The organism is Pseudoglutamicibacter cumminsii, assembly GCF_003143995.1.
GTDB classification, from domain to species: domain Bacteria; phylum Actinomycetota; class Actinomycetes; order Actinomycetales; family Micrococcaceae; genus Pseudoglutamicibacter; species Pseudoglutamicibacter cumminsii_B.
This window is the reverse complement of record NZ_QFWG01000002.1, coordinates 114,570-229,169: the sequence shown is the minus strand read 5'-3', so window position 1 is coordinate 229,169 and position 114,600 is coordinate 114,570. Positions and strand designations below refer to the sequence as shown.

Sequence of the window (114,600 nt, the reverse complement as noted above, 5' to 3'; positions counted from 1 at the left end):
GGCGGTGTGCCACGCCCGCGCCAAATATGACGCGGACACCGGCATGGTTTCGGTGCCAGCGAGAACCGGGATCGCGGCCTCAGCGAGCTCTTCAGCGCGAACGCTCACGCCAGCGCCACCCACGGGATATTCGGCTGGAAGCTCACCAGGCTTGGTCACGTGCGGGCCATCGATGCGCGCACCGTTGCGTGCATAGCTCGCCCAATACAGCTCACGACGGCGGGCGTCCAGCGCCGCTGTCAGGACGGGTTCGGCATCTGTAGCGGCAAGATCGCTGTCATTCTCGCTGGCAAGGCCGCTTTCGGCCAGTAGCTGCGCGGCGAGACCGTCGAGCGAGCAGATGCCGTAGGCGTCAACACCCCACGCGAACGCGAGAGTCTGCCCGGCGGCGATCCCGACCCGCAGGCCGGTGAATGGACCGGGGCCTTCGCCCACTAGGACCGCGTCGGGACGATCCCATCCGGCCTCGGCAAGAAGGCGTTCGCATACAGGGATGAGGTCTTCGGCGTGTCGGGTCGTGGAATCGGTCTCGTGTTCCGCGACCACCTCGACGCCGGCGCTGTCCGCATCCCCGCTACCTACGGTCACGCACGCGACCGAAACCACCGAGGAAGTGTCCAACGCAAGAATCTTCTGAACACCGTCGCGCATCTCAGCCCTCCTGCTTAGCATCAACGAACCCGGCGAGCGCGGCACGCAGTCCGGCAACGGCCGCATCGTTCCAGCGCGGGCCAACCCAGCACAGCGTCACGATGCGAGGTGCCGCGGCATCTTCTTCATCTTCGATTTCCCATGGTGCAGGGGCGTCCCCATTGGGTTCCGCTGTTGCCTGCTCTGCTGCGCCGCCCCCGATCGGGCGTTCAAGCGTGATCTCTAGCCGCGATTCCGAGAGTCCCTCGGCGCGGTCGCGTCCCCATTCGACCACGGTCACGGATTCGTCCACGGTGTCGATGAGGTCGAGGTCCTCGAGCTCGTCTGCTGAACCCAGCCGGTAGGCGTCCACATGCACCAGCGCTGGCCCATCGGTCAACGATGGGTGGATGCGGGACAGCACGAATGTTGGCGATGTGATGCCCTCACGAACGCCGAGGCCCTCGCCGAGCCCCTGCGTGAAGGTCGTCTTGCCGGCGCCGAGCTCGCCCGTCAGGATCAGAACGTCGCCAGCCTGCAACTCGCCGGCGAGCACCCGGGCGAAGCGCTGCATTGCCGACGGGGTGTCAATCGTCAACGACAGTGAGCTGTCGGCGTGCCCGCTAGCAGCTGCGCTACCGCCGCCAGCAGCCCCGCCCCGAACCATCCGCCGCGGGACGCGGTCGGAGATCCGTGTGACCGTCTCGTAGTTGATGGTGCGGGAGGCCTCGGACCATTCCTCAACAGCCGGCTCGCCCCGCTCAGGGTCACCAAAGACCACGGCATCTTTACCCAGGTAATCAGCCGGCTCGGCGTCGGGCCCCAGATCGATCACAAACTGGTCCATCGCGATCCGGCCCACCAGCGGATACCGGACGCCATCGATGCTCACGTGGGTGCCTTCAGCAATCCGCGGGATGCCGTCGGCGTACCCCACGGGAACCAGCCCCAACGTCGTCGGCTGTTCGGCATGCCAGCACAAGCCATACGACACGCCTTGGCCCGCATCGACCCGCTTGGCCCCAGCCACGTGCGCAACCAGGCGCATGACCGGCCGCAAACCCAGATCAGCCGAGGTCTTGCCCTCGAACGGCGACAGCCCATACAGACCCAAACCGACCCGGACCATGTCATACATCGCGTCCGTGCGCGCAAACACCGTAGGGGTGTTCGCGATATGCCGCACCTCAGGCTCGAGCCCGGCCTCCGCCACCACGGCGAGCGCATCCTCGAATGCGCGCGTCTGGGCATCGTTCGCGGGATGCTCCGGCTCATCGCCCATCGCGTAGTGCGAGAAAACCCCCACGACGCGGACGTCGCCTGCACGCTCTGCCGCGGCCGCACGCTCAACAAGCTGCGGCCACTGCGCCGCCGTGCATCCATTGCGGCCCAAGCCCGTGTCGATCTTGAGGTGAATCCGCGCCGCACGCCCCACCGCGCGTGCCGCCTCGATCACCGGCTCCAACTCCCAACCGGACACACCAATATCGATGCCATTGGCAACCGCCGCCTCAAAATCAGTGTCCGATGTGTGCAACCAGCACAGCGCAGGAGCGTCGATCCCCGCGGCACGCAGCTCCAAAGCCTCACTCACGTGTGCGGTACCAACCCACGTGGCACCCGCATCCAACGCGGCCCGAGCACACGCGACAGCGCCGTGCCCATAAGCCTGCGCCTTCACAATCGCCATGATGTGCACCTCGCCCACCAACTCACGGATGCGCGCAACATTGGCCGCCAACGCACCCAAGTCGATCTCAGCGCACCGTTCAGGTGCAGCCGCAACCGCATCGTGCGCATGCAACCATTGCGCCGCCGATGCTTCAGCGCCGGTAGGGGAAGAAAAACTGTGGGAAGACACCCTTCTAGCCTAGACCTTCGCCGGCACTTCACCTCGCTTTGCGACCCAGCGCCTAAGATCAGACCCAGCGCCTAAGATCATAGGTAGCCAACCGTGAAGGAGACCATTCGTGCAAAACGAAGCACAACCGCGGAAGATTTCGGTGATCGGCGCCGGATATTTGGGGGCCACACACGCCGCGTGCATGGCGGAGCTCGGCTTCGAGGTTGTTGGTGTTGATGTTGAACCTGAACGTGTTGAACGTCTCAACGCCGGGATCCTCCCGTTCCACGAACCGGGCCTCGACGAGATGCTGGAACGCCACGTGCGCGATGGCCGCTTGCGTTTCACCACGGATTATCAAGAGGTGGCCGATGCGGATGTTCACTTCATCGGTGTGGGCACCCCGCAGCGCGAAAACGATCACGGCGCTGACATGCGGTATGTCGATGCGGCGATCGATTCGCTCGGTGCCGTGGTTTCGAAGGACACGCTGATCGCGGGTAAGTCCACGGTTCCGGTGGGTACCGCGGCGCGGCTCGCTAAGCGGTTGAAGAAGCTCGTGGCTAAGCGCGGCGTGGATATCAATGCGGAGCTGTGCTGGAACCCTGAGTTTCTGCGTGAAGGGTTCGCGGTCGAAGACACGCTGACGCCGGACCGGCTCGTGTTCGGTGTGCAGTCGAAGCGGGCCGAGGACATCCTGCGGGCCGTGTACGCGAAGCCACTGGCCGACGGGACTCCACTGGTCGTCACCGACTTCGAAACGGCCGAGCTTGTGAAGGTTGCCGCGAACGCGTTCTTGGCGACCAAGATCTCCTTCATCAACGCGTTCTCTGAAGTCACGGAGACCGCTGGCGGCGACATCAAAACGCTCGCGGACGCGATCGGCATGGATCCGCGCATCGGGCGGAAGTTCCTCAACGCCGGCATCGGTTTCGGTGGCGGTTGCTTGCCTAAGGATATTCGCGCGCTACAGGCCCGGGTATCTGAGCTGGGCTTGCCGCACACGATGCGGTTCCTCGACCACATGGACGAGATCAACCTGCGCCGCCGCGAACGCGCGATCTACCTCGCGGAGCGTGCCGTGGGCGGGGACCTGCATGGTGCCCGCGTCGCGGTTCTGGGCGCGGCGTTCAAGCCAAACTCCGACGATGTTCGTGACTCCCCCGCACTGGATGTTGCGGCACGCTTGTACTCCTCTGGCGCGGATGTGTCCGTCTACGATCCGCAGGGCATGAAGAACGCGGCGAAGCGGTTCCCTCGCTTGCGGTACGCGCAGTCAGCGGCGGATGCGGCTCACGGTGCGAACGTCGTATTGCTGTTGACCGAATGGGATGAGTTCAAGAACCTTGACCCGGTTGAATTCGGTGAGGTTGTTGCGGATCGTTACATGATCGATGGCCGCAACGTGCTTGATCCGCAAGCATGGACTTCCGCGGGGTGGACGCTGGACCGCATGGGCCACAAGGGTCCGGAGCGTAACTGACAGCGCGGAGCTCACCCGCAAGGCAACGATAGACACACAAGGAGCGTCATGACCGGTTTCGATGTCAACGCTGGGTTCGACGTCAACACTGTTCGTAGCGACTTCCCAATCCTCAGCCGAACCGCTGCGGATGGCTCGCCCTTGATCTATCTGGATTCGGGTGCAACCTCGCAGCGCCCGCAGCAGGTCATGGACGCCGAAACCGCTTTCGTTTTGGGTTCCAATGCGGCTGTTAAGCGTGGTGCGCATCAGCTCGCTGAAGCCGCGACGGATGCGTACGAAGATGCGCGAGAGACAATCGCGGAGTTCATCGGCGCGGCCTCGGCCAGCGAAGTCGTGTTCACCAAGAACGCGACGGAAGCGCTGAACCTGGTGGCCTATGCCCTGGGCAACGGCGATGACACGACCCCCGAGCGGCTCCGAGTTGGGCCGGGCGACGAGATCCTCATCACCGAGATGGAGCACCACGCGAACCTGATTCCGTGGCAAGAACTCGCCCGCCGCACCGGCGCGACCTTGCGCTGGATCCCGCTCACGGATGATTTCCAGCTCGACCTCACCGAGCTGGACACGCTGCTCAACGAGCGAACCAAAGTCGTAGCATTCACGCACCAGTCCAACGTGACCGGAACCATCAACCCCGTGGCCACCTTGGTCGAAGCCGCGAAGAAGGTCGGCGCGCTCACGGTGCTCGACGCGTGCCAGTCAGTACCGCACATGCCAGTCGATGTGCAGAAGCTCGATGTCGATTTCCTCGCGTTCTCCGGCCACAAGATGCTCGCACCAACCGGCATCGGCGTTCTGTGGGGCCGCTACGAACTACTCAAGGATCTGCCTCCGTTCTTGCTCGGGGGCTCGATGATCGAGATCGTCACGATGGAACGCACAACCTACGCCGAGCCTCCAGCCCGCTTCGAAGCTGGAACCCCACCGACATCGCAGGCCGTAGCGCTCGCCGCCGCGTGCGATTACCTCACCGAGCTCGGCATGGACAACGTCGCCGCGCATCAAGCGCGGCTCGTTAAGCGCGCGATCGCAGGCCTCAACCACATCGACGGCGTCCGCATCATCGGGCCAGGGCTGCATGCTTCAGGGCTCAACGATGCGGGACAGCATGATGGCGGCGCCGAACGCACCGGCGCTGAACGTACCGGCGCTGTTGCCTTCACCATCGACGGCCTGCATCCACACGACGTGGGCCAGGTCCTCGATTCTCAAGGCGTGCTCGTGCGCGTGGGGCATCACTGCGCGTGGCCGCTGCACCGGCGCTACGGGATCCACGGGAGCACGCGCGCAAGCTTCAGCGTCTACAACACTGAAGCGGAAGTGGACGCGCTCATCGAGGCCGTCCAGAAAACCATCGACTACTTCAACAGTTTCCGGTGACCATGAACCTCAACACGCTGTATTCAGAGCTCATTTTCGAACACGATAAGCACCCCAAACACGCGGGCCTGCGCGAACCGTTCGATGCCGACGTCCACCACGTGAACCCCGTGTGTGGCGACGAGGTGCAGTTGCGTTTGAAGCTCTCGGAAGACGGCAGCACGGTCGAGGACATCTCCTACGACGCCGTGGGTTGCGCCATGAGCCGAGCATCCGTTTCGATGATGTCTGACTTGTTCATCGGCGAGCCGATCAGCGAGGTTGAAGCGATGATCGCCCACTTCGATGAGGTGCTCCACTCCCGCGGGAAGATCGAGGCTGACGAGGAGATCGTCGGCGATGCGGTCGCCCTGGCGGGTGCCGCGAAGTTCCCCAACCGGGTCAAGTGCGTTCTAATGAGCTGGAAAGCGTTCCAAGCCGCCTACGCCGAAGCGCTACTGTTCCGCGAAAAGTAGAGCCGCGCGGGCGGCGCACGGCCGGGCGGAGCAGGCTAGACGGCGATGTGTAGGCTATACGGCGCTGTATTTCACTCCGTGCAGAACCGCGGCCGCCGCGGTCAGTTGCGCAATGCGTTCCGGGGTGAGGCGTTCCGGGCTGAGCTCTCCCCCGCTGGAAGTGGCACGGGCAGCGTGGGTCGCGAGCATCGCACCCACCACGCCAGCGAGTTTGTCCCCCGAACCGGCGCGGGCCAGCGTCGGCGCCGCCGATGCCGCTACGAAGGTTGCGCCGTCTGGCCCCGCGATCACCGTCGCTGAGCCTTTGAGCAGAACCACCGCGCCGGTCTCCGAAGCAAGATCGCGTGCGGCGGTCAGCGGATCCTCGTTTGGGGCCGCAGTCTTCACTCCCAAACGCTTCGCGAGCGCAGCGAACTCTCCCGCATGCGGAGTCAGCACGTGAAGCCCCGCAGGCTCCCACACTGCGAGCGCTGAGGCGTCCACGACAACGGGGCCGCGGCTGTCACGCATCACGGCGAGCGCCGGCTCAATATCCTCCGGGTCATCGCCGAGCCCCGGGCCCACGACCCACGCGCTCACCTTGCGCGCCGCGGCAGGCCATTCGGTCTTGGTCAGCTCGCCCCGCTCGATCGCCACGACCTCCGGAAGAGCCTGCACCACGGCCGATCCACCAGCCCCGCGGCCCGCGGACACGAGCATCCCGATGCCGCCGCGCCCCGCGTCGTGCGCACCGATGTCCGCGGCGGCTTTCGCGCACAGAACCGCGGCACCCGGATACTCCGGCGAGCCCGCAAGCACGCCCAGAACCCCGCGCGAATACTTGTGATCGCTCGCATGCGGCGCCAGCAGCTCACGGTCAGCTTCGGCCGGGGTCACGAGCCGCGGCATCATCCGTATATCCCGCGGCGGCTGCAATCCGATCTCCACCAGATAGATATCGCCTGTTTTCTCTCGCGCCGCACCCACCGCGAGCCCACGCTTCAACGCACCGAACGTGACCGTCATGTCAGCGGCTGGAACGAGCTCATCAGCCGCACCAGTTGCGGTGTTGAGCCCCGACGGGCAGTCCGCCGCAACAACGAGCGCATCGAGGGGCTCGCCATCAACGGCCCACCGCTGCGCGGCTGCATCCCAGCCTGGAATCGGCATCCCACCCTTGGCTCCAATCCCCAGAACCGCATCAACGATCACATCCGCTGTGGCGAGCTGATCCAGCGCCTGATCGTGCAGCACGATCTCAACCCCGGCTTCCCGAGCTGCAGCCGCTGCGCGCTCATGCCAACGGTCCGCAACCATGACAGCCACGCATCGTGCCCCGCGGCCAGCCAGCCCCGCTAGCGCATACAGCCCATCGCCACCGTTGTTACCCGGACCAATCAGGCCCACGATTCGCGCGCCACGCAGCAGTCCACCACGAGGCAGTGCGCGAGCGCCGGAAGACGCAGACGGCTCAACCTGAACAGCCAACGATGCGGGGGCCGGCACGGTCGGCTCCCCTAGCGCTGGACGTCGCGTCACGGTCCGTGCGATGTGCACCGTGAGCCCGTGCGCCGCTTGTCGCATGAGCCGATCCGGATCGCCAGCCGCCTCACACGCGGCGAGCATGGGGGCCTCCGCCTCACGAATTTCATCCGGGCTGAACAAAAGATGCATCGCGATACCTGGTTTCTAGCCTTGGTGACTTCTAGCCTTCAGCGATCACATAGGCGATCGCAACATCGCCATCGTGGGTCAACGAAACGTGCCAGCGCCGGACACCGAGCTGGTCCGCAACCGCCTTGACGCTTCCACGGATGGCTAGCTCCGGGGCACCGGATTCAAGCGTGCACACCTCGCAGTCATGCCACACCATCCCGCCCGGGGAACCCAACGCCTTCGCGACCGCTTCCTTCGCGGCGAAACGCGCCGCAAGGGAACGCGTACGCACCTGACGCTCCTCAGGGCAAAACAAGCGCTCAACCAAAGCCGGGGTCCGCGCGATCAACTTTTCGAAACGCGGAACGTCCACAACATCAACACCGATGCCCACAATCATGCTTCGATGCTATCGCTGTTCAGACGCGGCTCCCGAACCCCCGCGAAAGCGAACAAACATATAGCCTCCGTTTACCTCAAGCTAACCTGGCCTGGTTTAATGCGGAGAATGAACCAGTTCACAGTCCGTAAAGCTGTCTTCCCTGTGGCGGGCCTCGGAACCCGCTTCCTCCCCGCCACGAAAGCGATGCCTAAAGAAATGCTGCCGGTCGTCGACCGCCCAGCCATCCAATACGTCGTCGAAGAAGCAGTCAACGCGGGACTCGATGACCTCCTCATGATCACCGGCGCACCCAAGCGCTCCCTCGAGGACCACTTCGACGCTTCCCCATACCTCGAAGAGCAGCTTGAAAAAGCCGGCAAAAAGAAACTCCTCAAAGCAGTCCAGCACGCAACCGAGCTCGGCGACGTCCACTACATCCGCCAGGGCGAACCCAAAGGCCTCGGCCACGCTGTCGGCCGCGCGGCCGGCCACGTGGGCAACGAACCGTTCGCGGTGTTACTCGGCGACGACCTCATCGAAGAATCCTCGACCCTACTGAGCGACATGATCGACGTCCAAGCGCGCGTCGGCGGTTCCGTCATCGCCCTCATGGAAGTCGATCCCGACGACATCTCCTCCTACGGCTGCGCGGCCGTCCAAGAAGTCGACGGCGAGGACTTCGTCCGCGTGACCGACCTTGTCGAAAAACCCAAGGTCGAGGACGCGCCTTCCAACCTCGCAGTCATCGGGCGCTACGTGCTCCACCCAGCGGTGTTCGACGTCCTCGAACGCACCGCCCCAGGCCGCGGCGGGGAAATCCAGCTGACCGACGCCCTGCTTGAGCTCGCCGCGATGCCGGCAGAAGACGGCGGCGGCGTCACCGCGGTCATCTTCCGCGGCCGCCGCTACGACACCGGCGACAAACTCTCCTACCTCAAAGCCGTGATCGAACTCGCGTGCCAGCGCGAAGACCTCGGGCCAGATCTACGCGAATGGCTCAACGAATTCACCGCGTCCTAAAAGCGTCCGCGGGGCTTCCTAAAAGCGACTAACCCCGCACCACAACTGCCCCGCACCAGAGCCGGCCGCGCAGCCTACGTGGCCGGCTCTCGCGTATCCAACAGATTCGGCGGCCTGCGGCGCTGATACGTCACCAAGAACAGACCCACCACCATCACAGCGCCAGCAATCAACACCTCAGTGCCAAGCGGCTCATGCAAGACCAGCGCACCCATCGCAACGCCAATCACCGGAACCGCGGTGGACAACGGCGCGATCCGATCCGCACCATACTGGCTGATCAGGAACGTCCAAATACCGGTCGCAACCGCCGAGGACATCAAGCCCAAATACAGCACAGCCAACACGACAGTCACCGCGTCCGGGCCCCACAAAGAAGACACACCCGCCCACGTCGCCTGCGGACCATCCACAATCAAAGCCAGCACCAGCATCGGAATCGGGACAGCAACCGCCATCCACAACGCCAACGCGAACGGCTCACGGCACCGAACCCGCCCCGCAAGAATGTTGCCAAACGCCCATGCCAAACCGCTCAAGACACAAATCACGACGCCAGCCACGGGAGCCGAACCGCCTCTGCCAGCACCAATCACCACCAGCGCTGCCACACACAACAGCAGCCCCACCGCGACCCGCATCGTAGGCCGAACCCTGAACAATACCGCGCTCAAAATCACCGTCAACGGCGCCGAAGACTGAATCACCAACGACGCGAGCCCCGACGAAAGCCCCACCCGCATCGACAAGAACAGCAAGCCGAACTCAAGCGAACCCATCAACGTCCCATAGCCGATGATGACCCACCATGAAACCTTCGGTTTAGGAACCACGGCGAGCGCGATGATCGCCAACGGCAAGAACCGCAACGCCACCAACAGATACGGGCTCATATGCTCCATCGCGGCATTGGCCACAACGAACTGGGTACCCCAAATGACGATGCCCAACGCAGCCGCAACGGCATGAAGACGAGACACTGTTGCCTTCTCCTACAAACCGTTCACGCACCCACCGCGCACATTGTTTTAGCGGCAGTGGGTGCGTGAAACGCAACGTTTATTCGACGGTCACCGACTTCGCGAGGTTACGAGGCTGATCAACATCCAGCCCCTTAGCCGCGGCCAACTCCATAGCGAAAATCTGGAGCGGAACCACAGTCAGGAGCGGAGCGAGCAAAGCCTTGGTCTCCGGCACACGGAAAACCCACTCAGCGTAGTTGCCGACCGCTTCGTCGCCTTCTTCAGCGATCACAAGCGTCTGCGCGCCGCGAGCACGGACCTCCTGAATGTTGGAAACCACCTTCGAGTGCATCGAATGGCGACCCGACGGCGATGGCACAACAACGAAAACCGGCTGGCCCTCTTCGATCAGAGCGATCGGGCCATGCTTGAGCTCGCCAGCGGCGAAGCCTTCAGCGTGGATGTAGGCAAGCTCCTTGAGCTTGAGCGCGCCCTCCATCGCAACCGGATAACCCACGTGGCGGCCCAGGAACAGGACCGCTTCGGTCTCGGCCATGTTGCGCGCCAGATCGCGGATCTCGTCCTTCCGTTCAAGGATGCGTTCGATCTTCGCAGGGATCTCCGCCATATCGGCCAGCAAGTCAGCGACCTCGCCCGAGAACATGTTGCCCCGCAGCTGCGCCAAATACAGGCCCAAAAGGTACGTTGCGGCGATCTGCGCGAGGAACGCCTTCGTCGACGCCACCGCGATCTCCGGGCCAGCATGCGTATACAGAACCGCATCCGATTCACGCGGAATCGACGAACCGTTCGTGTTACAGATCGCGAGCGTCCGCGCACCCTGTTCCTTCGCGTACCGCAGCGCCATGAGCGTATCCATCGTCTCGCCGGACTGCGAGATCGTCACAATCAACGTAGTCGGGGTGACGATCGGATCGCGGTAACGGAACTCGTGTGAAAGCTCGACCTCTACCGGGATGCGGCACCAGTGCTCAATCGCGTACTTGGCAACCTGCCCCGCATACGCCGACGTACCGCACGCAAGCACGATGATCTTGTCGACGTTCTTCAGCTCAGCCTCATCGATACGTAGCTCATCGAGCTTCAAATGCCCGCGGGCATCCGTACGGCCCAGCAACGTGTTTGCGACCGCTTCCGGCTGATCGAAAATCTCTTTGGCCATGAAGGATTCGAAGCCATCCTTCGACGCCGCCGCGGCATCCCAGTCGACCGTGAACTCGGTACCTTCAGCAGGGTTGCCGGAAAAGTCCGTGATCTCGTGGCTCGTCGGCGTGATCGTGACGACCTGGTCCTGGTCCAGTTCAACCGCGCGCTTCGTGAAATCAATAAAGCCCGAAACATCAGAGCCGAGGAAGTTCTCCCCCTCGCCCAGACCCACCACGAGCGGCGAGTTCCTGCGCGCCGCAACCACAACACCCGGATGCTCCGCGTGAATCGCGAGCAGCGTAAACGCACCCTCGAGGCGCGAGGCCGTCATCTGCATCGCCTTCGTGAGGTCACCACCAGCCTGATTCCGGTACACATCGCCCAGAAGCACCGCGGCAACCTCGGTGTCGGTCTCCGACTTAAAGCTGTACCCCGCATCGAGCAGGTTCTTCTTCAGCGAATCGAAGTTCTCGATGATCCCGTTATGGATCACCGCGAGACGCCCCTCATCTGCCACGTGTGGGTGTGCGTTAACATCGCTCGGGCCACCGTGGGTGGCCCAGCGGGTGTGGCCAATGCCAGTGCCCGATGCGGGCAGCGGATCCGCTTCAAGCTCAGTCAAGAGGTTGCCCAGCTTGCCAGCCTTCTTCCGGTATTCGACAACATCGCCGGCGTCTACAGCGACACCTGCGGAGTCATAGCCCCGGTATTCCAAACGTTTGAGCCCCTCGAGTACCACCTCGAGTGCATCATGTTTGCCGTTGTGTTCCGGCCCAGGGCCTGCATATCCGATAATTCCGCACATGACAAAAAACTTATCACCTCTCCCCTAACGGGCTGTGCCACGCGGCGGGATGAGCCACGCGGCCACACGGCGGGATGAGCCACGCGGCCGTTCAACACGCATGCCCCAAAGATGACACAATGAAGTGGATGACCACCCCTGAGGACCTCATTGACGAAGCGCTAGACGACGATTCGCTCGAAAGCACCAACGCCGCCAATGCCGCACACAGCGAAAGCACCGGCGGCCGCTCCCCGTTCGTTGGGCTTGACCGCGCCACGTGGGCACGCCTAGCCCACACCATGGAGCAGCCTTTCAGCGCGGAAGACGTCGAACGCCTCAACGCGCTCGGCGATCGCCTCGACCAAGACGAAATCCGCGAAGTCTACCTACCGCTGTCTCGCTTGCTGTCGCTCTACGTCGAAGGTGCAGCCGCAACACACTCGGCAACCAACAGGTTCCTCGGCGAACACTTCCGCCGCACCCCATTCGTCATCGGGGTTGCGGGGTCCGTCGCCGTCGGGAAATCAACCACTTCACGTGTTCTACGCGAGCTCTTGAGCCTCTGGCCGGGTACCCCTAAAGTTCAGCTCGTCACAACCGACGGGTTCCTCTACCCCAACGAAGAGCTCATCCGCCGCGGCATCATGGACCGCAAAGGATTCCCAGAATCCTACGACCAGCGCGCACTCATGCGCTTCATCACCGAAGTGAAATCCGGAACGCCCAACGTCAAGGTCCCCACCTACTCGCACCACTTCTACAACATCGTGCCGGGCGAATACACGATCGTGGACCAGCCCGATGTGCTGATCGTCGAAGGGCTCAACGTCCTCGCCCCGCCACGGCTACGCGGCGATGGCACCGTTGGGCTCGCTTTGAGCGACTTCTTCGACTTCTCGATCTACGTTGACGCCCGCACGCGAGACATCCGCGACTGGTACATCAAACGCTTCATGCGGCTACGCACCAAAGCGTTCAGCCTCCCAGACAACTACTTCCACCGCTACGCGCAGCTTACGGACGACGAAGCGATCGCTACCGCAACCAGCATCTGGACCCGGATCAACGAGCCCAACCTCACCCAAAATGTGCGGCCAACCCGCGGTCGAGCCCAGCTTGTGCTCACCAAAAACTCCGACCACTCGGTTCACCACATGCTCTTGCGGAAAATCTGACGCACATCACACTACGGAAACCACTCTTCGGGGTCCCAAACACAGCAAAAACACATATACTCAAAGCATGATCAAAGGCTTTAAAGACTTCATCTCCCAGGGCAACGTCATGGACCTTGCCGTGGCCGTCATCATCGGCGCCGCATTCGGCAAGGTCGTCGACGCACTCGTACAGGCTGTGCTCATGCCAGCTATCGCGATGCTCGTGGGCACCCCGAACTTCGACGACTGGCTCGTCTTCGGTTCCATCAAGCTCGGCGTACTGCTCACCGCCATCGTGAACTTCCTGCTCATCGCAGCAGCTGTCTACTTCTGCATCGTCATGCCAATGAACAAGATGATCGAGCGCCGCAACCGCAAGCTCGGCATCGACCCGGAAGCAGAAGCAGTCGACCCACAGGTACAGCTGCTCACCGAAATCCGCGATGCCCTCAACGGCACCGCACAGGGCTCCAGTGGCGACCACGTAGCCCGCTAATCACCAACTTCTAGCGCGCTAAGCGCAACGGCTGGGGCCCGGAACCATTCGGTTCCGGGCCCCAGCCGTTTAATATCTCCGCCGTTTACGTCTCTCTGCGCCGATCAGCGCACAGACCTAACCGAGCAGGCCTACCCCAGCGGCAGCGCCGTCTGCACCCTCTGCGCCAAGCGGCGCGCCTCATCGGTGGCCTGCTCCTCGGTAGCGGCCTCAACCATCACGCGCACCACCGGCTCAGTGCCCGATGGGCGCAACAGTACGCGGCCCGTGTCACCCAAGCGTTCCTCCGCCTCAGCCACAGCCTCCTGGATCTGTTCAGAAGATCCAACACCCGCCTTATCGACGCCGCGCACGTTGATCAGGACCTGCGGCAAAACCGTGACAGCATCGCCGAGCTCCTTGAGCGACTTACCAGTGGCGGCAACCCGCGCGGCAAGATGCAGGCCCGTGAGCACGCCATCGCCCGTCGTCGCGAATTCCTGCATAATCACGTGACCGGACTGCTCACCGCCCAGCGAATAACCGTTCTTACGCATCTCTTCGAGGACGTAGCGGTCACCCACCGCGGTCTCAACAACGTTGATGCCGTGCTCCTTCATCGCGAGCTTGAGCCCCAAGTTGCTCATGACCGTGACCACCAACGTGTCATCCTTGAGCTTGCCGGCCTCGTGCATAGCGATGGCTAGGATCGCCATCTCCTTGTCGCCATCGATCACGTTGCCCTCGTGGTCAACGGTCAAGCAGCGGTCAGCGTCGCCATCGTGAGCGACACCCATATCGGCGCCGTGCTCAACAACAGCCTTCTGTAGCATCTCGAGGTGCGTCGAACCGCAGCCTTCGTTGATGTTCAAACCATCCGGGGACGCACCGATCACCACGACCTCAGCGCCTGCCGCGCGGAACGCATCCGGAGAACAACCAGAAGCCGCACCGTGCGCCGCGTCGATCACGATCTTGAGGCCGTCCAGGCGGTTCGGCAGCGTCTGCAGCAGATGCATCACGTACCGGTCTTCCGCGTCAGCGAAGCGGTACACGCGGCCCACATCGCCGCCTTGCGGACGCAACGGTTCAAGCTGCATGCGAGACTCGATCGCGTCCTCAAGCGCGTCATCGAGCTTCTGTCCGCCGCGCGCCAGGAACTTGATCCCGTTGTCTGGCGCAGGGTTGTGGGACGCCGAAATCATGACGCCGAAATCCGCTTCCAAATCCGCGACCAGATACGCCGCTGCCGGGGTTGGGAGCGTGCCCGCATCGTAAACCTCAACGCCGGAAGCTGAGAGCCCCGCCTCGATGGCCGCGGAGATGAAGGAGCCCGAAATGCGCGGATCCTTAGCGACGACCGCAACCGGTTTCCGGCTGCCTTCGATGTCGTTGAAGCCCAAGACCACGGACGCCGACTGAGCGAGGCTCATCGCCAGCTCCGGGGTTAGGAGTTGATTTGCTCTGCCGCGCACGCCATCGGTGCCGAATAGTCGAGTCATATCCCTATCCTACGAGCCCTGATGCGCTTAGCCGCTTCCTAACACGCAACCGCGCCGCGGGCGATGCTGTGGAAAGCATCACCCACGGCGCGGTGAACAATCAGGTTGCGGCTCGCTCACGCGAGCTGAGCTTTAGTCGTCCGAGTTTGAGGCGTCCGTGGCGAAACCGTCGATGAGCGGGAATTCGCCCACTGGGCCCTCGTCGGCCTCGAACACGCGGTCAGCCGAGCCCACGATCAGCGGATCTGGCGCGTAGACAACCTCAGGGTCCTTACCTGGGTAATCGACCGTGTTGAGGACGTGGCGGATCGCTTCGAGGCGTGCGCGCTTCTTGTCGTTGGACTTCACCACGGTCCATGGGGCATCCCCGGTGTGGGTGTAGAAGAACATCGCCTGCTTGGCCTCGGTGTAGGCGTCCCACTTGTCGAGGGACGCGAGGTCGGTTGGCGAGAGCTTCCACTGACGCACTGGGTCGGTTCCGCGGGATGCGAAGCGGTGCAACTGTTCTGCACGGGATACCGAGAACCACAGCTTGACCAGGCGGATACCCGAGTTCACGAGCATGCGCTCGAGCTCTGGGGTTTCGCGCATGAATTCGACGTACTGGCGTGGGGTGCAGTAGCCCATGACGCGCTCAACGCCGGCACGGTTGTACCACGAGCGGTCGAACAGCACGATCTCGCCGCCCGATGGCAGATGCTGGATGTAGCGCTGGAAGTACCACTGGGTCTGTTCGACCTCGGTTGGCTTTGCGAGTGCAACAACGCGTGCGCCACGCGGGTTGAGGTGCTCGGTGAAACGCTTGATCGCGCCACCTTTACCTGCGGCGTCGCGGCCTTCGAAGATGATGACGAGGCGCTCGTCGTTGTCCTGCATCCAGCGCTGCATTTTAAGCAGTTCGATCTGGAGCTTGCGCTTCTCTTTTTCATATTCGCGGCGGCCGAGCTTCTTCTTGTATGGGTAGCCCTGACGCCATGCGTCGTCATCGAGCTCGAGCTGCGAGATGCGGTCCGACTGCGATTCCTCGATCGGGTCGAAGCGGGTCTCGGTCTTGTCGAGCTGCTTGTAGTCCACATCGTCTGGGAACTGCTTCAGGAATTCGTCCTTTTCCTCACGGCGGTGCGTGGTACCGCTTACGGTGTACAGCGCTTCTTCGCCGTGGAGCTCGCGGTTGGATTCCGCGACCATCGGAGTCTGTTCCTTCGATGCCTCTGCTGGCTTCACGTCCCCTTTGGCCGTGCTCGCCGTGCTCTGAGCGGTTGAGTTGCTGCTGCCTTTGCGTGAGGTAGCCATGCGATTCCTTCTTCAGGGTGGATGGTGAGAATGGTGGACGCATCACTGCTTCCAACACCCCTTATTTTACGCTAAAAGTAGCCAGTTATTACTCTTCCGTAAGGTTTATCACAGCTAAAACACAGCACGATGCGGTGGCTGCTTCGCGGGGTCCGTTCGGTGGATTGCGCGGCAGCTTAAACGACGGGTGGCCCGCCCCCGAAAGGGACGAGCCACCCGTATGCACGCTCCATGTAGGAGCCGAGCGAAATTAACGCTTCGAGTACTGTGGAGCCTTGCGTGCCTTCTTGAGACCAGCCTTCTTCGACTCGATGACGCGAGCGTCACGGGTCAGGAAGCCAGCCTTCTTCAGCGCTGGACGGTTGTTCTCGCGGTCGATCTCGTTGAGCGCGCGAGCGATACCGAGGCGCAGAGCACCGGCCTGGCCGGATGGGCCACCGCCGTGGATGCGAGCGATCACATCGTAAGCGCCTTCGAGCTCCAGAACGGTGAACGGATCGTTCACTTCCTGCTGGTGCAGCTTGTTCGGGAAGTACTCGGCGAGTTCACGGCCGTTGAGGGTCCACTTGCCGGAGCCTGGAACAACGCGAACGCGAGCGATCGCGCGCTTACGGCGGCCAACAGCGGAGCCAGCAACGGTCAGGTTGCGTGGGGTTGCTTCGGTTGCTTCAGCGACCGGAGCGGATTCAGTCGTGTAAGTCGAGGGAACCTGGCCCTCGGTGAGCTCTTCGTTCTGAGCCACTTTAGTCTCCTTAGAAGATATCCGTTATCGGGTGGCCCAGTGTTACTGGGAGACCTGCGTGATTTCGAAGGTCTTAGGCTGCTGAGCGGCGTGTGGGTGCTCTGCACCGCGGTACACCTTCAGCTTGGTCAGCTGCTGCTTACCCAGGCGGGTGTGAGGCAGCATGCCCTTGACAGCCTTCTCCACTGCGAGCGTCGGGTTCTTCTCCAGAAGCTCAGCGTAGTTGGTGGAGCGCAGACCGCCCGGGAAACCGGTGTGACGGTATGCGCGCTTCTGTTCGAGCTTGGCGCCGGTGAGGGCAACCTTCTCAGCGTTGATGATGATGACGTAGTCGCCCTGGTCATTGTGTGGGGCGAAAGTCGGCTTGTGCTTACCGCGCAGCAGGGTTGCGGCCTGGCTTGCGAGGCGGCCCAAAACAACGTCCTCAGCGTCGATGATGTACCAATCGCGCTCGACGTTTTCGGCCTTAGGAGAGTACGTACGCACTGTTCTTTTTGCCTTCGGTTGAATACTGGTCAGACGGTCTCGATCTGGTTGTCGTGAGGTAACCAGGGTTCGCACCGCCGTGCGGATGATGCGCCGGCGCACACGCACTACGGGTGAGGGCCGTAGCCGGTTCGCTTACTCTCTTGCTCTGTTCACAGACCAGAGGTCCTGCAACTGGACCGTCACGTAAACAGGTGGTGTCAAGAGCGCACTGCGCAACAGCTATCTAGTCTAGCTTAAACTTCCGGCCGATGACCAACTCATGGTGACCAGCATCTCCTCGCCCACCGTTGCTGCGCTCGCTTACCGCTACTGTGCCTGCTCAGCCGGCGACCTATTCCTGATCCCTGCGGGCACGGGTCGCTTCAGCGCGAGCCGATGCCGCGTCGTCATCCGGGTAGTCAACGCCCATCAAGACCAATGCGTGCCCCGCGGCCATCTTGGTGTTCGCATCGCGCACCCGCTCCCCCAGCCGCCGCGCAGGCCAGTCCACGGGGCGCGCACCTTCGCCTACGCTGATGAGCGCGCCGACGATCGTGCGCACCATGTGGTGGCAAAACGCGTCCGCGCTCAGCCGCGCTTCAACGAAGCCCTCCGGCGAGCGCGTCACGCTGATCTCTTGGAGGTCACGGATCGTCGAGGAGTGTTCGCGCGGCTTACAGAACGACAAGAAATCGTTGAGCCCCAGAAGCCCTTGCGCCGCCTCGTCCATCGCGGCGGGGTCCAGTTCGCGTGGGTGGAACAGGACGTCGTGGCGGCGCAGCGGATTCCAGCGATGCGGTCCGTCAGCGATGAGGTAACGGTAGTGGCGGCGCAGCGCCGAGAAGCGCGCGTCGAAGCCCGGAGGAACCGCGCGGGCAGAGTCGATGATGACAGCTTGCTCCGTAGTCCGGGACAGCACCGCGTTGAGGCGACGCACCAGGGTCTCCTCGACAGGGGCCGCGTTGTCCCGCACCGTGAGTTTCGCGATCGCTTCGGGCGCCAGATCGCAGTGGATCATCTGCCCGATCGCATGCACACCCGCATCCGTGCGGCCAGCGACCACCGTCCGCACATCCGTTCGCGTGATCGTGAACAGCGCCTCTTCGACAGCCTGCTGCACACTCGGCTGATTCGGTTGCCGGGCCCACCCGCTGAAAGGCGTGCCGTCATACGAAAGCCGAATCGCGAACCGTTGCATATCCATCAGCCCCATCCTAGCCGCGCACACGCCACCCAGACATGCCAGAGCATAAGTGAGCCCCGCATCGAACCTACGATGCGGGCCTCACTTATGCGTTCATGCGCCGGCTACTTCTCGGGCCTACTTCTCGGGCGGGGCAGGTGGTGCCGGCGGTGCGTCGTCGTCACCTGGTTGCGGCTCTGGCGGAGGCGGAGCAAAATCTCGACTGTTTTCAGCTGGTGGCATTGGAGGACCCGGCGGGGCGTCGCCAGCCGGGGGTGCGGGCGGCGCAGAATAGTTGCCAGTCTGCCAGTGCATCGCATGGCTGTGGTTTTGATCCTGCACGTATGCCGGAGGATCCTGCACGCTTCGCTGCCCTGTCCCCTTCGCCTTCGCGCCCTTTTTCTTGCGCAAAACTACGACAAGCAGCACGAGCAGGATGACAACCACAATAATCGCGGCCGCGACCACAAACCCTACGGTTGTCGGGCCGCTATAGCTGTATTCGGCGGTAGATCCCCTCAGATCGTACCCCTCGTCTGGCACATCGCCACTCAGGCTGGACAGGGCCGGAGGTTCAACCTTAAGCCGTGGAGTCGCTTCGAAGTCGGTGTGCAGATCCGTGTATGGATTGAGTTTCACAGTGCCCTTAGTCGTCTGCCATAGAGCACCTTCACTCTCTTCTGTGATCGAGAACGAACCGAAGCTCTTCCTGACTTTGCTAACAAGTTCTTCCGCGTTAGACCCTTCCCACTTCAGGGTAAAGATCTGTTCTTCGCCCCGCTTCTCAGGGGTGATCGAGCCTTCGCTCGGAGCAAGTTTCTTTTCAATGTCTTCTACGTCTGCGTTCAGTTGCGCTAGCGCTACCCCAACCTCGACTTCAAACGAAACCGCATCGCCCGCGCCCGGCTTCAGCAAGGCCGTAAAGCTGGACAGCTTCTCAGACTTCTCCGCAACAGCTCGAAACTTTTTCTCTCCAGATACTTCGGCCAGTACAAGGAACCCCGCCCCTTGAGTGAAACCTAGCTCGTTTTCCTCCGACTCCTTTATTCCCGACCGCCGGTACGTGGCGTCGGGGTCGGAGATAAAAGGAATCAACGCTCGCTGTTCCCCATTGGAACAAGTCTCACTGCAGTCAACGCTCAGGTTGTACTCCTTAATCCGCGCCAATGGGTTCTCTGGATGCTCTGATTCGGTTACCGTGAATTTGACGTTTTTATCCCCAAGCAACGGAGCTAGAAACGATTCCAGTTCCTTCTCGTCTTTGACATCCTTCACTATGACTGTCGCACGGCTTGGAATCCCGCGTTTGTCCTCAGTCCGGACCTTCTCCGCGCCCTCAGGCATAACAGAGTCAATCCACTTACTGCGTGCATTCTCTTGATCACGGCCAACATTGTTCATGTCGTAGCTGACCGCAACCCGATACCCTTCGGGTTTGATTTCAATCAACGGCCGAATCGACGTAAATCCGTGATCGATGCGCTTCGACTCGAAGAACGGGGTCCGCGGATCCTTGAAAGAACTTTTGCCAATGTCTAGAGTTCCTCCGCGATCTTCCACGCGAAACTTTTCGAGTTCCTTCTTCGTCAGCAACGTATCTTTGATGAGTGCCTTGCTCATCCAGTCAAGCAATTGCCTGCTAGAGGCGTTCTCTTTAAGTAGAACATCCTCCCTCAGAGGCCCCTCGATCGCCCTGAACTCGACTTCAAGGCTATCTGCATTATGATCACCGGCCTTGAGCGCGTTGCTGAGAACTTCTTTGTACTCGTCAATGTCTTTGAAGGACATCTCGACCTTGATGGTCAGCTTGTCGCCCTTCTTCTTGACGCTCGTAACCTTGGTTCCCTTAGGTGCGGCCTTCTTAAGAGATTTCTCGACCTTTTTCGCATCGAGTTTCGCGGCATCGTCGTCCTCGACCTCTACCACCGCCGTCATCGTCCGGGTGCCTTTACCCGTCGAATCCATCTTTTGCGTAGTCGAGATATCGACCGAGCAAGCAGTCAATACGAACGAGACCAGGGCCAGCAAAAGAACCAGAAAAGTCGAGCGTGGGTAGAGACTGCGTTGGTGAAGGCCGCGTTGATGGAGGCCGCGTTGGTAGAGGTTCTGTCTAGCGACAGACCCTGTGGCGTTCGTGGAGGACAGCGCGTTCATACGGAGTATCTTTCGAAAAGGCCGACGGGTTTCTTCACCAAAGACATAGGTCTGGGCGTTAAAACGTAAGCCCCTGCACCGCAAAAACGGTGCAGGGACTTACGTGTGGTCTAAGCGATGCTCAGCTCACGATGGACGACTTACTTGTCTTCCTTCGCGTCAGCTTCTTCAGCCTTAGCTTCGGTGTCTTCAACCGGGGTTGCGGCTTCATCCATCTCAGCAACGTTGGCTGGAGCATCCTCCTGGGTCTCCACCTCTGGTGCAGCCTGCTCGGTAGCCTTCTCAGCTTCCTTCACAACAGCCTGCTTAGGGGAAACCGGCTCCATGACGAGCTCGATAACAGCCATCGGCGCGTTGTCACCGGAGCGGTTACCGATCTTGGTGATACGGGTGTAACCACCGTTGCGCTCGGCCATAGCTGGAGCGATGTTGGTCAGCAGCTCGTACACAGCGTTCTTGTTCGTTGCGGAACGTGGAGCGATCGCGGACTGTACGCGGCGGCGAGCGTTGAGGTCGCCAGCCTTAGCAGTCGTGATCAGCTTCTCCGCGAACGGACGCAGACGCTTTGCACGGGTCAGCGTGGTCTTCAAACGGCCGTGAGTGAAAAGCTCACCTGCCATGTTGGACAAGATGAGGCGCTGGTGCGCCGGGCTACCGCCGAGGCGTGGGCCCTTGGTTGGGGTTGGCATAGTCGTAAATCTCCTTGAGTGAGGTCCTGCCCGTTACCGCGGGTAGACCATGCGAGACGCTTCAGAGAGCGAACTCAGAACTCTTCAGTTTCGTAGTCGTCATCCGCCAGAGGAGCTTCGTATCCTGCTGGAGAATCCTTGAGTGCAAGACCCAGCTCGTCGAGCTTGGACTTGACCTCGTCAATCGACTTTGCGCCGAAGTTACGGATGTCCATGAGATCCGCCTCAGAGCGGGCTACCAACTCACCTACGGTGTGGACACCCTCGCGCTTCAGGCAGTTGTACGAACGCACCGTAAGCTCAAGATCTTCAATCGGCAGAGCCATGTCAGCTGCTGCCTGCTCATCCGTTGGGGATGGGCCGATCTCGACGCCTTCGGATTCCGTGTTGAGCTCGTGTGCCAAGCCGAACAGACCAACGAGGGTCACACCGGCGGAAGCAACAGCATCACGCGGGGACATCGACGGCTTCGTCTCAACATCGAGAACGAGCTTGTCGAAGTCAGTGCGCTGTTCAACACGGGTTGCGTCCACACGGAACGTCACTTTGAGAACAGGCGAGTAGATCGAGTCAACCGGGATACGGCCGATCTCGGAATCTTCACGCTTGTTCTGAGCGGCGGACACGTAGCCGCGGCCGCGCTCAATGGTGAGCTCCATATCGAAGTTTCCGTTTTCGTTGAGCGTTGCGATCTCAAGCTCTGGGTTGTGGATCTCAACACCAGCAGGTGCGGAGATGTCACCAGCGGTGACAACGCCAGGGCCCTGCTTGCGCAGGTATGCAACAACTGGTTCGTCATGCTCAGAGGAAACGGAGAGTTGCTTCACGTTGAGAACGATCTCAGTGACGTCCTCCTTGACACCCTCAACGGTCGTGAACTCGTGCAGAACACCCTCGATGCGCACGCTGGTTACAGCGGCACCCGGGATGGACGAAAGCAGAGTACGGCGAAGAGAGTTACCGATCGTGTAGCCAAAACCTGGCTCAAGCGGCTCAAGGGTGAAGCGTGAACGGGTCTCAGACAGCTGATCTTCGGTCAGGGTCGGGCGCTGTGCAATTAGCACGGATGTTGTCCTTTCAGCGAGCGTCCGCTATATGACGCTGCAGATGGCGACTGGGTGAATGAGGAACTGTTGTTCCCCACTCCGGGGGAAGAACATCGGATCTTCCGGGACAGGACTCCACAACACATTTTGTACTGCATTGCGTTGTCCAGCGCGCAACCCGCGTACTAGACGCGACGACGCTTCGGCGGGCGGCAGCCGTTGTGTGCAACCGGGGTGACGTCCTGAATGGAGCCAACCTCGAGGCCTGCAGCCTGAAGCGAACGGATTGCGGTTTCGCGGCCCGAACCCGGGCCCTTCACGAAAACATCTACCTTGCGCATGCCGTGGTGCTGTGCTTCCTTAGCGGCCTTCTCGGCAGCCATCTGCGCAGCATACGGGGTCGACTTGCGCGAGCCCTTGAAACCCATCTGGCCCGAAGAGGCCCAGGAGATCACAGCACCGGTTGGGTCGGTGATCGAAACGATGGTGTTGTTGAACGTGGACTTGATGTGCGCATGACCCTGCGCAACATTCTTCTTGACTACGCGACGCGGCTTACGTGCCGCGCTCGTGGCCTGACCCTTTGGGGGCATTTTTACTCCTACCTGAAAGTCTTCTCTAAGTTGGGCGAGCTAACCGCGTGGATTAGCGAGCCTTCTTCTTACCGGCAACGGTCTGCTTAGGACCCTTGCGCGAGCGAGCGTTGGTCTTGGTGCGCTGACCGTGGACCGGGAGGCCCTGACGGTGACGCACACCCTGGTAGGAGCCGATTTCGACCTTGCGGCGAATGTCGGCTGCAACCTCACGGCGAAGGTCACCTTCAACCGTGTAGGAGCCCTCGATGTGGTCGCGCAGCTTCACGAGCTGATCGTCGCTGAGATCCTTGATGCGCGTGTTTGGGTCGATGCCCGTTGCTTCGAGGGTCTCGGCGGCACGGGTCTTGCCCACGCCATAGATGTAGGTGAGTGCGATGATTGCGCGCTTATCGCGCGGAATATCAACACCGGCGAGACGAGCCATAGTGGTCTCTTCCTTACTGTGTTCAGGAGGTGTTCGGCAATACCATCCGCACCGTTTCGATGCGGCCCCGGCCTCCTGGTAGCCCGAGGGTAGACGGTAGCTGAGCTACCCGGTACTGCTTATTTTCAATGTGTGGCGTGGTGCCGTGCGTCTGCTGCTTTGCTTAGCCCTGGCGCTGCTTGTGGCGAGGGTTGGAGCAAATAACCATAACGACGCCGTGGCGACGAATGACGCGGCAGTCGTCGCAGATTGGCTTCACGCTCGGATGGACCTTCACGTCGGTTGTGTCCTTACGTTTCTGATTGATCAGTTTTTGATTTCAAACATCACGTCAGACGCGAACATCCCTTCAGACACAGACCAACGGCGGACCCGTCTGCAGGGTACGCCGTGACTGGATCTTCAGAGATCACTTGTAGCGGTAGACAATCCGTCCACGGTTGAGGTCATACGGGGTCAGTTCAACGACCACGCGGTCCTCGGGAAGAATTCGGATGTAGTGCTGGCGCATCTTTCCAGAGATCGTTGCCAGAACTACGTGATCATTTTGCAAACGAACACGGAACATCGCGTTTGGTAGAGCCTCCGTAACGGTGCCCTCCAGCTCGATGACTCCTTCTTTCTTACCCATATCCTCCGCTAACGTCCGAACCTATCAACATCACCAGTATGATGCTGACAGATAGCGATGATTGACTGGCCACTTTGAACGTTAAATGCGTAGCAAAGCAACCAGCTATCCATCTTAGCTCACTATCACAGAATCAAGCAACTGCGTGTGAGGCGGATCGCCCTCGCGTGGCAATGAGGCGACCCAACATCCAGGTTAGGCCTGTACCGGCGTCGGAGTTACACCGTAACGAGCAAGATCAGCCGCCCCGCCATCTTCGGCGGTAGAAACCCAAATGCCACCACGATGGAACAAAACCGTATGTTCCCACTGAGAAGCACGGCCACCATCGGTCGTGACAACAGTCCAGTCATCTGCCAGCGTCTTGGTATCCAGGCCGCCGGTCACTAGCATCGGCTCAATCGCCAACGCCATGCCAGGCTTGATGCGCGGGCCACGGTAATCCGCCGCATAGTTCAACACGTCCGGAGCCATGTGCATCTCTGAACCGATGCCGTGGCCGCAGTAATCCTCCAGGATTCCCAGGTCATGGCCGCCCTGATCGAGCACTGATGCCTCGATCGCCTGACCGATCTGACCCACAAAACGAGCCGATGCCGCAGCCGCAATACCAGCCCACATCGCCTCACGTGTGATGTCGGAAAGACGCTGATCCTCAGGCGAGACCTCACCAATCAAAACCGTCCGCGCAGAATCAGCGTGCCATCCATCAACGATGGCTCCGCCGTCAATCTTCAACACGTCTCCGTCCTGGAGGACCCTCTCCCCCGGGATGCCATGCACAACTTCGTCATTGACGGAAGTGCAGATCGTGGCCGGGAAACCGTGGTAGCCCAAGAAGTTACTCTGCGCTCTGTGCCGATCCAGCACGCCACGGAACACCTGGTCCAGTTCCAGAGTCGTAACGCCGGGCTTCACCGCTGCAACCGTCTCGTCCAAAGCCTCACGCAGAACTACGCCCGCATCGGCCATCCGCTTCAGCTCAGCAGGCTTCTTATATTCAACAGAGCGCATACCGGCGCCCCTCCTCCGCATACTCCACAAACAAAAACAAACGAACGGCGCCCGGCCCCGTAAACGAGGACCGGGCGCCGCCCATAACAAATCTCAACCGCGTCAGGTTAGGCCTTCAACGCATCCATGATGCGCGCGGTAACCTCGTCGAGCTCACCCAAGCCATCAACCTCACGGACCAGCCCGCGGTCACGGTAGGCAGCAACCACATCGGCCGTCTGCTCCTTGTAGACCGAAAGACGGTGGCGGATAACATCTTCGGTGTCGTCATCGCGGCCCTCAATCTCGGCACGCTTCAGAAGACGCTTGACCAGCTCATCTTCATCAGCCGTCAACAGAATGACAGCATCAAGATCCTGGCCCTTAGCCTTCAGAACACCGTCGAGGAACTCAACCTGCGCGACCGTGCGAGGGTAGCCGTCCAGCAGGAAGCCATCCTTGACGTCATCCTGAGCGAGGCGATCCTCAACCATCGAGTTCGTCACGGAGTCAGGCACATAGTCACCACGATCCATGTACTTCTTCGCCTCGATGCCCAACGGCGTCATTTCCTTGACGTTCGCACGGAAAATGTCACCCGTGGAAATCGCTACAACACCCAAACCCTCAGTGATACGAGCAGCCTGAGTACCCTTACCTGAGCCCGGAGGGCCAACAATCAACAAACGCTTTGTCATCGCAGAAGTCCTTCGTAGTGTCGTTGCTGCATCTGAGCGTTGATTTGCTTGACCGTCTCAAGACCAACACCAACCATAATCAGCAGCGAAGTACCACCGAATGGGAAGTTTTGGTTTGCCCCGACCGATACCAGCGCAATCACCGGAATGACCGCAATCAACGCCAAATAGACAGCGCCAGCGAACGTGATACGGGACGAGACATAGCCCAGATACTTAGCGGTCGGCTCTCCAGCGCGGATGCCCGGGATAAAGCCGCCGTACTTCTTCATGTCGTCTGCAACATCAACCGGGTTGAACGTGATGGAGACGTAGAAATATGTGAAACCAAATACCAGGAGCAGGTACAGAACCATGTGCAGCGGCGCGGACGTCGTCGCAAGGTTAGCGTTGATCCACTCAGCCCAGCCAGGCATGTTGCCCTGGGCATCCTGGTTGAACTGCACCAGCATCATCGGCAACGTCAGCAACGAGGACGCGAAGATAACAGGGATCACGCCGGCCATGTTGACCTTGATCGGAATGTACGTCGACGTACCCCCCACCGTGCGGCGCCCGATCATACGCTTCGCATACTGAACCGGGACGCGACGCTGCGACTGCTCAACAAAGACCACGCAACCAAGAACCACGAGGCCCAGAACAATCACGACGAAGAAGATGAACCAGCCCTTCTGCTGAAGGATGTTCATCATCGAGCCTGGGAAGCCAGCCACGATAGACACGAAGATCAGCAGCGACATACCGTTACCGACACCGCGCTCGGTTGCGAGCTCACCGAGCCACATAATGAAGACCGTGCCGGCAGTCAACGCGACGATAGCCAGCAGAATGGTCCACAAACTGCTTTCAGGGAAAACAGGAGCCGGGCAGCCCGGGAACAAGTTACCCGTATTCGCGAGCGTCACAAGCGTCGTAGCCTGCAACATACCCAAACCAACGGCAGGTAACGCGTGTACTGCGTGAGCTTAGCCTGACCCGCCTGGCCTTCCTTGTGGAGCGCCTCAAAGTGTGGGACAACCACACGCAACAGCTGCACAATGATGGACGCCGTAATGTACGGCATGATGCCCATCGCAAGAATCGATACCTGCAACAGCGCGCCACCCGAGAACAGGTTGACGAACTCATACAAGCCACCCGACGTATCAGTCAGGGCTAGACACTGGTTCACCGCCGAATAGTCCACGCCTGGCGCCGGAATGAATACGCCGATGCGGTAGACGATGATGATGCCGATCGTAAACAGCAATTTACGTCGCAGATCTGGGGTTTTGAAAACCCTTGATATTGCGCTCAGCACGCGTGGACTCCTTGCAAGTGGACAATAAACCTGTGTCTCGATGGCGCAAAGACCAAAGACACAGTTAAGCTCTTGGGATTCTACCGGTAAGTACGGGCTGGGGCTAATCTAACAGTTTGAAATCTTCGCCTAGCGGAATGTTTTGGCCTTGTGCGCGCCGTGGATACGCTCCATTGATGCGTATCCACGCATATTGTTACCGCAGAATCTTCTATAAAAATAAGAGGGGCTCTTTCCGGCGTATCGGAAAGAGCCCCTCCTTGCAGAGCCACATGTAACTGTTACACGGTCACATGCCGCTCAACGTATGTTCAGACGATGGTAGCGGAACCGCCAGCAGCCTGAATCTTCTCGGAAGCCGATGCGGAGAAGGCGTTGACCTTCACATCGAGCTTCACGTTCAGCTCGCCGGTGCCAAGCACCTTGACTGGCTGGTTCTTGCGTACAGCGCCCTTAGCAACGAGTGCCTCGACCGTAACCTCGCCGCCCTCTGGGAACAGTTCCTCGAGGCGGGTCAGGTTAACAACCTGGTACTCGGTGCGGAATGGGTTCTTGAAGCCGCGGAGCTTCGGCAGGCGCATGTGCAGCGGAAGCTGACCGCCCTGGAAGCCTGCAGGTACCTGGCGACGTGCCTTGGTGCCCTTGGTACCGCGACCTGCGGTCTTACCCTTGGATGCTTCACCACGGCCAACGCGAGTCTTCGACTTGCGGGAACCTGGTGCCGGGGCAAGATCGTGGATCTTGATCGGGTTCTCAGTGTTCTCAGACATGGTTACTTGGCCTCCTCGACCTCAACCAGGTGCTTCACCTTGTTCACCATGCCAACGGTTACTGCGTCTGCAGTGCGCTCGACCGTGTGGCCGATGCGCTTGAGACCCAGCGAACGTACCGTCTCACGCTGAGCCGGGGTACGGCCAGCAACGGAACGAACAAGGGTGATGTTCAGCTTTGCATCAGACGGAGTCAGGTTCTTCATAATTAGGCACCTGCCTTCGCGTTCTGCATCTTGCGGATCATCGCGCTTGGAGCAACCTCATCGAGAGCCAAGCCGCGGCGAGCAGCGACAGCTGCTGGCTCTTCAAGCGACTTCAGCGCAGCGATGGTGCCGTGCACGATGTTGATCTGGTTCGTCGAGCCCATGGACTTCGACAGCACGTCGTGAATGCCTGCGCACTCGAGTACTGCACGAACCGGACCGCCAGCGATAACACCAGTACCCTCAGCAGCCGGAACAAGGAGAACGACGCCTGCAGCGGCTTCGCCCTTGACGCGGTGCGGGATGGTCGTGCCAACGCGTGGAACGCGGAAGAAGTTCTTCTTAGCTTCCTCCACACCCTTCTGGATGGCTGCTGGAACTTCCTTGGCCTTACCGTAGCCGACGCCAACCATGCCGTTGCCGTCACCTACGACGACAAGCGCGGTGAAGCTGAAGCGACGACCACCCTTGACGACCTTGGAAACACGGTTAATGGTGACGACGCGCTCGAGGAACTTGTCCTTGTCATCGTCCTGGCCACGGCGGTTGTCACGGCCACGGCCGCGATCCTCGCCACGTCCACGGCCTTCACCGCGACCGCGGCCTTCGCCACGTCCGCGACGCTGACCCGCGTCGTTCTTCTCTTCGCCCTGGGCGTTGTTCTGCTCTTCCACAGGGGCTTCGTTCTTCATTTCTTCACTCACAGTGCCAGCCCACCTTCACGCGCGCCTTCGGCGACCGCGGCCACGCGGCCGTGATACTTGTTACCGCCGCGGTCAAAAACCACAGCTTCGATACCGGCAGCCTTTGCACGTTCAGCGAGAAGCTCGCCAACGCGCTTAGCCTTTGCGGTCTTGTCACCCTCGAAAGCACGAATATCGGCTTCCATGGTGCGGGCAGACGCGAGCGTCACGCCGCGGCCATCGTCCACGATCTGCGCGACGATGTGGCGCGCGGAGCGGGAAACGACGAGGCGCGGACGGACAGCGGTGCCCACGATGTGCTTGCGCACACGAGCGTGACGACGGCTGCGGGAGGCAGCCCGGGAGCTCTTCTTTGTAGCCAGAGCCATAGTCACTTACCTGCCTTTCCGACCTTGCGGCGGATGACTTCGCCCTCGTACTTGATGCCCTTACCCTTGTAAGGATCCTGCTTACGGAGCTTGTGGATTTTCGCGGCGGCTTCACCGACGCGCTGCTTGTCGATACCCGAAACGGTCACCTTGTTGGTGCCTTCAACCGTGTAGGTAACGCCTTCGGCGGCCTTCACGATGATTGGGTGCGAGAAGCCGAGCTGGAACTCGAGATCCTGGCCCTTGGCCATTACACGGTAACCAGTACCGGTGATTTCGAGCTTCTTGGAGTAGCCCTCGGTGACACCAACGATCATGTTGTAGATCAAGGTGCGGGTCAGGCCGTGCTGGCCGCGGGTTTCGCGCTCGTCATCCGGACGCTCGACCTTGACGGTGTTCTCTTCCTGAGAAACAGTCAGCATCGAAGGAACGGTGTGGGAGAGCTCGCCCTTAGGGCCCTTCACGAATACCTCTTGGCCGTCGATCTTGACCTCGACGCCCGAGGGAACGGTGATCGGAAGACGTCCGATACGTGACATAGTGTCTTCCCCTTCCCTTACCAGACGTAAGCGACGACTTCGCCGCCAACGCCCTTGGACTCTGCCTGCCGGTCAGTCAAAAGACCGGAAGACGTGGACAGGATCGCGATGCCAAGACCGCCCAATACCTTAGGCAGCTCAGTGGACTTCGCGTAGACGCGCAAGCCTGGCTTCGAGACGCGGCGGAGGCCAGCGATGGCGCGCTCACGGTTCGGGCCGAACTTGAGGTCAATCTTGAGGTTCTTGCCAACGCGGGCGTCCTCTTCGGCGTAGTCAGCGATGTAGCCTTCAGCCTTGAGGATTTCCGCGATGCGGACCTTCAGCTTGGAGGACGGCATGGTGACGTCCTCGTGGTGTGCAGAGTTCGCGTTGCGCAGACGCGTCAGCATGTCTGCGACCGGATCTGTCATGGTCATGTGGGCTTGTGCCCTTCCTCGTCGGGGTTTCCTCGCCGCCTGTTAGGGCTGGTTTCGGAGGACCTTCGACGTAGTTGGTTTAGTTTTCGTTCTTGAACGGGAAGCCCAGCGCCTTGAGGAGCGCGCGGCCTTCTTCGTCGGTCTTTGCGGACGTTACGAGGGTGATGTCCATACCGCGGGTGCGGTCGATCTTGTCTGGATCGATTTCATGGAACATAACCTGCTCGGTCAGGCCGAACGTGTAGTTCCCGTTACCGTCGAACTGCTTAGGGTTCAGACCACGGAAGTCACGGATACGTGGCAGTGCCAGCGTGACGAGGCGGTCGACGAACTCCCACATGCGGTCGTTGCGCAGGGTCGCGTAGGCGCCGATTGGCATGCCTTCGCGCAACTTGAACTGTGCAATCGACTTGCGAGCCTTGGATACAAGTGGCTTCTGGCCGGTGATCGCGGTCAGGTCGCGTACTGCGCCTTCGATGACCTTCGAGTCACGTGCGGCTTCGCCAACGCCCATGTTCACAACGACCTTCACGAGGCCTGGAACTTCCATGACGTTCTTGTATTCGAACTGCTTCTGCAGTTCGCCCTTGATCTCTTCGCGGTACTTGGTCTTCAGACGCGGCTGGATCTTCGTAGCGGTTTCAGTCATCACAGATCCTTCCCGGAAGCCTTGGCGTAACGAATACGGACGGTCTTCTCGCGGCCGTCCTTGGTTACGGTTTCGAGGCGGAAGCCAACACGGGTTGGCTTCTTGGTCTCTGGGTCAACGATCGCAACGTTGGAAACGTGGATCGGTGCCTCGACCTTCTCGATGCCGCCGGTCTTTGAACCGCGTTCAGTCTGGCCTTCACGGTTGTGCTTGGTGACGACGTTGACGCCTTCAACAATCACGCGCTGCTCAGACGGGATAACCTTCAGGACCTTGCCCTGGAGACCCTTGTCCTTGCCGGACAGGACCTGTACCAGGTCGTCTTTCTTGATCTTTGCACCCATGAGTCAGAGCACCTCCGGCGCCAGCGAAACGATCTTCATGAAACGCTTATCGCGCAGCTCGCGGGCTACTGGCCCGAAGATACGCGTACCGCGTGGCTCGTTGTCGTTCTTGAGGATAACGGCTGCGTTTTCGTCGAACTTGATGTACGAACCGTCAACGCGGCGACGTTCCTTCTTGGTACGGACGACGACGGCTTTGACGACGTCGCCCTTCTTTACGTTTCCGCCAGGGATTGCGTCCTTGACGGTGGCGACGATGACGTCACCAATTCCTGCATAGCGACGGTTGGTTCCGCCGAGAACGCGGATGGCCAGGATTTCCTTGGCGCCCGTGTTGTCGGCGACCTTCAGTCGCGATTCCTGCTGAATCACTAGTCTCTCCTGTGTCTCGCTGGTTCTTCGTACTCGAAGCCTTGCGGAACGGAATGAATGGACTTCTCAGGCCATCGCTTACCCCTGACCCATGCGTCGGAACGTTTGTTGCGTTCCAGTGGAGGGGTCAGGGCCGAGGCTTTCGGCCTGAGCCCGTGCTTGAGATATATAAGCTGCCGATGGTGTGGCTGGCTGATCTCTATGTCAGCTGGTGGAGGTGGATAGTCTCCGTTCACTTGCCCGTTACGAGTGTTTTAGACCTTAGGTCTTGGCACACTTGTTTTAGGGCGCGCGCAACCAGCTAACGCACGGACTTTCTAGTCTAACAAAAAAGAGGGCCGGAACTGTAATCGCGTTAGCACGATCACAGTTCCGGCCTAGATGGGTCAGCGGGATGCTGCCCCGATAGCTAGATCTGGCTTACTTCGCCTTCTCGACGATTTCAACCAGGCGCCAGTGCTTGTCCTTGGACAGCGGGCGGGTCTCAGCCACGATGACCAAGTCGCCAATGCCGGCGGTGTTGTTCTCATCGTGAGCCTTCACGCGCTTCGAGCGGCGCATGACCTTGCCGTAGAGGGCGTGCTTCACACGGTCCTCAACGTTGACCACGATGGTCTTATCCATCTTGTCGGACACCACGTAACCGCGCAGGGTTTTGCGGTAACCGCGGGCTTGTGCCTCTTCGGCCACAGCGTTCTCCTTTTCGCTCATCACTTAGCGTCCTCCGCCTTCTTGGTCTTCTTCTTGGTCTTCTTCTTGTCGTCAGTCTTGGTAGCGACAACATCCTCGCGGATGCCGAGCTCACGCTCACGAAGAATCGTGTAGATGCGAGCGATGTCGCGCTTGACGGCCTTCAGGCGACCGTGCTGCTCGAGCTGACCGGTTGCAGCCTGGAAACGCAGGTTGAAGAGTTCCTTCTTAGCGTTTGCAAGCTCCTCGTTCAGACGAGCGTTGTCCATGCCGTCGAGCTTGTCGACTGCGAGATCCTTAGAACCGATAGCCATTGGATCATTCACCACCCTCGCGGCGCACAATACGCGCCTTCAGCGGAAGCTTGTGGATTGCAAGACGAAGAGCTTCGCGAGCGACCTCTTCGGAAACGCCTGCCAGTTCGAACATAACGCGACCTGGCTTGACGTTTGCAACCCACCACTCTGGCGAACCCTTACCGGAACCCATGCGGGTTTCGGCAGGTTTCTTGGTCAGTGGACGGTCTGGGAAGATGTTGATCCAGACCTTACCGCCACGCTTGATGTGGCGGGTCATCGCAATACGTGCAGCTTCAATCTGGCGGTTGGTGACGTATGCAGGAGTGAGAGCCTGGATGCCCCACTCACCGAAGGTCACCTCGGTGCCACCAGATGCCATGCCCTTACGGCCTGGGTGGTGCTGCTTGCGGTACTTGACGCGACGTGGAATCAGCATCAGGCGTTGCCTCCTTCAGCTGCTGCTGGAGCTGCTGCACCACGATCGTTACGACGGCGACGCTCGCCACCGCGACCGCCACCACGGCGATCGCCGCGACGGCCACCACGGCCTGGTGCTGCTGCCTGCTGTGCAGCGAGTTCCTTATCAGTGACGTCTCCCTTGTAGACCCAGACCTTCACGCCGATGCGGCCGAAGGTGGTCTTTGCCTCGAAGAAGCCGTAGTCGATGTTCGCGCGGAGAGTGTGCAGTGGCACCTGGCCCTCGCGGTAGAACTCGCGGCGGCTCATTTCTGCGCCACCGAGGCGGCCGGAGCACTGGACACGGATGCCCTTAGCGCCAGCGCGCATTGCCGACTGGATTGCCTTCTTCATTGCACGGCGGAATGCCACACGGGAGGCAAGCTGCTCAGCGATACCCTGAGCTACGAGCTGCGCATCGATCTCTGGGTTCTTGACCTCGAGGATGTTCAGCTGAACCTGCTTGTTGGTGAGCTTCTCGAGCTCACCGCGAAGACGGTCTGCTTCTGCACCGCGGCGGCCGATGACGATACCTGGGCGTGCGGTGTGGATGTCCACACGTACACGGTCACGGGTACGTTCGATCTCGACCTTGGAGATGCCGGCACGATCCATGCCGTCAGTCACCAGCGAGCGGATTTTGACGTCTTCCTTGACGTAGTCAGCGTAGGACTGACCCGGCAGCTTCGAATCGGCGAACCAGCGCGACACGTGGTCGGTGGTGATACCGAGTCGGAAGCCGTTTGGATTAATCTTCTGACCCATTTACTTCTCCCCACCCTTCTCAGGCGTGGCAACGACCACGGTGACGTGGCTGGTGCGCTTGTTGATGCGGAATGCACGGCCTTGAGCGCGTGGCTGGAACCGCTTCATGGTTGGGCCTTCGTCTACATAAGCTTCGCTGATGTAGAGCTCGTCCTCGTTGAACGGCAGACCCTGCTGATCGGCCTTCTGGCGCGCGTTCGCGACAGCGGAGGCGACAACCTTGTACACAGGCTCCGAAGCGCCCTGCTGGGCGAACTTCAGGATCGCGAGTGCCTCGGTCGTCTGCTTGCCGCGGACAAGATTGACGACGCGCCGGGCCTTCATCGGCGTAACGCGCAGGTGGCGCGCAATTGCCTTGGCTTCCATTGCTTTCCTTTCCTAAGGAAGGAGCTGCAACCTCTGACCTATGGTCAGCGGCGCTTGCCCTTCTTGTCGTCCTTCACGTGGCCGCGGAAAGTACGCGTCATAGCGAACTCGCCGAGCTTGTGGCCGACCATCGACTCAGTGATGAACACTGGGATGTGCTTACGTCCGTCGTGCACAGCGATCGTGTGGCCGAGCATGTCCGGCACGATCATGGAACGGCGGGACCACGTCTTGATGACGTTGCGGGTACCTGCTTCGTTCTGGTTCAGGACCTTCACAAGAAGGTGCTGATCAACGAAGGGGCCCTTCTTAAGGCTGCGTGGCATCTAAGAGCTCCTATCGCTTGTTCTTGCCAGTGCGGCGACGGCGCACAATGAGCTTGTCGCTGGACTTGTTAGGACGGCGCGTGCGGCCTTCCTTCTTACCGGCTGGGTTGACTGGGTGACGGCCACCAGAGGTACGGCCTTCACCACCACCGTGTGGGTGATCGACTGGGTTCATAGCGACACCGCGGACGGTTGGGCGGATGCCCTTCCAGCGCATACGGCCGGCCTTACCCCAGTTGATGTTGATCTGCTCAGCGTTGCCGACCTCGCCGACGGTTGCGCGGCAGCGGACGTCAACGTTGCGGATTTCGCCGGATGGCAGACGCAGCTGTGCGTGCTTGCCTTCACGTGCGACGAGCTGAGCGGATGCACCAGCGGAACGAGCCATCTTTGCGCCGCCACCTGGGCGGAGCTCGATTGCGTGCACAACGGTACCGACTGGGATGTTGCGCAGCGGCAGGTTGTTGCCTGGCTTGATGTCAGCGTTCGGGCCGGACTCGACGCGGTCGCCCTGCTTGAGGCGCTCTGGCGCTACGATGTAGCGCTTGGTGCCGTCCACGTAGTGGAGCAGTGCGATGCGGGCGGTGCGGTTCGGGTCGTACTCGATGTGAGCGACCTTTGCCGGTACGCCGTCCTTGTCTGCGCGACGGAAGTCGATCAGACGGTACTGGCGCTTGTGGCCACCACCCTTGTGACGGGTCGTGATGCGGCCGGTGTTGTTACGGCCACCGGTCTTGTGCAGCGGGCGGAGAAGGGACTTCTCTGGCGTGCTGCGCGTAATTTCTGCGAAGTCGGCAACGGACGAGCCACGCAGGCCCGGCGTTGTCGGCTTGTATTTGCGAATTGCCATTTATTGTTCCTCGTTAAAGTGGTCTCCGGTTGCCTTAGGCGACCGGACCGCCGAAGATGTCGATGGTGTCATCGCCCTGGAGGGTGACGATTGCGCGCTTGGTGTTCTTGCGCTGTCCCCAACCGAAGCGGGTACGCGTGCGCTTACCCGGGCGATTGTTGGTGTTGACCGATGCAACCTTGACGCCGTAGATCTCCTCTACTGCAGCCTTGATTTCGGTCTTGTTCGAGCGTGGGTCCACCAGGAAGGTGTACTGACCCTCGTCGATCAGGTTGTAGCTCTTTTCCGAAACGACCGGAGCGACGATGACGTCGTGGGCCGTGCGACGGTTGATGTTAGTCACTTGGCGTCCTCCTTACCGATGAAGGCGTCGAAGGCAGCTTCGTGAAGATGACGTCATCAGCGCGGAGCACATCGTAGGTGTTGAGCTGGTCCACAAACAGTGCGTGTACGAACTCAAGGTTGCGCACGGACAGAGCTGCGACGTCGTTGGCGCGTTCGAGCACCACGAGCAGGTTCTTCCTGGTCGTGAGGGACTTGAGGTTCTCGCGAGCCTGCTTGGTCGACGGGGTGTCGCCCGTGACGATGTCCTCTACGACGTGGATGCGATCGTGGCGTGCACGATCGGAGAGGGCGCCGCGAAGTGCAGCTGCCTTCATCTTCTTAGGGGTGCGCTGGGAGTAGTCGCGTGGGACTGGACCGTGTGCGATACCACCGCCGCGCATCTGTGGCTCACGGATGGAGCCCTGACGTGCGCGACCGGTACCCTTCTGGCGGAACGGCTTGATGCCGGAGCCGGAGCGTTCTGCACGGGTCTTGGTCTTGTGCGTACCCTGGCGGCGTGCTGCCTCTTGCGCAACAACTACCTGGTGCAAGAGAGCAACGTTAGCCTCGGTATCGAAGATCTCTGCTGGGAGATCAACCTTTACGGTTTTGATAGCCATTGGTTAGGCTCCCTTCACTGCAGTGCGAACCAGGACAACCTGGCCACGAGGACCTGGGACGGCGCCCTTGATGAGCAGGAGGTTGTTCTCTGCGTCTACGCCGTGAACGGTGAGATTCAGGGTCGTCTGACGCTCAACACCCATGCGGCCCGGAAGCTTCTTGCCCTTGAAGACGCGACCTGGGGTCGACGCCTGGCCAACGGAGCCTGGCTTGCGGTGGTTCTTGTGCTGACCGTGGGATGCACCAGCGCCGGCGAAGCCGTGGCGCTTCATTGCACCAGCGAAGCCCTTACCCTTGGTGGTTCCGGTGATGTCTACCTTGGAACCGGCTTCAAACTGCTCGACGGTGAGTTCCTGGCCGAGCTCGTAGTCTGCTGCGTCAGCGGTACGTACTTCGGCTACGTGGCGGCGTGGGGTCACGCCTGCGGCCTTGAAGTGGCCGGCGAGTGGCTTGGTGACCTTGGTTGGGTCTACCTGGCCGTAGCCGATCTGGATCGCGGTGTAGCCGTCGCGCTCTTCGTTGCGCAGCTGGGTGACGACGTTAGCGTCAGCCTTGACGACGGTTACCGGGATCAGGTTGTTGTCTTTATCCCAGACCTGGGTCATGCCGAGCTTCGTGCCCAGCAGGCCCTTGATGTTGCGGCTTGCGGTCATAGTTATCTCAGCACCTCCCTATTAAAGCTTGATTTCGATGTTGACATCCGCTGGCAGGTCGAGGCGCATAAGCGAGTCGACGGCCTTTGGAGTTGGATCCACGATGTCGATGAGGCGCTTGTGGGTGCGCATCTCGAAGTGCTCGCGGGAGTCCTTGTACTTGTGTGGGGAGCGAATCACGGTGAACGTGTTCTTCTCCGTTGGCAGTGGCACTGGGCCGACGACGGTTGCGCCAGCGCGAGTGACCGTATCCACGATCTTGCGGGCGGAGGTGTCAATGACCTCGTGGTCGTATGACTTCAGCCGGATGCGGATCTTCTGTCCCGCCATGCTGTCTTCCTTACGTTGTTAGCACTGTTATTGATGTGTGCCTCACGGGTCACAGCTGCAGCGGATAGTTTCCAGGAAGGTCTGGTTCTCTATGTGCTTACTGTGACCGGCACGCCCGGTTTCGAGCCAAATCCTGAAACTTCAGGGTTCCTTGCCTCGGCCGAGCTCCGATCCACGCACTCGGGCGTGTCTTCAACGTTGCGGTGTTGTACGCCTGATTATTTTGCGGGGATCTTGTTGGCGCAGAGCTTTAGCCCTAAAAAGCCAACTTATCCAGTGTGCCACACTCTGAGCCGATTAACAAAACAGTGTGATCAGCACAACCCTCGAGCTGTAGCACTTCACCATGCAGCGCTGCCGATACAATCCACCTCATACGAAAAGGGACCCGACTCCCCTAACGGAGAATCGGGTCCCTTTTTCGTTATGGCTGGTTCACATCATGTCGATGTGGCCTGCACCAGATCAGTAAGAAGGGTCTTACTTGATGATCTTGGTAACGCGGCCCGAACCAACGGTGCGGCCACCCTCACGGATAGCGAAGCCGAGGCCCTCTTCCATAGCGATTGGCTGGATGAGCTCGACGGTCATCTCGGTGGTGTCACCTGGCATAACCATCTCGGTGCCCTCTGGGAGGGTAATAACACCGGTCACGTCAGTCGTACGGAAGTAGAACTGTGGGCGGTAGTTCGAGTAGAACGGGTTGTGACGGCCACCCTCGTCCTTGGAGAGGATGTAGACGTTTGCCTCGAACTCGGTGTGTGGGGTGATCGAGCCTGGCTCGACAACAACCTGACCGCGCTCAACGTCTTCACGCTTGAGACCGCGGAGCAGCAGACCACAGTTCTCGCCAGCCCATGCTTCGTCGAGCTGCTTGTGGAACATCTCGATACCGGTAACGGTGGTCTTCTGCAGTGGGCGCAGACCAACGATCTCAACCTCGGAGTTGAGCTTGAGGGTACCGCGCTCTGCACGGCCGGTAACAACGGTACCGCGACCGGTAATGGTGAAGACGTCCTCGATTGGCATCAGGAATGGCTGATCCTTCTCGCGGACTGGGTCTGGGATGTACTCGTCAACAGCGTTCATGAGCTCCATGATGGAGTCAGCCCACTTCTCGTCGCCCTGGAGAGCCTGGTAAGCGGAAACGCGGATAACTGGTGCGTCGTCGCCGTCGAAGCCCTGGGAGGACAGAAGTTCGCGAACTTCCATCTCGACGAGGTCGAGGAGCTCTTCGTCGTCAACCATGTCGCACTTGTTGAGTGCAACGAGCAGTGCAGGAACGCCAACCTGGCGGGCCAGCAGAACGTGCTCGCGGGTCTGAGCCATTGGGCCGTCAGTAGCAGCAACCACGAGGATTGCGCCGTCCATCTGAGCAGCACCGGTAATCATGTTCTTGACGTAGTCAGCGTGGCCTGGAGCGTCAATGTGTGCGTAGTGACGCTTCTCGGTCTCGTACTCCACGTGGGAGATGGAGATGGTAATACCGCGCTGGCGCTCTTCCGGAGCGGAGTCAATGGTGTCGAAGTCGCGCTGGACGTTGGTCTCCGATGGGAAACGGTCAGCCAGTACCTTCGAGATAGCAGCGGAGAGCGTCGTCTTACCGTGGTCAACGTGGCCGATGGTGCCAACGTTTACGTGCGGCTTGGAGCGGTCAAACTTTGCCTTTGCCACAGGTTCCTCCTAGAACTGTTTTCAGCAAACTTATTACTGCTCACTCTTTTGGTGAGCATGCTAACGATCAGTCTACTGATGGCGTGTTGGTTTATGAAAATTCAGCGGGATCCAGTGAGATCTCCCTCACCTTAGCGGTGATCCCTGTTCGTCCGCCGGTAAGCCTATAAAGCTATGCCGGCGGTGAGCAAGTGGGCGGCCCTACCGCGGCAGCGCCGCCCACTTGTTCTCCCCACAGGAATTACTCGCCGCGGGACTTCTGGATGATCTCGTCCGCGACGTTCTTCGGGACTTCAGCGTAGCTGTCGAAGACCATCGAGTACACTGCGCGGCCCTGCGTACGGGAACGCAGGTCGCCGATGTAGCCGAACATCTCCGAAAGCGGTACCTGTGCCTTGACGACGCGAACGCCCTGGGCGTCATCCATCGACTGGATGGAGCCACGGCGGGAGTTCAGGTCACCGATGACGTCACCCATGTACTCTTCTGGGGTGCGAACCTCAACGGCCATGACCGGTTCGAGGAGAACCGGGTTGGCGCGCTTCATGGCTTCCTTGTAAACCTGGGAGCCTGCGATCTTGAACGCCATTTCGGACGAGTCAACATCGTGGTATGCACCGTCGAGCAGGGTTGCCTTGACGCCGACCATTGGGTAGCCAGCCAGGACACCGAGTTCCATGGCTTCCTGAATACCCTGGTCAACGGATGGGATGTATTCGCGTGGAATACGGCCACCGGTAACGGCATTCTCAAACTCGTAGATGGTGTCGCCTTCAACCTCGAGAGGCTCGAAGGTAACCTGTACCTTTGCGAACTGACCGGAACCACCGGTCTGCTTCTTGTGGGTGAAGTCGACCTTCTCCACCGTGCGGCGGATGGTCTCGCGGTATGCAACCTGTGGCTTACCGACGTTAGCTTCAACCTTGAACTCGCGCTTCATGCGGTCGACGAAGACGTCGAGGTGCAGCTCGCCCATACCACCGATTTCGGTCTGGCCGGTTTCCTCGTTGAGGGAAACGGTGAAGGTTGGGTCTTCAGCAACGAGCTTCTGGATAGCGTTCGAGAGCTTCTCCTGGTCGCCCTTGGTCTTCGGCTCGATAGCAACGAAGATCACTGGCTCTGGGAAGGTCATCGATTCGAGGATGATCGGAGCGTCAGCTGCGCACAGGGTGTCACCAGTGGTGGTGTCCTTGAGGCCGATGACCGCGTAGATGTGGCCCGCTACGACCTCTTCGACTGGCTGTTCCTTGTTTGCGTGCATCTGGAACATCTTGCCGATGCGCTCGCGCTTGCCCTTGGTCGAGTTCAGGATCTGAGCACCGGATTCGAGGCGGCCCGAGTAAACGCGGATGAAGGTCAGGGTGCCGAAGAATGGGTGGGACGCGATCTTGAACGCGAGAGCCGAGAATGGTTCGTCGACGGATGGCTTACGGGTCAGCTCAATCGTCTCGTCCTTCGGATCGGTACCGTGCATCGGTGGAACATCCAGTGGCGATGGCAGGTAGTCGACGATGGCGTCAAGGATTGGCTGGATACCGCGGTTCTTGAACGCGGAGCCGCAGAAGACTGGGTAAGCTTCGTCGGAGACGGTGAGCTTACGGATACCGGCCTTGAGCTCAGCTTCCGAGATCTCCTCACCTTCGAGGTACTTCTCCATGAGGTCTTCGTCAGCTTCAGCGACGTCCTCAACGAGCTTCGCGCGGTATTCCTCAGCCTTCTCCTGGAGGTCGGCTGGGATTTCCTCGGTGGTGTACTTCTGGCCGAGGGAGACGTCGCCCTTCGAGTCAGCTTCCCACTTGAGGGCCTTCATCGTGACGAGGTCGACAACGCCAACGAAGTCGTTCTCAGCACCGATTGGCAGCTGCATCACGAGTGGCTTAGCGCCAAGGCGGGACACGATGGTCTCTACCGTGTGGTAGAAGTCTGCGCCCATCTTGTCCATCTTGTTGACGAAGCAGATACGTGGAACGCCGTACTTGTCAGCCTGACGCCACACGGTTTCGGACTGTGGCTCAACGCCTTCCTTAGCGTCGAAGACAGCGACAGCGCCGTCGAGAACGCGCAGGGAACGCTCAACTTCAACGGTGAAGTCAACGTGACCTGGGGTGTCGATGACGTTGATCTGGTTGTTGTTCCAGTAAGCGGAGACTGCAGCGGAGGTAATGGTAATACCGCGCTCCTTCTCCTGCTCCATCCAGTCGGTCGTCGATGCACCGTCGTGCGTCTCGCCGAGCTTGTGGTTCACACCCGTGTAGAACAGGATGCGTTCCGTAGTAGTGGTCTTGCCCGCATCGATGTGGGCCATAATGCCGATGTTGCGGACCTTCTGAAGGTCGGTGAGCACGTCGAGTGCCACGGTGTCTCCCTTACGGTTGAAGTGTCAGTACCCGGTGGCGAGGATCGCCACCGGGTAGAACGTGGATTACCAGCGGTAGTGAGCGAACGCCTTGTTGGCTTCCGCCATCTTGTGAGTATCCTCGCGACGCTTAACTGCAGCGCCGAGGCCGTTGGAGGCGTCCAGGATCTCGTTCATGAGGCGTTCGGTCATGCTCTTCTCGCGGCGAACCTTGGAGAAGCCGACCAGCCAGCGCAGTGCGAGTGCAACCGAGCGACCAGGCTTGACCTCAACTGGAACCTGGTAGGTTGCACCACCGACGCGGCGGGAGCGAACCTCAAGTGCAGGCTTGATGTTTTCGATGGCCTTCTTGAGGGTGGCTACCGGGTCGTTGCCGGTCTTAGCCTGGGTACCTTCAAGTGCACCGTAAACAATGCGCTCTGCAGTGGACTTCTTACCGTCTACGAGAACCTTGTTGATCAGCTGGGTGACCAATGCGGAGCCGTAAACCGGATCGTTGACAATAGGGCGCTTCGGAGCTGGACCCTTACGAGGCATTACTTCTTCTCCTTCTTAGCGCCGTAGCGGGAACGGGCCTGGCCGCGGTCCTTGACACCCTGGGTGTCGAGTGCGCCACGGACGATCTTGTAGCGAACACCTGGCAGGTCCTTAACACGACCACCGCGCACAAGCACGATGGAGTGTTCCTGCAGGTTGTGGCCCTCACCTGGGATGTAGGCGGTAACTTCGGTACCACCAGCGAGGCGAACACGTGCAACCTTGCGGAGTGCGGAGTTCGGCTTCTTTGGAGTGGTCGTGTACACGCGGGTGCACACGCCGCGTCGCATTGGGTTACCCTCAAGCGCCGGGGTCTTCGACTTGTTCTTCTGTGGAGCGCGACCCTTGCGCACCAGCTGCTGAATTGTAGGCAATCTATGTCCTTACGTTGCTGATCGGACTGTCCGCGAGCCCACCCTGGTGCCCCACAAAGTAAGACGGGCGGGCGATGCGTGCGGTTATCGTTTTCTCGCGATCTCTAAACCGCATGGTCCGAGGCGTGCGAAAGTGTGGAGTACGTCATTCAACCTGCGAATGACACGGACTGAGTCCACTTCTCCACACGAAAACTCTGATTAACAACTGTATCAGCATTTTCGCTATCACCACAATCCGCAGTGGCGCACCCCACAGAGATCTCCACAGAGATCTCCATATAGGGCCCCACATTGGAACGGTCTACATTGGCACGGCCCACAGTACATGGGCATGCCAACGCAGCTCGCACACCTCAACATTGCCAGCGCAAACCAAACACCAACGCAACATCACGTTGCCGAAACATAAACACCCTTAAACGCCGATGCGGCGGGCACCTCCCCTACGGAAGGCACCCGCCGCATCGTACGTATTACGCCAGCTATCTAGCTAGCGTCGCAACAACTACCGATCAGTTGAAATCGTGACCGAAGTTGCCGTAGTCCTCCATCGACATCGCGGAGAACTCGCCACCGAACGCATCCATACCCTGGTAATCAAAACCAGAGAACGCGGACGGGCCGGAGTAGAACGAAGCCTTAGCTTCCTCAGTTGGCTCAACATCAACCTGCGTGTAGCGATCCAAGCCCGTGCCGGCAGGGATCAGCTTACCGATGATGACGTTCTCCTTGAGGCCCAACAGCGGATCAGACTTCGCTTCCATAGCTGCCTGGGTCAGAACACGCGTGGTCTCCTGGAAGGACGCGGCCGACAGCCACGACTCGGTAGCCAGCGAGGCCTTCGTGATACCCATGAGTTCGTCACGGCCAGACGCCGGGCGAGCACCCTCAGCGACAGCCTTACGGTTAGCCGCCTGGAATACCGCACGATCAGTCAACTCACCTGGGAGCAGATCCGTGTCACCCTGATCAATCACGGTGATACGGCGCAGCATCTGGCGAACGATAACCTCAACGTGCTTATCGTGAATGCCCACACCCTGGGACTGGTACACAGCCTGAACCTCACGGACCAGGAACTTCTGAGCCTCACGCGGGCCAAGAACACGCAGAACCTGCTTCGGATCAATAGCACCCGCAGCCAGCTGCTGACCAACCTCAACGTGATCGCCTTCCTCAACCAACAGGCGGGAACGACGCAGAACCGGGTAAGCCTCTTCCTCAGAGCCATCATCCGGGGTCACGATAACGCGCAGAGCACGCTCCGTGTCCTCGATCGAAACACGACCGGCAACCTCAGTGATCGGCGCCAGACCCTTAGGAGTACGTGCTTCGAAGAGCTCCTGAATACGTGGCAGACCCTGGGTAATATCGCCAGACTCAGCAACACCACCCGAGTGGAAGGTACGCATCGTCAGCTGGGTACCAGGCTCACCAATCGACTGAGCCGCAACAATACCCACAGCCTCGCCGATATCAACCAGCTTGCCGGAAGCCAGCGAGCGGCCGTAGCAAAGTGCACACGTACCAACAGCGGAATCACACGTCAGAACCGAACGGACGTTGACCTCGTCAATGCCGGCATCGAACAGGCGCTGAATCAAGACATCGCCCACATCGTCGCCAGCCTCAGCCAACAGCTCACCGTTAGCGTCCACAACATCCTTAGCCAAGGTGCGGGTGTACGCCGAGTTCTCAACCGTCTCGTGCAGAGTACGGACACCGTTGACCTCGTGCGCGATAGCGACCTTGAGGCCACGACGCGTGCCACAGTCGTGCTCGCGAACGATGACGTCCTGAGAAACGTCAACCAGACGACGCGTCAAGTAACCCGAGTTAGCGGTCTTCAACGCGGTATCCGCAAGACCCTTACGAGCACCGTGCGTAGCGATGAAGTACTCGAGAACCGTCAAGCCCTCACGGTAGGACGACTTAATCGGACGAGGAATGATCTCACCCTGCGGGTTCGACACCAGACCACGGATACCGGCAATCTGACGCAACTGCAGCCAGTTACCACGAGCACCAGAGGTCACCATGCGGTTAATGGTGTTGTACTTCTCCATACCTTCCTGCATCTTGGACGCAACTTCGTCGGTCGCCTGAGTCCAGATGTCAATCAGTTCGGTACGGCGCTCATCATCAGCGATCAGACCCATCTCAAACTGAGTCTGAACCTTCTGAGCACGCTCCTCATACGGAGCCAAGATCGCGGCCTTATCCATGTGCGAGGTCACGTCGGAAATCGCAACGGTGACACCCGAACGGGTAGCCCACTGGAAGCCCATGTCCTTGAGGTTATCGAGCGTGCGAGCTGTCTCAACCTTCGGGTAACGCTCCGCGAGGTCATTCACGAGGTCACCCAAGGTGCCCTTCGTAGCAACCTCAGCGAACCACGGGTAGTCCTCAGGAAGCGAGTCGTTGAACAGAGCAACACCCAGGGTGGTCTCAAGAAGAGCCGGCTGGCCCTCAACCCAACCCTCAGGGGCAGGCTGCGAAGACGACGGAACAAAGTTGTCCACCGCAATCGTGCAGACCGCGTTCAGATCAAGCTCGCCCGCATCGAACGCCATGATCGCTTCAGCAACAGACGAGAAGCTACGGCCCTCACCAGCAACGCCCTCACGGTGAGTCGTCAAGTGGTTCAAACCGATGATCATGTCCTGCGCAGGCAACGCAACTGGGCGGCCGTCCGAAGGCTTCAGAATGTTGTTCGAGGACAACATCAAGATGCGCGCCTCAGCCTGAGCCTCAGGGCTCAGCGGCAAGTGCACAGCCATCTGGTCACCGTCAAAGTCAGCGTTGAACGCAGCACATGCGAGTGGGTGAAGCTGGAGAGCCTTACCCTCAATGAGCTGCGGCTCAAACGCCTGAATACCCAGGCGGTGCAGGGTTGGTGCACGGTTCAGCAGAACCGGGTGCTCAGCGATGATTTCTTCAAGAACGTCCCAGACCGCAGGGCGGAAACGCTCAACCATACGCTTAGCAGCCTTGACGTTCTGAGCGTGGTTGAGGTCAACCAGACGCTTCATCACGAACGGCTTGAACAGCTCAAGCGCCATCTGCTTAGGCAGACCACACTGGTGCAGCTTGAGCTGCGGACCAACAACAATGACCGAACGGCCAGAGTAGTCAACACGCTTACCGAGCAGGTTCTGACGGAAGCGACCCTGCTTACCCTTGAGCATGTCAGACAGCGACTTCAGCGGGCGGTTACCCGGGCCAGTCTGCGGACGACCACGGCGGCCGTTATCGAACAGCGAGTCAACAGACTCCTGCAACATGCGCTTCTCGTTGTTCACGATGATCTCTGGGGCACCCAGATCCATCAGACGCTTGAGGCGGTTGTTGCGGTTGATCACACGACGGTAGAGGTCGTTGAGGTCCGAGGTAGCGAAGCGGCCACCATCGAGCTGAACCATAGGACGCAGCTCAGGCGGGATCACCGGAACAGCATCCAGGACCATGCCTTCAGGCGAGTTATCGGTCGTCAAGAAAGCGTTGACAACCTTGAGGCGCTTGATCGCGCGAGTCTTACGCTGGCCCTTACCGGTAGCGATGATCTCACGCAGATCCTCGGCCTCGTCCTCGAGGTTGAAGTTCTGCAGGCGCTTCTGGATCGCCTCAGCACCCATCGAACCTTCGAAGAACAAGCCGTACTTAGCGCGCATCGTGCGGAACAGCGACTCGTTACCTTCAAGGTCACCGACCTTGATGGTCTTGAAGCGCTCCCACACTTCGGTGAGACGCTCGATCTCGGCATCCGCGTTCTTGCGGACGTTCGCCATTTCCTTATCGGCGGCGTCGCGAGCCTTCTTCTTCTCAGCAGCCTTCGCACCCTCAGCCTCAAGACGAGCGAGGTTCTCTTCAAGCTCCTGAGCGATCTCAGCGATATCAGCGTCACGCTGGTTAGCGATGTTCTTGATCTCGAGATCGTGAGCAGCCTGCAAGTTAGGCAGCTCTTCGTGACGGCGATCCTCATCAACCGAGGTGATCATGTACGCAGCGAAGTAGATGACCTTCTCAAGGTCCTTCGGCGCCAGATCCAAAAGGTAACCCAAACGCGAAGGAACGCCCTTGAAGTACCAGATGTGCGTCACTGGAGCAGCAAGCTCGATGTGGCCCATACGTTCACGGCGAACCTTAGAGCGGGTCACCTCAACGCCACAACGCTCACAAATAATGCCCTTGAAGCGGACGCGCTTGTACTTACCGCACGAGCACTCCCAGTCACGCGTAGGACCGAAAATCTGCTCGCCGAACAAGCCGTCCTTCTCTGGCTTCAGCGTGCGGTAGTTAATGGTCTCCGGCTTCTTGACCTCGCCGTAGCTCCATTCGCGGATCTGCTCAGCAGTAGCCAAGCCAATACGCATCAATCCGAAAGTCGATTCGGTGGACATAAGTCCTTACTCTCTTTCGTCAAAAATTTGAAGTCTTCATCAGGTGGTTCACCAGCCCAGCAACACAACCAGACTGGACAAAGGTCCGTAGCCGGTGGCGGGCACCCCAGCCCGCCACCGCATCGTGCGCTACTTAGACCTCATCAACCGAGCTCGGCTCAACATTCGACAAGTTGATACCCAGCTCCTCAGCGGCCCGGAAGACTTCCTCGTCCGCATCGCGCATTTCAATGGTCTCGCCTTCTGTCGAGAGAACCTCGACGTTGAGGCACAGCGACTGCATTTCCTTCAACAGGACCTTGAAGGACTCAGGAACGCCAGGGGCAGGGATGTTGTCGCCCTTGACGATCGCCTCGTAGACCTTCACACGGCCGTGGATATCATCCGACTTGACCGTGAGCAGCTCCTGCAGGGTGTAAGCCGCGCCGTAAGCCTCGAGCGCCCAAACTTCCATCTCACCGAAACGCTGGCCACCGAACTGGGCCTTACCGCCCAGCGGCTGCTGCGTAATCATCGAGTATGGACCAGTCGAGCGAGCGTGAATCTTGTCATCCACCAAGTGGTGCAACTTGAGGATGTACATGTAACCCACGGAGATTGGCTCTGGGAACGGCTGGCCGGAACGGCCGTCGAACAGCGTCGCCTTACCGGAGTTGCCGATCAGCTGCTCGCCGTCGCGGGATGGCAGGGTGTAGTCCAGCAGACCGCGGACTTCCTCTTCCTCCGCACCGTCGAAGACCGGGGTGGCAACCTTGACCGGGCCCTGCTCACGAGGCAGGTTCGGAAGGTTCTTGATCCACTCTGGTTCGCCTTCGATTTTCCAGCCCTGGGACGCAGCCCAGCCGAGGTGCAGCTCCATGACCTGGCCCAGGTTCATACGGCCCGGAACACCGAGTGGGTTCAGGATCACGTCGACCGGGGTGCCGTCAGCCATGAACGGCATGTCCTCGACAGGGAGGATCTTGGAGATAACACCCTTGTTACCGTGGCGGCCAGCGAGCTTGTCACCAACGGTGATCTTGCGCTTCTGAGCAACATAGACGCGGACCAGCTGGTTGACGCCTGGTGGCAGTTCGTCGTCTTCGTCGCGGTCGAAGATGCGGACGCCGATGACGGTACCGGACTCACCGTGCGGGATACGCAGCGACGTGTCGCGGACTTCGCGGGACTTCTCACCGAAGATCGCGCGGAGCAGGCGCTCTTCTGGGGTCAGTTCGGTTTCACCCTTCGGGGTCACGCGACCCACGAGGACGTCGCCGGCTTCGACCTCAGCACCGATGTGGATGATGCCGCGCTCGTCGAGCTGCGAAAGAACTTCCTCGGAAACGTTCGGGATGTCGCGGGTGATCTCTTCGGCACCGAGCTTGGTGTCGCGTGCGTCGACCTCGTATTCCTCGATGTGGATCGAGGTGAGGACGTCGTCGGAAACCATGCGCTCGGAGAGGATGATCGCGTCCTCGTAGTTGAGGCCTTCCCAAGACATGAACGCTACGAGCAGGTTCTTACCGAGCGCGAGCTCGCCAGCCTGCGTTGCAGGACCGTCAGCGATGAGAGCCTGTGCTTCGAGGCGGTCGCCTTCAGAAACAACGACCTTCTGGTTGTAGCCGTTGCCCTGGTTGGAACGAGCGAACTTCATGATCGGGTAGTTCGTCTGCGTGCCGTCGTCGTTCATGACGGAGACGAGGTCAGCCGAAACGCTGGTAACGACGCCCGGCTTGCGTGCCAGGACGGCGTCGCCGGAGTCAACAGCGAGGTACTTCTCCATACCGGTACCGACGATCGGCGAATCCGGCTCGAGGAGCGGAACAGCCTGACGCTGCATGTTCGCACCCATGAGTGCGCGGTTCGCGTCGTCGTGCTCGAGGAACGGAATCAGCGCGGTTGCTGCGGACACCATCTGGCGTGGCGAGACGTCCATGTAGTCGATCTCGTTTGGCGCAACCAGAACTGGTTCACCGCCACCGCCGCGTTCACGGCAGAGCACGAGGTCTTCTTCGAAGGTTCCGTCTTCTGCGAGAGGCGCGTTAGCCTGCGCGATCTGGTGCTCAAGCTCTTCGTCTGCGGTGAGGTAGTCAACGTGCTCGGTGACCACGCCGTCGACAACGCGACGGTATGGGGTCTCAATGAAACCGAAGGAGTTGATGCGACCGTAGGTTGCGAGCGAGCCGATCAGACCAATGTTCGGGCCTTCCGGGGTCTCAATTGGGCACATGCGGCCGTAGTGAGACGGGTGGACGTCACGAACTTCCATGCCTGCGCGGTCACGAGACAGACCGCCTGGGCCGAGGGCCGAGAGGCGGCGCTTGTGGGTCACGCCTGCGAGCGGGTTGTTCTGGTCCATGAACTGCGAAAGCTGGGAGGTTCCGAAGAACTCCTTGATCGCAGCAACAACCGGACGGATGTTGATGAGGGTCTGCGGGGTGATGGCCTCGACGTCCTGGGTGGTCATGCGCTCGCGCACAACGCGTTCCATGCGGGACAGACCGGTGCGGACCTGGTTCTCGATCAGTTCGCCGACCGCGCGGATGCGGCGGTTACCGAAGTGATCGATGTCGTCGACGTTGATCGAGATGTCGGTCTCTTCGCCCTTGCGGACACCCTTGATGGTGCGCTCACCAGCGTGGAGGGCGACGATGTAGCGGATCATAGCTACGATGTCGGCCTCGGTCAGCACGTAGGACTCTGGAGTGCCCATTGGCAGCTCCATGCCGAGCTTGTGGTTGAGCTTGTAGCGACCCACCTTAGCGAGGTCGTAACGCTTCGGGGTGAAGTACAGGTTTTCAAGCAGGTTGCGTGCCGCTTCGACGGTCGGCGGCTCGCCTGGGCGCAGCTTGCGGTAGATGTCCAGAAGCGCTTCTTCCTCGGTGTGGACGGTGTCCTTTTCGAGGGTCAGGCGGATCGATTCGTAGTCGCCGAATTCAGAAAGGATCTGGGATTCGGTCCAGCCGAGGGCCTTGAGCAGAACCGTGACGGACTGCTTACGCTTACGGTCGAGGCGGACTGAGACCTGGTCGCGCTTATCGACCTCGAGCTCGAACCATGCACCGCGCGATGGGATAACGCGTGCGGAGTAGATGTCCTTGTCGGAGGTCTTGTCCGGGGTGCGCTCGAAGTAGGCGCCTGGCGAACGAACCAGCTGGGAGACGACGACGCGCTCGGTTCCGTTGATGATGAACGTTGCGTTGTCGGTCATGAGCGGGAAGTCGCCCATGAAGACCGTCTGCTGCTTGATTTCACCGGTCTGGTTGTTCATGAACTCGGCACGAACGTAGAGCGGTGCCGAGTAGGTTGCGTCGCGGTCTTTTGCTTCCGCGATGGTGTACTTAGGGTCCGCGAATTCTGGCTCGGAGAAGCTCAGGGACATGGTGCCCTGGAAGTCTTCGATTGGCGAGATCTCTTCGAAGATCTCTGCGAGGCCAGGTACGCGTGGGACGCTGGTGTCCCCTGTTTCTTCTGCCTTCGCTACGCGCTGCTGCCAGCGTTCGTTACCGATGAGCCAGTCGAACGATTCGGTCTGCAGTGCAAGCAGATCCGGGACGTCGAGTGGTTCGTGAATCTTCGCGAAGGAGATGCGGCCCGCTGCGGCGGCGGTACGAGCCGAAGTAGCGGTTGAGTTCTGAGAGGTGCTCGAGGCGACCAAAGGTTTTCCTTCCACAGACCGTCATGTTTCCGGGTGCGGCTTTACCTGTGTCGTGCGCGAGCTAACAGCGGATGTTAGGGGTTCGCAGAGACGTTAAAACATCGACCCACCGCTATATGAAGGTCGATGTAACAGGACAATAAGAGCCGCAACTGTCTATCTTAGCGAATTTTGTCAAGCGTGTCGAATGGCTTTTTGTTGTCGCTTGCGTGGTATCCGCGCTCGCACGTGAGATGCTGGTCACAGTGTTCTGTATGTCATTGAAGTGTGATGGAGGTTTTTATGTCGAGTGCTCAACACCCTAGCGGTTGGCAGGGTATGACTGCTTTGAATGGGCGCGATGCGGTGATTATTGGTGCCGCGCGCACGCCTTTCGCTCGTCTTTTGGGTGGTTTGAAGGATTTTTCGGCGGCTGCTTTGGGCGTCCATGCGATCAAAGCGGCGCTTGTGCGAGCCGGTATTGACGCTCAGAACGTTGAAGCTGTGGTGATGGGCCAAGCGGTTCAGGCGGGCTGCGGCCAGAATCCCGCCCGCCAGGCTGCGCTTCGGGTTCCGGGCCTGCCAGCCTCTGCTCACGCGGAGACCGTCAACAAGGTGTGCCTTTCTGGCCTTTCTGCTGTGATTTACGCGGCCCGGCTAGTCCGCTTAGGTGAAGCCGATGTCGTGGTTGCAGGCGGCATGGAGTCGATGACGAACGCACCTCATCTGTTGCCAGGCTCCCGCGGCGGCTGGAAGTACGGAGATATCACTGCTGTGGATTCTCTGGCACACGATGGCCTCACGGATGCGGCTGATCAGATTTCGATGGGTTCGCTGACTGACGCAGGCAACGATGCGCTTGGTATTTCGCGGGAGGACCAGGATGCGTGCGCCGCGGCTTCGCATCAAAGGGCGGCCTCTGCGCGCGATAACCTGCAGCGCGAGATCGCAAGCGTTGAGTGGACAGACCATCGCGGGCGACAGCATGCTGTCATAGAGGACGAGGGCGTCCGCGAAGACACAACTGCAGATACACTCGCCGCACTCAAACCTGCTTTCTCCAAGGAAGGCACCATCACCGCAGGCAACTCCTCTCCCCTATCCGATGGCGCAGCTGCCGTGGTCGTCGTCTCGCGCGCGTGGGCCGAAGAACACGGGGCAAACATCCTTGCAACCATCGGCTCTGCCGGCCAAGTAGCAGGCCCGGACAACTCGCTTCACTCGCAACCAGCACGCGCGATCACGGAAGCACTTGAGCGTTCCGGAATGGAATCTAGCGAACTCGACGTGGTTGAGATCAACGAAGCCTTCGCATCAGTCTCGGTTCAGTCCCATAAGGAACTCGGCCTGGCCCCTGGTACCGCGAATGCATGGGGTGGCGCTATTGCACTAGGCCATCCGCTCGGCGCGAGCGGCGCCCGCCTGGTTGTGACAGCGTGCTACCAGCTCGAGGAACGCGGCGGAGGCACCGCGGCCGTTGCGCTGTGTGGTGGCGGCGGCCAGGGCGACGCTCTCTTGCTCCACCGCTAACCCACGCGTTAGCAGAAGCAACTCGGTTAAAAGAGTTTGGCCCGTGCCACCATTCGGTGACTCGGGCCAAACTCTATCCACTCTCAACGGCGTACGTTCACGCCGCTTCAAGCGAAAGGAAATTACTTGAGGGTGACGGTTGCGCCAGCGCCCTCGAGAGCTTCCTTAGCCTTCTCAGCGTCTTCCTTGGAGACACCCTCGAGAACAGCCTTAGGAGCGCCGTCAACGAGCTCCTTAGCTTCCTTCAGGCCGAGGGAGGTCAGGCCGCGAACTTCCTTAATAACGCCGATCTTCTTGTCGCCAGCGGCTTCGAGGATGACGTCGAATTCGGTCTGCTCTTCAGCGCCGCCTGCGGCACCGCCAGCAGCAGGAGCTGCAGCAACAGCAGCAGCGGTGACCTCGAAGGTCTCCTCGAACTGCTTAACGAACTCGGAGAGTTCGAAGATGGTCATTTCCTTGAACGCGTCAAGGAGCTCTTCGGTGGTGAGCTTCGCCATAGTGGCGTCCTTTCGTCGATGCGGAAACTGTGCTCCGCGTAAAGCTTGTGTATTTGAAACTGTGGGGCTCAGATGTCCCGCGCCACGGCATCAACCGCGGCCGGTGACTACTCTGCAGCTGGGGCTTCGGCGGTTTCGCCGGCCTCTTCGCGCTTGAGACGCAGCGCATCGATGATGCGTGCAGCAGCGGACGCAGGTGCCTTGAGGACACCAGCAACGCGAGCCAGCTGGTGCTCGACGGACTCGAGAGCAGCAAGATCCTTGATCTGCTCAGCGTCCATCTTCTGGCCCTCGTAGTAGCCGCCCTTGATGATGAGCTTCTCGTGGTCCTTGGCGAAATCGGTCAGGCTCTTAGCAGCAGCAACTGCGTCACCGCGGATAAACGCGATAGCAGTTGGGCCGTTCAGCATGCCCTCGAATGCGTCAACACCAGCGTTCTTAGCAGCGATTTCAGTCAAGGTGTTCTTGACAACTGCGTACTTGGTGTCTGGGCCCATGGAGCGGCGAAGCTCCTTGAGCTGTTCCACGGTGAGCCCACGGTATTCGGTCAGGACTGCAGCCGGGGACTCTTCAAAGTCCTTGGTGATCTCCTTTACGGCGATCTCCTTGACGTTCTTAGCCATGACACTCCTTCCGGGGTTCTAAGATGGTTTATCCCGGTTGGTTGCCCCGTTAAGCAAATTAGCCCTGGCACATAGGCACAGGGCTACACAGAGAACATCGACGGCGTGAACGCCTCGGTTCGTGAAGAATCTGTCCCTACGTGGGCTGCCCTGCAAGTGCGGGAACCTTCGATGAGCGCGAACGCCCATAACCAACGGTCTTTGGTACAGCGATCAGTCTAACGCATACGGTTCAGATTCACCAATCGAGAGACCGAGTGCGGTTTCACACTCCACTCGCGCACCGCATCGTGAGCGTCATTAAAGCGTTGTCCCCGGCCATCAACATGACCGGGGACAACGCTATTGAGCTGTTAGTGGCAGCGATTAGCCGCGAACGGTAACGGATGCTGGGTCCAGTGGAACACCAGGGCCGAACGTCGTAGCGAGGGTTGCCTTCTTGATGTAACGGCCCTTGGAAGCGGATGGCTTCAGGCGGTTGATTTCCTCAACAGCGGCCTTGAAGTTCTCTTCCAGAGCGTTCTGGTCGAAGGAAGCCTTACCAACGATGAAGTGGAGGTTGGAGTGCTTGTCAACGCGGAAGTCGATCTTACCGCCCTTGATGTCGCCAACAGCCTTCGCAACGTCCATGGTCACGGTGCCGGTCTTAGGGTTCGGCATGAGGTTACGTGGGCCGAGGATCTTACCGAGGCGGCCAACCTTACCCATCATGTCTGGGGTAGCTACGGCTGCGTCGAAGTCGGTCCAGCCACCCTGGATCTTCTCCATGAGGTCGTCCGAGCCAACGAAGTCTGCGCCAGCTTCACGAGCTGCGTCAGCATTCGGGCCAGCTGCGAAGACCACAACGCGAGCGGTCTTACCGGTGCCGTGTGGGAGGTTCACGGTACCGCGAACCATCTGGTCAGCCTTACGTGGGTCAACCGAGAGGCGGAAAACAGCCTCAACAGTTGCGTTGCCCTTCGAAGCGCTCGTGGTCTCCTTGATCAGAGCCAGAGCCTCGTTCGGCTGGTACAGCTTGCCGTCCTCAATCTTGGCGGCTGCTTCCAAATATGCTTTGCTGCGCTTTGCCATCTGCGTCTTTTCTCCTTGTGCAGTTGTGGTACTCGGGCCGCGCTCGACCCTTCCCACTCCCCTAGGCGGGGCATGATGCTTTTGTCTGTTTCGGGCTCAACCCACAGCTTTTGCGGTGTAGTTCAGCCCTGCGCCGCACTTTCGCGTGTGTGCGGCGAGAAGCACAATTACTTCTCGACCTCGATACCCATCGAGCGAGCGGTGCCTGCGATGATCTTGGACGCAGCTTCAACGTCGTTAGCGTTGAGGTCCTTCATCTTGTATTCAGCGATTTCCTTGACCTGATCCTTGGTGAGCTTACCCACCTTGTCGGTGTGTGGAACGCCGGAGCCCTTAGCTACGCCAGCAGCCTTCTTGATCAGCTGGGAAGCTGGTGGAGTCTTGGTGATGAAGGTGAACGAGCCATCTTCGAAAACCGTGATCTCTACCGGGATGACGTTACCGCGCTGGGATTCGGTCTCAGCGTTGTAAGCCTTGCAGAACTCCATGATGTTGACGCGGTGCTGTGCAAGCGCCGGACCGATTGGTGGTGCCGGGTTTGCCTGACCTGCCTGAATCTGGAGTTTGATCAGGCCAGTGACCTTTTTCTTCGGAGCCATGTATGGTCCTTCTCTCTCAAACTTCACCCTCGCACAGGAGCGTACGAGGGCCGGTGGCCGCCGTGGCGCGGCGGCCGAATCGTCAGCTCCAGCCAAGCGAGCCGGGGCGACGAAAACTTATGCGGTAAGGATCTAGTTGACCTTGGTTACCTGGTTGAACTGCAGCGTGACTGGGGTTTCACGCTCGAAGATCGAAACCAAAACCACGAGCTGGCGAGTTTCGAGCTTGACCTCGGAAATGGTTGCCGGAAGCGATTCGAACGGACCGTCGTTGACGATGACGGCCTCGCCGACCTCGAAGTCTGCCTTGACCTCGGTGACAGGAACCTTTGCTTCCTTGCCGGTCTCTTCCGCCTCTGCCTCAACCTCGATCGTGTGCTCGAGCATCGAGTAGACCTCGTCGAGGCTCAACGGCATAGGGTCGTAGGCATTGCCAACAAAGCCGGTGACGCCAGGGGTGTGGCGAACCGTACCCCACGATTCGTCCGTGAGTTCCATACGGACCAGGACGTAACCAGGGATGCGCACGCGGCGCACCTTCTTGGAAACCGTGTTCTTGACGACCACAGCTTCTTCCATCGGAACCTGGATTTCGTAGATGAAGTCCTCCATATTCAGCGTCTGAATACGGGTTTCCAGGTTGAGCTTTACGCGGTTCTCGTAGCCAGCGTACGAGTGAATCACGTACCACTGACCAGGCTGGCGACGCAGCTTGGAACGGAACTTGCGGCGCAGTTCTTCAAGCTCATCGCTTTCTGCTGCCGCGTTGTTGTCCGCATCCTGGGCAGCGTCGACGGCGGCGTCAACGTTCGAGTCAACCTCGGTACGCGGTTCCGACTCGTTAGCTTCCAGTTCCTGCTCGGACACTCGTTCCTACTTTCTGCTTAGGGCGCTGTGGCTAGCCACGCACGCTTCCGCGCGTGGTTATTCGAGCGTGGCTATCGGGTAAACGACCAGACGGCGACCTTGCCGAACACGAAGTCCAGCAGACCCACCATGACCATGACGATAACCACGAACATGAGGACAACAAACCAGTAGTTCACCAGTTCCTTGCGGGTTGGCGAAACAACCTTCCGCAGTTCCTGGATCACCTGTGCAAAGAACAGAGAAATCGCACCAAAGAAGCCGCGCTTCTTGCGCTGCGCCGTGGTTTCCGTCACTGGTTCACCTTCCGATCTGCACTACTCAGGTCCTGACTACTACTCAGGCCTCGCCTAGCGCTCAGATCCTTTACTGAAACAACATGGCCCCGCGGCCCCGGTCGAGGGGTGCGGGGTCCACGCTGCTACCGCTGGGCTTTCACCCAAACGCAGGGCAGACAGGACTCGAACCTGCAACCTACGGTTTTGGAGACCGTTGCGCTACCAATTGCGCCACTGCCCTTTATGGCTTGATTCATGTGCCAAGAAAACTCGACTTATGAACATTGACCAAATGTTCACCCTACTTTATCGCGTAGCGACCCGCTTCAGGGACTGAAATGAACCCGAATCGAGGCGCACGATGCCGCAGGCGGTGAACACCGAGTGTCTAGTCTACACGGAAGGCACACAAGAAGTCGAACCCATCCGTTCGCTGCCGCTAATCAGGCTCACGCGGACAGTTTTATTTGGGATCGGCATATCGGCATCACACTCAACGGATAGCTATCTATGGGCCTGCCATGCATGCTCCATGAACACATCAAGGAGCAACTGAGGATCTCATAAGAAAAGTGAAACAGGGGTTTCACAATCACTTTGATAATGCCTACCGTGAAATCACCGTGAGCGATGTCACATCGCTCCCCGAACACGGAAAGACGATAATGATGACTCCATCTACTCAGCACCCGCATCGGGCTCATGGCAGAAGCGCACATCGCGCTCGCTTGGTCGGCGCTATCGGCGCCGGCGTGGCTTCCCTCGCTCTGGCTATCCCGCCGGCGATGGCACAAGCTGCGCCTGCCGTAGCCAAGAACGACGTCTCTGCCCAGGCGCAGAGCTTCGTAAAAAAGAATGCTGATAAGCAGTCTCATAAGGAAGCGCTTGAGGCTAAGAAGCAGCTTCAAGCTAAGCGAGACATGATCGAGAAGCTCAACGCCGATGGCTATGACCGCTTCATCGTGACCTACAAGAAGTCAGAACGTGCCGCAAGCAAGGCGACGACGCGGGCCCAGGCTTGGCAGAAGGCCGGTAAGTCATACGGGCTGAACGCTAAGGAGCTGCGCAAGACGGCTACCGGTTCGCACGTGATCGACCTCGGCAAGAACTTGAAGGGTAAGCAGGCCGATGACTTCATGAAGAAGCTTGCTGCCGATCCTTCAGTTGAGTCGGTCGAGCCAGATATTCGCCTGTACGCAACAGACCTGAACCCGCAGGACGAGTACTGGCAGAACCTGTGGGGCCTCAACGGCTCCTATGGTGTGAACGCGCAGGACGCATGGAAGCACACGCAGGGTAAGGGCTCCGTTGTTGCGGTTGTGGACACCGGCATCGCGAAGCACCCTGACCTGGATGCCAACGTCCTTCCGGGCTATGACTTCATTTCTGACCCGAAGTCTTCCAACGATGGCGACGGCCGCGATAACGATGCGACCGACAGCGGCGACTGGAACGAGGCCGGAGAATGCGGTCCGGGATCTGGCGCATCCGGCTCCTCGTGGCACGGAACCCACGTCGCGGGAACGGTCGCCGCGGTAGCGGACTCCCAGGGCGTCGTAGGTGTTGCACCGGAAGCCAAGATTGTTCCTGTCCGCGTCCTCGGTAAGTGCGGTGGCCGCTTGTCTGACATCGCAGACGGTGTCGCTTGGGCTGCCGGCGCCGAGGTCCAGGGTGTACCTCGCAACGAGAACCCTGCTGACGTCATCAACATGTCCCTGGGCGGCCGAGGCTTGTGCCAGTCCACTTACCAGGAAGCCATTAACCTTGCTACCAGCCGCGGAACCACTGTCGTGGTCGCCGCCGGTAACGAAGCCTCAAACGCGGGTGCTTCCCAGCCAGCAAACTGCCAGGGTGTTGTAACCGTGGGCGCAACCGATAAGAACGGTAAGCTTCGCACTACACGAACTTCGGTGATGTTGTGGACATCTCCGCACCAGGTGGCGACACCCGCACGAAGGGTGGAGGTATCCTCTCGACCGTGGACAGCGGCGACAAGAGCCCAGTTGGCCCAAGCTACGCGGAGTACCAGGGCACCTCGATGGCAACCCCACACGTTGCAGGCATCGTTGCTCTCATGAAGTCGGTGAACCCTGAGATGACTCCAGCTCAGGTTGAGCAGGCACTCAAGGACACCTCGAAGCCTGTCAACGGCGGTTGTGCGCAGCCATGTGGTGAGGGCCTCGTCGACGCGGGCCGCGCTGTCAAGGCTGCAGCAGGTGACGACACGCCGGTTCCTGAGCCAACCCCAGAGCCAGAGCCAACGCCTGAGCCAGAGCCAACGCCTGAGCCAGAGCCAACGCCTGGCCCTGAGAAGCAGCTCATTGTGAACGGCGGCTTCGAAGGCGGTCTCATCCCATGGACCACGAACGTTCGCGACCTCGTCATGAAGGACGGCTCGCACGCCCACTCGGGTAACAGCTCGGCTGCCTTCAATGGCTGGGGCTACCGTTCCACTTACAACCTGGATCAGACGGTGACTGTCCCTGCAAACCCCACCGCGACTCTGAGCTACTGGCTCAAGGTCCGCTCGGACGAACCATTCCCGTATGCACGCGACACGTTCAAGGTTCTTGTCTCCGATGGCACGAACTGGACCGTCGTCAAGACTCACTCCAACGTCGAAAAGGACCGCGGCTACCAGCAGCAGCAGGTTGACCTCTCCAAGTTCGCAGGCAAGAAGATCACCGTACGCTTCCTCGGTGAGGAAGACAGCTACTACTCCACGATCTTCAACCTCGACGACGTAGCGCTGAACGTCAAATAGCTTCCCCGCCCCGATTCAGGGACGTTAAGGCAACCTAGAACATTGTGGCCGGTCTGGATTTTCCAGACCGGCCACAATGCTTTTCTGTCCACACGTGTTGTTCCACGCGACCCCCCAATCCTATGCAGTTCTCATGAGGTTCCTGAGGACCGGACAAGAAATGTGAAAAGGTACTTTCGCAAACGCTTTGATAATGCCTACCGTTATCTCACCGTGAGCGATCTCACATCGCTCCCTGAGCACGGAAAGACGATCATAGTGACTCCATCTACTCCGCACCCCCATCGGGCTCAAGCCCGTATCGCACCACGCGCTCGCTTGATCGGCGCCCTCGGCGCTGGCGTTGCTTCGCTCGCTCTGGCTATCCCACCTGCGATGGCGCAAGCAAATCCTGCAGTTGCTAAGAATGAAGCCTCTGCCCAGGCGCAGAGCTTTCTGACGAAGAAAACTGACAAACAGTCCCATAAAGAAGCACTTGAAGCTCAGAAGCAGCTTCAGGCTAAGCAAGAAATGGTCGAAAAGCTCAACGCCGACGGCTACGACCGTTTCATCGTGACCTACAAGAAGTCGGAACGCGGCGCCAACAAAGCCACGACGCGCGCGAAGGCCTGGCAGAAGGCCGGTAAGGCTTACGGCCTGAAGGCTAAAGAGTTGCGTAAGACCGCAATCGGTTCACACGTGTTCGACCTCGGCAAGAAGCGCCTCAAGGGCAAACAGGCCGACGACTTCATGAAGAAGTTGGCCGCTGACCCTGCTGTTGAGTCCGTAGAGCCGGACCTCCGCATGTACCCGACGGGCCTTAACCCGCGCGATCAGTACTGGCAGAACCTGTGGGGTCTCAACGGCAACTGGGGCATAAAGGCACAGGATGCTTGGCAGTACACGCAAGGTAGGGGCGCGGTCGTCGCTGTTCTGGACACCGGTATCACGCGACACCCAGATCTGGATGCCAACGTGCTTCCTGGCTACGACTTCATCTCAGACGCTTGGTCGTCCAGCGACGGCAACGGACGCGATAACGATCCGCTCGACAGCGGCGACTTTAGCGGACCGGGTGAATGCGGCCCTGGTTCCCCTGGCTCCGGTTCTTCGTGGCACGGTACCCATGTCGCGGGCACGATCGCTGCAGTCGCAGATTCCCGGGGTGTGGTTGGTGTAGCACCTCAAGCGAAGATCGTCCCTGTCCGCGTGCTTGGTAAGTGCGGTGGCCGCTTGTCCGACATCGCAGATGGTCTCGCATGGGCTGCCGGCGCAGATATCCCGGGCGTGCCCCGCAACCAGAACCCAGCTGACGTCATCAACATGTCCCTGGGTGGTGGCGGATACTGCCAGCCTGTCTACCAGCGCGCTATCAACTTCGCTACCAGCCGTGGTGCGACCGTTGTTGTCGCGGCCGGTAACGAAAGCTCGAACGCCGCGGGCGTTCAGCCGGCTAACTGCCAGAACGTTGTGACTGTTGGCGCGACCAACGCCAACGGTACGCCGTCGTACTACTCGAACTTCGGTGATGTCGTGGACATCTCCGCGCCAGGTGGCGACACCCGCACGCGTGGTGGCGGTATCCTCTCTACCGTGAACACGGGCCGAACCTACCCAGTTGGCCCAAGCTACGCGGAGTACCAGGGCACCTCGATGGCAACCCCACACGTTGCAGGCATCGTTGCCCTCATGAAGTCGGTCAACCCGAACATGAGTGCGGCACAGGTTGAGAAGACACTCAAGGACACTTCTCGGGCGGTCAACGGCGGTTACTGTGTGCGCGGATGCGGCGTAGGCCTGGTCGATGCAGGACGTGCCGTACGCGCTGCCGCCGGCAACCAGGCTCCAGCGCCTCAGCCGAGCCCGACGCCAAAGCCAACACCAACGCCGACACCAACGCCGAAGCCAACTCCGGAACCGACACCTGATCCGAGCCCTGCTCCTGAGAAGCAGCTCATTGTGAACGGCGGCTTCGAGAATGGCCTTACTTCGTGGCGAACCAACGCTCGCGACACCTTGATGCGCGACCGTAACCACGCCCGTTCGGGTAACGCCTCGGCTTCGTTCAACGGTTGGGCCTACCCGTCGACCTACAACCTGGACCAGACGGTGACCATCCCTAGGGGTTCGAACGCGGTCTTGAGCTACTGGCTCAAGGTTCGCTCGGATGAACCGTTCCCATATGTACGCGACCAGTTCGCCGTGCTCGTGTGGGACGGCAGCCGCTGGACGACTCTCAAGACCCACTCGAACCTCGAGAAGGGCCGCGGCTACCAGCAGCACAAGGTTGATCTGTCCAAGTTCGCAGGCAAGACCGTGACGGTACGCTTCCTCGGAAACGAAGGTAACTACTACTCGACGATCTTCAACCTCGACGACGTACAGCTCAACACCAAATAATCTCACCACCTGATACAGGGACGGTGAGGCAATAAAAACAGTGTGGCCGGTCTGGAGAGTCCAGACCGGCCACACTGTTGTTAGCTAGGCGATGATGCGGCAGGGCACGCCATCGTCTCTATTGGAGGCGTACCTGTGAGTCCGGTTCAGCAGACGTGACGTCCGGAAGTTTCGCTAGCTCCTCGCTCACTTCGTCCAGCTGTGTCTCTTTAAACCCAGGATCCAAGCTGTAGACGAACGAGCCGTCAAACATCGTGACCCCAGGCTCAGCCTTTGTTCCGTAGTCTTCGAGGACCTCGGCGACCTGACGGTCTACTTCCTCGCGGTCCGCACCCTTCTTAACATGCACGATGAGTCCGGTTACCTTACCGCGACCTACTGGCGGTGGGCCTGGAGTCCGTAGTGACGGGTTCACGCTTGGCCCGCGCGGCGAAGGTCGTTCGCTCGAAGACGGAGCAGGTTGCTGGCTTTCAGACGAAGATGACGGCATGTCAGAAGGCTCCATTGTCGTGCTGGCGGAGGGTTGCGAAGAGCCGGAAGGTGATGGATTCGAAGGCCCTGGGTCGTTCGAACACGCAGCTACCGCTGTGAGCGCGAAAACGAGAGCGCAAGCGGGAAGAAACCGCTTGCCGCGTTGTCGAACCTCACGATTCTTATGGCCGTAAAACTGAGACGTCTTTTCTGAGTCCATGACTCATTTTCCCATCCGCATCGATAGGATGGAAGTGTCCCCACATATCCCTATCTGCGGGTTCGAAAGCGCTACCCCGCAACATCGAAGGACTATTCATGCCTGCTCGTCTCTCTGCCCGGCTTTCCGCCATCGCACCATCGGCGACCCTCGCCGTAACCAACCGTGCCAAGGACATGAAGGCACAAGGCAAGGACGTCATCGGATTCGGTGCCGGCGAGCCTGACTTCCCGACCCCGGGTTACATCGTCGATGCGGCGGTCGAAGCCGCACGCGACCCCAAGAACCACCGCTACACGGCAACCAACGGGCTCATCGAACTGCGCGAAGCAATCGCGGCAAAGACCCTCCGGGACTCCGGAATCGAGGTCGACCCGGCCAACATCGTGGTCACCAACGGCGGCAAGCAGGCTGTGTTCAACACGTTCCAGGCCCTGCTGAACCCAGGCGACGAGGTCATCATCCCGGCGCCTTACTGGACCACGTACCCGGAAGCCGTCAAGCTCGCTGGCGGCGTTCCCGTCGAAGTCTTCGCTGGGCCTGAAGCCGAGTACAAAGTAACGGTCGAACAGCTCGAGGCCGCACGCACCGACTCGACCAAGGCAATCATCTTCGTGTCCCCATCCAACCCGACCGGCGCCGTCTACACTCCGGAAGAGACCAAGGCGATCGGCGAATGGGCGCGCGAGAACGACATCTGGGTCATCACCGACGAAATCTACGAACACCTCGTCTACGACGACGCCGAATTCACCTCCATCGCGGCAGTCACCGAGGGCCTTGAGAAGGTCGTGATCCTCGACGGCCTCGCTAAGACATATTCGATGACCGGCTGGCGTGTGGGCTGGCTCATCGGCCCTACCGACTTCGTCAAGGTTGTCTCGACGTTCCAGTCCCACTCGACCGGTAACGTCGCCAATGTTTCGCAGCGCGCGGCTATTGCCGCGGTCGCTGGCCCGCTCGACGAAGTCCACACGATGCGTGAAAGCTTCGACCGCCGTCGTAAGGCGATGGTCGATGGCCTCAACCAGATCAACGGCTTCCACTGCCCTACCCCTAAGGGCGCGTTCTATGCGTACGTCGACGTGCGCGATGCCCTCGGCAAGACCTACGCCGGCGAAACCCCAACCACCTCGAGCCAGCTCGCCGAGCTGATCCTCCGGGAAACCGGTGTAGCGCTCGTCCCGGGCGAAGCGTTCGGGCCATCGGGCTTCCTGCGCCTCTCATACGCGCTCGGCGATGACGACCTCGCAGAAGGCCTCCGCCGCGTCCGCGAGTTCATCAACGGGAAGTGACACACCACCATGGACACGATCTATAAATGGCTCAGAGCAATGCCGCTACGACGCGGCCCACGCCGGCTCGTGGGAGGCGTGTGCGGCGGCATCGCCTACAAGACTGGCTGGGACGTCGGCATGGTTCGGCTCATCACGCTGATCGCGCTGATCCTGCCGATCATCTCGTTGCCGGCATACCTCATCGCCTGGGTCGTTATCCCGTGGGGTGCCAGCGACGAAGCCGCTGAAAAGGCAACACGGTATGGCAGCACCGTAGCGATCCCGCCAAGGGAAGACGATCCGCTGTTGCTTGAAAAATTCATGACGTGGGGCAGCGACAAACTGCGGAACTAGTTGGGTGTCCCCAGGCGCGGGGTACTCCTAAGTTAGCCCCGTTAAATGGTGTTGGCGTGAGCATTCGATCTACGAAGCTCACGCCAACACCATTTTTCACGCCTTACAAGCTCTAGGCTTCAACCGCCTTACGGGCCGCAACAAACGCGTCCACACACGCTTCAATGTCCTCAGGCGAGTGCGCCGCCGAAAGCTGAACACGAATGCGCGCCTCACCACGCGGAACCACCGGGAAGCTGAACGCCGTGACGTACACGCCGTGGTTGAGCATCTCGTCGGCGATCTTCGCGGCGAGCGCGGCATCGTGGAACATCACCGCGATAATCGCGTGCTCACCCTCAAGCAGCTCAAAGCCTTCCTCATCCATACGACGGCGGAAGTGCGCGGCGTTCTCGAAGAGCTTCTCACGCAAGTCAGCGGCGCCCGAAACCAGGTCCAGGGCCGTGATCGTCGCAGCTACAATCGACGGGGCGAGCGAGTTCGAGAACAAGTATGGGCGTCCCTGCTGACGCAGAATATCCACGATCTGCTGGCGGGCCGCGACGTAGCCACCCGATGCGCCGCCCAGAGCCTTACCGAACGTACCGGTGTAGATGTCCACACGGTCAGCGACACCTGCGTGCTCCGGCGTGCCGGCACCCGTCTCGCCCATGAAGCCCACCGCGTGAGAGTCATCGACCATGACCAGCGCGCCGTACTCGTCGGCAAGGTCGCAGATCTCGCGCAACGGCGCCAGGTAGCCGTCCATCGAGAACACGCCGTCAGTCACAATCACGATGCGGCGAGCGCCCGCTCCGCCGTTCATGGCCTTTGTCGATTCAAGCTGCTCCCGCAGGTCCGCCATGTCGCGGTTCGCGTAACGGTAGCGGGCCGCCTTCGAAAGCCGGATCCCATCGATCAGGGACGCATGGTTGAGCGCATCCGAAATGATCGCGTCCTGCGCACCGAACAGCGGCCCAAACACGGCACCGTTCGCGTCAAAGCAGGACGAAAACAGGATCGCGTCATCCGTGCCCAGCCAGTCGGCGAGCTTCCGCTCCAGCTCAAGGTGCTGGTCCTGGGTACCGCAAATGAAACGCACCGAAGCCATGCCGAAGCCGCGCTCCGTCAAAGCGTTCCGTGCGGAATCGATGATGCGTTCGTCGTCAGCAAGACCCAAGTAATTGTTGGCGCAGAAGTTCAGAACCTCACGCGCTTCACCATTCGCGCTCGCGGTGATGTGCGCCGACTGCGGGGTCGTGATCGTCCGCTCCCGCTTCGTCAGGCCCGAAGCCTCAATCTCATCCAGCTCAGCCTGCAGATCCGCAAGCATCGCCTCACGTGCATTCGTCACGAGTTCTCGTCCCTTCCCTCTTCGTTCGCCTTTACCCGCGTTGATTAGACGTTACGCCAATCCAACAAAACCTTGCCGCGCTGACCCGAGCGGGCGATATCGAAAGCCTCGCGCCATTCGGAAGCCGGAACCACATCGGAAATCACCGAGGTGATCCGCTCCCGGAACAGCTCATCGGTCTGTAGCATCGCGGTCATCGCGTACCAGGTCTCATACATCTCACGGCCATACACACCCTGCAACGTGAGCATGCGCGTCACAATCCGGCCGCCATCGACACTCCACGCACCATTTGGCAGACCCAACAGAGCGATGCGGCCGCCATGGTTCATGTTCTCGATCATCTCCGACAGAGCGGGCTGAGCTCCGGAAATCTCCAGGCCCACATCGAAGCCCTCGTTCATGCCCAAGCGGCGCTGAACATCGGAGATCTTCTCTTTACCGGCAAGCACACCGGCATCCGCGCCCATGCCCTCTACAAGCTTGAGGCGTTCCTCATTCAGGTCTGTGACCACGATCTTGCGGGCACCGGCGTGCCGAGCAATCGCGGCCGACATCAGGCCAATCGGGCCCGCGCCCGTGATCAGAACATCCTCGCCCACCAGGTTGTTCAAAAGCGCGGTGTGCGTCGCGTTGCCCAACGGATCGAAGATCGCGCCGAGCTCCGGCGTCACGAAATCATCCGTGTGGACCCACACGTTCGACTCCGGGATCACCACATACTCGGCAAACGCGCCATCACGCTGCACGCCCACCGATTGGGTCCTGATGCACATCTGGCGGCGTCCCGCACGGCAGTTACGGCACATGCCGCACACCACGTGGCCCTCGCCCGAAACGCGGTCGCCGACCTTGACGTCCTTGACGTAATCGCCCGTCTTGACGACTTCGCCATAAAACTCGTGGCCCGGGATCATCGGAGGCGCAATCATGTCTTGCGCCGCCTGGTCATAAGCCTCGATGTGCAGGTCAGTACCGCAGATCCCCGCCATGTGAACACGGATCAAGACATCGTGCGCGCCCGGCTCAGGAACAGGGCGGTCGGTGTACTCAAAACCAGCGTGCGGGCCAGACTTATACAGAGCTTTCAAGAAAGCCTCCCGGGTCGATGTGGGCAATCACACTAAGACTAACGCGCCCACGCCCATCCACGGCACCTTATCCGCGCAGATCCTTACCCATGCCAGGCCCCAAGCGGCCCACATCCTTCGGGCGGCCCACCACATTGCCGGCGGTAGGCGGGACAATCACGGTCTGCAACGCCTGATACTCCTGCTCACCATCAACAACCGTGAGCTCCGTATCTACTCGCACATTCCGGCGGATCACAGCCAGCGCGATCGGTCCAGCATCGTGGTGCAGTACCGCGCTCGTGACCGTACCCACCGCGCGTTCCCCCGCCTTAACCTCAGCGCCAGCGGCAGGCAACGTGTGCTCCGAACCATCCAGGTCCAAGAACACGAGCCGGCGCGGTGGATGCCCCAAGTTGTGTACGCGCGCCACTGTCTCTTGCCCCTTATAGCAGCCCTTGTTCAGGTGCGTAGCGGAACGCAGCAGGTCGAGCTCGTGTGGGATCGTCTTATGGTCCACCTCTGTCCTCACGCTCGGATTCCATGCGGCGATGCGGACCTGCTCATACGCCATCAAGCCGCCGATGCGCAGCCCGGCTTCCTGTACCGCGCTCAACAACTCCGGCATCCGGGAGCGCTTTACGAGCGAGAAGAACCAGTCACCTTCAGAACCAGGATGCTCATCTCCTACCGGACCATACGGCCAACCGCCCTCACAGACTTCCGGCCACGGATCACGCACAACCGGACCCCACACGTCAGTGTCTGCCGCGAGCGCCGACGCCACGCCGGCAAGCTTCTCACGCAACGCGAAGCGAGCACCCACGACAGCCCAGTCAGCCGTCACATCGGTCACCTCGACCTGGCTCATGAAGCGCATCTTGTTCAACCACTCGACCAAGCTACCCACGTAGCCAGGCTCCGTGACCAGCCACGTGGCCTCGCCGTCATCGACCACACGCACATCGAAATCGATGCGGCCCTGAAGATTCAAAAACACGCCCGCGCCGCAGTCTTCTGCGCCCCTGCCGGTGCTGGCGCCAAGTTATCGAGCCTCTGCGAAGCCAACGAGTTCAGCCACGTCAAACGGTCCGGGCCGCTCACACGAGCAACACCCCACGAAGACAAATCCACGACCGCGCGGCCTTCATCCACGTCCCGGCCTTCACGCAAAGGCGACCCATAATGCAACGCAACCCCGGCGTCGACACCAGGGGCGCGCACCGCACCGTCAACCCCCAAGAAAACAGAGTCAGGGGTCGGCTCAATCGTCGAAAGATCAACAGGTTGCGGATCCAACATCGGGGCCTCCTTAAGACCTCACACGCCCTCAAAAACAACGAACCGGCCCCGGCAAGGTTCACACCCCGCCGACGCCGGAACGTCAAACAAGTTTTGCCTCTACAACAGACTACTCAGCTGCGTTGTCAGAGCCAGTAGCGCCGTCAGAGCCTGCCGGGCCATCGTTACCTGCGTCGGTCTCGCCAGCGGAAGCGGCACCAGTATCGGCGCCACCAGTGTCAGCGGCACGGCGACGACCACCCGAAACCACACGCTTCAACTGAGCCGAGCCATGCGGCGCAAGCTCCTCGCCGGCTTCACCAGCGATATCCCAACGCCAGAACAGCATCTCGTTGACCAAGCCATAGATTCGCGTAGCGCGGTCATACGGATGCGCATGCTTGCTACGTTGCACGCCCGACGTCTCAAGGAACACCTGTGGGCCAGCGATATGACCCGAATACTGCTCCGTGATGCCACCCGGATGAGCGATCGTCACGTTGAGTGCGAAGCCGTCCTTGCCGTCGCGTTCAGTACGCAACTTCTCGACGTCCTCAGCGTTACGCAACGCAGGAACCACATCGCCCGGCGTCAAGCCAGGGCCACCATCCGAATCCGTGAGCTCACGCTCGAGCTGCCAGAAGCCAGTCTCCACGGCGATCGGGCGCAAAATCTGGCCCTCATCATCAGCAAGCCACGTCTCAGCACGGTACTCAACGACCGGCAGACCCACCTGCTCAAAAGTGACACGCTGGAAGAACCGCTGGTCGTCAGCGGCACCCTCGCCCAGCATTCCGTAGCCCTCCCAGCGGCCCAAAAGCCACGACAGCGGGACAAGCTCCGGCGTCAGATCGACGGGAAGTTCAATCGCCATAAATTACTTCTGACCCCGGAACAGGTAACGGACAGTACCAACCGCGAAGGCCAACATACCCAAACCGGCAGCACCGATCGCGCCGTAGAAGAAAATCTCATAAGCCAAGTAATCGTTCATGCCTCTAGTCTATCCCTCTTCCCACACCAGGCCAGAAACCAGCCGGCAGTGTGACGATCTAATAAATCAAATACCGCGTTACCAACGCCGCCGGCATGCCCATCGCTACCACGCCGCACGCACCAGCGACAGCGAACCGCCACATCGGGGTCCGCCCCAACGCTTTAGGTCGGCTCCACGAAACCAGCCACGCCCCCAGAACCATGCCGACAGCCTCTAGAACCGTCGCGACCCACAAAGCGGTCGACAACGAATCCGAATCAAAACGGACTTCCTGAACCCATATGAACCAGCCGGAGCCCATCGCCACGACCATCGACGCGCCAATGCTCTCCGCGAGAACCGCCACCTTATCCCGTGATTCCTCAACGGAAAACAGCTGAAGCACAAAGCTCAAGAGCACACCGACAGCAGCACCCATCGGCCACCACGCCAGCCCATGTTCCTCCGGGAGCAACAGCATCAGGCCAAGCGAAACCACCATCGTCGCAAACATCACGATGCGCACCGTGGAGCCGCCCACCGCGTGCTGGCGGCGAGGCCATAAGACACACACCGCCAGCAAGGCCATCGCGGTCGTCAACAAACCTGCATGCGCATCCAGTTGCGTCTGCCGCGAGCCCGTCCCAGAGCTCAGCAAAACAGGGGCCGTCACCACGGCCCACGCCAGCCCGGACAGAATCAACAGCAACGGATAACGCACCCTTCCATCATGCCGCATGATGCAAGGGCGCCGCAGGCTGGGCACCCTGTATGTCGGAATTGCGCTTCGCTGGACATGAACAAGCATGTTCAACGCGATACAACTCGGTTAGCGTAAAAGCTATGAGCACGCATGAATCCTCCAGCCCGAAAACTGACGCTGATATGCAGGCCGACGCCGGATCGCAAACAGAAACTGACACGATGTGGACGCTCAGCCGTTTCGATGGCCGGCCGTCCGATGCGGTTTTGGACGGCATCATCGCGGTGGCACGCGCAGCCGAGGACGCAGATGGGCACGAACCGTTCAATGAGCAGACCCGTATCGAGTTACGTCGCGGCGAGAACGTGTGGGGTGTCATCGTCTCGACGGATCAGTCGGCTGACGGTGAGGAGCCCAGCGAGGGTGTGACGGCAGCCGCGATCGTGACCGGCGCCGATGGGCAGCCTGCAACGATCGAAATGGCGGTCCACCCTGACAACCGCGGTTTCGGCATGGGCAAGGACCTCACGGACACCCTGGCGGCCCAGCTTGAGGGCCGCGCAGTCAATGCGTGGGCTCACGGGGATCACGATGCGGCACGCACGTTGGCCTCGCGTGCGGGCCTGGAACGGGTGAGGGAGCTGTGGAGCATGCGCCTATGCGATCCGCAGGCTTTGCCGGTAACCCCCGTTGTAGATGGGGTCAGCATCCGGGCTTTCGACCCAAGCAAGGACGCTGAGGCGTGGCTCGAGGTGAACGCCGCGGCGTTCGCTTCGCACCCGGAGCAGGGCAAGCTCACGCGCTCGGATCTGGATGAGCGGATTGCTGAAGACTGGTTTGACCCTGCCGGTTTCCTGCTGGCTTTCGATGACGGAACTGGCGAGCTGTTGGGCTTTCACTGGACCAAGGTGCATCCGGCGCACACGGACGAGCGTGGGACCGAGCACACTGCGATGGGCGAGGTGTACGTTGTTGGGGTCTCCCCGGACGCTCAGGGCCGCGGCCTTGGTAAGGCTCTGACCCTGGCCGGCTTGAATCACCTCAAGGACGAGGGGCATCAAACCATCATGCTCTATGTGGATGCCGACAATGCCCCGGCAGTCGCGCTCTATGACAGCCTCGGCTTTGAACGCTGGGACGTTGACGTGATGTACGCGAAGGACGCCTAGAAACCCGCGTGACGTCAGGCTTTGGCCGCTCATTGTTCACACGCTGTTCTTGATCGCCTTGTTAGAGGAAATCATCAGCGTTTGAGCGGTATCCTGATGTTGATTCCACCTGCTAAGCACATCCGTGTCTGAGCAGGGAAGGCTACGACACGAAGCCCGTGCCATGCTCGGATTTAGGAATCCGGACATCATAAGGAGGATTGCGTGGAGAATCACGCCGGAACCGTACCTGCGACGAAGCCGAAGCGCGTCAAACCGACTGCTGACCGGATCGAGGCCCCCGAGGCATCCGTCCACAACACTCCAGACGGTGATTTTGGGCTCGACCGGTTCCTCGACCGGGAAATGTCATGGCTTGATTTCAACCTGCGCGTCCTCGAGTTGGCCGAAGACCCGGACCTCTTCTTGCTTGAACGCACCAACTTCCTTTCGATCTTCGGCTCCAACCTCGACGAGTTCTTCATGGTGCGAGTAGCGGGCCTCAAGCGCCGCATCGCAGCCGGCATGGCCGTCCCATCGATGACCGGCTTGAGTCCACAGGACCAGCTCGCGACCATCCTTGAGCGAGCACACGAGCTTCAGCAACGTCACGCACGCGTCTTCACCGAACAGGTTCGTCCTGAACTTGCGAAAGAGAAGATCACGATCGTGCGCTGGAACGAACTCACCGATTCAGAGCATGACCGTCTGCGGAACTGGTTCACCGAACAGGTCTTCCCTGTCCTGACCCCGCTCGCGGTGGATCCCGCGCACCCGTTCCCATATATCTCTGGCTTGTCGCTCAACCTTGCTGTTCTGGTCCAGAACCCACAGACCGGAAAACACTTGTTTGCCCGCGTCAAGGTGCCCGATGTACTGCCTCGCTTGGTCCGCGTTGACCCGCCGTCGCACGATCCAGCGGAAAAGGTACGCTTCGTGCCGCTTGAAGAGATCATCGCGACTCAGCTCGACATGCTCTTCCCCGGCATGGAAATCATGGAGTACTACACGTTCCGTGTGACCCGCAACGAGGACCTCGAGGTTGAAGAGGACGATGCGGAGAACATTCTGCAGGCCCTCGAGAAGGAACTTTTGCGTCGGCGCTTTGGCCCTCCGGTTCGCCTCGAAATCGACGAAGAAATGTCGGATGAAGTCCGAACGCTACTCGTGCGTGAGCTTGGTGTTGATGACTCCGAGGTTTTCGCTCTGCCGACCCCTCTGGATCTGCGCGGTCTTGGCGCGTTGTCCCAGGTTCAGCGCCCTGATCTGCGCTACCCGCGCGCGATCGGCCGCACGTCCCGCTTCCTGAATGAGGCTGAAACCGCGATGGAAGCGAACGTGGTTGAGGCAGTCAAGGAACGCGACATCCTGCTGCACCACCCGTACGATTCCTTCGCGACCTCGGTTCAGGCGTTCCTTTCGCAAGCGGCGGCTGACCCGAAGGTTGTCGCGATCAAGCAGACCCTCTACCGGACCTCTGGCGACTCCCCTATCGTTGATGCGCTGATCGATGCCGCGGAGGCTGGCAAGCAGGTGCTTGCGATGGTCGAGATCAAGGCCCGCTTCGATGAGCAGGCCAACATTTCGTGGGCCCGCAAGCTTGAGCAGGCAGGCGTGCATGTTGTCTACGGCATCGTGGGCCTGAAGACGCACTCGAAGCTTTCGCTCGTGGTGCGGCGCGAAGGAAACCAGCTGGTGCGCTACTGCCACATCGGTACGGGTAACTACCACCCGTCCACGGCACGGTTCTACGAGGACCTCGGCCTGTTGACGTGCGATCCAGCTGTTGGTGAGGACGTCACGCGGCTGTTCAATCAGCTTTCCGGATACGCCCCGCGTACGACGTTTGACCGCCTCTTGGTTGCGCCGCGTTCGCTGCGTTCGGGACTGCTTGAGCGGATCGAGCAGGAAATCGAGAACAAGAAGGCCGGCAAGGAAGCCCGCGTGACCATCAAGGTCAACTCGATGGTTGATGAGACGATCATCGACGCGCTCTACCGCGCTTCGCAGGCCGGCGTCCAGGTCGATGTGATTGTCCGCGGCATCTGTTCGTTGCGCGCCAACGTCCCTGGTTTGTCGGAGAACATTCGTGTTCGTTCGATTCTGGGCCGGTTCTTGGAGCACTCTCGTGTGTTCGCGTTCTATAACGATGGAGACCCTGTGGTCTATATCGGTTCGGCGGACATGATGCACCGCAACCTGGATCGCCGCGTTGAGGCGCTGGTTCCGATCAAGAACGAGGAAGACAAACGCGGCCTGATCGAGCTCATGGATCGCTACTTGTCCGATGAGACATCCTCGTGGCATCAGGAACAAGACGGCACATGGACCCGCGTGCACCAGGATGCCGAGGGTAACCGCCTGATGGACATTCAGGAATACTTGTTGAAGACCCGCTCACGCCGAGGAACACCGAACGCATAATGCCAAATTCGATTTCTTTTCCCGTTCGCTCGACTGAACCTATCGGCGAAATCGCCCAAGATAAGCCGGAGATCGTCGCCGCTGGTGTTGTGCCGTGGCGCATCGACCCTTCCGATGGGTTGCAGGTTCTGTTGATCCACCGTCCAAAACATAAGGACTGGTCGCTTCCTAAAGGCAAGGTCGACGCCGGCGAGACGATCGCTGAAAGCGCGGTTCGTGAAGCTAAAGAGGAAGCTAACCTCAAGGTGACCTTGGGGATCCCGTTGCCGTGCACGCATTATTTCGTGGGCAAGAAGTCCAAGGTTGTTTACTACTGGGCCGCTCACGTGGACAAAGCGAGGCGGGTTAATCCCGACGGTAAAGAGGTCGATATCGCCCGCTGGTATTCGCCGGCGAAGGCTCTGAAGAAGCTCACGAATGAAGCAGATCAGCTTCCGATCAAGGCCCTGGTTGAGGCCCACGAGCAGGACCACTTGCGGACTACGCCGTTCCTCTTGGTACGGCATGCGAAGGCTAAGCCGCGTAACGGGTGGACGCGTTCCGAGGGTGACCGAACCCTGGCGACCACTGGTTTCGTTCAGGCTCGGTCATTGGCTCGCATGTTGAGGGCTTGGAAACCTGAGCGGTTGGTTTCGAGCCGATGGACCCGTTGCCTTCAAACGGTTCATCCTTACGCTGCCGGCGCTGGGTTGAGCATCAAGAAGCAGACCGCGTTGACGGAGCATGCGGCTGACCGCGATCCGGATAAGGCGCAGCGAATCCTGTTGAAGCAGTTCAACAATCCGAAGCCTACGCTGGTGTGTTCACACCGCCCCGTGATGCCGACTCTATTGAAGGCTTTGCAGACCGTGACGCCTAAGGATTTGCGGGAGTTCTTGCCTAAAGAGAACCCGTATCTTGCCCCTGGTGAAGCGATCATTCTGCATCGGGCGCTGGATGCTAAGCGGCGCTGGCGTACGGTTGCGGTTGAGGTTCATCGGCCTTTCGAAGACTGATCGGCGGGGCTCTTGCGCTGTGTTTGTGCAGAGCGCTTACGCTGGGCTTGTGCTTGGTAGGCTCGGAGGTAGTGCACCTGTAGCGCGCGCTCGTTGAGTAGCGTGCGCTCGTGTTGAAAGGAACCCCTATGCCGCAGCCTCCATTGATTCAGCAGCACACGCTCCGTGTTGAGCAGGACGAGGTCCAGTCTCGCTTCAATCTTTTCGATGGCGATGACTTCATTGGGTTCATCCAGTACGAACAAGACGGCGACGTTCTGAGCTTCATCCACACGATCATCAAAGAAGAGTTTTCACGCCGCGGGTACGCGCGTGCCCTGACCACGATCGCGTTTGAACGCATGTGGGCGTTGGGCCTCAAGGTCAACCCGGTGTGCACCTACACCGTGGACTATCTCGAGAAGCATCCGCAGTACGCGGTCCTGCGCGCGCACTAGGCGCGTGTCCGCAGCAAGCCCTGCACAGCATCGTTATCCACAGCTTCGCTTTCCCTCACGACCTCCTGCATAGAATCGAGCCTCATGACCGTCCCCACGCCATACGAAGACATGCTCAAGGACGTCCTGGAGAACGGGACGCCGAAATCTGACCGCACCGGAACCGGCACCATCTCGGTTTTCGGCCGGCAGATCCGCTACGACCTCAGCAACGGAACGTTGCCGCTCATCACGACCAAACGGGTGCACTTCAAGTCAGTCGCACTGGAACTTCTGTGGTTCCTGCGCGGTGATTCCAATGTGCGCTGGCTCCAGGAACGTGGCGTGAGCATCTGGAATGAGTGGGCTGATGAAGACGGCGAGCTCGGCCCGGTCTATGGCGTTCAGTGGCGCTCGTGGCCGACGCCCGATGGCGGCCACATCGACCAGATCGCAGAGCTCATGGAGCAGCTACGTGAGAACCCTGACTCGCGGCGCCACATCGTTTCTGCCTGGAACGTCGCCGAGATCAAGAACATGGCGTTGCCTCCATGCCACGCGTTCTTCCAGTTCTACATCGCTAACGGCAAGCTTTCGTGCCAGCTCTACCAGCGTTCGGCTGACACATTCCTGGGCGTCCCGTTCAACATCGCTTCCTACTCGCTGCTCGTGCACATGATGGCTCAGCAGCTCGGCTTGGAGCCTGGCGAGTTCGTGTGGACCGGCGGCGACGTGCACATTTATGACAACCACATCGAGCAGGTCAAAACCCAGCTTGAACGGGAACCATACGAGTACCCGACGCTGCGTTTCGCGCGGAAGCCCGAGTCCATTTTCGACTACGAACTCGAAGACTTCATCGTAGAGAACTACCAACACCATCCGGGCATCGCGGCGCCGATCGCTGTGTGATCGAGCCGGCTGACTGATTCCAAGGATTTTGAGCCAACAGTTCCATGCATCAACACTTCGCTGACGACTTCATACCGCACGAATCGGCACGCCAGATCGGGATGATCTGGGCGCAGTCGGCCGAACGCGTGATCGGTGTTGACGGTGACATTCCGTGGCGGCTGCCTGAAGATCTCGCGTTCTTCAAGCACGTGACCGAAGGCCACCCCGTGATTATGGGGCGCAAAACCTGGGATTCCATCCCGGCCGCGTTCCGTCCGTTCTCCAACCGCACCAACATCGTGCTGACCAGCCAAGCAGAGACCCGTCACCAGGTCGCTGCCGCGGGCGGACACGCTGTGGGTTCGATCGCTGAGGCCCTCGACATCGCTTACAACAGCGAGGGCAGCGAGCAGGTCTGGATTGTTGGTGGCGGCGCGATCTACGAAGCGTTGGAGCCGATGGCGAACCTCGCGGTGGTCACGACGGTTGACACCCAGGTCGAAGGCGACACCCTCGCCCCCGTGCTCAGCGTCGGGTGGGAACGCGTTGCGTCGAGTCCGGAGGGTGAAGGCTGGATCGACAGCGAAAAGCAGCAACTGCGCTACCGCGTGGATGTGTACCAACGAAAAGGCTGACATGAACACGACACCGGAGAAGAACATCAAGCCAGAGGAGCCGGCGGACGGCGAAACCGCAGGCAGCGAAGCAGCGGCCGGCGAGGACCTCGTTCTGGGCACTCCACGCCCCGAACTGCACTTCCTGCTCGGTTACATGCTGTTCCCCGTGCTCGCACTCGCGAGTGCTGCCGCCGGAGTGTGGGCCGTCATCGTTGGCAACAAGATCGCCGGCGTGATCCTGCTGGTGGTTGTGGTTCAACTGTTCGTGTGGGGCGCGGTGCGCAGCATCGGCATCCGGAAGAAGCTCGTAGCCGAACGTATGGAAGCCGTCGAAGAGTTCTACACCGGCCAAGAAGCGATCGACCGCTGGCATGCTCGCGAAGCGGAACGCCTCGAAGCTGAGCGTGCACAGGCTGAACGTGAGCAGGCTGGGAAGACGCAGGCCGAACAGAACAAGCGCGATTCATAAGGATCCGGGTTCTCTGTTGAAACGACGCGGCACTGTTTTGAAACGACACAGACTGTGTTGAAGACCTGTGGCGAGGAGGCCTGAGACTGTGGCTGAGAATCCGGCCATTGCGCCGCACCCGTCAACGCGGGATCTGAAGCCGCTCGAGGTTCCACCTCTGGACGGAACCCTCGACGCGTATCAGCATGCACTCGCCGCAGTGCTTGACGGCCCTGAGCTCGAACACGCTCAGGAAGTAGTTGAGAACTTCCGTACCGGCTCTGGACCGAAGCTTGACGCGGCTCTGCGGGAGCGCGCCGAAACCCGAGCCGCTGCCGGCACCAACTGGCTTCACAACGAATGGTATTCCGGCTACCTCACGGTCAGAGAGCCGCTGACCCTCAGCACCAATGTGGCATTCCAGCTCGCACTGCCACTCGAGCCAACACCGGCGGGCCACGTGCCCGTGGGGCTGGATCGCGCCGTCGAGTTCATCCGGCGCGCGGCAACGGTGCACCTGCAGGCGGCGTCCGGAAACGTCCCGGAGGATGTGGACGCCCGCGGCAACCGCATCACGCTGAACCAGTGGTTCGTATACGCAGGCTCTACACGCCTCCCGCTCGAAGGCGAAGACCAGATCTTCCGGAGCAGGCTCGACGAGACGAACCGGGAGATCGGCGTATTCGTCAACGGCCGACTGTTCGCCGTGCCTCTCACTGACAGTGCCGGCACGCTCGTCTCAGCTGAGGCGTTGCGCGCAGCGCTCGAGGCGATACAAGTAGCGGCCACCGAACCCGCGGAGATCGATTTCAACACACCATCGCTTCTGGGCTCGGGCGTCCTTGAAGATCTGATGGTCACGATCATCGAGCAGAGCCTCAACCATCGGCTGTATGACCGCTTGGGTGACATGCTCTTCACAGTCGAACTGCTGAACGACTGCGATGCGACGGACGCCCAACGCATGCGCGAGGCCACCTTCGCTCCGCGCGGGGCATGGGCGTATAAGCCGTTGAGCTATCAGGTGAGCCTTCACGACGACTGGACGGCCGTCAACGTTGAGCACTCCTGCATCGACGGCGCCACCCTGCTCACGGCCATGCAACGCATCCAGACAGCGGAGGTTCCATCCGTGGGTTCCACTGAACTCACGGGCCTCGAAGCAGAAGAGCTTGTGTGGACGCTCGATAAGGGCACCGCCGCGGAGATCCGCACGCATGCCGACGCCTACGCTGAGCGGGCATCGAAGTTCACGGTCCAGATCGTCACGGCACCGCATCGTCCGCCGGCAGACATGCCGTTCAAGTTCAGCCGTGACGCCGCGGCTCAACTAACCATGACCATCGCGCAGCAGCTCACCTACGGCCGGATCCGGGCCGTGTACGAGGCCGTGGACATGCGCGAATACCGCGCCGGCCGCACCGAATGCCTGCGGGCCGCAACCCCGGAGGCCGCGGCCTTCGCGCAGAAGCTCGTTGCAGGAACCGCGACGCACGACGACCTGCTGGCCGCCGCCAACGCTCACCGCGGCTGGGTCAAACGATGCAAGTCCGGAAACGGTTTTGACCGTCACATCCAGATGATGACCACGATCGACGGCAACGACCCGTTCTTCACTGACGACGCCGTCCTCGCGGTGCGCCGGGACTTCCTGTCCACGACGTCGGTGGGCGGCCCACATCAGATTGTGCGGTACAGCTTCGCACCAACGGTGCCGGAAGGCTTCGGTATTTCCTACACTCCCCTTACCGACGCCACCGAGTTCTGCGTCTCATGGAACATGGACACCGCTGAGAAACCGGAGGAGTTCACCGCGAACCTCGTCAAAGCATCCGAAATGCTGTGGAACTTCCTGGATCAATAGGAGTTCCTGCCGCAATAGGAGGGCGACTGTTTCCCAGAGGTTACGTCCCTGAGCTCACAATGCGAAAGATTTGGGCTTAGTGCCTAGGTGCTCGCGTAGCCTTGAAGCTATGACTTCAAAGGCTGTAGGTTTTGTCGGTTACCGCGGCATGGTGGGCTCCGTCCTCATGCAGCGTATGCAAGATGAAGGGGACTTCGCCGGAATCGACCCGGTGTTCTTCTCGACGTCCCAGGCGGGCGCGGCTGCCCCATCGTTCGCTGAGGGCGCCCCTGCGCTCAAGGACGCTCACGATATCGATGAGCTTGCCAAGCTTCCGATCATCGTCACCGCGCAAGGCGGCGACTACACGAGCGCCGTTCACGGCAAGCTGCGCGACGCCGGCTGGGACGGCATCTGGATCGATGCGGCGAGCACGCTGCGCATGGAAGACGAATCCATCATCGTGCTGGACCCCGTCAACCGCAATGTGATCGACAGCGGCCTCGAAACCGGCGTCAAGGACTTCGTGGGCGGTAACTGCACCGTCTCGTGCATGCTCATGGGCCTGGGCGGCCTGTTCCGCAACGGGCTGGTCGAATGGGCGACCTCGATGACCTACCAGGCGGCTTCGGGCGGCGGCGCGCGCCACATGCGTGAGCTGCTGACCCAGTTCGGCGACATCAGCTCCTCCGTCAAGGACCTGCTGGACGATCCGGCTTCCGCGATCACGCAGATCGACGCCGAGGTTCTGCGCAAGCAGCGTTCGGGCGAGCTCGACGCAACCCAGTTCGGCGTGCCGTTGGCGGGCAACCTGATCCCGTGGATCGATTCCGATCTCGGCAACGGCCAGTCCCGCGAAGAGTGGAAGGCCGGCGTGGAAACCAACAAGGTTCTGGGTACCTCCGCTGAGAACCACATCATGGTCGACGGCCTGTGCGTGCGCATCGGCGCGATGCGTTCGCATTCGCAGGCGCTCACGATCAAGTTGCGTGAAGATGTGGGCCTCGACGAGGTCGCTCGCCTGATCGATTCCGATAACGAGTGGGCCAAGGTTGTTCCGAACGAGAAGGAAGCGACCATGCACGAGCTGACCCCGGTCGCGGCGTCCGGTACCCTCGACATCCCAGTGGGCCGGTTGCGCCAGCTGGAGATGGGCCCGCAGTACATTTCCGCGTTCACGGTCGGCGACCAGCTACTGTGGGGCGCAGCGGAGCCTCTGCGCCGCATGCTGCATATCGCGCTCGGCAACCTGTAGAGGCCATTCTGCAGGCGGTCGTAGCCGTCTTTAAACGTGTGAGCGCTCAGCCATGCTGGCTGAGCGCTCACACATTTAACGCGTTATCCGGGGCTTGCGCAGGCGTCCCGTATCAGGCGTCGAGCGAGGTTCCGATAAGCAGCGGCTCGTGGTGGAGTTCGATCCCCCACGCATCCTTGACACCGGCGCGCACCGCACGTGCCAAAGCCACGACGTCGGCACACGATGCGCCACCCTGGTTGGTCACGGCGAGCGTGTGCTTAGAGGACAACGATGCGCGGCCACCGGCGATCTCTTCGCCCGGTTGGCCCTTCATGCCGAAGCCCTTGTGATAGCCCGCGTGGTCGATGAGCCACGCAGCGGACAGCTTGACGTGGCCGTCCTTGCCTGCCGGGTAGCGCGGAGCATCCGCCGGCAAGGCGGAGGTGAGTGATTCCTCGACGATTGGGTTCATGAAGAAGGAACCACACGAGTTCGTGTCTGGATCCTGAGGATCCACGACCATGCCCTTGGAGCGGCGCAGGCCCAACACGGCTTCACGAACGTCGGCCAGCGAGACCCGGGTCCCGAGCTCGACGTTGAGGGCGCGGGCGAGCTGATCGTACGCGACAGGCAATGCCTCGCCGCGTTTGAGCCCAAACGTCACGGCAAGCACGACCCAGCGCGGCGAACCGTTCTGGGTTGCCCGCTTCAAAACGGAGTTCCGGTAGGTCAAGTCCAGCTCGGAGGCTTGCATGGTCACAAGCCGGCCTTCGTGCCGGTCCCACGCTTCGATCGAGATCAACGTGTTGGAGACGTCGGCACCGTATGCGCCGACGTTCTGAACCGGGGTTGCACCGGCCGCACCCGGAATGCCAGAGAGGGCCGCGAGGCCGCCGAGCTCATGCTCAACCGTCCAAGCGACGGCCTCATCCCACGGATGGCCCGCCTCGATCGTCACGGGAACAGTTCCGTCCACGGCGCCGCCAGCAGCAGCGATGTCCTCCCCCACTGTGCTGTCCCCCACGGTGATGCCGCGGGTTGCGATCTGCAGGACGGTCCCCCGGTAGCCTTCGTCGGCGATCACGAGGTTCGAGCCGCCGCCGACAATCAGCAGCGGTGTGCCTGCCGCATCGGCCTTTTGAACGGCTTCGAGGATCTCTTCTCGCGTGCGGGCCACGATGAAGCGGTCGGCTGGGCCGCCCACGCCCATGGTTGTGATGTCACTGAGCCTCGTGATCTCGCTGAGCTGTTGTTGGCCCTGTTGCTGGCTCTGTTGCATCTGCTGGCTCATGCGTCCTCGGAGCGGCCGGCGACGTTCACGATCGCCTGCGCGCGGTTGAGTACTTTTTCACCGTCGAGGGTCACTTCGAGGTCCACTCGGATGCGTTCCTCGTCAACGACCTTGCCGACCGTGGCAACCACGTCAAGCGTTGCGCCGACGGCTTCGGCTGGGTTGGTGCCGGCGTCATCGGCTACGGGGACCATGCCGGTGAAGCGGGTCTGGTAGTCCTCGATCTTGCCCGGGCAGCCTGCCCAGTCGGTTACTAGCTGGACGGCGGCGCCCATCGTGAGCATTCCGTGCGCGATCACGCCGGGCAGCCCTACTTCGGTTGCGAAGCGGTCGTTCCAGTGGATCGGGTTGAAGTCGCCTGATGCGCCGGCGTAGCGGATGAGGTCGGCGCGGGTCAGTTCGATCTGTGTGCGGCCGAGTTCTTGGCCGGTTTCGAAGGAAGCCATTGTTAGTCGTCCTCCCCGCGGATCATGAGGGTTGAGCGTACGGTGCTGACGGTTTCGCCGTTGGCGTCTGTGAGCACGGTTGAGGTGGTGACCATGCCGCCGGTCCCGACAGCGCGGGCGCGGTCCACGGTCACGGTGGCGGTGATTTCGTCGCCGGCGACGAGCGGGCGGACGTGGGTGAAGCGTTCGTCTGCGTGGACGACGCGGGAGAAGTCGATGCCGGAGTTCGGGTCGGTGATGTAGGCGGCTTCGGCACGCTGTGCGATCACGACCGCGAAGGTTGGCGGCGCTACGAGGTCGGCGTGGCCCGCGGCTTGCGCGGCTTGAACATCGTAGTGGTGTGGATGTGTCGCTTTGACTGCGCGCGCGAAGTCGCGGATTGCTTCTCGGCCGACCGAGTATGGTGCGGCGGCAGGGTATGTGTGGCCCTGCAGGTCTGCATTCACGCCCATGTGGCTCACCTTCCGCGCCGCGGTCCGGCGCTGTTCATTTTCTGTTTGAGTGCTCGGCGGCCGTCTCGCATGCGGGATCCGAATCCGATGAGGTGGGCGATGATGCCGATCATGAGGAATACGGATGCTGTGGTGAAGAGGCCGGTGTTGTCTTGGATGGCGCCCATGATGAGGAACACGAGGCCGGCGAGGACCGCGGCGATGGTCGCGATCAGCATGGCCTTCGTGAGTGTAGAGGCGGAGTCCCAGTTGAGCATGGTTACCAGTCTAGTGGCCGATGCGCGGCGCGGGGTGAGCTGAAGTGCGCGGCGGGGTCTGTATGAAGCAGGGGCTTGTACGAAGCAGGACCTGGCGCGCGGGTTTAGCTGGCGAAGCGCTAGTCGTTACGGATCAGGCACCAAGCCTCATCGAAGCGTTGCTGGGCGAGATCTTGCTTTCTTATCCATACTTCTAAGGTGCCCGCATCGCCGAACCAGCCGTTAAGCGTTGTCCACGACTCGATCGAAGCAAGCAAATAATGCTCATCGCCGTCACCTAGTGGCAATGCTTCGTGTAGCAGATCAGAAACAGCGCATTTCCCGTGCGCGGAGTGGCCACCTAGATGGCTATAGGGAATCTGATAGTCAGCGCTAACCTCGAACCGTTGCAGATGCCATCCTGCTTTTAGTTCCTCAAAACACGACTCCCACTGATCAAAACTTACTGCCGTGTCAGTTGGCAGATCTTCAAACGTCGGCAAAGTGAAACCCGGCATCATGAGCCCCTGCTGACACTCATCACCGCTAACAGGGTCCAGACCAACGGCTTCATCGACCAGATGCAATCCCGTCACATCTGGGATACATCTCACCAGCCAGCCCCGTTCGTTCCGATCAGCTGGGTCATAACCATAGGTTTGCAGGTCATGGTAGATCTCTAGAAACCCGCTTGGCAGGTCTAAGTCGTCGCCCCAAGAAGCTCTTGTTTCCGGATGAAGTTGGGCATCGGATAAGCAGAAAGTCGCAACGTGAGCCAACATGTCTCCAGGTGTGTTTCTAGGCCAGTCGATCCCCGAAATCCCTGGCCCGGCAAGCCAAGAGATGTGTGCTCCGGAGTCAAAGTATTCAGCGAGGCCAGCCCGGCTTGGCTCAAAAGATGACTCAGAGAAAACCGAGCAAACCTGAGGCGATAAACTGCCACACCCACGTTGAGAGAGCCAGGCTAAGACCGCATCCTTATAACCGTGCAGCGGAAGCATGGAAGCACCCCTTGGAATCACCTGTTTATCTCGTCTGGTTAATTCGTCAGCTTAACAGGAAAGGCCCCCAGCGCATTGCTGAGGGCCTTGTCTGTAGCGGTGGCGGGACTCGATCCCGCGACCTCACGATTATGAGTCGTGCGCTCTAACCAGCTGAGCTACACCGCCAGGAATGAGAAAATCCCGCCGGCCCCGACCCGAATCGGAGGGGCCATGCGGGATTCTCATTCAGAGCCCCCTATGGGAATCGATCCCATGACCTCAGTCTTACCAAGACTGCGCTCTACCACTGAGCTAAGGGGGCAACAGATGAAGACTCTACCAGGGTTTTAGCTCAAGTCCAAAACGAAAGCGAGGCCTCACCCTCAGCCGGTTATCTACCGGCCGCGACGCTTCCACTTAGGAGCGCCCTTGTCCTTGGAATCCTTGAATTTACGCGCCGCAGAGTCCTTCTTCTTGTGCTTGAAGCTACCCTTGCGGTCGTCGCGATCCCACGACTTTTTGCCGCGCGAACCCGACGAGTGACGATCATCACGATCACCAAACTTGCCGCCACGTTCGCCGCGCTCACCACGGAATCCACCTCGGCGGTCACCAAAGTCACGGCGCTCACCGCGGTGTCCACCACGGCGTTCGCCAAAGTCACGGTGCCCACCGCCATGCGAAGAACCACCGCGCGACGGCCCGCCTTGATCCTGCTGGATGTCGATGCGGCGGCCGGCTACGCGGGTGTCGGCCAGCAGGTCCAGGGTTGAGTCCGGCATGTCGACCGGAAGGTCAACGAGGGTGAAGTTTTCGCGGATGTCGATGTGCCCGATGTCGCCGGACACGAGCCCGCCTTCGTTCGCGAGCGCACCCACGATCGCGCCCGGGGTCGCCCGGTTGCGGCGGCCCACCGCGATCTTGTACGTCACCTTGTCGCTGTCACCGCGGCCACCACGCCCACCAGCGCGTGCGGAACCGCGTTCGCCCGCTACCGCATCGTCGTTTGCACGTTCACGCTTGGCTCGCTTCTTCTTAGCCGGCGGAGTCGTCGGGATTTCCTCGGTCAGCAGCGGCTGCCCGCCCTGTGCGAGGAACGCGAACGCCGCAGCAACCTGCACGGCGTCGACATCGTTCTCCGCAACGTAGTCGGTCACGAGCTCGCGGTACGGAGTGAGGTCCTCCTGTTCGAGCGCAGGCGTGAGCCGCTCAGCGAGCCGGCCCAGGCGGGACGAGTTCACGGCCTCAATGCCCGGGATCGGCGATTCCTCGACGGTCCCGCCGGTTGCGCGTTCGATGTGCTTGAGCAGGTAGCGTTCGCGCGGGGTCATGAACAGGATCGCGTCGCCAGTACGGCCGGCGCGGCCAGTGCGGCCGATGCGGTGCACGTAGGACTCGGTGTCGTGCGGGATGTCGTAGTTGAACACGTGAGAGATGCGTTCAACGTCGAGGCCTCGCGCCGCAACGTCGGTCGCAACCAGGATGTCGATCACGCCGTCGCGCAGCTGATCGACCGTCTTCTCGCGCTGAACCTGCGGGACGTCGCCGTTGATCGCCGCCGCACGGAAGCCGCGGGCCTTGAGCTTGGTTGCGACGTCTTCGGTCGCCTGGCGGGTGCGCACGAAAGCGATCACGCCGTCGGTGTCTTCGGTTTCCAGCAGGCGCGTCATGACGTCGAGCTTGTACTGGTGCATGACCTGGATGTAGCGCTGGCGGATGTTCGCGCCAGGGGTCGATGCGGTGTCCACCGCGATGTGCTCGGGGTCGCGGAGGTAGGTTTCAGCGATGCGGCGGATCTGCTTAGGCATCGTCGCGGAGAACAGCGCGACTTGCTTGTCTTCCGGCGTGGATTCGAGGATCGTGTCCACGGCTTCCGCGAAGCCCATGCGGAGCATTTCGTCGGCTTCGTCGAGGACCACGTAGAGGAGGTTGGAGAGATCGAGGGATCCGCGTTCGATGTGGTCGATAACGCGGCCTGGGGTGCCCACCACAACCTGTGCGCCACGGCGCAGCGCCTTGAGCTGCGGGCCGTACGGGGAACCGCCGTACACGGGCAGGATCGTGAGGTCGTCGAAGTAGCGGGCATAGGAAGAGAAAGCCTCAGCTACCTGCAGGGCAAGCTCGCGCGTTGGCGCGAGCACGAGGATCTGCGGGGTTTCAGCCGGGCCGTTGACGTCGTTGATTTCCGCGATCTTGGTGAGTGCCGGGATCGCGAACGCCGCAGTCTTACCCGTACCGGTCTGCGCGAGCCCCACGACGTCGCGACCCTCAAGCAAGGTCGGGATGGTCGCGGCCTGGATCGGTGAAGGGCGTTCGTAGCCGAGGTCTTCTACCGCAGCCAAAACGCGGGGTTCGATGTTCAGCTCAGCGAACGTCGGGCCCTCCGGCTTGGTTTCGGTGCTGGTTTCTTCAGCGCTAGTTTCCTCAGCGCTGTTTTCTGGAGCGGTAGTGGTTTCGTGTTTTTCAGCCATGTCAGTGGCCTCCTGTTTCTTGGGGAGGCGTCAACCGCACACTCGTGGGGTGCGCGGGACGCGGGCGTTACGCCCGTGACCGGCCCACTCCCTCCACGACACACAGTGCCCCGCATTGGGCGAGGCACACAAACCACATGCGAATAAGCCCCGTTCGAAGGGGCATGCATTGAATGAGGGAAAGCCGGATATCGGCGGATAATTCAGTTTACCCCGCCGCGCACGCGTGAACCTATAAAGGAGGCGGGGCTCACATGAGCCCCGCCTCGCAAGAGTTGGTTAGTCCGTCGTTGCGGATAGCCGCTCAGTGGACGCCGGAGTACCGTATTCTTTCTCGTTTTCATGGGTCGCTTCATACGAGATGAACTGGTATTTCCGCCCGTAATTTATGACATCGATACGTTCAATCTCGCGGCCGTTCTCCGATACCCGGACAACGTAACCGCCCCCCATTTGAAGTTCGGGGAGGTTCTCGAAGGTCAACTTGCTGAGGTCGCGGCCAGCGTATTTTTCACGGTATTCGGCCATGTAAGGCTTAACGTTCTCGACTGTCGAGCCTTTTTGCCCAACAGAGCACGCTTTCTTCGCGTCATCAGCCACTGCAGCCGTAATGAACGTTTCGGCAGCTTCCTCAGGGGTCGAAGCGCCCTTGCTGCAACCGCTGCCAAAAGCATCGCAACCGGTCAGCCCAGCGCCAACTACGAGGAGCGCACCCGCGCTCGCGATCAGTTTTCGCACCTTCGATGAGTTCTGCACCAGTGTGCCTCCGTCGCTCGCAACAATTTCCTTAGCGAGAACAGTAGTGCGCCGGTTTGCCGCCCACAAGAGCTTTTAGATAACAATTGGTGCGGCCCACCCGGCGCTTTCACCGGGTGGGCCGCAGCGCGATCCGTCTAGAGTCGCGCGAAAGCTCGTTCGAGGTCCGCGATGAGGTCCGCAGCGTCCTCGATACCAACCGAAAGCCGCAACAAATCGTCCGGAACCTCGAGCTCGGTTCCCTTGACGGAAGCGTGCGTCATCTCAGCCGGGTAGTTCAAAAGCGACTCGATGCCGCCCAGCGATTCCGCGAGCCGGAACAGCTCCGTGCCTTCCGCAACCGTCCGCGCTGCCTCCGCGCCACCAGCGAGCCGGAACGAGACCATGCCGCCGAACCGCTTCATCTGCCGGGCAGCAACATCGTGCCCCGGGTGATCCGCAAGCCCCGGGTACAGAACCTGCGTGACCTCCTCACGCCCCAAAAGCCACTTAGCTACAGCCTCAGCGTTATCGCAGTGACGTTCCATCCGCACCGCGAGAGTCTTCGCGCCACGCGTGGTCATGTACGCGTCAAACGGCGACGACTGATTACCCGCCGCGAACTGGATGAAGCGGATCTTGTCCGCCAGCTCTTCCGAATCAGTGACGACGCCGCCGCCCACCACATCGGAATGCCCGCCAAGATACTTGGTGGTCGAGTGAATCACCACATCCGCACCGAGTGCCAGCGGCGACTGCAGGTACGGCGAAGCAAACGTGTTATCCACTACGACGACCGCGCCAGCCTCATGCCCGGCAGCGGTGAGAGCCTCGATGTCGGCGATCTTCATGAGCGGATTCGATGGCGTCTCAACCCACACCATCGCGGTGGCTTCCGCACGGATCGCCTCGACAGCGGCCGCCGTGTCCGTCATATCCACCGCGGAATGGCGGATGCCGTTAGGGCCGTGAATCTTGTCGATGAGGCGGTGGGTGCCGCCGTACACGTCATTACCCATGACGATGCGGTCGCCGGACGTCAGCAGGCTGCGGATGATCGCGTCCTCAGCACCCAGGCCAGATGCGAAGGAAATACCGTACGCGCCACCCTCGAGTGCAGCGATCTGCTCCTGCCAGTTATCGCGAGTCGGGTTAGTGCCGCGCGAATAGTCATAACCCAAACGCAAGTTGCCCACCGAATGCGGGTGGTACGTCGTGGACATGTGCAGCGGCGGAATCACCGCGCCGGTGATCGGATCGAAATCTTGGCCAGCGTGCACAGCTCGGGTCGAAAAACCGAGGTCTCGCATGTTCGTGTTTGCCTGGTCAGTGTTTGCCTGGTCAGTGTTGATCTCAGTCATTGTCTACTCCATCAAAGTCTCAAAGTTTCATGTGGCCGCGTCGCTGTTAGCCCAGCGCACTCCAGCTCAGCTCACGACGTCGATGGCCTCGCCATCGCGCAAGAGCACCACGCCGGAGTTGACGCGCAATAGCTCGTGCAAACACTCGACGGGTTGACACCAACCGATCGTCGGCATCTGCTGCCCCACCGCGTGCGCGGCGTCGATCGGCGTATCCGGAGCCGAGCCCGCATCGAGCGCCGAAAGCACCGATTCACGCGTGACCGAACCCACCAGTTCACCCACTCGCGCAGGCCAATGCCCGCCCCGCACCACCGGCAAAACATTCACGCCGGCGGCATCCAACGCCTCGATCGCCGCGGACAAGGAAGCGTTTTCATCCACGCCGCGCACGCCCGGAAGCTCCGTCAGTTGCGCGCCCACGGTCTCGCTGGCGGTCTCGCCGTTCTCCTCAGCGCCGTCACCAGCCGCATCAATCTGGAAGCCGTTGGTGAGCATCCAGTCATCATTGAAAAACTTGCCCATGTAGCCGCGGCCCGAATCCGGCAGAACCACAACCACCACGGCGTCCTCAGGCAACTCGCGGGCCACGTTCAACGCGGTCACCACGGCAAGCCCCGAGGAGCCACCCACCAGCAGGCCCTCTTCGCGTGCAAGCCGCCGCGCCATCGCAAACGCTTCGGCATCGCTCACGGCCTGGACCTCATCGGGGACCTCAGGGTCATAGTTACCAGGCCACATGTCATCGCCCACACCCTCGACAGCGTATGGGCGGCCCGTGCCGCCCGAGTACACCGAGCCATCCGGATCAGCCACGATCACCTTGACCGCGCCATCGGACACATCCTTGAGGTACCGGCCCGTACCCGTAACCGTGCCACCGGTGCCCGCGCCCATCACAACGTGGGTCACACGGCCATCGGTATCAGCCCAAATCTCAGGGCCAGTTGTTTCATAATGCGACTCCGGGGCTGCGGAGTTAGAGAACTGGTCCGGCTTATAAGCACCCTCGATCTCGCGCGCCAAACGGTCCGAAACCCCGTAATACGACTCCGGCGAATCCGGTGCCACGCCAGTTGGCGTCACCACAACCTCCGCGCCGTACGCCTTCAAAACCGAGCGCTTCTCTTCCGCGACCTTCTCCGGCGTCACGAAAATCGTGCGGTACCCCTTGAGCTGCCCCACCATCGCAAGCCCAACGCCAGTGTTGCCGGAGGTCGGCTCCACGATCGTGCCGCCCGGGCCGAGCTTGCCGGCTTCTTCCGCCTTTTCGACCATCTTCAAAGCAATGCGGTCTTTGATCGAGGCCCCAGGGTTCAGGAACTCAAGCTTGGCTAGAACGGTCGCTTTAATGCCGTCCGTAACCGAGTTGAGCTTGACCAGCGGGGTGCCTCCGATGAGGTCCAATACCGAATTCGCGTAACGCATATAGTCCACGGTACCGGGGCGTGCGGGAGATTGAACACTGAGATTCACACGCCGTCACCTGGCTCGCTTTCTTCCTCGCCAGAAACTGGTCTCGGCGCTGAAACTGTCAGGGGTGCATGGGACAGTATCTATATGAACGCTCCCGACCCCGCTATGGCCCCCGATGCTGAACTGACGTGGGTTCCGCCTGTTCCGCTGGAATGGCGCACGGTGGTGTTCGCTTTTCAGCATGGGCGGCGCGATCCGTCGTTGCGGATCAATGCGCACGATGCGTGGCGGGCTGTTCGTTATCCGTCCGGCATCGCTGAGGTCAGGATTGTGCCGGAGGGTTTGAGCGCGTCAGCTATAGCTGGTGGGACGATGCGTGTACGGTCGGCGCAAGATAACCGCGGGGCCGCGCGAGGCCTAGGCGGGGCACTCGCGCGTCAGATCCGCTTCCAGGCGTGGGGACCCGGCGCGGAAGAAGCGTTGCAGGACGCTCCCGATTGGCTCGGCCGCAGCGATGATTGGTCTGAGTTCGATTCCTTGACTGACCTGCCGCCTCTGGTTCAGCGGATGCGGTCCGAACGTCCGGGCCTGTTATTAGGTTCTTCAGGGACGTTGCCGGAACACCTCGCGGCGGCAATCCTCGCGCAGAAAGTCACAGCCCACGAAGCCTTCGGGGCGTGGCTGCGGCTCGTGAGCCGTTTCGGCGACCCCTCCCCCGGCCCGATGGGCAAAGCCGGGGAGCTATTCGTGCCGCCCACCGGTGTGACGTGGAAACGCATCCCCTCATGGGAATGGCATCAAGCCCGCGTGGACAGCAAACGGCGGAACACCCTGGTTCATGCGCTCGAACGCGAGTCAGCTCTCCGGAGACTCCAAGACACCGTCCCCGCCGGCGGGGCGAACAGTGGCTTGATACAAATCGAGTCCGCGCTGCGAAGCATCCCGGGGATCGGCGTGTGGACCGCCGCCGAAGTTCTGCAACGCAGCCACGGTTCCGGCGATCACGTTTCTTTCGGCGACTACCACGTAGCCCACAACGTCGGATGGGCGCTGACCGGCCGCCGAGCCACCGACCGCGAAATGGAACAACTCCTCGCACCTTGGGCTGGGCAACGTCAACGCGTCGTGCGTCTACTTGCCGAAGGCGGTGCCACCAAACAACGCATGGGGCCACGACTCCACGCCAACGACCACCGCTGGCACTGAGCTCGCTGGCAATAGCTACCGCCGACCCGAACCGCAGGGCATAAAAAATCTCGGGACACCGTATGAACGATGTCCCGAGACTTAACAAAAGTGGCAGATGAGGGATTCGAACCCCCGAAGGCAGTGCCAGCTGATTTACAGTCAGCCCCCGTTGGCCGCTTGGGTAATCTGCCATATTCAATTGTTTCGCTTGCCTTCCCGTTCACGGGCCGTTCAAGCGAACGATTCACAACCATACCAAACCAACCCGGCACCCACCAATTCGAGACCAGCTCTTCCTGCCGCTTCCGCCCAAGCCGTGGTGAAACTCACGCAAACCACTACCCCGGCTAGGCTTGGAGACAAACAGATATCCAACTAGCCAGCCCAGCTCCGGCTGGCCCAACCAACAGCCCAGGAGGCTCCGATGGCTAAAGACTCAACATTCGATGTCGTCAGCAAGGTCGACAAGCAGGAAGTCAGCAACGCTCTGAACCAGGCGCAGAAAGAGATCGCCCAGCGCTACGACTTCCGCGACGTCGGCGCCGACATCGACTTCGCCGGCGAAGGCAAGCTGCTTATCAAGGCCAACGCCGAAGAGCGCGCCAAGGCAGTGCTCGACGTTTTCCAGTCCAAGCTCGTCAAGCGCGGCATCTCGCTGAAGTCGCTTGAGGTCGGCGAACCATACGCTTCCGGCAAGGAAGTCCGCATCGATGCGAGCATCAAGGAAGGCATCGACCAGGCGACCGCCAAGAAGATCTCCAAGCTCATCCGCGACGAAGGCCCTAAGTCCGTCAAGGCGACCATCCAGGGCGACGAGCTCCGCGTATCGTCCAAGTCCCGCGACGACCTGCAGGCTACGATCGCGCTCCTCAAGAACTTCGAAGACGCAGACCTCCAGTTCGTCAACATGCGCTAAACCCGCACAACAGAATCCGGGCTAAAAGCTCGGGCTTAAAACAAAACCGGGGTGAGGTAGCCAAGCGATCCATTGAGGATCACGAGGCGACCTCACCCCGATGTTTAAAACCGCGGATGCTTACAAGAACCGCGATATTCAACGCCGCGCAAGCTTCGCGGCGTATGCGCACCTCTCGGCGACGACTGCGCGAAAAACAGCTAACCGTTGGAAAGCGCCGAACCCCTAAGCGGCGTTACGGGCTTCCTGACGGCTGTTCATGAGTCGTGTAGCCAGTTCCGGGCGGCCATTGCGGCGCAACAGCGAATACAAGGCGCTGAAGCTGTACGGATAACCCGAACGTTCCGGGATCGTCTCCGGTTCCGCATGGGTATCCAACAGGAATTCAACGTCCTCAACAACCGCTGCGTCGTACTCCGCTCGCTCCTGACGATTCATGGCTGATAGACCTCCTTGAGTCACTTCACTCCATGCCTGTCTGGTATAACGGCGAAAACCGCGTCAATGTTCCCGCCGCATCACCCGTGTGATTAATCACACAGATAAATGTTCAGCCCCAGGGCTGGCCCATCTCCTCCGCCTGGACACGCAAACGCTCGATGCGCTCACGCGTTGGCGGGTGAGTGCTGAACAAACCTTTGATCTTGCCGAATGGGTTGGCAAACATCATGTGCGCAGCAGACTCCGTACGTGGGGTCTCCTGCAGCGGGGCATCCTGAATGCCCTGCGAAATCTTGAAAAGCGCCGATGCCAAAGCCGCCGGGTCCCCCGTCAGCTCAGCGCCTGTCGCGTCGGCATCGTATTCGCGGGTCCGCGAAACCGACATCTGAATAATCGAAGCGGCAATCGGCGCGAGGAACGCCATCGCGAGCATCGCCAGAACATTGCCGCCGTCACGGTTGCGGCTATTACCGCCAAAGAACATAAGGAACTGTGCAACCGACGTGATCACGCCGGCAATCGCGGCCGCGACCGAAGAAATCAGGATGTCGCGGTTATAGACGTGCATCAACTCATGCCCCAGGACGCCGCGTAGCTCGCGACGGTTCAGCAACGTGAGGATGCCTTCGGTACAGCACACCGCAGCGTTCTCAGGGTTACGACCAGTCGCGAACGCGTTCGGGTTCATGGTCGGCGAAACATACAGCCGCGGCATCGGCTTACCAGCGCGCTGAGACAGTTCACGCACAATCGCGTACATCTCCGGCTGTTCCGCCTCCGAAACCGGGCGGGCCTGCATTGCGCGGATCGCGATCTTATCCGAGTTCCAGTAACCGATCGCCGTGCTGATCACGCCGAAAGCCGCGAAACCGAACAGCCAAATGGAATCCCCCGTGCCGGCACTGATCAAGCCGCCGATAAGCAGCAAAAGACCAAACATGCCGCCGATGAGGAGGGCCGTTTTCAAGCCGTTGAACGAGGACTTCACGCGATTACTTTCGATCGTTGCTGTTTCAAATAACGCGGTGAACTCAGGCTGTGTCGCCGTTGCAAACACCGTGCGATTTGAAGATGTATTCATTACAACGCATGAATGTTCGAAAACGTTCCCAAAAACCTGAATGAAAGCTGAGAAGGCCCGGTGATCAGCCGTCACTACGGCGATCACCGGGCCTCCCCTGCGAGTCATAGGCGTCTACTTGAGCGACTGCCCTTCGCGAGCGATCTTGACCATCTCTTCACGCGGAACAACCTTGATCCGCTCACGCTCGCCCTTGCCAGCTGCGGTCCATTCCTCGCCGAGCTTGCGTTCGTGCGCATCCAGCGCGAGCCAGCCTTCCCACGTCGTGAACTCGACGCCACGTTCACGCAGCAAGTCCACCACGGCGTCTTCGGAAGGGTTCGATGCCGGCGTTAGGTTCTCGTGATCCTCCAGCAGGTTGCCGATGGTCTCCAGCGCGTCACCCTTGGTGTGGCCGATCAAGCCGACCGGGCCGCGCTTGATCCAACCGGTCGTGTAAACGCCCGGAACCACGGCGCCGTCCGCGTCCAGCACGCGGCCGCCTTCGTTGCGGATCACGCCGCGCTTCTCATCGAACGCTACCTCTGGGATCTCGGTGCCGAAGTAGCCCACCGCGCGGTAGACGGCCTGGACTGGGTAGTCGATCATCTCGCCGGTTCCGCGGACGTTACCCGTGCCGTCGAGTTCCTGGCGTTCCATGCGGATGCCCACAACCTTGCCGTCCTCACCCAGGATCTCAACTGGGGCCTGCAAGAAGTGCAGGTGCAGGCGGCGCGGTGCGGTCTGTTCTTCCTCTTCCTGCTCAACAACCCAGTTGGTCAGCGTGTTGACCATGGTCTTGACCTGGTTGTTGGTGCGGATCGCTTCGTCCGAGGCTTCGTCGAAGTCGAAGTCCTCAGGGTAGAGGACGACGTCGACGTCGCGGGAGTGCGAAAGCTCGCGCAGCTCGAGCGGGGTGAACTTGACCTGCGCTGGGCCGCGGCGGCCAAAGATGTGCACGTCAGTGACCGGGGACTTCTTGAGGCCAGCGTGCACGTTGTCAGGGATTTCGGTGACCAGAAGGTCGTCAGCGTGCTTCGAAAGCACGCGCGCAACATCGAGCGCGACGTTGCCGTTACCGATGACCGCGATCTCCTTGGCGTCCAGCGGCCAGTCGCGTGGCACGTCGGGGTGGCCGTCGTACCACGAGACCACGCGGGAGGCACCGAAGGAACCTTCGAGGTCGATGCCCGGGATGTCGAGGTCGGCGTCGTCGTTGGCGCCGGTCGCGAAGATCACCGCGTCATAGAGGTCGCGGATGTCAGAAAGCGTCAGGTCGCGGCCGTAGGTCACGTCGCCGATGAAGCGGATGTCGCCGCGGTCCAGAACCTTGTGCAGGGCGTTGATGATGCCCTTGATGCGTGGGTGGTCAGGCGCCACTCCGTAGCGGATCAGCCCGAACGGCGCCGGATGCTGGTCGAACAGGTCGATGCTGACCTCAAAGTCGCGTTCCGCTTTAGTGAGGATATCCGCGGCATAGACGCCGGCCGGGCCGGCACCGATAATCGCCACTCGCAGTGGACGCTGGCTGAGGTGTTGCTTCAACGTCTTTCCTTTCGGCTGTGCCCCTCGCGCCGTGCCGCTACGCTCGTGTCAGGCGCGCTCCACGCTAGTGGGCCTTGACGCTTGTGCGCATTGGTGCGCACAGGGGCGTGCGGGGTGAGGGAACGGAAAACATCCGCGTACTAGTCTAGTGGGCCGCTCCCGCACCGTGTCCGTATGCGTCGCCGCGGCATGATGACGCGTGACAAAACGCACGATGCGTGATCAAGTGGGATGCATCATGGCAGCAGAATCTGGATCAGTGAGGGCCGGCTCGAACCGTTCGGGCCTTCTGGTTGGCGCGCTCACCTACTTCATGTGGGGCTTGTTCCCGTTCTATTTCGTTTTGGTTGAGCCGGCTGGCCCGTTTGAGGTGGTCGCGTTCCGCATCACGTTTTCGATGCTGTTCTGCGTTGTCTTGGTGACCTTGACCCGCGGCTGGCGTTCGCTTCTGAACGTGGCCCGCAACCCGCGCACGCTAGGCGCGCTCGGCATCGCGTCGGTACTGATCACCGCTAACTGGACCATCTATATTTCCGCTGTTTTCACGAATAATACGGCGGAAGCTTCGCTCGGCTATTTTATCAACCCGCTGGTCTCCACGCTGTTGGGAGTGCTGGTGCTCAAGGAGCAGCTCACGCCCGCGCAATGGGTCGCGGCTGGGCTAGGTTTGGTCGCGGTCGTTGTGATTACGGTGGGTTATGGCCGGCTTCCGCTGTTCGGTCTGGGGCTCGCGTTCAGCTTTGGGCTCTACGGGTTGGCGAAGAACCGCGTGGGAGGCAAGGTCAAGCCAATTGAGGGGCTGGCTTTGGAGACCGCGTGGATGACCCCTGCCGCGGTCGTATTCTTGAGCGTCATGGCCGGCATGGGTCTGCTCACGTTCCCGAAGCTCGGCTGGGGTTTCACGGGCTTGCTGATGCTTTCGGGCGTCATCACCGCGATTCCGTTGTTGACGTTCGCGTTCGCGGCCTCGCGCTTGCGCCTGGTGACCCTCGGGATGATCCAATACATCGCCCCGATCATGCTGTTCATCGTGGGCGTGTGGGTTTTCGGCGAGCCGATGTCCGGAACCCGATGGGCTGGTTTCGCTTTGGTGTGGGCCGCGGTTGTCGTGTTGATGGTCGATGCGGTATGGCAGGCCCGCGTGACGCGTCACCTTCCGCGCACCGCGGCCCAAGGAGGTTCCGTGACGGAGGGGCCTGGTGCTCAGGCTCAGGATTAGTCAAAACAGCGCATCAGCCACACAGCAGGCTGGGCATAAACATGGAGGAGCCGCGGGGTGCAGTCACGCACCCCGCGGCTCCTTCATAAGTGACGACGGTTTAAAGGTCGTCTTCTTTCGCTTCGTCAGGGCGAACTACAAGGTTCACGATGGCTGCTGCGAGCCCTCCCCAAACGGTCACGATAGACAGAACAAGGAATCCGATGGCTGCCGGTGTCATGCCGTTGCTCCTTTCTGTTCGTCATTTTCGATGGCTTGGCGCTTTTCGATCGCGTCTTTTTCGATGGCGTCGCGGCGCGTGTACTCATCGAACTCTGGGTCGAACTTGTCTTTGGACTTGCTGGACCATGAGATCAGGCTCAACAGGACCGCGACGACGATCAACGCGCCAGCCATGCCCCAACCGAAGATGGAGACAAGCCATTCAGGGTAACCGTTGGCCACCGCATAGGAGTCTCGGATGAGCTTCACGAACTCGGATCCCAGCAGGTACACCAGAACCACTGGGAGCAGGCCGCCGACGAGGAACATCCAGAACTTGCCGACCTTAAACGAGGAGCGATGGTTGAGGTGTTCAGCGAGCTCCGGCAGTTTGCGGGCGAACCATGCGACAACGATCAGCGTGACTGCCGCGACGAACGTGATGCCGAAGCTGTTGACGAACTTGTCGACGACATCCAGCAACGGCAGGCCTGTCGTGGACGCGAACATCAGGGTCGAAGCGACCGCAAGCGGGAGCAGCACGGTGAGCGTGGTCGGTACGCGGCCCCAGCCGAGCTTGTCTTGGAACGCGGAGACGATGACTTCGAGGATCGAAACCATCGAGGTGATGCCTGCGAAAGTCAGCGAGCCGAAGAAAAGCACACCGAGCATCGGCCCCATGAACGCGTTGGATGCGATGGTTGGGAACGCTACGAACGCGAGGATCGGGCCGCTCGTGACGGCTTCGCTCACAGCGACGTTTTGCGCCTGAGCCATGAAGCCGAGGGCCGCGAAGACGCCGATGCCAGCAAGGATTTCAAAGGACGAGTTCGCGAACCCGACGACCAGGCCCGAGCCGGTGAGGTCTGTCTTCCGCTTGAGGTAAGACGAATAGGTCACCATGATGCCGAACGCGATGGACAGCGAGAAGAAGATGTGGCCGTATGCGGTGATCCACACGCTCGTGTCTTTGAGGGCTTCCCAGTTCGGTGTGAAGAACTCGTTGAGGCCGTTTGCGGCGCCCGGGAGCATGAGCGACTGGATGACCAGGATGATGAACATGACGGTCAGCAGCGGCATGAAGATGTTGTTGGCGCGGCCGATGCCCTTGCGGATGCCGGCGCTCATCACGATGATGATGAAGACCCACACGAGGATCATCGGGATCAGCACGGTCTTAGGGAACGTCGTGGACAGCGATGCTCCCGGGGCTTCCATGTGCAGGTATTTGTTGAGGAAGAACTCCTCTTCCTGGCCCTTACCCCACGTGAGGCGCGCCGAGTAGACGGTGTAGATCGCGGCCCACGCGACGATGGCCGCGTAATACATGCCGATGATGACGCAGATCAGCACCTGCCACCAGCCGAGCGCTTCGGTGCGCTTGTTGAGGCGGCGCATCGCGAGCGGTGCGGAACCACGGTACTTGTGCCCGATCGCGTAATCGAAGAAGAGCAGCGGGATACCGGCGGTCAGAAGTGCACACAGGTATGGGATGAGGAACGCGCCGCCACCGGATTCGTAGGCGACCGATGGGAAGCGCCAGATGTTGCCGAGACCGACTGCGGAGCCGATCGCGGAGATGATAAAGACATTGCGTGAGCCGAACGCTTCACGCTTGGTGCGTTTGTTCCCAGCTTTCATATTCCCAGCTTTCATAGAGGCGGGACTCGTGGTTCCTTGCGACATGCGGGATACCCTATGCCTATTTCGCTCAGGTTTCTATATGGAGGCTTGGATATTTCACAGCGTGATATTTCACAGCCGGACATTTCACGGCACTGATTTCGCACAGCACTGATTTCGACAGCGTTTATTTCGACATAGGTATCCCATGCGTGCGTAGGACGTGACAAACTGGAGATATGTCTGAGCTGTTTTCGCAGTCCTACCGGAACATCGTGACCGATCACTTCGAAGGCGAATGGGAACCAGATGATGGCCTGAGCGCGAGGGAATACGCTGATGCGCTCGCTGAATCTGATGTGACCGTACTGCCTGCCGCGTTGGAGCAGTTTTACCGTTCCGTGGGCGCTGTTGAGGACATCATGGAGGCCTACTATTTCGTGTGGGATCCGGATGAGCTCGAGGTCCAGGACGGTTACGTGTGCTTCATGGAAGATGAAGACGACCGTTATACATGGGGCTTCCCTGTCGAGTCGTTGAATGTCCCGGATCCGTTGGTGTTCCGCCGTTTCAACGCGAAAGACACGTGGGCTGAAACCGGCGCAACGATCTCCGAGTATTTGCTCGATTATTTCGAATGGGTTTTCACCGAGGTTGAACCTGCGGTAGAAGAGGATCTGTGACCACTACTCCCCACGGATCTGCCCGAGTCTGGGTTTCGCACGCCCCTGAAGATTACGCGTGCCCGTTTTGTGAGATCGTTGGCGACGTGTCCCCGTTTTCGCAAGCGAACCTGTGCGCGCCAACTGACTTGGTGTACCGCGATGAGCTCGTGTCAGTCATCGTCGCGTGCGATGGTTTCGGTGAGCATGCTGGACATGCGATGGTGATCCCGTCGGGTCACTTTGAGGCACTATATGACCTTCCCGACGATGTGAATGCGGCTTTGGCTGTCATAACCCGTTTGGTTGCGGTTGCGATGAAGCGTGTGTGGGCTCCCGAGGGGATCTCGACCCGCCAGCACAACGAACCGTCAGGCAACCAGCATGTGTGGCACTACCACCAGCACGTTTTTCCGCGGTGGGCCGCCGATGATTTGTACCGGCAGGTTCGCCGCCGGTTGCCGGTGGATTTCCGCGCGGTCAAGGCACGCGAATTAGCGGCCGCGTTGCGTGAAGTCCTCGAAGAAGAGGGTCGCGCGAGCAGCGGCATCGTCACCCGCTAGGCTGCATCGTCACCCGCTGAGCGGAGTCATCACCGCTAGGCGGGCAACCGTACAGATTAGCCCTCGCGGGTCACGACGCGTCGGCGAACGCTTCGAGAGCGGAACGCACCGTGCCTTGCGGAAGTGGCGCGAGCGCTTCAACCGCCTTGCGTGACCAGTTGCGCGCCTCGTCCCAGGCCCGCTGAGTCGCTGCATGAGCGGCGAGCGCGGTGACAGCGGTCTCGAGGTCCTCATCGCTCGTGAGGTCGCCATCGACCAGTTCGATGACCCGCTGAGCCTCCGCATCGCCGGCAGCAGCGTCTTGACGTGCGTACAGAACCGGGAGGGTGTCGACCCCTTCGCGCAGGTCGGTTCCGTTGATCTTGCCGGACGCCTTCTCCTTGCCGAGGATGTCGATGACGTCGTCAGCGAGCTGGAAGGCGATACCGACCTTCTCGCCGTAATCGACCAGGACGTCGCGGAACTCTTCGCTCGCCCCGCCATAGAGCGTGCCGTAATAGCCCGCGCACGCGATGAGCGACGCGGTCTTGTCTGACAAAACCTGAATGTAATGCTCGATGGGGTCCGCGCCTTCGCGCACGCCAGCGAACTCATGCAACTGGCCGAGGCAGAGGCGCTCGAAAGTGCGGGCCTGAATCTCAACAGCGCCAGGGCCCAGCTGAGCGGCGAGCACCGAGGCCCGCGCAAGAATCAAGTCGCCGGTGAGGATCGCAACCGAGTTCCCCCACACGTGCTGAGCGGTCGGGGCTCCGCGACGCATCGGGGCGTCATCCATGACGTCATCGTGATACAGGGTCGCAAGATGCGTCATCTCAACGATGCACGCCGCCTTGATGACCTCGTCCGTGATGCCCTTCTCACCGAGCAGAGACGACAACACCACCAAAAGCGGACGCACACGCTTACCGCCAGCCTCAGCGAGGTGACGCGACGCGCGGTCGATGATCGGATCAGAATTCGCGACCGCGTTCAGAAGCATCTTCTCGACCCGAGCGAGGCCTCGAAAACCTGCGGAGCGAACTCGACATCATCCGCAACATCACGGAAACCCTGAGGCAACTGGATCGTCGCAGTGAGAGCTTGGGTTTCCGGATCCAAGTCAACTGACTGCTCGACGTCGTGCCCAGCAGACGTCCAGGAGGAATCTGTCACGTTTTTCAGCCTTACTTCTTCACCGAGGACTTCCCCGGGTTCTTCCCCGAGGGGCTCGCAGTGTTACGCACGGGAGGCGCAACACGTTCTAGCGCTTGAACTACTCTATCGACCAAAGCCGGCGACGTGCGGTCAGACAAGTTACCCATCGCACGCACAACCACCCGCATCAACGCATTCGAGTTCATACCCAATCGCACAGCGGTACGCATGATCTTCGGGTTACCGACCATGTGAGCGAACACCTTGCCCGCACCGTAATGCGCGCCGAAATGCTGCTGAATCAGCTCCGGATACCGCGCAAGACCCGCATCGAACGCCGCACGCACCTGCGCCGGTGTTCCGCCACGGTACCGCGCCGCAATAACCGCGTCATCGATCACATCGGCAGCCATACGTGCCGACTCCATCGCCGCGTCGATGCCTTCGCCGTTGAACGGGGAAACCAAGCCAGCCGCGTCCCCGAGCAGCAACGCGCCGGGAACCGAATGCGGGGTGCGGTTGAACGCCATCGGGAGCGCGGCGCCACGCACTACGCCCACCTGATTCTCCGGGACGAAACCGCGGTTAGGGTCATAGTCCTGCATGACCTTAACCCACTCGGTCAACGTTGAACGCAGGTCGATTTTGCGGAAATCCTTCGCCGTATCCAAGATCCCTAAGCCGACGTTCGCGGTGCCATCACCCACACCGAAGACCCAGCCGTACCCCGGCATCAAGTCACCGTTGCGGTCCGGGAGCTGAAGCCACGTCTCCATCCACGGGGAGTACGACATCGGCGAGGTGTAATACACGCGCTGGGCCACACCCATCGGGCGGTCGGAACGCGGCAGGATGCCGAGCGACTTCGCTACGGGCGACGAATTGCCGTCCGCCGCCACCACGAGGTCCGCGGCGATATCAAACGGCTCGCCATCACGCTTGCCTTCAGGCGTGGTCCGCTGAACCTTGACGCCAACAACCCGGCCGGAACCGTCCTGAACAGCGCCACGCACCGTGTGGCCCTCCAGGACCTCAGCGCCAGCCTCGGCCGCCATGCGGGCCAGCTGCGCATCGAAATCAGCGCGCGTACGCGTCAAACCATAAGACGGGATGTCGGAGCTGAAACCCTCGAAAGAAACCGTCGATGAGCGACCACCAGCCACGAAACGCAAGCCGCGCGTGCGCTGCCAGCCGTCGGCCTCATCGTGCGCCATGCCGAGGTAATTCATCTCGCGCACAGCACGCGGGGTCAGGCCATCGCCGCACACCTTCTCACGCGGATACCGCGTCTTCTCCACAACCGTGACGCGGTACCCTGCCCGCGCCAAATAGGTCGCGGCAGTCGCACCTGCCGGGCCACCACCGGCAATCACAACATGAAGGGTCATGAATCTGCAGCGGCCTTGAAACCGCGGTGGATCGCAACAATGCCGCCTGTCATGTTGCGGTACTGAACGTTCTGCCAGCCGGCATCCTGAATCCAGTGCGCGAACTCGTCCTGGGCAGGCCAATCGCGGATCGACTCAGCCAAATACTTGTAAGCCTCAGCGTTCGAGGAAACCTTGGACGCAACCCACGGCAGCGCTTCATGAGGTATTCCTTATACACCACACGGAACGGGGTGAACGTCGGGTCAGAGAACTCCGCGATTACGAGGCGGCCACCCGGCTTGGTCACGCGGAGCATTTCGCGCAGCGCCTTGTGTGGGTCGTGGATGTTGCGGATGCCGTAAGAGATCGTGACGACGTCGAACGTGTTGTCCTCGAACGGGAGGTTCATCGCGTCAGCCTGAACAAAGTTGATGTCCGGGCGGCGGCGGCGACCCACCGCGAGCATCCCTTCCGAGAAGTCCGAGGCCACAACATCGATCCCGGCGTCCGCGTACGGCTCCGAGCTCGTGCCGGTGCCGGCCGCGAGGTCGAGGATCTTCTCACCCTGCTTCGCATCCACAGCGCGCACCACCACACGGCGCCAGTACGGGGTCAAACCGAACGTGAGGACGTCGTTCGTGAGGTCGTAGCGTTCAGCCACGCCATCAAACATGCGGGCGACATCATCCGGATTCTTCTGCAGAGTAGCTCTCATCACGTTAGCTATTCTCTCTCACTACTCGCACGCAGTCGAAACCATCGGCGCGGTGTGCCTGCTAATAGACGGTGTGCCAGCTAATAGACTGAGGCCGATATGACTTCTTCCGTGAATTCCCGTGCAGCTTCTTTCGGCGTGCCGTCGTTGCCGCGTCTGCGCGTCGTGACTCGTGCCCGCGGCATGCATCCGGCGATGGCCGCCCCGGCAACCCTCGCCGATGTTGCTGGCCCGTGGGATCACGTGTGGGCTCGCGGTGAAACGTCGATGGTCGGCACGGGCGAGGTTCTGCGGCTCAGCGCTCGCGGTGATGACCGTATCGATGCGTTGGCTTCCGCGTGGCGCGAGCTGTGTTCAGCGGCCACGGTGGACGATGCGGTTGTCGCCTCCGGTACGGGACTCACGGCGTTTTCTTCGGTTGCTTTTTCGCGGGCCTCGGGCCGCGATTCGGTGCTGATTGTTCCGCGGGTTGTGTGGGGCCGCAACGGTGACCTCTCGTGGATCACGGTGATCCTCGCGCCAGAGGACGCCGAGGAGCTGGGGTCGGAGCCGAGCCTCGAGGACCTTGAAGCGTACGCCGCGCGCGTACGCGGCGAGGCCAACACGGGCAAGGCTGGCGACGCGGCTAGCGAGGCGACAGATGTGGCCGGCGCCCACATCGTCGATCATGCGCACACCAGCGAAGCCCGCTTCCAAGACGGGGTCCGTAGCGCCATCGAACGCATCCGTTCCGGCGAGCTAGCGAAAGCTGTGCTGTCTCGCGACGTCACCGTGGATGTTCCCGGGGGCGTGCGCGTGGTGCCAACGTTGCACGCGCTCGCGGCCCGCTACACGGACTGCTGGGTGTACTCGGTTGACGGGATTATCGGCGCGACACCGGAGATGCTGATTGAAGCGCACGACGGGATCGCGCGTGCCCGCGTGCTAGCCGGGACGCTTGACCGCGCCAATCACGGCGAAGACGGCGCATTCGAACTCGCGAACGATCAGAAACAGCTCGAGGAACACCAGTACGCGATCGATTCGCTCGTCGAAGAGCTTGAGCCGTTCGTGACCGAGCTGCACTCCCCCGCCGCACCGTTCGTGCTGACCCTGCCGAATGTGTGGCACCTCGCATCCGATGTGCGGGCTCGCATCGGTGCCGCCGATGCCGGACCGTACAGCGTGCTCGATTTGTTGCGCGCCGTGCACCCGACCGCCGCGGTGTGCGGGACGCCGCGTCTGCTTGCGGGACGCATCATCCGTGACATCGAACAGGTTGACCGCGGCGCCTACGCCGGCCCCGTTGGGTGGGTCGATGCGCGCGGCAACGGCGAATTCGGCATCGCGCTACGGTGCGGGGTCCTGGAAGGCTACGGCCCCGAGGCGCCGACAGCCGCTCATGTTGGCAGCAACACGTTCCCGACCGAGGTCACGGTCACGCGCGGTGATGGTGGCGGCGCTGGCGACGGCGGCGCAACTAAGCCGGTTCCGGAACGGATCCGTTTGTGGGCTGGATGCGGGATCGTCGCAGACTCCGAACCCGCCGCCGAACTGCAAGAGACGTGGGCGAAGATGCGGCCGATGCTCCAAGCGCTCGGCGTTCCGACGCCGGCTAAGAGCTAACCCAGCTCAGCGAGAGCTTCCCTGGCGGCCGCGGCGAGCGCGCGATGCAGTTCGCGTGGCTTCTCGCGTTCGGTGTCCACGACCAAGAGCCGGCACCCGCTCGCGGAGCGGCCGGCGTCGAGCCATTCACGCACTTGCTCGTGCGAGCTAACCCGTTGTGCATCCCAGCCATAGGCGCGCGCCAGCTCAACCACGTCAAGGCCGTGTGGCACGCGGAAGAAGCGATCCACCGCCTCCCGGTAGCCCCCTCGCGCCGCAACCGAGCCGTGTTCGAGGGTCGAGAAGATGGTGCCGCCGCCGTCGTCGGCAACCACAACATCGAGCTGCGGAACCGCTTCAAGCGAAGGCACGAGCATCCCTGGAGCCCCGTACAGGAACGTGACATCGCCCATGAACGCGAGCGTCCGGCGCCGCTCGGCGAGCGCGATCCCAGCGGCCGTGGAAATGGTGCCATCGATGCCGGCAAGCCCCCGGTTCGCATACACACGAGGGCCGCGGCCGCGTCGCGGGGTTGCGGCGATGTCCATGTCGCGCACCGGACGCGATGCCCCGATCACGGCAGGCCCGTACAAGCCGGCCCACACATCGGCGGCAAGAGAAGGCCCCGTGAGTCGGCCCGTGACGTGCTCCCGCTCCGCGACCACCATGTTCACGGCGGCGACGACGCGGTCGTCGGCTTCGCGCCACGCTTCAACCCATCCCTCAGGACCGACCCCTGCGAACTCAGCGGCCTCAGCGAAGCTACGCACCGGCGCCTCGCGCCGCTTGGACAACTCACACCACGCGAGCGGTCCAGGCGCATAGACGGCCGACGGGATGTCTTCGCGCGCGAGCAGAGCGTTGATAGGCCGCGACAAGGTCGGCCGGCCGAACAATACGACCGCCTCAATCTGGTCTGCGAACGCCGCGAGCGTGAACTGATACGCCGTCAACGCGTTCTCGCCTTGGCGGGCATTCGAGGATGGCTCCGCGAGCAACGGCAAATCCAGGGCGTGAGCGAAGTGCGCCGCTTCCTCGCCGGCATCGTGGCCAGCGATGACAACGGTACGGCGTTGGTAAGGAGTGCGGCGTTGGTGATCGCCCTCGCCCGGGGTTCCCTCCCCCGCGGCGGCGCGTAGCGTCTTGCGCGAAAGGGCACGCGGAACCGGAACCGTTGCGGCGAGCGCGTCCATCTCCAACAGCTCGACATCGCTCAGTTCTGGGTGCCGGCGCTCGGAGACGTCGGCAGGCCCCTCTTCGCCCGTGATCATCGCGTCGCTGGACGGATACAGCGGATCCTCGAAAGCACAGTTGATATGCACCGGACCCGGCGCGTGCTGCTTATTGCCGAGCCCCGCAACCAACGCCTCAGCGACCAGCCCAGTCGGGTCCTCACCAGCAGGAACATGCACACTCGCACGCGTGTGCTGCCCGAAGATCCCCGCCTGTTGCGTGGTCTGCGAAGCACCCGTGCCGTGCAATCGTTCAGGCCTATCCGCTGTCAACAACACAAGCTTGACGCCCGCGTGCGCGGCCTCCATCAACGCCGGAAACAGATTCGCAACAGCGGAACCGGACGTCGTGACCACAGCAACCGGCGCATCGGACGCCATGGCCAGCCCCAGCGCCAAGAACCCGGCCTCACGCTCATCGATCCGCGCATGAACTGACAACACGCTGTCACGCTCAGCCTCGGCGAGCGCATACGCCAACGGCGCCGAACGCGAACCGGGCGCAACCACCACATGCTGCATCCCAGCGGAGACACACCCCTGAACAATCAGACGCGCGGACTCAACAGCAGACAAAGAAGGCATGGCACCAGTCTATGAGTGAGAGCCGACTCCCGGCCTTGGCCCCTGATCAAGCAAGTCCCGCTCCTTCTGAGGCGTCGGCAACGCATCCATGACCTTGAACAGCATCGCCGCGTTCGGGACCGGAGCAGGCCAATCAACCCAACAATTCGGCATAACACGCCTCCAAACGGTCCATCCACCACGCACGCCGTCCAGCATCAACAGCTAACGCCTCAAGTTTCCCACGCTCCGGAACCACCGCACCCACCGGCAAAACACCAGCCTGCGGTTTCAGACCAGGCACAACCACATCGTCATCAAACAGCGCACCCGTGCCCAGGCCGCACGCATACTTCAGCTCCGGCAACGCCGCCGCCAACGCGACCCCGCCAGCCAACCCCACCGAGGAATCCAAAGCTGACGACACCACCGCATCCAAGCCAGCCTGCTCCACAATCTGCAGCGCGGCGCGCACACCACCCAACGGCTGAACCTTGACGATAATCACCTCAGCCGCACCCATACGCGCAACCTTCAACGGATCATCAGACTTCCGCACCGCCTCATCAGCCGCCAACCGCACGCCCACGCCGCGCGCATCCAACGCCTCACGCAACCGGGCCAGCCCCTCGATCCCGGCAACAGGCTGCTCCGCATACTCAAGATCAAACTCAGCAAGCCGACTCAACGCATCCACCGCGGTCTTGTGATCCCAGCCCTCATTCGCATCCACCCGAATCCGGACCCCCGGCAGTTCACGCGCAACCGCGGCAACCCGGGCAACATCCTCATCAACCGACTGCCCGCGCTCCGCAACTTTGACCTTGACCGTGCCCACGCCGTCGTACCGAGCCAGAACCTCAGGAACCCGCTCCGCCGCCACCGCAGGGACCGTACCGTTCACCGGCACCGCATCGCGCACGGGCTCCGGCCAGCCACGCCACGCGGCCTCGACCCCGGCCACAAGCCAGCGCGACGCCTCCGCCGGCCCATACTCAAGGAACGGCGAAAACTCGCCCCACCCCGCAGGGCCCTCCAACAGCAGAACCTCACGCTCCACAACCCCGCGGAACCGCACATTCATCGGCAACCGCACCACCACGGCCGCCTCCTTCAGCTCAGCCAAAGACGGAAACCGCACCGACTCATCCCACAACACGCTCGCACCACGCTCAATCATGGAAAACACGATACCGAGCTGCGGGGAACGAAACCGTTCTGCGGGGCAGGAAACCGTTCCGCTGCACATGAGACCCAGCCGCGGGGCAGGTACGGGGCATGAGACCTATCCCGCATCCGGCATCCGGCGCGGCATCAGCTTCTACCCAGCAGAACGTGACACTCTAGGAGCATGCCTCACCTATCGACAGACACCGCGCCCCTGCGCGTCGTGTCACACCCGAGGCTATGGCCACGAGTCCTGGGCACCACCGTGCTGTCCCTCGGTGTCCTAGCGCTCTTCGCCCTCACCTACTGGGCTTTCATCAAGACGGTTCGCGGCCAATGGCTCGACGAACGCGCCCTGCTCGGTGCCCGTCGCTTCGTGCAAGACACCCCAGCGCTGCGCAACGAACTCGAGTGGTTCACCCAGATCCCGGTCGCGATCGGCATCGCGGGGCTCGCGCTGACTATCATCAACGTTTTCATCCGCCGCTCTGTGCTCGTACCGGCGATCGCCCTCGGCGCGACCGGGGCCGGGGTTGTGTGCGTCCGCATCCTCAAGGAAGTCCTCCTCGAGCGGCCCTTCACAGGCGTGTCCGAGGCCTACGTCAACAGCTTCCCCTCGGGGCACTCGGCTCTCGCGATCGGTGGGATGCTCGCTGCGCTCCTCTCGATGCCGCCGCGCGTGCGCACCTGGTTCAGCTTCGTCGGGGCGCTCGTTGCGGCCATCGGCGGGTCCGTAACCCTCATCATGTCGTGGCACCGCCCCGCCGACGTAGTCGGTTCCTACCTTGTGGTGAGTTTCTTCGCGCTGATCGCCGCCGGAATCATCGGATGGATTGACGCCGGCCGACGCCCCACCACGTTCCCTGCCGCGCTATGCACCGTGGCCGGGTTCGGTCTCGTCGCGATCAGCGCCGCGGTGATGCTGTTGCCTGAGTTCGTGAACGCGGTTCAGTCCCGTCCGCTCACCGCAACAGCCAACGACGCCGCGGCAGCTGCCAGCGAATGGTTCACTATCCTTGCGGTCGGCCTCATCACGGGCACCGCGCTCGCACTGTTCGGCGTCATCGAGCGGCTCGCGGTGCCGTCCCGCAGCAGCCGCTAACCCCGAAGCAGCCGCTAGACGCGGCTCAGCGCGGTCCGCACACCGAAACATCCACATACGACTGCGGGCCCTGACACATTCCGTGTCAGGGCCCGCAGTCTATTCAATACAGCAGTCTTCAACGATGCTCGCGCATCGCTAGCCGCTATAGGCTCGCGAGAGCCTCCGCCGGGTTCTCGATCGCGTCAGCGACGTAACGCAGGAACGCGCTCGCGGCACCGCCGTCGCATACGCGGTGGTCGAAGGCCAGCGTCAGCTCCATGATCGAGCGAACCACGATCTCGCCGTCGACAACCCACGGGCGTTCCTTGATGCGGCCCAAGCCCATGATCGCAACCTGAGGGTGGTTGATGATCGCAGCCGAACCATCGACGTTGAACACGCCGTAGTTGTTCAGGGTGAAGGTTCCGCGCATCAGCTCGTTCGGGGTGCACTTGCCGTCACGAGCGGTCTTGACCAGCTCAGCGATCGCAGCATCCAGCTCACGCGCCGAAAGCTTCTGCGCATCAGCGACAGCCGGAACCACGAGGCCGCGGTCGGTCTGCGCCGCGATACCCAGGTTGACGCCATCGAAACGAACAATCTCCGACGTGCCGTCCTCGAGCTCGTCGATGCGAGCGTTCAGCTCCGGAACCTGCATCAAGCCAGCCGTCACGAAACGACCGATCAGCGAAAGCACACCGGGCACGCGGCCTTCCGCGTTCGGCTTGAGCTTCTTACGCCACTCAAGCAGCTCGGTCGCATCCACATCGACCCACACGGTCGCTTCCGGAATCTCGCGGCGCGAACGCGACATCGTCTCCGCAACAACCTTGCGAACACCCGTCATTGGGGTGCGGGACTCAACCGTCAAACCGGTACGAGCATCCAGCTCGCCAGCGCCGGCACCCTGCGATACGGAAGGGGCCTCGTTACCCAGAACAGAACCCGAGGTGTGTTGCGCGGACTGTGCGCCGCCATCGATCGCTGCCTGCACATCGGCGCGCATGATCAGGCCCTCAGGGCCAGTTCCCTTGACCGAGCTGATGTCGACGCCGTTGTCACGAGCGAGCTTACGAACCAGCGGGTTGATGACGCGCGGAGCAACGTCCTCGCCCTGCGGCTGGGACTGCTGAGCAGCTGGTGCGGTAGCAGCGGCCGATGCGGACTCAGCGCCACGGCGGCGGCCACGACGGCGACGGCGAGCACCACCCTCGTCTTCGCTCGTTCCGTAACCGATCAGGACGTTGCCCGAGCCAGTGCCGGCACGCTCTTCCTCGCGGTAGGACTGCGCGCCTTCACGGATAACCTCAGCCCCGGCGTCGGCACCGGAACCATCGTCGTCGCCAGCGGACTCGCCAGCCTCGCCGACGGTGATGAGCGAATCGCCCACGACCATCGTCTCGCCAGGTTCGCCATACAGCTTCAAAACCGTGCCCTCGAACGGCGACGGAATCTCAACAACAGACTTAGCCGTCTCAACCTCGGCAACGATCTGGTCGATCTCGACCGTGTCGCCTTCAGCGACGTGCCACGCAACCAGATCAGCCTCAGTCAGGCCTTCCCCGAGGTCCGGGAGAGTAAACGTCTGTGCCATTAGTCCTCCCACGTCATCTCGTCAACAGCATCGAGGATGCGGTCAACACTAGGCAGCTGGTACTTCTCAAGCATCGGCGACGGGAACGGGATGTCGAAGCCCGTCACGCGCTTGACCGGCGAAGCCAGCGAGAAGAAGTTACGTTCCTGGATGCGCGCCACGAGTTCGGACGCGATCGATGCGAAGCCCGGGGTTTCAGCGACCACAAGGGCGCGGCCCGTCTTACGAACGGAAGCATCCACGGTTGCGTCGTCGTACGGAACGATCGTGCGAACGTCGATGACCTCGAGGTCGAAACCTTCCTCAACAGCAGCCTCAGCGGCCTTGAGAGCGGTCGAAACCGACGCACCATACGTCACGATGGTCGCGTCCTTACCCTCACGCAGAACACGTGCGCTACCGCTACGGCGAGCGGCCTTCTTAGCCTCGTACTCCTGCTTGAGGGACTCAAGGTCAGCCTCTTCGCGGCCAAAGTACAGCTTCTTCGGCTCGAAGAACACCACTGGGTCATCCGAGTCGATCGCTTCACGCAGCATGAGGTAGGCGTCCTCAACACCCGATGGGATGAAGACCTTCAAACCCGGGGTGTGAGCGTACAACGACTCCGAGGAGTCACAGTGGTGCTCAACACCACCCACACCACCAGCGTGAGGCACACGGATCACGAGCGGCAAACGGACGTGGCCGCGCGTACGGTTATGCATCTTGGCGATGTGGCTCAGGATCTGCTCAAGCGCCGGGTAAGCGAACGCATCGAACTGCATCTCGATGACCGGACGCATGCCGTTCATCGCCATGCCGATCGCCATACCAGCGATACCGGACTCAGCGAGCGGCGTATCGAAGCAACGCTTGTTACCGAAACGCTCCTGCAGGCCATCCGTAATACGGAAAACGCCACCGAGCTTACCGACGTCCTCACCGAACATCAGAACCGCATCGTCAGCTTCCATCGCATCCGCAAGCGCAGTGTTCAGCGCCGCAGCGAACGAGGTAGGGCCAGCCGGGCGAGGCTCGCGGGCAGGCGGCACAGCCGACTCATTCTTACCGCGCACCGAGTCGGCTACGCCGCCGAACTCCGCCTGCTTTTCCTCAGGGGACATTTGCTTGGGGCTCACTTGGCCTCACCTTCCTGGGATGCAGAGTCACGTTCCAGCTCAGCGGCGAGCATCTCAGCCTGCTCGGCGAGCTGCGGGGTCTGCTCAACGTAGACGTACTTGAAGAGATCGTTCGGATCAGGGGTGATCTCGCGGTTCATCGCATCGCGAAGCTCCTTAGCGACCTGCTCAGCATGAGCCTTGATCTGCTCAGCCTTCTCGTCATCGAGCAGGCCCTCGTTGCGCAGGTAGGTCTCCATGCGGACCACAGGGTCCTTAGCGAGCCACTCCTGAACCTCGTCAGACTCGCGGTAACGCGTGTCGTCGTCAGCGTTCGTGTGCGCCTGCATGCGGTACGTCTCAGCTTCGATCAGCAGCGGGCCCGAGCCTTCGCGAGCGATCTTGACCGCGCGATCAAGTACAGCCAAAAGCGCGCCGAGGTCGTTACCGTCAACACGCTCACCGGCCATACCGTAACCAACAGCCTTGTGAGCCAACGATGGCGCAACGGACTGCTGTGCGAGCGGAACCGAAATCGCGTAACCGTTGTTCTGAACGAAGAAGATCACAGGCAGGTTGTAGACGGCCGCGAAGTTCAGTGCCTCGTGGAAGTCACCTTCCGAGGTCGCGCCGTCACCACACAGCGCGATCACGACCGTGTCTTCGCCGCGCATGCGTGCCGCGTGAGCGACACCCACAGCGTGAAGCAGCTGGGTCGTCAAAGGGGTCGACTGAACAGCGGTGTTGTGGTCATACGGGTTGTAGCCCTGGTGCCACTCGCCACGGAAGCCGGTCATGACTTCCTCCGGGACAACGCCGCGCGAAATCACGGCGACGGTGTCGCGGTAGGTCGGGAACAGCCAGTCACGTTCTTCAAGTGCAGCCGCCACTGCAACCTGGCACGCTTCCTGACCGTGGCTCGACGGGTACACCGCCATACGACCCTGCCGCACGAGTGCAGCGTTCTGGTCGTTGATGCGGCGGCCAACCACGAGCTTCTCGTATGCCTCGAGCAACCGTTCACCGTCCGGCAACGGGTACTCGTGACCCGGCGCAACACCCTGCTCTTCGCGTGGACGCAGACGCCCCTGCTCATCAATCAGCTGGACGCGCCCACGAGTAGGCAGCAGGTAGTCCTCTACCGAAATACCGAATGATTCCGATGCGCGCGAGACCGCGTCTCCAACGCGCGTTCCATCGAGCGGCTTAGTCACTTCAGCCCCCGACCCTGTGCTTTGGCTCACATGATCAGTCATGCCCTCTATGATGCCCGTTCAGGCTTTTCGTCGCCATGTATGCGAAAATGATCAGAGGATTTGCCGTCCTGCACAGCAAGTCCAGTAATTTGTCTACGCATCTGCCGTGGACACTGTCATTTTGTCCAGCGCTTCAAGGAGCTGTCTGCAGTGTCACAGAACCCGGCTTTCGCTCCCGCTCTAGACGCGGTCGACGCAGCCATCGTCTCCGAACTACTCAAAGATGGGCGTGCATCGGTCTCCGCGATCGCAAGCAACGTGCACATCTCACGAGCCCATGCTTATCAAAGGATCGCAAGCCTGCGTGAACGCGGGGTGATCACCGGTTATACGGCGACGGTCAACCACGCGGCGATGGGCCTTCGCTCATCAGCTTACGTGACCCTCAAACTGCGGCAGCACTCGTGGCGGGCCCTCCAAGAACGGCTCAGCCTGATCCCGGAAGTCCACCACTTTGCCCTCGTCGGAGGCACGTTCGATGTGATGCTTCTGGTGCGCGCGGCCGATAACGAAGCCCTGCGCCGCGTCGTATTCGAAGTGCTCCAGCCGATGCCGGAAGTCATGGACACCCAGACCCACCTGATCTTCGAAGACCACGAGCCCGAAAGCCCGGACGCATGACGAAGCAGCGCGGACAGAACCAGCCCGGAAAGAACGAACTCATGAACCCTGAGGACTTCGGGGCCCTCATCTCCGCGGTATCGCAAGCGCATTCGGAGTTCATCTATTCGGCCGAAGTCGTCGCTTCCGAAAACGATCTCACGCCGGCGCGCTGGCAGGTCATCCAGGCCGCGGCGCTCAAGCCAGCCACAGTGTCCGACATCGCCCGCGCCCTCGGCCTCACTCGTCAATCCGTTCAACGCGTGGCCGACGATGCGGTCAAGCTTGGTCTCGCAACGTACCGTTCCAACCCCAAGCATTCCCGCGCAAGCCTGCTAGCGCCCACCAAGAAGGGCCGCGCGGCTGTCGAGGCCACGCAAGCGGCGCAGGCCAAGTGGGTCGCCGCCGTCTCCTCCAGCCTCAGCGCCGAGCAAGCAGATCACGTACTCACCGCCATCGGCCTCATCCTGGACGCTAGCCAGCGCCACTGGGATGAGGCTGACGGGGGATGAAGCCGACAGCTGACGTGAGTTTTACCAGCGTTCGCGTGGAAGCGTCGGCTTGAATTCCGGCTTGCGCTTCTCCTGGAAGGACTTGAAGCCTTCCTGGTAGTTATCGGTGGTGCGCAGAACTTCCTGCAGGCGAGCTTCTTCGGCAACGGAGGCGTTGAAGCCGAGGTTCTCGTCGCGGATCTGGAACACGAGCTGCTTGGATGCTCGGTAGGAATCCAGCGCACCGCGGGCCACGCGGCCGGCGGTCTTACGCGTGAACTCGAGAACCTCATCGGCAGGCAGGGAACGCGAGAACAAGCCCTCACGCACGGCCTGCTCGCCAGAGATCAGCTCACCCGTGTAGATCAGGTCCAGCGCACGATGCGTGCCCAAGCGGGTCACGAACAGGTGGTGGCCGCCCGAATCGAGCAGAGCGCCGAGGTTAGCGAACGGGGAACCGATCTTCGCGTCCTCAGCAACGTAGACGACGTCGCAGGATGCCGCGAGACCCAAGCCCACGCCGAGGCACGCACCCGTGACCACGGCGAACGTTGGAACCTGCAGCCCGTGGATCGCGTCCATGACCGGAGCGGTCAGCTCGCCGAGGTAGTGGTTGACGTCGTCCTTGAGCGGATCAACCTGGGAAATATCGCGGCCTGCGCAGAACGCGCGGCCTTCGCCGCGCAGAATCACTGCCTGCACGGAACCTTCATTGATCTGCTCGGCAACCGTTGCGAGAGTGTCCTTGAACTCAGCCAGGCCGGCTTCGTCAATCGAGTTCAGCTTCTTCGGTGCGTCCAGAACAATCTCGAGAACACCCTGCTGGTTGCTCTCGGTACGAATCATCGACATGTTCTCTGTGGCCCTTTCAGTTATGAAAGCACGATGGGAAAAGCGACGGCCCGCCGGGTGGGCGGGCCGTCTAAGTTGGTTAGGCGTCGAAGTCGACGGCGACCTTGTCTGTCGTTGGGACGGACTGGCAGGTCAGGATGTAACCGGCGTCGAGCTCGTCCTGCTCGAGCGCGTAGTTCTCAGCCATGTCGACGTTACCGCTCACGAGCTTGGCGCGGCACGTACCGCACACGCCACCCGAGCAAGCGAACGGGACGTCCGGGCGGGCACGCAGTGCCGCGTTGAGGATCGTCTCGCGCGCTTCGATTGGGGATTCGACGGTGCCCTTGAGGCCGTCAACCTGGAACTCGATCTCGCGGGTCGGCTCGCCTTCTTCGATCTTGACTGGCTTGCCGTGCTGGCCGGTTGGGTCGCCGACCTGGCCGGTCGTGAACAGCTCGAAGCGGACGCGTTCAGCTTCAACGCCCTGCTCTGCGAGGTTGTCGCGAACCATCTGGACGAGCTCCATCGGGCCGCACAGGAACCACTCGTCTGCGAGGTCGGTGCGCAGAACCTTGTTGAGGAGCAGTTCGAGCTTCTCCTGGTCCAGGCGGCCGGTCAGCAGCGGCGAGATGCGCTGTTCACGGGACAGCACGTGGTGTACCGCGAGGCGGGATGGGTACTTGTCCTTGAGGTCAGCCAGTTCTTCAACGAACATCACGTCGGAGGACGAACGGTTCGCGTACACGAGGTCAACCTGGGAGCGCTCGTCTGCTTCGAGAACCGAGCGGGTAATAGCCATCACAGGGGTGATGCCGGAGCCCGCTGCGATCGCGACGAGGTGCTGGGCCTCGCCTGGGCGGACCAGGTCCTTCTTGGAGACGAACGTACCCTGCGGGCTCATGACGTCGATTTCGTCGCCCACCGCGAGGGTTTCGTTGGCCCACGTCGAGAACAGACCGCCCTGGTCCTTCTTGATGCCGACCTTGATTTCGCCGCGCACTGGCGCCTGGGAAATCGAGTAGGAGCGGCGCAGCTCAACCGGGGTGCCGTCGTAGGACGGGACCATGGCGCGCAGCGCTACGTACTGGCCTGGCGCGTAGTCGAACTCATCTGCGATTTCCTCTGGAACATCGAAGGTGACTTCAACAGCGTTCGCCGTCAGTCGGCGAATCTCGGAAACCTTGAGCGTGTGAAAACGGGCACGTTTGCGTGTGGTGGAAGCAGCTTCAGTCATGTCAGTGCACCTTGAAGTAGTCGAACGGTTCGTGGCAGTCATTGCACTGGTAGAGCGCCTTGCATGCCGTCGAAGCAAAACGAGTAAGTTCGCGGGTGTTCAGCGAGTGGCAGCGTGGGCATTTGACGCTCAGTCCGAGCATGACTTTGCCGCCATCTTTCGATAACCCGGCTGGTGGAGCGATACCGTATTCGGCGAGTTTCTTCTTGCCTTCTTCGGTCATCCAGTCGGTGGTCCACGCTGGGCTCAGCGTGAGGTCGACGCGCGCGCCGGCATAGCCTGCTTCGCGGAATGCGATGCGCAGGTCGTCGGCGATGGTGTCCATGGCTGGGCAACCGGAGTAGGTTGGCGTGATGGTCACGACGGCGGTGTCGCCGTCGAGCTCCACGTCGCGGAGGATGCCTAGGTCATGGATGCTGAGCACCGGGATTTCCGGGTCGTTCACGCTGGATGCGATTTCCCAGAGCGTGTCCTTGTCGGTTGCCGGCGCGCTACGTCGATCAGTTGTCACCACTTAACTCCTGGGTGTCGGTGGGCCAACACCTGCATTTCCATCAGGATGTAGCCCAAGTGTTCAGAGTGGTTGCCGGAACGTCCGTCAACGAGTGCACCTGGCTCCTCTGGAACCTCGAGGGAGGCTTCTTCGAGGACGGCCTTGATGCGGGTGTCCCACTCTTCGCGGAGGGTCGATGGCAGGACGGCGATGCCCTTTTCTGCCAGACGTTCCTGCAGTGGATGGTCGATGAAGAGCTCTTCAACGTGTGGCCACAGTACGCGGAATGCGTGGACCATCTTTTCGTGCGACTCTTCGGTTCCGAGCCCAAGGCGCAGGGTCCACTGCTGTGCGTGGTCCACGTGGTACTGGACTTCGCGCAGGGACTTGTCAGCAATCGCCGCGATCATTTCGTCTTCCGACTTCACGAGGCGGGAGTACAGCAGTTCAAGGTAGACCGAGAACAGCAGCTGACGTGCGATGGTCACACCGAAGTGGCCGTTTGGCTGCTCGACCATGACGAGGTTACGGAAGTCGTCTTCGTCGCGGAAGTAAGCGAGCTCGTCTTCGTCCTTGTCCCAGAACTTACCTGCGAAGGTCAGGAAGGAGCGGGCGTGGCCCAGCAGGTCCAACGCGATGTTGGCCAGGGCGATGTCCTCTTCCATTTCTGGGGCGTTGGAGACCCACTTCTGCAGGCGCTGCGAGAGGATCAGCGCGTCGTCGCCGAGCCACAGGGCGTATTCGGCGATGTCTTCGGAGCTTGGAGCTTCCTTGAGCGCGATGTCCTCTGGGCGGAGCGCGTGGCCTGGGGTTACACGAGTAGCGGAGGCAACGGAGTCACCGTAGCCAGCCAGTTGCTCATCGAGTTCCTCGGACTTCACAGGTGCTTCACCCCTTCAGACTCGGTGTAGT

Annotated in this window: 113 protein-coding genes, 4 tRNA genes and 4 pseudogenes (2 of these 121 running past the window's edge); 30 read left to right on the top strand and 91 right to left on the bottom strand. The window is 60.9% G+C overall.

Going from position 1 to position 114,600, the window contains the following annotated elements; genetic code table 11:
• On the bottom strand, window positions 1-651 hold the 5' portion of the coding sequence (gene tsaB / locus CAY35_RS02905) for a tRNA (adenosine(37)-N6)-threonylcarbamoyltransferase complex dimerization subunit type 1 TsaB (RefSeq protein ID WP_181377455.1). The gene continues 87 nt to the left of window position 1, outside the view; 651 of the gene's 738 nt are visible here — the first part of the coding sequence; the start codon lies at window positions 649-651; the stop codon falls past the left edge of the window.
• Window position 652: 1 nt separating this feature from the next.
• Window positions 653-2,491, bottom strand: a complete 1,839-nt coding sequence (gene alr, locus CAY35_RS02900) for an alanine racemase (protein ID WP_109303219.1) — start codon at window positions 2,489-2,491, stop codon at window positions 653-655.
• A gap of 109 nt (window positions 2,492-2,600) precedes the next feature.
• On the opposite strand from alr, the gene CAY35_RS02895 reads away from it, so the two are divergent.
• From CAY35_RS02895 to sufU, 3 genes are read left to right on the top strand one after another with little or no spacing between them, the layout of a single operon-like run.
• Entirely contained in the window at window positions 2,601-3,956 is a 1,356-nt protein-coding gene (locus CAY35_RS02895) for a UDP-glucose dehydrogenase family protein (protein WP_109303218.1), read from the top strand.
• A gap of 48 nt (window positions 3,957-4,004) precedes the next feature.
• A complete protein-coding gene (locus CAY35_RS02890; RefSeq protein WP_109303217.1) occupies window positions 4,005-5,342 on the top strand; it encodes an aminotransferase class V-fold PLP-dependent enzyme in 1,338 nt (445 codons plus the stop codon).
• Window positions 5,343-5,344: 2 nt separating this feature from the next.
• Window positions 5,345-5,797, top strand: coding sequence for a Fe-S cluster assembly sulfur transfer protein SufU (sufU, locus tag CAY35_RS02885; protein ID WP_109303216.1), 453 nt, complete (start codon window positions 5,345-5,347; stop codon window positions 5,795-5,797).
• A gap of 54 nt (window positions 5,798-5,851) precedes the next feature.
• Here sufU and CAY35_RS02880 read toward each other — a convergent pair whose 3' ends face one another.
• Window positions 5,852-7,450 (bottom strand): NAD(P)H-hydrate dehydratase, encoded by a 1,599-nt coding sequence (locus CAY35_RS02880; protein WP_109303215.1) that lies wholly within the window; start codon window positions 7,448-7,450, stop codon window positions 5,852-5,854.
• A 31-nt stretch (window positions 7,451-7,481) separates the two neighbouring features.
• Window positions 7,482-7,832, bottom strand: a complete 351-nt coding sequence (locus CAY35_RS02875) for a holo-ACP synthase (protein WP_109303214.1) — start codon at window positions 7,830-7,832, stop codon at window positions 7,482-7,484.
• A gap of 108 nt (window positions 7,833-7,940) precedes the next feature.
• Between CAY35_RS02875 and galU the strand changes: the two genes are divergently transcribed.
• Window positions 7,941-8,834: a UTP--glucose-1-phosphate uridylyltransferase GalU gene (galU, locus tag CAY35_RS02870; protein WP_109303213.1), complete on the top strand. Its 894-nt coding sequence runs from the start codon at window positions 7,941-7,943 to the stop codon at window positions 8,832-8,834.
• A gap of 74 nt (window positions 8,835-8,908) precedes the next feature.
• On the opposite strand, the gene CAY35_RS02865 is transcribed toward galU, so the two are convergent.
• The gene (locus CAY35_RS02865) at window positions 8,909-9,814 is read right to left on the bottom strand and encodes an EamA family transporter (RefSeq protein WP_109303212.1); all 906 of its coding nucleotides are present in this window, start codon (window positions 9,812-9,814) and stop codon (window positions 8,909-8,911) included.
• 79 nt (window positions 9,815-9,893) lie between these two features.
• Complete coding sequence (gene glmS, locus CAY35_RS02860; RefSeq protein WP_109303211.1) at window positions 9,894-11,768, bottom strand: glutamine--fructose-6-phosphate transaminase (isomerizing); 1,875 nt, start codon at window positions 11,766-11,768, stop codon at window positions 9,894-9,896.
• 128 nt (window positions 11,769-11,896) lie between these two features.
• Here glmS and coaA point away from each other — a divergent pair, with 128 nt between their 5' ends.
• Together coaA and mscL are read left to right on the top strand one after the other, a co-directional pair.
• Complete coding sequence (gene coaA / locus CAY35_RS02855) at window positions 11,897-12,925, top strand: type I pantothenate kinase (RefSeq protein WP_109303210.1); 1,029 nt, start codon at window positions 11,897-11,899, stop codon at window positions 12,923-12,925.
• Between the two features lie 67 nt (window positions 12,926-12,992).
• Window positions 12,993-13,403: a large conductance mechanosensitive channel protein MscL gene (gene mscL / locus CAY35_RS02850; protein WP_101630950.1), complete on the top strand. Its 411-nt coding sequence runs from the start codon at window positions 12,993-12,995 to the stop codon at window positions 13,401-13,403.
• Window positions 13,404-13,534: 131 nt separating this feature from the next.
• Here the strand turns inward: mscL and glmM are convergent, their stop codons facing one another.
• From glmM to rpoB, 41 genes and pseudogenes are all read right to left on the bottom strand, one after another.
• A complete protein-coding gene (gene glmM / locus CAY35_RS02845; protein ID WP_109303209.1) occupies window positions 13,535-14,884 on the bottom strand; it encodes a phosphoglucosamine mutase in 1,350 nt (449 codons plus the stop codon).
• Between the two features lie 132 nt (window positions 14,885-15,016).
• Window positions 15,017-16,177: a polyphosphate kinase 2 gene (gene ppk2 / locus CAY35_RS02840; RefSeq protein WP_258265601.1), complete on the bottom strand. Its 1,161-nt coding sequence runs from the start codon at window positions 16,175-16,177 to the stop codon at window positions 15,017-15,019.
• Between the two features lie 250 nt (window positions 16,178-16,427).
• On the bottom strand, window positions 16,428-16,919 hold the full coding sequence (rpsI, locus tag CAY35_RS02835; RefSeq protein ID WP_035758105.1) for a 30S ribosomal protein S9: 492 nt from the start codon (window positions 16,917-16,919) through the stop codon (window positions 16,428-16,430).
• 42 nt (window positions 16,920-16,961) lie between these two features.
• Entirely contained in the window at window positions 16,962-17,405 is a 444-nt protein-coding gene (rplM, locus tag CAY35_RS02830) for a 50S ribosomal protein L13 (protein WP_035758103.1), read from the bottom strand.
• A 334-nt stretch (window positions 17,406-17,739) separates the two neighbouring features.
• Complete coding sequence (gene truA, locus CAY35_RS02825; RefSeq protein ID WP_258265600.1) at window positions 17,740-18,591, bottom strand: tRNA pseudouridine(38-40) synthase TruA; 852 nt, start codon at window positions 18,589-18,591, stop codon at window positions 17,740-17,742.
• 117 nt (window positions 18,592-18,708) lie between these two features.
• Window positions 18,709-20,535 carry a hypothetical protein gene (locus CAY35_RS02820; RefSeq protein WP_146191902.1) on the bottom strand — a complete coding sequence of 609 codons (1,827 nt, stop codon included), beginning with the start codon at window positions 20,533-20,535 and terminating at the stop codon, window positions 18,709-18,711.
• A gap of 329 nt (window positions 20,536-20,864) precedes the next feature.
• Window positions 20,865-21,413 carry a 50S ribosomal protein L17 gene (gene rplQ, locus CAY35_RS02815; RefSeq protein ID WP_109303206.1) on the bottom strand — a complete coding sequence of 183 codons (549 nt, stop codon included), beginning with the start codon at window positions 21,411-21,413 and terminating at the stop codon, window positions 20,865-20,867.
• 74 nt (window positions 21,414-21,487) lie between these two features.
• Window positions 21,488-22,477, bottom strand: a complete 990-nt coding sequence (locus CAY35_RS02810; RefSeq protein ID WP_109303205.1) for a DNA-directed RNA polymerase subunit alpha — start codon at window positions 22,475-22,477, stop codon at window positions 21,488-21,490.
• A gap of 167 nt (window positions 22,478-22,644) precedes the next feature.
• A complete protein-coding gene (gene rpsK / locus CAY35_RS02805) occupies window positions 22,645-23,052 on the bottom strand; it encodes a 30S ribosomal protein S11 (protein WP_101630956.1) in 408 nt (135 codons plus the stop codon).
• Between the two features lie 52 nt (window positions 23,053-23,104).
• The gene (gene rpsM / locus CAY35_RS02800; RefSeq protein ID WP_035758086.1) at window positions 23,105-23,479 is read right to left on the bottom strand and encodes a 30S ribosomal protein S13; all 375 of its coding nucleotides are present in this window, start codon (window positions 23,477-23,479) and stop codon (window positions 23,105-23,107) included.
• A gap of 163 nt (window positions 23,480-23,642) precedes the next feature.
• Window positions 23,643-23,756 (bottom strand): 50S ribosomal protein L36, encoded by a 114-nt coding sequence (rpmJ, locus tag CAY35_RS02795; RefSeq protein ID WP_083285170.1) that lies wholly within the window; start codon window positions 23,754-23,756, stop codon window positions 23,643-23,645.
• 132 nt (window positions 23,757-23,888) lie between these two features.
• Complete coding sequence (gene infA, locus CAY35_RS02790; protein WP_035758084.1) at window positions 23,889-24,110, bottom strand: translation initiation factor IF-1; 222 nt, start codon at window positions 24,108-24,110, stop codon at window positions 23,889-23,891.
• Window positions 24,111-24,305: 195 nt separating this feature from the next.
• Window positions 24,306-25,124: a type I methionyl aminopeptidase gene (gene map / locus CAY35_RS02785; RefSeq protein ID WP_258265599.1), complete on the bottom strand. Its 819-nt coding sequence runs from the start codon at window positions 25,122-25,124 to the stop codon at window positions 24,306-24,308.
• A gap of 107 nt (window positions 25,125-25,231) precedes the next feature.
• Complete coding sequence (locus CAY35_RS02780; RefSeq protein ID WP_109303203.1) at window positions 25,232-25,801, bottom strand: adenylate kinase; 570 nt, start codon at window positions 25,799-25,801, stop codon at window positions 25,232-25,234.
• A pseudogene (gene secY, locus CAY35_RS02775) lies at window positions 25,798-27,104 on the bottom strand (preprotein translocase subunit SecY). Before secY ends, CAY35_RS02780 begins: the two are co-directional and overlap by 4 nt.
• A gap of 311 nt (window positions 27,105-27,415) precedes the next feature.
• Window positions 27,416-27,874 carry a 50S ribosomal protein L15 gene (gene rplO / locus CAY35_RS02770; protein ID WP_101630960.1) on the bottom strand — a complete coding sequence of 153 codons (459 nt, stop codon included), beginning with the start codon at window positions 27,872-27,874 and terminating at the stop codon, window positions 27,416-27,418.
• A 2-nt stretch (window positions 27,875-27,876) separates the two neighbouring features.
• A complete protein-coding gene (rpmD, locus tag CAY35_RS02765) occupies window positions 27,877-28,083 on the bottom strand; it encodes a 50S ribosomal protein L30 (RefSeq protein ID WP_035758073.1) in 207 nt (68 codons plus the stop codon).
• On the bottom strand, window positions 28,083-28,784 hold the full coding sequence (gene rpsE, locus CAY35_RS02760) for a 30S ribosomal protein S5 (RefSeq protein ID WP_375231739.1): 702 nt from the start codon (window positions 28,782-28,784) through the stop codon (window positions 28,083-28,085). The genes rpmD and rpsE overlap by 1 nt, the downstream gene beginning before the upstream one ends.
• A complete protein-coding gene (gene rplR, locus CAY35_RS02755) occupies window positions 28,781-29,152 on the bottom strand; it encodes a 50S ribosomal protein L18 (protein WP_101630961.1) in 372 nt (123 codons plus the stop codon). The genes rpsE and rplR overlap by 4 nt, the downstream gene beginning before the upstream one ends.
• A gap of 2 nt (window positions 29,153-29,154) precedes the next feature.
• The gene (gene rplF, locus CAY35_RS02750; protein WP_109303202.1) at window positions 29,155-29,691 is read right to left on the bottom strand and encodes a 50S ribosomal protein L6; all 537 of its coding nucleotides are present in this window, start codon (window positions 29,689-29,691) and stop codon (window positions 29,155-29,157) included.
• A gap of 17 nt (window positions 29,692-29,708) precedes the next feature.
• Window positions 29,709-30,107 (bottom strand): 30S ribosomal protein S8, encoded by a 399-nt coding sequence (gene rpsH, locus CAY35_RS02745; protein ID WP_101630963.1) that lies wholly within the window; start codon window positions 30,105-30,107, stop codon window positions 29,709-29,711.
• Between the two features lie 79 nt (window positions 30,108-30,186).
• Window positions 30,187-30,756, bottom strand: a complete 570-nt coding sequence (gene rplE, locus CAY35_RS02740) for a 50S ribosomal protein L5 (protein WP_101630964.1) — start codon at window positions 30,754-30,756, stop codon at window positions 30,187-30,189.
• Window positions 30,756-31,100: a 50S ribosomal protein L24 gene (gene rplX, locus CAY35_RS02735; RefSeq protein WP_101630965.1), complete on the bottom strand. Its 345-nt coding sequence runs from the start codon at window positions 31,098-31,100 to the stop codon at window positions 30,756-30,758. Before rplX ends, rplE begins: the two co-directional genes overlap by 1 nt.
• A gap of 3 nt (window positions 31,101-31,103) precedes the next feature.
• Window positions 31,104-31,472: a 50S ribosomal protein L14 gene (gene rplN, locus CAY35_RS02730; RefSeq protein WP_035758055.1), complete on the bottom strand. Its 369-nt coding sequence runs from the start codon at window positions 31,470-31,472 to the stop codon at window positions 31,104-31,106.
• 420 nt (window positions 31,473-31,892) lie between these two features.
• Entirely contained in the window at window positions 31,893-32,183 is a 291-nt protein-coding gene (gene rpsQ / locus CAY35_RS02725; RefSeq protein ID WP_101630966.1) for a 30S ribosomal protein S17, read from the bottom strand.
• On the bottom strand, window positions 32,183-32,476 hold the full coding sequence (gene rpmC, locus CAY35_RS02720; RefSeq protein ID WP_109303201.1) for a 50S ribosomal protein L29: 294 nt from the start codon (window positions 32,474-32,476) through the stop codon (window positions 32,183-32,185). The genes rpsQ and rpmC overlap by 1 nt, the downstream gene beginning before the upstream one ends.
• Before the next feature lie 4 nt (window positions 32,477-32,480).
• Window positions 32,481-32,897: a 50S ribosomal protein L16 gene (gene rplP, locus CAY35_RS02715; protein WP_035758047.1), complete on the bottom strand. Its 417-nt coding sequence runs from the start codon at window positions 32,895-32,897 to the stop codon at window positions 32,481-32,483.
• Window positions 32,897-33,682, bottom strand: a complete 786-nt coding sequence (gene rpsC / locus CAY35_RS02710) for a 30S ribosomal protein S3 (protein WP_101630968.1) — start codon at window positions 33,680-33,682, stop codon at window positions 32,897-32,899. The genes rplP and rpsC overlap by 1 nt, the downstream gene beginning before the upstream one ends.
• Window positions 33,683-34,048, bottom strand: coding sequence for a 50S ribosomal protein L22 (rplV, locus tag CAY35_RS02705; protein WP_035758042.1), 366 nt, complete (start codon window positions 34,046-34,048; stop codon window positions 33,683-33,685). It abuts the gene before it with no gap.
• 44 nt (window positions 34,049-34,092) lie between these two features.
• The gene (gene rpsS / locus CAY35_RS02700) at window positions 34,093-34,374 is read right to left on the bottom strand and encodes a 30S ribosomal protein S19 (RefSeq protein WP_035758039.1); all 282 of its coding nucleotides are present in this window, start codon (window positions 34,372-34,374) and stop codon (window positions 34,093-34,095) included.
• Window positions 34,375-34,384: 10 nt separating this feature from the next.
• Window positions 34,385-35,224, bottom strand: a complete 840-nt coding sequence (rplB, locus tag CAY35_RS02695) for a 50S ribosomal protein L2 (protein ID WP_109303200.1) — start codon at window positions 35,222-35,224, stop codon at window positions 34,385-34,387.
• 34 nt (window positions 35,225-35,258) lie between these two features.
• Complete coding sequence (gene rplW, locus CAY35_RS02690) at window positions 35,259-35,567, bottom strand: 50S ribosomal protein L23 (protein WP_101630970.1); 309 nt, start codon at window positions 35,565-35,567, stop codon at window positions 35,259-35,261.
• A pseudogene (rplD, locus tag CAY35_RS02685) lies at window positions 35,564-36,168 on the bottom strand (50S ribosomal protein L4). Before rplD ends, rplW begins: the two are co-directional and overlap by 4 nt.
• 3 nt (window positions 36,169-36,171) lie before the next feature.
• A complete protein-coding gene (gene rplC, locus CAY35_RS02680; RefSeq protein ID WP_101630972.1) occupies window positions 36,172-36,822 on the bottom strand; it encodes a 50S ribosomal protein L3 in 651 nt (216 codons plus the stop codon).
• Between the two features lie 21 nt (window positions 36,823-36,843).
• A complete protein-coding gene (gene rpsJ / locus CAY35_RS02675; protein ID WP_035758027.1) occupies window positions 36,844-37,152 on the bottom strand; it encodes a 30S ribosomal protein S10 in 309 nt (102 codons plus the stop codon).
• Between the two features lie 480 nt (window positions 37,153-37,632).
• Window positions 37,633-38,826 carry an elongation factor Tu gene (tuf, locus tag CAY35_RS02670; RefSeq protein WP_109303199.1) on the bottom strand — a complete coding sequence of 398 codons (1,194 nt, stop codon included), beginning with the start codon at window positions 38,824-38,826 and terminating at the stop codon, window positions 37,633-37,635.
• A 241-nt stretch (window positions 38,827-39,067) separates the two neighbouring features.
• Window positions 39,068-41,182: an elongation factor G gene (gene fusA, locus CAY35_RS02665; RefSeq protein ID WP_109303198.1), complete on the bottom strand. Its 2,115-nt coding sequence runs from the start codon at window positions 41,180-41,182 to the stop codon at window positions 39,068-39,070.
• Between the two features lie 66 nt (window positions 41,183-41,248).
• A complete protein-coding gene (rpsG, locus tag CAY35_RS02660) occupies window positions 41,249-41,719 on the bottom strand; it encodes a 30S ribosomal protein S7 (protein WP_035758019.1) in 471 nt (156 codons plus the stop codon).
• Window positions 41,719-42,093, bottom strand: coding sequence for a 30S ribosomal protein S12 (rpsL, locus tag CAY35_RS02655; protein WP_101630975.1), 375 nt, complete (start codon window positions 42,091-42,093; stop codon window positions 41,719-41,721). The genes rpsG and rpsL overlap by 1 nt, the downstream gene beginning before the upstream one ends.
• A 515-nt stretch (window positions 42,094-42,608) precedes the next feature.
• The gene (locus CAY35_RS02650; protein WP_101630976.1) at window positions 42,609-46,496 is read right to left on the bottom strand and encodes a DNA-directed RNA polymerase subunit beta'; all 3,888 of its coding nucleotides are present in this window, start codon (window positions 46,494-46,496) and stop codon (window positions 42,609-42,611) included.
• Window positions 46,497-46,629: 133 nt separating this feature from the next.
• Window positions 46,630-50,136 (bottom strand): DNA-directed RNA polymerase subunit beta, encoded by a 3,507-nt coding sequence (rpoB, locus tag CAY35_RS02645; RefSeq protein WP_101630977.1) that lies wholly within the window; start codon window positions 50,134-50,136, stop codon window positions 46,630-46,632.
• A gap of 318 nt (window positions 50,137-50,454) precedes the next feature.
• On the opposite strand from rpoB, the gene CAY35_RS02640 reads away from it, so the two are divergent.
• The gene (locus tag CAY35_RS02640; RefSeq protein ID WP_109303299.1) at window positions 50,455-51,645 is read left to right on the top strand and encodes an acetyl-CoA C-acyltransferase; all 1,191 of its coding nucleotides are present in this window, start codon (window positions 50,455-50,457) and stop codon (window positions 51,643-51,645) included.
• Window positions 51,646-51,767: 122 nt separating this feature from the next.
• Here CAY35_RS02640 and rplL read toward each other — a convergent pair whose 3' ends face one another.
• The 7 genes from rplL to CAY35_RS02605 all read right to left on the bottom strand — a co-directional run bounded on the left by rplL (window position 51,768) and on the right by CAY35_RS02605 (window position 55,821).
• The gene (gene rplL / locus CAY35_RS02635; RefSeq protein ID WP_101630978.1) at window positions 51,768-52,142 is read right to left on the bottom strand and encodes a 50S ribosomal protein L7/L12; all 375 of its coding nucleotides are present in this window, start codon (window positions 52,140-52,142) and stop codon (window positions 51,768-51,770) included.
• A 107-nt stretch (window positions 52,143-52,249) separates the two neighbouring features.
• Entirely contained in the window at window positions 52,250-52,765 is a 516-nt protein-coding gene (gene rplJ / locus CAY35_RS02630) for a 50S ribosomal protein L10 (protein WP_101630979.1), read from the bottom strand.
• 366 nt (window positions 52,766-53,131) lie between these two features.
• Window positions 53,132-53,836, bottom strand: a complete 705-nt coding sequence (rplA, locus tag CAY35_RS02625) for a 50S ribosomal protein L1 (RefSeq protein WP_109303197.1) — start codon at window positions 53,834-53,836, stop codon at window positions 53,132-53,134.
• Between the two features lie 167 nt (window positions 53,837-54,003).
• On the bottom strand, window positions 54,004-54,435 hold the full coding sequence (gene rplK, locus CAY35_RS02620; RefSeq protein ID WP_101630437.1) for a 50S ribosomal protein L11: 432 nt from the start codon (window positions 54,433-54,435) through the stop codon (window positions 54,004-54,006).
• A gap of 132 nt (window positions 54,436-54,567) precedes the next feature.
• Window positions 54,568-55,302 carry a transcription termination/antitermination protein NusG gene (gene nusG / locus CAY35_RS02615; RefSeq protein ID WP_109303196.1) on the bottom strand — a complete coding sequence of 245 codons (735 nt, stop codon included), beginning with the start codon at window positions 55,300-55,302 and terminating at the stop codon, window positions 54,568-54,570.
• 71 nt (window positions 55,303-55,373) lie between these two features.
• Window positions 55,374-55,598, bottom strand: coding sequence for a preprotein translocase subunit SecE (gene secE / locus CAY35_RS02610; protein WP_101630435.1), 225 nt, complete (start codon window positions 55,596-55,598; stop codon window positions 55,374-55,376).
• Window positions 55,599-55,748: 150 nt separating this feature from the next.
• Window positions 55,749-55,821, bottom strand: a tRNA-Trp gene (locus CAY35_RS02605).
• A 544-nt stretch (window positions 55,822-56,365) separates the two neighbouring features.
• Between CAY35_RS02605 and CAY35_RS09940 the strand changes: the two genes are divergently transcribed.
• The 3 genes from CAY35_RS09940 (at window position 56,366) to CAY35_RS02590 (ending at window position 60,723) form a co-directional block, all read left to right on the top strand.
• Complete coding sequence (locus CAY35_RS09940; protein ID WP_375231738.1) at window positions 56,366-57,658, top strand: S8 family serine peptidase; 1,293 nt, start codon at window positions 56,366-56,368, stop codon at window positions 57,656-57,658.
• On the top strand, window positions 57,559-58,344 hold the full coding sequence (locus tag CAY35_RS02595) for a S8 family serine peptidase (protein WP_375231737.1): 786 nt from the start codon (window positions 57,559-57,561) through the stop codon (window positions 58,342-58,344). Before CAY35_RS09940 ends, CAY35_RS02595 begins: the two co-directional genes overlap by 100 nt.
• Before the next feature lie 213 nt (window positions 58,345-58,557).
• The gene (locus CAY35_RS02590) at window positions 58,558-60,723 is read left to right on the top strand and encodes a S8 family serine peptidase (protein ID WP_219930435.1); all 2,166 of its coding nucleotides are present in this window, start codon (window positions 58,558-58,560) and stop codon (window positions 60,721-60,723) included.
• A gap of 118 nt (window positions 60,724-60,841) precedes the next feature.
• On the opposite strand, the gene CAY35_RS09455 is transcribed toward CAY35_RS02590, so the two are convergent.
• A complete protein-coding gene (locus tag CAY35_RS09455; protein ID WP_146191900.1) occupies window positions 60,842-61,213 on the bottom strand; it encodes a hypothetical protein in 372 nt (123 codons plus the stop codon).
• Window positions 61,214-61,512: 299 nt separating this feature from the next.
• Between CAY35_RS09455 and CAY35_RS02575 the strand changes: the two genes are divergently transcribed.
• Both CAY35_RS02575 and CAY35_RS02570 read left to right on the top strand, forming a co-directional pair.
• Window positions 61,513-62,709 carry a pyridoxal phosphate-dependent aminotransferase gene (locus tag CAY35_RS02575; RefSeq protein ID WP_109303190.1) on the top strand — a complete coding sequence of 399 codons (1,197 nt, stop codon included), beginning with the start codon at window positions 61,513-61,515 and terminating at the stop codon, window positions 62,707-62,709.
• A 9-nt stretch (window positions 62,710-62,718) separates the two neighbouring features.
• Window positions 62,719-63,045: a PspC domain-containing protein gene (locus CAY35_RS02570; protein WP_109303189.1), complete on the top strand. Its 327-nt coding sequence runs from the start codon at window positions 62,719-62,721 to the stop codon at window positions 63,043-63,045.
• A gap of 112 nt (window positions 63,046-63,157) precedes the next feature.
• Here CAY35_RS02570 and CAY35_RS02565 read toward each other — a convergent pair whose 3' ends face one another.
• The 6 genes from CAY35_RS02565 to CAY35_RS02545 all read right to left on the bottom strand — a co-directional run bounded on the left by CAY35_RS02565 (window position 63,158) and on the right by CAY35_RS02545 (window position 68,426).
• Window positions 63,158-64,357 carry a glycine C-acetyltransferase gene (locus CAY35_RS02565; protein ID WP_109303298.1) on the bottom strand — a complete coding sequence of 400 codons (1,200 nt, stop codon included), beginning with the start codon at window positions 64,355-64,357 and terminating at the stop codon, window positions 63,158-63,160.
• Window positions 64,358-64,422: 65 nt separating this feature from the next.
• Window positions 64,423-65,469 (bottom strand): L-threonine 3-dehydrogenase, encoded by a 1,047-nt coding sequence (tdh, locus tag CAY35_RS02560; protein WP_109303188.1) that lies wholly within the window; start codon window positions 65,467-65,469, stop codon window positions 64,423-64,425.
• A gap of 67 nt (window positions 65,470-65,536) precedes the next feature.
• The gene (gene ygfZ / locus CAY35_RS02555; protein ID WP_309136519.1) at window positions 65,537-66,448 is read right to left on the bottom strand and encodes a CAF17-like 4Fe-4S cluster assembly/insertion protein YgfZ; all 912 of its coding nucleotides are present in this window, start codon (window positions 66,446-66,448) and stop codon (window positions 65,537-65,539) included.
• Complete coding sequence (locus CAY35_RS09935) at window positions 66,439-66,750, bottom strand: hypothetical protein (protein ID WP_309136518.1); 312 nt, start codon at window positions 66,748-66,750, stop codon at window positions 66,439-66,441. Before CAY35_RS09935 ends, ygfZ begins: the two co-directional genes overlap by 10 nt.
• Window positions 66,751-66,859: 109 nt before the next feature.
• Complete coding sequence (locus CAY35_RS02550; protein ID WP_109303187.1) at window positions 66,860-67,603, bottom strand: FABP family protein; 744 nt, start codon at window positions 67,601-67,603, stop codon at window positions 66,860-66,862.
• 178 nt (window positions 67,604-67,781) lie between these two features.
• Window positions 67,782-68,426: a hypothetical protein gene (locus tag CAY35_RS02545; RefSeq protein WP_109303186.1), complete on the bottom strand. Its 645-nt coding sequence runs from the start codon at window positions 68,424-68,426 to the stop codon at window positions 67,782-67,784.
• A gap of 203 nt (window positions 68,427-68,629) precedes the next feature.
• Here CAY35_RS02545 and mshD point away from each other — a divergent pair, with 203 nt between their 5' ends.
• The 9 genes from mshD (at window position 68,630) to asd (ending at window position 78,448) form a co-directional block, all read left to right on the top strand.
• Window positions 68,630-69,577: a mycothiol synthase gene (gene mshD / locus CAY35_RS02540; RefSeq protein ID WP_375231745.1), complete on the top strand. Its 948-nt coding sequence runs from the start codon at window positions 68,630-68,632 to the stop codon at window positions 69,575-69,577.
• 204 nt (window positions 69,578-69,781) lie between these two features.
• Complete coding sequence (locus CAY35_RS02535; protein WP_109303184.1) at window positions 69,782-71,980, top strand: RNA degradosome polyphosphate kinase; 2,199 nt, start codon at window positions 69,782-69,784, stop codon at window positions 71,978-71,980.
• Window positions 71,980-72,975 carry an NUDIX hydrolase gene (locus CAY35_RS02530; RefSeq protein WP_109303183.1) on the top strand — a complete coding sequence of 332 codons (996 nt, stop codon included), beginning with the start codon at window positions 71,980-71,982 and terminating at the stop codon, window positions 72,973-72,975. The genes CAY35_RS02535 and CAY35_RS02530 overlap by 1 nt, the downstream gene beginning before the upstream one ends.
• Before the next feature lie 128 nt (window positions 72,976-73,103).
• Window positions 73,104-73,412, top strand: a complete 309-nt coding sequence (locus CAY35_RS02525) for a GNAT family N-acetyltransferase (RefSeq protein ID WP_109303182.1) — start codon at window positions 73,104-73,106, stop codon at window positions 73,410-73,412.
• 84 nt (window positions 73,413-73,496) lie between these two features.
• Window positions 73,497-74,303: a thymidylate synthase gene (locus CAY35_RS02520; RefSeq protein ID WP_109303181.1), complete on the top strand. Its 807-nt coding sequence runs from the start codon at window positions 73,497-73,499 to the stop codon at window positions 74,301-74,303.
• A gap of 44 nt (window positions 74,304-74,347) precedes the next feature.
• Complete coding sequence (locus CAY35_RS02515; protein WP_101630420.1) at window positions 74,348-74,920, top strand: dihydrofolate reductase; 573 nt, start codon at window positions 74,348-74,350, stop codon at window positions 74,918-74,920.
• Window position 74,921: 1 nt separating this feature from the next.
• Complete coding sequence (locus CAY35_RS09930; protein WP_109303180.1) at window positions 74,922-75,371, top strand: NF038396 family protein; 450 nt, start codon at window positions 74,922-74,924, stop codon at window positions 75,369-75,371.
• An 88-nt stretch (window positions 75,372-75,459) separates the two neighbouring features.
• Window positions 75,460-77,214: a choline/carnitine O-acyltransferase gene (locus CAY35_RS02505; RefSeq protein ID WP_181377452.1), complete on the top strand. Its 1,755-nt coding sequence runs from the start codon at window positions 75,460-75,462 to the stop codon at window positions 77,212-77,214.
• Between the two features lie 109 nt (window positions 77,215-77,323).
• Window positions 77,324-78,448 carry an aspartate-semialdehyde dehydrogenase gene (gene asd / locus CAY35_RS02500; protein WP_109303178.1) on the top strand — a complete coding sequence of 375 codons (1,125 nt, stop codon included), beginning with the start codon at window positions 77,324-77,326 and terminating at the stop codon, window positions 78,446-78,448.
• A 112-nt stretch (window positions 78,449-78,560) separates the two neighbouring features.
• Here the strand turns inward: asd and CAY35_RS02495 are convergent, their stop codons facing one another.
• The 11 genes from CAY35_RS02495 to CAY35_RS02445 all read right to left on the bottom strand — a co-directional run bounded on the left by CAY35_RS02495 (window position 78,561) and on the right by CAY35_RS02445 (window position 87,833).
• Complete coding sequence (locus CAY35_RS02495) at window positions 78,561-79,721, bottom strand: UDP-N-acetylmuramate dehydrogenase (RefSeq protein WP_258265598.1); 1,161 nt, start codon at window positions 79,719-79,721, stop codon at window positions 78,561-78,563.
• Window positions 79,718-80,167 carry a MaoC family dehydratase gene (locus CAY35_RS02490; RefSeq protein ID WP_109303176.1) on the bottom strand — a complete coding sequence of 150 codons (450 nt, stop codon included), beginning with the start codon at window positions 80,165-80,167 and terminating at the stop codon, window positions 79,718-79,720. Before CAY35_RS02490 ends, CAY35_RS02495 begins: the two co-directional genes overlap by 4 nt.
• A 2-nt stretch (window positions 80,168-80,169) precedes the next feature.
• Window positions 80,170-80,619 carry an FAS1-like dehydratase domain-containing protein gene (locus CAY35_RS02485; protein ID WP_035757980.1) on the bottom strand — a complete coding sequence of 150 codons (450 nt, stop codon included), beginning with the start codon at window positions 80,617-80,619 and terminating at the stop codon, window positions 80,170-80,172.
• 5 nt (window positions 80,620-80,624) lie between these two features.
• Window positions 80,625-80,876: a hypothetical protein gene (locus CAY35_RS02480; RefSeq protein WP_035757977.1), complete on the bottom strand. Its 252-nt coding sequence runs from the start codon at window positions 80,874-80,876 to the stop codon at window positions 80,625-80,627.
• 119 nt (window positions 80,877-80,995) lie between these two features.
• Complete coding sequence (locus CAY35_RS02475) at window positions 80,996-81,856, bottom strand: DUF1963 domain-containing protein (protein WP_109303174.1); 861 nt, start codon at window positions 81,854-81,856, stop codon at window positions 80,996-80,998.
• A 94-nt stretch (window positions 81,857-81,950) separates the two neighbouring features.
• Window positions 81,951-82,024: transfer RNA gene (locus CAY35_RS02470), tRNA-Met, on the bottom strand.
• A 64-nt stretch (window positions 82,025-82,088) separates the two neighbouring features.
• Window positions 82,089-82,160, bottom strand: a tRNA-Thr gene (locus CAY35_RS02465).
• A 73-nt stretch (window positions 82,161-82,233) separates the two neighbouring features.
• Window positions 82,234-84,309 (bottom strand): DEAD/DEAH box helicase, encoded by a 2,076-nt coding sequence (locus CAY35_RS02460; protein ID WP_109303173.1) that lies wholly within the window; start codon window positions 84,307-84,309, stop codon window positions 82,234-82,236.
• A 279-nt stretch (window positions 84,310-84,588) separates the two neighbouring features.
• Complete coding sequence (locus CAY35_RS02455) at window positions 84,589-85,065, bottom strand: hypothetical protein (protein ID WP_109303172.1); 477 nt, start codon at window positions 85,063-85,065, stop codon at window positions 84,589-84,591.
• A gap of 137 nt (window positions 85,066-85,202) precedes the next feature.
• The gene (locus tag CAY35_RS02450) at window positions 85,203-86,405 is read right to left on the bottom strand and encodes a cystathionine gamma-synthase (protein ID WP_258265597.1); all 1,203 of its coding nucleotides are present in this window, start codon (window positions 86,403-86,405) and stop codon (window positions 85,203-85,205) included.
• Between the two features lie 66 nt (window positions 86,406-86,471).
• On the bottom strand, window positions 86,472-87,833 hold the full coding sequence (locus CAY35_RS02445) for a cystathionine beta-synthase (protein ID WP_109303296.1): 1,362 nt from the start codon (window positions 87,831-87,833) through the stop codon (window positions 86,472-86,474).
• A gap of 132 nt (window positions 87,834-87,965) precedes the next feature.
• Between CAY35_RS02445 and CAY35_RS02440 the strand changes: the two genes are divergently transcribed.
• Window positions 87,966-89,027: a DNA-3-methyladenine glycosylase family protein gene (locus CAY35_RS02440; RefSeq protein WP_146191899.1), complete on the top strand. Its 1,062-nt coding sequence runs from the start codon at window positions 87,966-87,968 to the stop codon at window positions 89,025-89,027.
• Window positions 89,028-89,118: 91 nt separating this feature from the next.
• Here the strand turns inward: CAY35_RS02440 and CAY35_RS02435 are convergent.
• Window positions 89,119-89,200 (bottom strand) — tRNA-Tyr (locus CAY35_RS02435).
• Between the two features lie 233 nt (window positions 89,201-89,433).
• Here CAY35_RS02435 and CAY35_RS02430 point away from each other — a divergent pair.
• Window positions 89,434-89,925, top strand: a complete 492-nt coding sequence (locus CAY35_RS02430) for a YajQ family cyclic di-GMP-binding protein (RefSeq protein WP_101630409.1) — start codon at window positions 89,434-89,436, stop codon at window positions 89,923-89,925.
• A gap of 225 nt (window positions 89,926-90,150) precedes the next feature.
• Here CAY35_RS02430 and CAY35_RS02425 read toward each other — a convergent pair whose 3' ends face one another.
• The 3 genes from CAY35_RS02425 to CAY35_RS02415 form a co-directional block, all read right to left on the bottom strand.
• On the bottom strand, window positions 90,151-90,363 hold the full coding sequence (locus tag CAY35_RS02425; RefSeq protein WP_109303170.1) for a hypothetical protein: 213 nt from the start codon (window positions 90,361-90,363) through the stop codon (window positions 90,151-90,153).
• Between the two features lie 112 nt (window positions 90,364-90,475).
• Window positions 90,476-91,354, bottom strand: coding sequence for a zinc metalloprotease HtpX (gene htpX / locus CAY35_RS02420; RefSeq protein WP_258265596.1), 879 nt, complete (start codon window positions 91,352-91,354; stop codon window positions 90,476-90,478).
• Between the two features lie 207 nt (window positions 91,355-91,561).
• A complete protein-coding gene (locus tag CAY35_RS02415; protein WP_109303169.1) occupies window positions 91,562-92,971 on the bottom strand; it encodes an FAD-dependent oxidoreductase in 1,410 nt (469 codons plus the stop codon).
• 238 nt (window positions 92,972-93,209) lie between these two features.
• Between CAY35_RS02415 and rarD the strand changes: the two genes are divergently transcribed.
• Window positions 93,210-94,190, top strand: a complete 981-nt coding sequence (gene rarD, locus CAY35_RS02410) for an EamA family transporter RarD (RefSeq protein WP_109303294.1) — start codon at window positions 93,210-93,212, stop codon at window positions 94,188-94,190.
• 100 nt (window positions 94,191-94,290) lie between these two features.
• On the opposite strand, the gene CAY35_RS02405 is transcribed toward rarD, so the two are convergent.
• Both CAY35_RS02405 and CAY35_RS02400 read right to left on the bottom strand, forming a co-directional pair.
• On the bottom strand, window positions 94,291-94,410 hold the full coding sequence (locus CAY35_RS02405; RefSeq protein ID WP_109303168.1) for a methionine/alanine import family NSS transporter small subunit: 120 nt from the start codon (window positions 94,408-94,410) through the stop codon (window positions 94,291-94,293).
• On the bottom strand, window positions 94,407-96,032 hold the full coding sequence (locus CAY35_RS02400; protein ID WP_109303167.1) for a sodium-dependent transporter: 1,626 nt from the start codon (window positions 96,030-96,032) through the stop codon (window positions 94,407-94,409). Before CAY35_RS02400 ends, CAY35_RS02405 begins: the two co-directional genes overlap by 4 nt.
• A 221-nt stretch (window positions 96,033-96,253) precedes the next feature.
• Here CAY35_RS02400 and CAY35_RS02395 point away from each other — a divergent pair, with 221 nt between their 5' ends.
• On the top strand, window positions 96,254-96,697 hold the full coding sequence (locus CAY35_RS02395; protein WP_101630403.1) for a hypothetical protein: 444 nt from the start codon (window positions 96,254-96,256) through the stop codon (window positions 96,695-96,697).
• Complete coding sequence (locus CAY35_RS02390) at window positions 96,694-97,239, top strand: HIT family protein (RefSeq protein ID WP_109303166.1); 546 nt, start codon at window positions 96,694-96,696, stop codon at window positions 97,237-97,239. Before CAY35_RS02395 ends, CAY35_RS02390 begins: the two co-directional genes overlap by 4 nt.
• A 70-nt stretch (window positions 97,240-97,309) precedes the next feature.
• Here CAY35_RS02390 and CAY35_RS02385 read toward each other — a convergent pair.
• The 3 genes and pseudogenes from CAY35_RS02385 to CAY35_RS02370 form a co-directional block, all read right to left on the bottom strand.
• Window positions 97,310-98,400: pseudogene (locus CAY35_RS02385) on the bottom strand (polyprenyl synthetase family protein).
• A gap of 2 nt (window positions 98,401-98,402) precedes the next feature.
• Complete coding sequence (locus CAY35_RS02375) at window positions 98,403-99,761, bottom strand: geranylgeranyl reductase family protein (RefSeq protein ID WP_109303163.1); 1,359 nt, start codon at window positions 99,759-99,761, stop codon at window positions 98,403-98,405.
• Window positions 99,758-100,461 (bottom strand): annotated as a pseudogene (locus CAY35_RS02370) (demethylmenaquinone methyltransferase). The gene CAY35_RS02375 and the pseudogene CAY35_RS02370 overlap by 4 nt, the downstream one beginning before the upstream one ends.
• Window positions 100,462-100,557: 96 nt before the next feature.
• On the opposite strand from CAY35_RS02370, the gene CAY35_RS09785 reads away from it, so the two are divergent.
• The gene (locus CAY35_RS09785) at window positions 100,558-102,063 is read left to right on the top strand and encodes an isochorismate synthase (protein WP_258265595.1); all 1,506 of its coding nucleotides are present in this window, start codon (window positions 100,558-100,560) and stop codon (window positions 102,061-102,063) included.
• Here the strand turns inward: CAY35_RS09785 and menD are convergent.
• Together menD and CAY35_RS02355 are read right to left on the bottom strand one after the other, a co-directional pair.
• Window positions 102,060-103,859, bottom strand: coding sequence for a 2-succinyl-5-enolpyruvyl-6-hydroxy-3-cyclohexene-1-carboxylic-acid synthase (menD, locus tag CAY35_RS02360; RefSeq protein ID WP_109303162.1), 1,800 nt, complete (start codon window positions 103,857-103,859; stop codon window positions 102,060-102,062). The two genes, CAY35_RS09785 and menD, sit on opposite strands and share 4 nt — an antisense overlap.
• A 133-nt stretch (window positions 103,860-103,992) precedes the next feature.
• A complete protein-coding gene (locus CAY35_RS02355) occupies window positions 103,993-105,018 on the bottom strand; it encodes an o-succinylbenzoate synthase (protein ID WP_109303292.1) in 1,026 nt (341 codons plus the stop codon).
• A 171-nt stretch (window positions 105,019-105,189) separates the two neighbouring features.
• Between CAY35_RS02355 and CAY35_RS02350 the strand changes: the two genes are divergently transcribed.
• Window positions 105,190-106,107 carry a phosphatase PAP2 family protein gene (locus CAY35_RS02350; RefSeq protein WP_146191898.1) on the top strand — a complete coding sequence of 306 codons (918 nt, stop codon included), beginning with the start codon at window positions 105,190-105,192 and terminating at the stop codon, window positions 106,105-106,107.
• 145 nt (window positions 106,108-106,252) lie between these two features.
• Here the strand turns inward: CAY35_RS02350 and CAY35_RS02345 are convergent, their stop codons facing one another.
• The 3 genes from CAY35_RS02345 to pdhA form a co-directional block, all read right to left on the bottom strand.
• Window positions 106,253-107,683, bottom strand: coding sequence for a dihydrolipoamide acetyltransferase family protein (locus CAY35_RS02345; RefSeq protein ID WP_109303160.1), 1,431 nt, complete (start codon window positions 107,681-107,683; stop codon window positions 106,253-106,255).
• Window positions 107,683-108,636, bottom strand: coding sequence for an alpha-ketoacid dehydrogenase subunit beta (locus CAY35_RS02340; RefSeq protein WP_375231744.1), 954 nt, complete (start codon window positions 108,634-108,636; stop codon window positions 107,683-107,685). The genes CAY35_RS02345 and CAY35_RS02340 overlap by 1 nt, the downstream gene beginning before the upstream one ends.
• A gap of 161 nt (window positions 108,637-108,797) precedes the next feature.
• The gene (gene pdhA / locus CAY35_RS02335; protein ID WP_109303158.1) at window positions 108,798-110,036 is read right to left on the bottom strand and encodes a pyruvate dehydrogenase (acetyl-transferring) E1 component subunit alpha; all 1,239 of its coding nucleotides are present in this window, start codon (window positions 110,034-110,036) and stop codon (window positions 108,798-108,800) included.
• Window positions 110,037-110,186: 150 nt separating this feature from the next.
• On the opposite strand from pdhA, the gene CAY35_RS02330 reads away from it, so the two are divergent.
• The gene (locus CAY35_RS02330; protein ID WP_101630394.1) at window positions 110,187-110,657 is read left to right on the top strand and encodes an Lrp/AsnC family transcriptional regulator; all 471 of its coding nucleotides are present in this window, start codon (window positions 110,187-110,189) and stop codon (window positions 110,655-110,657) included.
• A complete protein-coding gene (locus tag CAY35_RS02325) occupies window positions 110,654-111,148 on the top strand; it encodes a MarR family winged helix-turn-helix transcriptional regulator (protein WP_109303157.1) in 495 nt (164 codons plus the stop codon). The genes CAY35_RS02330 and CAY35_RS02325 overlap by 4 nt, the downstream gene beginning before the upstream one ends.
• Window positions 111,149-111,169: 21 nt before the next feature.
• Here CAY35_RS02325 and CAY35_RS02320 read toward each other — a convergent pair whose 3' ends face one another.
• From CAY35_RS02320 to paaB, 5 genes are all read right to left on the bottom strand, one after another.
• Window positions 111,170-111,979: an enoyl-CoA hydratase/isomerase family protein gene (locus tag CAY35_RS02320; protein WP_375231736.1), complete on the bottom strand. Its 810-nt coding sequence runs from the start codon at window positions 111,977-111,979 to the stop codon at window positions 111,170-111,172.
• A gap of 79 nt (window positions 111,980-112,058) precedes the next feature.
• Window positions 112,059-113,195: a 1,2-phenylacetyl-CoA epoxidase subunit PaaE gene (paaE, locus tag CAY35_RS02315; RefSeq protein ID WP_101630392.1), complete on the bottom strand. Its 1,137-nt coding sequence runs from the start codon at window positions 113,193-113,195 to the stop codon at window positions 112,059-112,061.
• 1 nt (window position 113,196) lies between these two features.
• Entirely contained in the window at window positions 113,197-113,706 is a 510-nt protein-coding gene (gene paaD, locus CAY35_RS02310) for a 1,2-phenylacetyl-CoA epoxidase subunit PaaD (RefSeq protein ID WP_204880237.1), read from the bottom strand.
• Window positions 113,703-114,569, bottom strand: coding sequence for a 1,2-phenylacetyl-CoA epoxidase subunit PaaC (gene paaC, locus CAY35_RS02305; protein WP_109303156.1), 867 nt, complete (start codon window positions 114,567-114,569; stop codon window positions 113,703-113,705). Before paaC ends, paaD begins: the two co-directional genes overlap by 4 nt.
• Window positions 114,566-114,600, bottom strand: the 3' end of a protein-coding gene (gene paaB, locus CAY35_RS02300; protein ID WP_101630390.1) for a 1,2-phenylacetyl-CoA epoxidase subunit PaaB. It continues 295 nt past the right edge of the window; 35 of the gene's 330 nt are visible here — the last part of the coding sequence; the start codon falls outside the window, past its right edge; its stop codon occupies window positions 114,566-114,568. Before paaB ends, paaC begins: the two co-directional genes overlap by 4 nt.

Coding starts and splice junctions, on each gene's coding strand:
- rplX (WP_101630965.1), bottom strand. CDS start 31,100: ATGGGTGCAAAGATCAAGAAAGACGACCTGGTACAGGTCCTGTCCGGC.
- rarD (WP_109303294.1), top strand. CDS start 93,210: ATGGCAGCAGAATCTGGATCAGTGAGGGCCGGCTCGAACCGTTCGGGC.
- rpsG (WP_035758019.1), bottom strand. CDS start 41,719: ATGCCTCGTAAGGGTCCAGCTCCGAAGCGCCCTATTGTCAACGATCCG.
- CAY35_RS02430 (WP_101630409.1), top strand. CDS start 89,434: ATGGCTAAAGACTCAACATTCGATGTCGTCAGCAAGGTCGACAAGCAG.
- CAY35_RS02880 (WP_109303215.1), bottom strand. CDS start 7,450: ATGCATCTTTTGTTCAGCCCGGATGAAATTCGTGAGGCGGAGGCCCCC.
- rplA (WP_109303197.1), bottom strand. CDS start 53,836: ATGGCAAAGCGCAGCAAAGCATATTTGGAAGCAGCCGCCAAGATTGAG.
- rplV (WP_035758042.1), bottom strand. CDS start 34,048: ATGGAAGCCAAGGCAATTGCGCGCCACCTGCGCGTTACGCCGATGAAG.
- CAY35_RS02395 (WP_101630403.1), top strand. CDS start 96,254: ATGTCTGAGCTGTTTTCGCAGTCCTACCGGAACATCGTGACCGATCAC.
- paaE (WP_101630392.1), bottom strand. CDS start 113,195: ATGACTGAAGCTGCTTCCACCACACGCAAACGTGCCCGTTTTCACACG.
- CAY35_RS02400 (WP_109303167.1), bottom strand. CDS start 96,032: ATGAAAGCTGGGAACAAACGCACCAAGCGTGAAGCGTTCGGCTCACGC.
- rplE (WP_101630964.1), bottom strand. CDS start 30,756: ATGACTGAAACCGCTACGAAGATCCAGCCGCGTCTGAAGACCAAGTAC.
- glmS (WP_109303211.1), bottom strand. CDS start 11,768: ATGTGCGGAATTATCGGATATGCAGGCCCTGGGCCGGAACACAACGGC.
- rplQ (WP_109303206.1), bottom strand. CDS start 21,413: ATGCCAACCCCAACCAAGGGCCCACGCCTCGGCGGTAGCCCGGCGCAC.
- CAY35_RS02550 (WP_109303187.1), bottom strand. CDS start 67,603: ATGGCGATTGAACTTCCCGTCGATCTGACGCCGGAGCTTGTCCCGCTG.
- CAY35_RS02425 (WP_109303170.1), bottom strand. CDS start 90,363: ATGAATCGTCAGGAGCGAGCGGAGTACGACGCAGCGGTTGTTGAGGAC.
- CAY35_RS02495 (WP_258265598.1), bottom strand. CDS start 79,721: ATGAGCCAGCAGATGCAACAGAGCCAGCAACAGGGCCAACAACAGCTC.
- CAY35_RS02570 (WP_109303189.1), top strand. CDS start 62,719: ATGGACACGATCTATAAATGGCTCAGAGCAATGCCGCTACGACGCGGC.
- CAY35_RS09930 (WP_109303180.1), top strand. CDS start 74,922: ATGAACACGACACCGGAGAAGAACATCAAGCCAGAGGAGCCGGCGGAC.
- CAY35_RS09940 (WP_375231738.1), top strand. CDS start 56,366: ATGGCACAAGCTGCGCCTGCCGTAGCCAAGAACGACGTCTCTGCCCAG.
- CAY35_RS02485 (WP_035757980.1), bottom strand. CDS start 80,619: ATGGGCGTGAATGCAGACCTGCAGGGCCACACATACCCTGCCGCCGCA.
- CAY35_RS02325 (WP_109303157.1), top strand. CDS start 110,654: ATGACGAAGCAGCGCGGACAGAACCAGCCCGGAAAGAACGAACTCATG.
- sufU (WP_109303216.1), top strand. CDS start 5,345: ATGAACCTCAACACGCTGTATTCAGAGCTCATTTTCGAACACGATAAG.
- rpsS (WP_035758039.1), bottom strand. CDS start 34,374: ATGCCACGCAGCCTTAAGAAGGGCCCCTTCGTTGATCAGCACCTTCTT.
- rplR (WP_101630961.1), bottom strand. CDS start 29,152: ATGGCTCTGGCTACAAAGAAGAGCTCCCGGGCTGCCTCCCGCAGCCGT.
- ppk2 (WP_258265601.1), bottom strand. CDS start 16,177: ATGGCTACCTCACGCAAAGGCAGCAGCAACTCAACCGCTCAGAGCACG.
- rplB (WP_109303200.1), bottom strand. CDS start 35,224: ATGGCAATTCGCAAATACAAGCCGACAACGCCGGGCCTGCGTGGCTCG.
- CAY35_RS02515 (WP_101630420.1), top strand. CDS start 74,348: ATGCATCAACACTTCGCTGACGACTTCATACCGCACGAATCGGCACGC.
- CAY35_RS02520 (WP_109303181.1), top strand. CDS start 73,497: ATGACCGTCCCCACGCCATACGAAGACATGCTCAAGGACGTCCTGGAG.
- CAY35_RS02525 (WP_109303182.1), top strand. CDS start 73,104: ATGCCGCAGCCTCCATTGATTCAGCAGCACACGCTCCGTGTTGAGCAG.
- rplF (WP_109303202.1), bottom strand. CDS start 29,691: ATGTCACGTATCGGACGTCTTCCGATCACCGTTCCCTCGGGCGTCGAG.
- rpsK (WP_101630956.1), bottom strand. CDS start 23,052: ATGCCCCCAAAGGGTCAGGCCACGAGCGCGGCACGTAAGCCGCGTCGC.
- rplC (WP_101630972.1), bottom strand. CDS start 36,822: ATGACCGCAAGCCGCAACATCAAGGGCCTGCTGGGCACGAAGCTCGGC.
- CAY35_RS09455 (WP_146191900.1), bottom strand. CDS start 61,213: ATGCCGTCATCTTCGTCTGAAAGCCAGCAACCTGCTCCGTCTTCGAGC.
- rpsQ (WP_101630966.1), bottom strand. CDS start 32,183: ATGAGCGAAAAGGAGAACGCTGTGGCCGAAGAGGCACAAGCCCGCGGT.
- rpsM (WP_035758086.1), bottom strand. CDS start 23,479: ATGGCTCGTCTCGCCGGTGTTGATATTCCGCGCGATAAGCGCGCAATC.
- mshD (WP_375231745.1), top strand. CDS start 68,630: ATGTGGACGCTCAGCCGTTTCGATGGCCGGCCGTCCGATGCGGTTTTG.
- CAY35_RS02890 (WP_109303217.1), top strand. CDS start 4,005: ATGACCGGTTTCGATGTCAACGCTGGGTTCGACGTCAACACTGTTCGT.
- CAY35_RS02475 (WP_109303174.1), bottom strand. CDS start 81,856: ATGCTTCCGCTGCACGGTTATAAGGATGCGGTCTTAGCCTGGCTCTCT.
- CAY35_RS09935 (WP_309136518.1), bottom strand. CDS start 66,750: ATGTTGGATCCGCAACCTGTTGATCTTTCGACGATTGAGCCGACCCCT.
- rplO (WP_101630960.1), bottom strand. CDS start 27,874: ATGTCTGAGAACACTGAGAACCCGATCAAGATCCACGATCTTGCCCCG.
- CAY35_RS02350 (WP_146191898.1), top strand. CDS start 105,190: ATGCCTCACCTATCGACAGACACCGCGCCCCTGCGCGTCGTGTCACAC.
- CAY35_RS02780 (WP_109303203.1), bottom strand. CDS start 25,801: ATGACAAAGCGTTTGTTGATTGTTGGCCCTCCGGGCTCAGGTAAGGGT.
- rpmC (WP_109303201.1), bottom strand. CDS start 32,476: ATGGCTATCGGTTCTAAGGATCTCGCAGTCGACAAGCTCGACGGCATG.
- menD (WP_109303162.1), bottom strand. CDS start 103,859: ATGCCTTCTTTGTCTGCTGTTGAGTCCGCGCGTCTGATTGTTCAGGGG.
- truA (WP_258265600.1), bottom strand. CDS start 18,591: ATGGATATGCAACGGTTCGCGATTCGGCTTTCGTATGACGGCACGCCT.
- coaA (WP_109303210.1), top strand. CDS start 11,897: ATGACCACCCCTGAGGACCTCATTGACGAAGCGCTAGACGACGATTCG.
- CAY35_RS02355 (WP_109303292.1), bottom strand. CDS start 105,018: ATGATTGAGCGTGGTGCGAGCGTGTTGTGGGATGAGTCGGTGCGGTTT.
- rplJ (WP_101630979.1), bottom strand. CDS start 52,765: ATGGCTAAGAACGTCAAGGAGATCGCCGTAAAGGAGATCACCAAGGAC.
- rplL (WP_101630978.1), bottom strand. CDS start 52,142: ATGGCGAAGCTCACCACCGAAGAGCTCCTTGACGCGTTCAAGGAAATG.
- CAY35_RS02375 (WP_109303163.1), bottom strand. CDS start 99,761: ATGACCCTTCATGTTGTGATTGCCGGTGGTGGCCCGGCAGGTGCGACT.
- CAY35_RS02460 (WP_109303173.1), bottom strand. CDS start 84,309: ATGGCTGAAAAACACGAAACCACTACCGCTCCAGAAAACAGCGCTGAG.
- rpsH (WP_101630963.1), bottom strand. CDS start 30,107: ATGACCATGACAGATCCGGTCGCAGACATGCTGACGCGTCTGCGCAAC.
- CAY35_RS02320 (WP_375231736.1), bottom strand. CDS start 111,979: ATGTCGATGATTCGTACCGAGAGCAACCAGCAGGGTGTTCTCGAGATT.
- CAY35_RS02340 (WP_375231744.1), bottom strand. CDS start 108,636: ATGGAAGCTGACGATGCGGTTCTGATGTTCGGTGAGGACGTCGGTAAG.
- CAY35_RS02530 (WP_109303183.1), top strand. CDS start 71,980: ATGCCAAATTCGATTTCTTTTCCCGTTCGCTCGACTGAACCTATCGGC.
- CAY35_RS02565 (WP_109303298.1), bottom strand. CDS start 64,357: ATGCTTGCGGATCTGCAGGCTGAGCTGGATGAGATTGAGGCTTCGGGC.
- CAY35_RS02440 (WP_146191899.1), top strand. CDS start 87,966: ATGAACGCTCCCGACCCCGCTATGGCCCCCGATGCTGAACTGACGTGG.
- CAY35_RS02650 (WP_101630976.1), bottom strand. CDS start 46,496: ATGTCCACCGAATCGACTTTCGGATTGATGCGTATTGGCTTGGCTACT.
- CAY35_RS02875 (WP_109303214.1), bottom strand. CDS start 7,832: ATGATTGTGGGCATCGGTGTTGATGTTGTGGACGTTCCGCGTTTCGAA.
- CAY35_RS02575 (WP_109303190.1), top strand. CDS start 61,513: ATGCCTGCTCGTCTCTCTGCCCGGCTTTCCGCCATCGCACCATCGGCG.
- rplK (WP_101630437.1), bottom strand. CDS start 54,435: ATGGCTCCGAAGAAAAAGGTCACTGGCCTGATCAAACTCCAGATTCAG.
- rplP (WP_035758047.1), bottom strand. CDS start 32,897: ATGCTGATTCCACGTCGCGTCAAGTACCGCAAGCAGCACCACCCAGGC.
- CAY35_RS02490 (WP_109303176.1), bottom strand. CDS start 80,167: ATGGCTTCCTTCGAAACCGGCCAAGAACTCGGCCGCACACAGATCGAA.
- mscL (WP_101630950.1), top strand. CDS start 12,993: ATGATCAAAGGCTTTAAAGACTTCATCTCCCAGGGCAACGTCATGGAC.
- CAY35_RS02450 (WP_258265597.1), bottom strand. CDS start 86,405: ATGACTGAGATCAACACTGACCAGGCAAACACTGACCAGGCAAACACG.
- CAY35_RS02820 (WP_146191902.1), bottom strand. CDS start 20,535: ATGGATTCGACGGGTAAAGGCACCCGGACGATGACGGCGGTGGTAGAG.
- CAY35_RS02345 (WP_109303160.1), bottom strand. CDS start 107,683: ATGGCACAGACGTTTACTCTCCCGGACCTCGGGGAAGGCCTGACTGAG.
- CAY35_RS09785 (WP_258265595.1), top strand. CDS start 100,558: ATGACTTCTTCCGTGAATTCCCGTGCAGCTTCTTTCGGCGTGCCGTCG.
- galU (WP_109303213.1), top strand. CDS start 7,941: ATGAACCAGTTCACAGTCCGTAAAGCTGTCTTCCCTGTGGCGGGCCTC.
- asd (WP_109303178.1), top strand. CDS start 77,324: ATGACTTCAAAGGCTGTAGGTTTTGTCGGTTACCGCGGCATGGTGGGC.
- CAY35_RS02445 (WP_109303296.1), bottom strand. CDS start 87,833: ATGCGTTACGCGAATTCGGTATTGGACCTCATCGGAGGCACCCCGCTG.
- map (WP_258265599.1), bottom strand. CDS start 25,124: ATGCGCTCTGTTGAATATAAGAAGCCTGCTGAGCTGAAGCGGATGGCC.
- CAY35_RS02640 (WP_109303299.1), top strand. CDS start 50,455: ATGACTGCTTTGAATGGGCGCGATGCGGTGATTATTGGTGCCGCGCGC.
- pdhA (WP_109303158.1), bottom strand. CDS start 110,036: ATGACTGATCATGTGAGCCAAAGCACAGGGTCGGGGGCTGAAGTGACT.
- rpsJ (WP_035758027.1), bottom strand. CDS start 37,152: ATGGCGGGACAGAAGATCCGCATCCGGCTGAAGTCATACGACCACGAG.
- CAY35_RS02480 (WP_035757977.1), bottom strand. CDS start 80,876: ATGCTCAACTGGGACTCCGCCTCTACACTCACGAAGGCCATGCTGATC.
- glmM (WP_109303209.1), bottom strand. CDS start 14,884: ATGACTCGACTATTCGGCACCGATGGCGTGCGCGGCAGAGCAAATCAA.
- CAY35_RS02405 (WP_109303168.1), bottom strand. CDS start 94,410: ATGACACCGGCAGCCATCGGATTCCTTGTTCTGTCTATCGTGACCGTT.
- infA (WP_035758084.1), bottom strand. CDS start 24,110: ATGGGTAAGAAAGAAGGAGTCATCGAGCTGGAGGGCACCGTTACGGAG.
- rpsC (WP_101630968.1), bottom strand. CDS start 33,682: ATGGGTCAGAAGATTAATCCAAACGGCTTCCGACTCGGTATCACCACC.